At 56.9% G+C, this 115,343-nt stretch carries 84 protein-coding genes (1 of these 84 running past the window's edge); 61 read left to right on the forward strand and 23 right to left on the reverse strand.

Features of this window, described 5'->3' with window-relative positions; genetic code table 11:
- Positions 1-187: 187 nt before the first annotated feature.
- Positions 188-1,456 carry a hypothetical protein gene (locus HMPREF1494_RS09770; protein WP_034522508.1) on the reverse strand — a complete coding sequence of 423 codons (1,269 nt, stop codon included), beginning with the start codon at positions 1,454-1,456 and terminating at the stop codon, positions 188-190.
- A 396-nt stretch (positions 1,457-1,852) separates the two neighbouring features.
- Here HMPREF1494_RS09770 and rfbB point away from each other — a divergent pair, with 396 nt between their 5' ends.
- From rfbB to HMPREF1494_RS09835, 13 genes are all read left to right on the forward strand, one after another.
- Positions 1,853-2,875: a dTDP-glucose 4,6-dehydratase gene (gene rfbB / locus HMPREF1494_RS09775; RefSeq protein WP_034522511.1), complete on the forward strand. Its 1,023-nt coding sequence runs from the start codon at positions 1,853-1,855 to the stop codon at positions 2,873-2,875.
- Between the two features lie 93 nt (positions 2,876-2,968).
- Positions 2,969-4,417, forward strand: coding sequence for a sugar nucleotide-binding protein (locus HMPREF1494_RS09780; RefSeq protein ID WP_034522516.1), 1,449 nt, complete (start codon positions 2,969-2,971; stop codon positions 4,415-4,417).
- A 45-nt stretch (positions 4,418-4,462) separates the two neighbouring features.
- Positions 4,463-5,371, forward strand: a complete 909-nt coding sequence (rfbA, locus tag HMPREF1494_RS09785) for a glucose-1-phosphate thymidylyltransferase RfbA (RefSeq protein ID WP_034522520.1) — start codon at positions 4,463-4,465, stop codon at positions 5,369-5,371.
- A gap of 55 nt (positions 5,372-5,426) precedes the next feature.
- Positions 5,427-6,917, forward strand: coding sequence for a polysaccharide biosynthesis tyrosine autokinase (locus HMPREF1494_RS09790; RefSeq protein WP_034522523.1), 1,491 nt, complete (start codon positions 5,427-5,429; stop codon positions 6,915-6,917).
- Between the two features lie 130 nt (positions 6,918-7,047).
- Entirely contained in the window at positions 7,048-8,400 is a 1,353-nt protein-coding gene (locus HMPREF1494_RS09795; protein WP_034522526.1) for an FIVAR domain-containing protein, read from the forward strand.
- 200 nt (positions 8,401-8,600) lie between these two features.
- Positions 8,601-10,274: a sugar transferase gene (locus HMPREF1494_RS09800; RefSeq protein ID WP_034522530.1), complete on the forward strand. Its 1,674-nt coding sequence runs from the start codon at positions 8,601-8,603 to the stop codon at positions 10,272-10,274.
- A gap of 129 nt (positions 10,275-10,403) precedes the next feature.
- The gene (locus HMPREF1494_RS09805; RefSeq protein ID WP_231495404.1) at positions 10,404-10,814 is read left to right on the forward strand and encodes a hypothetical protein; all 411 of its coding nucleotides are present in this window, start codon (positions 10,404-10,406) and stop codon (positions 10,812-10,814) included.
- 454 nt (positions 10,815-11,268) lie between these two features.
- Positions 11,269-12,678 carry a polysaccharide biosynthesis tyrosine autokinase gene (locus HMPREF1494_RS09810; protein WP_231495405.1) on the forward strand — a complete coding sequence of 470 codons (1,410 nt, stop codon included), beginning with the start codon at positions 11,269-11,271 and terminating at the stop codon, positions 12,676-12,678.
- A 184-nt stretch (positions 12,679-12,862) separates the two neighbouring features.
- Positions 12,863-13,219: an acyltransferase gene (locus HMPREF1494_RS09815; RefSeq protein ID WP_231495406.1), complete on the forward strand. Its 357-nt coding sequence runs from the start codon at positions 12,863-12,865 to the stop codon at positions 13,217-13,219.
- Entirely contained in the window at positions 13,212-14,369 is a 1,158-nt protein-coding gene (locus HMPREF1494_RS09820) for a glycosyltransferase family 1 protein (protein WP_034522537.1), read from the forward strand. Before HMPREF1494_RS09815 ends, HMPREF1494_RS09820 begins: the two co-directional genes overlap by 8 nt.
- A 14-nt stretch (positions 14,370-14,383) precedes the next feature.
- A complete protein-coding gene (locus HMPREF1494_RS09825; RefSeq protein ID WP_034522540.1) occupies positions 14,384-15,580 on the forward strand; it encodes a hypothetical protein in 1,197 nt (398 codons plus the stop codon).
- Entirely contained in the window at positions 15,580-16,662 is a 1,083-nt protein-coding gene (locus HMPREF1494_RS09830; RefSeq protein WP_034522543.1) for a glycosyltransferase family 4 protein, read from the forward strand. Before HMPREF1494_RS09825 ends, HMPREF1494_RS09830 begins: the two co-directional genes overlap by 1 nt.
- A complete protein-coding gene (locus HMPREF1494_RS09835) occupies positions 16,659-17,786 on the forward strand; it encodes a polysaccharide pyruvyl transferase family protein (protein WP_034522546.1) in 1,128 nt (375 codons plus the stop codon). Before HMPREF1494_RS09830 ends, HMPREF1494_RS09835 begins: the two co-directional genes overlap by 4 nt.
- Positions 17,787-17,832: 46 nt before the next feature.
- Here HMPREF1494_RS09835 and HMPREF1494_RS11815 read toward each other — a convergent pair whose 3' ends face one another.
- Entirely contained in the window at positions 17,833-18,279 is a 447-nt protein-coding gene (locus tag HMPREF1494_RS11815; RefSeq protein ID WP_231495407.1) for a hypothetical protein, read from the reverse strand.
- On the opposite strand from HMPREF1494_RS11815, the gene HMPREF1494_RS11820 reads away from it, so the two are divergent.
- From HMPREF1494_RS11820 to HMPREF1494_RS11020, 5 genes are all read left to right on the forward strand, one after another.
- The gene (locus HMPREF1494_RS11820) at positions 18,250-18,813 is read left to right on the forward strand and encodes a nitroreductase family protein (protein ID WP_228369704.1); all 564 of its coding nucleotides are present in this window, start codon (positions 18,250-18,252) and stop codon (positions 18,811-18,813) included. The two genes, HMPREF1494_RS11815 and HMPREF1494_RS11820, sit on opposite strands and share 30 nt — an antisense overlap.
- Before the next feature lie 32 nt (positions 18,814-18,845).
- Entirely contained in the window at positions 18,846-19,787 is a 942-nt protein-coding gene (locus tag HMPREF1494_RS09845) for a glycosyltransferase family 2 protein (protein WP_231495408.1), read from the forward strand.
- Positions 19,739-20,962 carry a glycosyltransferase gene (locus HMPREF1494_RS09850; RefSeq protein ID WP_206690124.1) on the forward strand — a complete coding sequence of 408 codons (1,224 nt, stop codon included), beginning with the start codon at positions 19,739-19,741 and terminating at the stop codon, positions 20,960-20,962. The genes HMPREF1494_RS09845 and HMPREF1494_RS09850 overlap by 49 nt, the downstream gene beginning before the upstream one ends.
- 3 nt (positions 20,963-20,965) lie before the next feature.
- On the forward strand, positions 20,966-21,400 hold the full coding sequence (locus HMPREF1494_RS11015) for an acyltransferase family protein (RefSeq protein ID WP_051404756.1): 435 nt from the start codon (positions 20,966-20,968) through the stop codon (positions 21,398-21,400).
- Positions 21,401-22,088: 688 nt separating this feature from the next.
- Positions 22,089-23,258 (forward strand): acyltransferase family protein, encoded by a 1,170-nt coding sequence (locus tag HMPREF1494_RS11020; protein WP_081724146.1) that lies wholly within the window; start codon positions 22,089-22,091, stop codon positions 23,256-23,258.
- Positions 23,259-23,536: 278 nt separating this feature from the next.
- Here the strand turns inward: HMPREF1494_RS11020 and HMPREF1494_RS11025 are convergent, their stop codons facing one another.
- Together HMPREF1494_RS11025 and HMPREF1494_RS11030 are read right to left on the reverse strand one after the other, a co-directional pair.
- Positions 23,537-24,535 (reverse strand): glycosyltransferase family 2 protein, encoded by a 999-nt coding sequence (locus HMPREF1494_RS11025; protein ID WP_051404758.1) that lies wholly within the window; start codon positions 24,533-24,535, stop codon positions 23,537-23,539.
- A gap of 41 nt (positions 24,536-24,576) precedes the next feature.
- Positions 24,577-25,485 carry a glycosyltransferase family 2 protein gene (locus HMPREF1494_RS11030; RefSeq protein ID WP_051404759.1) on the reverse strand — a complete coding sequence of 303 codons (909 nt, stop codon included), beginning with the start codon at positions 25,483-25,485 and terminating at the stop codon, positions 24,577-24,579.
- A 312-nt stretch (positions 25,486-25,797) separates the two neighbouring features.
- Between HMPREF1494_RS11030 and HMPREF1494_RS09875 the strand changes: the two genes are divergently transcribed.
- Complete coding sequence (locus HMPREF1494_RS09875) at positions 25,798-26,742, forward strand: hypothetical protein (RefSeq protein WP_034522555.1); 945 nt, start codon at positions 25,798-25,800, stop codon at positions 26,740-26,742.
- Between the two features lie 5 nt (positions 26,743-26,747).
- On the opposite strand, the gene HMPREF1494_RS09880 is transcribed toward HMPREF1494_RS09875, so the two are convergent.
- Positions 26,748-27,731 carry a DUF6625 family protein gene (locus tag HMPREF1494_RS09880; protein WP_034522558.1) on the reverse strand — a complete coding sequence of 328 codons (984 nt, stop codon included), beginning with the start codon at positions 27,729-27,731 and terminating at the stop codon, positions 26,748-26,750.
- Positions 27,732-27,746: 15 nt separating this feature from the next.
- A complete protein-coding gene (locus HMPREF1494_RS09885; protein WP_034522561.1) occupies positions 27,747-29,285 on the reverse strand; it encodes a lipopolysaccharide biosynthesis protein in 1,539 nt (512 codons plus the stop codon).
- Between the two features lie 615 nt (positions 29,286-29,900).
- On the opposite strand from HMPREF1494_RS09885, the gene HMPREF1494_RS09895 reads away from it, so the two are divergent.
- The 8 genes from HMPREF1494_RS09895 to HMPREF1494_RS09930 all read left to right on the forward strand — a co-directional run bounded on the left by HMPREF1494_RS09895 (position 29,901) and on the right by HMPREF1494_RS09930 (position 38,849).
- On the forward strand, positions 29,901-30,980 hold the full coding sequence (locus HMPREF1494_RS09895; protein WP_129879895.1) for a polysaccharide pyruvyl transferase family protein: 1,080 nt from the start codon (positions 29,901-29,903) through the stop codon (positions 30,978-30,980).
- A 13-nt stretch (positions 30,981-30,993) separates the two neighbouring features.
- Complete coding sequence (locus HMPREF1494_RS09900) at positions 30,994-32,013, forward strand: nitroreductase family protein (RefSeq protein ID WP_051404760.1); 1,020 nt, start codon at positions 30,994-30,996, stop codon at positions 32,011-32,013.
- Between the two features lie 91 nt (positions 32,014-32,104).
- Positions 32,105-33,259 carry a sialate O-acetylesterase gene (locus tag HMPREF1494_RS09905; protein ID WP_034522569.1) on the forward strand — a complete coding sequence of 385 codons (1,155 nt, stop codon included), beginning with the start codon at positions 32,105-32,107 and terminating at the stop codon, positions 33,257-33,259.
- A complete protein-coding gene (locus HMPREF1494_RS09910; protein WP_034522572.1) occupies positions 33,256-34,089 on the forward strand; it encodes an InlB B-repeat-containing protein in 834 nt (277 codons plus the stop codon). Before HMPREF1494_RS09905 ends, HMPREF1494_RS09910 begins: the two co-directional genes overlap by 4 nt.
- 100 nt (positions 34,090-34,189) lie before the next feature.
- On the forward strand, positions 34,190-35,221 hold the full coding sequence (locus tag HMPREF1494_RS09915; protein WP_034522574.1) for a glycosyltransferase family 2 protein: 1,032 nt from the start codon (positions 34,190-34,192) through the stop codon (positions 35,219-35,221).
- Between the two features lie 129 nt (positions 35,222-35,350).
- On the forward strand, positions 35,351-36,346 hold the full coding sequence (locus tag HMPREF1494_RS09920; RefSeq protein WP_269319376.1) for an EpsG family protein: 996 nt from the start codon (positions 35,351-35,353) through the stop codon (positions 36,344-36,346).
- Positions 36,347-36,370: 24 nt separating this feature from the next.
- Positions 36,371-37,363: a glycosyltransferase family 2 protein gene (locus tag HMPREF1494_RS09925; protein ID WP_034522589.1), complete on the forward strand. Its 993-nt coding sequence runs from the start codon at positions 36,371-36,373 to the stop codon at positions 37,361-37,363.
- 16 nt (positions 37,364-37,379) lie between these two features.
- Positions 37,380-38,849: a flippase gene (locus HMPREF1494_RS09930; RefSeq protein ID WP_034522591.1), complete on the forward strand. Its 1,470-nt coding sequence runs from the start codon at positions 37,380-37,382 to the stop codon at positions 38,847-38,849.
- Between the two features lie 6 nt (positions 38,850-38,855).
- Here the strand turns inward: HMPREF1494_RS09930 and HMPREF1494_RS09935 are convergent, their stop codons facing one another.
- Positions 38,856-40,010: a glycosyltransferase gene (locus tag HMPREF1494_RS09935; protein ID WP_034522594.1), complete on the reverse strand. Its 1,155-nt coding sequence runs from the start codon at positions 40,008-40,010 to the stop codon at positions 38,856-38,858.
- 369 nt (positions 40,011-40,379) lie between these two features.
- Between HMPREF1494_RS09935 and HMPREF1494_RS09940 the strand changes: the two genes are divergently transcribed.
- Positions 40,380-41,069: a hypothetical protein gene (locus HMPREF1494_RS09940; RefSeq protein WP_228369700.1), complete on the forward strand. Its 690-nt coding sequence runs from the start codon at positions 40,380-40,382 to the stop codon at positions 41,067-41,069.
- A gap of 147 nt (positions 41,070-41,216) precedes the next feature.
- On the opposite strand, the gene HMPREF1494_RS09945 is transcribed toward HMPREF1494_RS09940, so the two are convergent.
- The 3 genes from HMPREF1494_RS09945 to trxA form a co-directional block, all read right to left on the reverse strand.
- Positions 41,217-43,127 (reverse strand): arsenate reductase/protein-tyrosine-phosphatase family protein, encoded by a 1,911-nt coding sequence (locus HMPREF1494_RS09945; RefSeq protein WP_034522602.1) that lies wholly within the window; start codon positions 43,125-43,127, stop codon positions 41,217-41,219.
- A 189-nt stretch (positions 43,128-43,316) separates the two neighbouring features.
- Positions 43,317-44,339, reverse strand: coding sequence for a G5 domain-containing protein (locus tag HMPREF1494_RS09950; RefSeq protein WP_003844653.1), 1,023 nt, complete (start codon positions 44,337-44,339; stop codon positions 43,317-43,319).
- 216 nt (positions 44,340-44,555) lie between these two features.
- Complete coding sequence (trxA, locus tag HMPREF1494_RS09955) at positions 44,556-44,918, reverse strand: thioredoxin (protein ID WP_003838951.1); 363 nt, start codon at positions 44,916-44,918, stop codon at positions 44,556-44,558.
- Positions 44,919-45,045: 127 nt separating this feature from the next.
- Here trxA and HMPREF1494_RS09960 point away from each other — a divergent pair, with 127 nt between their 5' ends.
- The 13 genes from HMPREF1494_RS09960 (at position 45,046) to HMPREF1494_RS10020 (ending at position 61,488) form a co-directional block, all read left to right on the forward strand.
- On the forward strand, positions 45,046-45,666 hold the full coding sequence (locus tag HMPREF1494_RS09960; protein WP_034255826.1) for an NUDIX hydrolase family protein: 621 nt from the start codon (positions 45,046-45,048) through the stop codon (positions 45,664-45,666).
- 23 nt (positions 45,667-45,689) lie between these two features.
- Complete coding sequence (locus HMPREF1494_RS09965) at positions 45,690-46,538, forward strand: alpha/beta fold hydrolase (RefSeq protein WP_012902464.1); 849 nt, start codon at positions 45,690-45,692, stop codon at positions 46,536-46,538.
- A 112-nt stretch (positions 46,539-46,650) separates the two neighbouring features.
- Positions 46,651-47,742: an NAD(+) diphosphatase gene (gene nudC / locus HMPREF1494_RS09970; protein WP_034522608.1), complete on the forward strand. Its 1,092-nt coding sequence runs from the start codon at positions 46,651-46,653 to the stop codon at positions 47,740-47,742.
- A gap of 80 nt (positions 47,743-47,822) precedes the next feature.
- Positions 47,823-49,394, forward strand: a complete 1,572-nt coding sequence (locus HMPREF1494_RS09975) for a L,D-transpeptidase (RefSeq protein WP_034522612.1) — start codon at positions 47,823-47,825, stop codon at positions 49,392-49,394.
- Between the two features lie 4 nt (positions 49,395-49,398).
- Entirely contained in the window at positions 49,399-49,803 is a 405-nt protein-coding gene (gene gcvH / locus HMPREF1494_RS09980; RefSeq protein WP_003838961.1) for a glycine cleavage system protein GcvH, read from the forward strand.
- Between the two features lie 102 nt (positions 49,804-49,905).
- On the forward strand, positions 49,906-51,141 hold the full coding sequence (locus HMPREF1494_RS09985; RefSeq protein ID WP_003838964.1) for an App1 family protein: 1,236 nt from the start codon (positions 49,906-49,908) through the stop codon (positions 51,139-51,141).
- 129 nt (positions 51,142-51,270) lie between these two features.
- A complete protein-coding gene (locus tag HMPREF1494_RS09990; RefSeq protein WP_034522616.1) occupies positions 51,271-53,877 on the forward strand; it encodes a S9 family peptidase in 2,607 nt (868 codons plus the stop codon).
- 163 nt (positions 53,878-54,040) lie between these two features.
- Positions 54,041-55,081 (forward strand): 3-isopropylmalate dehydrogenase, encoded by a 1,041-nt coding sequence (locus HMPREF1494_RS09995; RefSeq protein ID WP_003838967.1) that lies wholly within the window; start codon positions 54,041-54,043, stop codon positions 55,079-55,081.
- A gap of 129 nt (positions 55,082-55,210) precedes the next feature.
- Entirely contained in the window at positions 55,211-55,948 is a 738-nt protein-coding gene (locus HMPREF1494_RS10000) for a TM2 domain-containing protein (protein ID WP_003838970.1), read from the forward strand.
- Positions 55,948-57,021, forward strand: a complete 1,074-nt coding sequence (locus HMPREF1494_RS10005) for a lipoate--protein ligase family protein (protein ID WP_034522619.1) — start codon at positions 55,948-55,950, stop codon at positions 57,019-57,021. The genes HMPREF1494_RS10000 and HMPREF1494_RS10005 overlap by 1 nt, the downstream gene beginning before the upstream one ends.
- Before the next feature lie 41 nt (positions 57,022-57,062).
- Positions 57,063-57,782 carry a Crp/Fnr family transcriptional regulator gene (locus HMPREF1494_RS10010; protein ID WP_034255594.1) on the forward strand — a complete coding sequence of 240 codons (720 nt, stop codon included), beginning with the start codon at positions 57,063-57,065 and terminating at the stop codon, positions 57,780-57,782.
- Between the two features lie 105 nt (positions 57,783-57,887).
- Positions 57,888-60,176, forward strand: coding sequence for a transglycosylase domain-containing protein (locus tag HMPREF1494_RS10015; RefSeq protein WP_034522623.1), 2,289 nt, complete (start codon positions 57,888-57,890; stop codon positions 60,174-60,176).
- Positions 60,177-60,357: 181 nt separating this feature from the next.
- Positions 60,358-61,488, forward strand: a complete 1,131-nt coding sequence (locus HMPREF1494_RS10020; RefSeq protein WP_003838977.1) for an NADH:flavin oxidoreductase/NADH oxidase — start codon at positions 60,358-60,360, stop codon at positions 61,486-61,488.
- A 232-nt stretch (positions 61,489-61,720) separates the two neighbouring features.
- On the opposite strand, the gene HMPREF1494_RS10025 is transcribed toward HMPREF1494_RS10020, so the two are convergent.
- Positions 61,721-62,869, reverse strand: coding sequence for a quinone-dependent dihydroorotate dehydrogenase (locus HMPREF1494_RS10025; protein ID WP_034522627.1), 1,149 nt, complete (start codon positions 62,867-62,869; stop codon positions 61,721-61,723).
- 357 nt (positions 62,870-63,226) lie between these two features.
- Here HMPREF1494_RS10025 and HMPREF1494_RS10035 point away from each other — a divergent pair, with 357 nt between their 5' ends.
- The 4 genes from HMPREF1494_RS10035 (at position 63,227) to galK (ending at position 67,788) form a co-directional block, all read left to right on the forward strand.
- Complete coding sequence (locus tag HMPREF1494_RS10035; protein WP_034522634.1) at positions 63,227-64,027, forward strand: polyprenol monophosphomannose synthase; 801 nt, start codon at positions 63,227-63,229, stop codon at positions 64,025-64,027.
- Between the two features lie 419 nt (positions 64,028-64,446).
- Entirely contained in the window at positions 64,447-65,250 is an 804-nt protein-coding gene (locus HMPREF1494_RS10040) for a DeoR/GlpR family DNA-binding transcription regulator (RefSeq protein WP_003838985.1), read from the forward strand.
- A gap of 5 nt (positions 65,251-65,255) precedes the next feature.
- Positions 65,256-66,506, forward strand: a complete 1,251-nt coding sequence (gene galT / locus HMPREF1494_RS10045; RefSeq protein WP_034522637.1) for a galactose-1-phosphate uridylyltransferase — start codon at positions 65,256-65,258, stop codon at positions 66,504-66,506.
- 31 nt (positions 66,507-66,537) lie between these two features.
- Positions 66,538-67,788, forward strand: coding sequence for a galactokinase (galK, locus tag HMPREF1494_RS10050; RefSeq protein ID WP_034522639.1), 1,251 nt, complete (start codon positions 66,538-66,540; stop codon positions 67,786-67,788).
- A gap of 155 nt (positions 67,789-67,943) precedes the next feature.
- Here galK and HMPREF1494_RS10055 read toward each other — a convergent pair whose 3' ends face one another.
- The 3 genes from HMPREF1494_RS10055 to alsE form a co-directional block, all read right to left on the reverse strand.
- On the reverse strand, positions 67,944-69,143 hold the full coding sequence (locus HMPREF1494_RS10055) for an MFS transporter (RefSeq protein ID WP_051404761.1): 1,200 nt from the start codon (positions 69,141-69,143) through the stop codon (positions 67,944-67,946).
- A gap of 128 nt (positions 69,144-69,271) precedes the next feature.
- On the reverse strand, positions 69,272-70,270 hold the full coding sequence (gene alsK / locus HMPREF1494_RS10060) for an allose kinase (RefSeq protein ID WP_003838991.1): 999 nt from the start codon (positions 70,268-70,270) through the stop codon (positions 69,272-69,274).
- A 178-nt stretch (positions 70,271-70,448) separates the two neighbouring features.
- On the reverse strand, positions 70,449-71,147 hold the full coding sequence (alsE, locus tag HMPREF1494_RS10065; protein WP_003841089.1) for a D-allulose 6-phosphate 3-epimerase: 699 nt from the start codon (positions 71,145-71,147) through the stop codon (positions 70,449-70,451).
- Positions 71,148-71,346: 199 nt separating this feature from the next.
- On the opposite strand from alsE, the gene HMPREF1494_RS10070 reads away from it, so the two are divergent.
- The 4 genes from HMPREF1494_RS10070 (at position 71,347) to HMPREF1494_RS10085 (ending at position 76,079) form a co-directional block, all read left to right on the forward strand.
- On the forward strand, positions 71,347-72,588 hold the full coding sequence (locus HMPREF1494_RS10070; RefSeq protein ID WP_192917644.1) for an ROK family protein: 1,242 nt from the start codon (positions 71,347-71,349) through the stop codon (positions 72,586-72,588).
- A 217-nt stretch (positions 72,589-72,805) separates the two neighbouring features.
- Complete coding sequence (locus HMPREF1494_RS10075) at positions 72,806-74,305, forward strand: DHA2 family efflux MFS transporter permease subunit (RefSeq protein ID WP_231495409.1); 1,500 nt, start codon at positions 72,806-72,808, stop codon at positions 74,303-74,305.
- Positions 74,306-74,419: 114 nt separating this feature from the next.
- Positions 74,420-74,692 carry an ACT domain-containing protein gene (locus HMPREF1494_RS10080; RefSeq protein ID WP_003839000.1) on the forward strand — a complete coding sequence of 91 codons (273 nt, stop codon included), beginning with the start codon at positions 74,420-74,422 and terminating at the stop codon, positions 74,690-74,692.
- Between the two features lie 22 nt (positions 74,693-74,714).
- On the forward strand, positions 74,715-76,079 hold the full coding sequence (locus tag HMPREF1494_RS10085) for a PFL family protein (RefSeq protein ID WP_003839002.1): 1,365 nt from the start codon (positions 74,715-74,717) through the stop codon (positions 76,077-76,079).
- A gap of 70 nt (positions 76,080-76,149) precedes the next feature.
- Here the strand turns inward: HMPREF1494_RS10085 and HMPREF1494_RS10090 are convergent, their stop codons facing one another.
- A complete protein-coding gene (locus HMPREF1494_RS10090; RefSeq protein ID WP_003839003.1) occupies positions 76,150-76,836 on the reverse strand; it encodes a tRNA (cytidine(34)-2'-O)-methyltransferase in 687 nt (228 codons plus the stop codon).
- A gap of 59 nt (positions 76,837-76,895) precedes the next feature.
- On the opposite strand from HMPREF1494_RS10090, the gene HMPREF1494_RS10095 reads away from it, so the two are divergent.
- The 4 genes from HMPREF1494_RS10095 (at position 76,896) to HMPREF1494_RS10110 (ending at position 86,474) form a co-directional block, all read left to right on the forward strand.
- Positions 76,896-77,828, forward strand: coding sequence for an A/G-specific adenine glycosylase (locus HMPREF1494_RS10095; RefSeq protein ID WP_065468091.1), 933 nt, complete (start codon positions 76,896-76,898; stop codon positions 77,826-77,828).
- Positions 77,829-77,907: 79 nt separating this feature from the next.
- Complete coding sequence (locus tag HMPREF1494_RS10100; protein ID WP_003839008.1) at positions 77,908-78,561, forward strand: hypothetical protein; 654 nt, start codon at positions 77,908-77,910, stop codon at positions 78,559-78,561.
- A gap of 240 nt (positions 78,562-78,801) precedes the next feature.
- On the forward strand, positions 78,802-82,362 hold the full coding sequence (rpoB, locus tag HMPREF1494_RS10105) for a DNA-directed RNA polymerase subunit beta (protein ID WP_034522649.1): 3,561 nt from the start codon (positions 78,802-78,804) through the stop codon (positions 82,360-82,362).
- Between the two features lie 98 nt (positions 82,363-82,460).
- Positions 82,461-86,474 carry a DNA-directed RNA polymerase subunit beta' gene (locus HMPREF1494_RS10110; RefSeq protein ID WP_003839011.1) on the forward strand — a complete coding sequence of 1,338 codons (4,014 nt, stop codon included), beginning with the start codon at positions 82,461-82,463 and terminating at the stop codon, positions 86,472-86,474.
- 108 nt (positions 86,475-86,582) lie between these two features.
- Here the strand turns inward: HMPREF1494_RS10110 and HMPREF1494_RS10115 are convergent, their stop codons facing one another.
- Positions 86,583-87,695 carry a hypothetical protein gene (locus HMPREF1494_RS10115; protein ID WP_034522652.1) on the reverse strand — a complete coding sequence of 371 codons (1,113 nt, stop codon included), beginning with the start codon at positions 87,693-87,695 and terminating at the stop codon, positions 86,583-86,585.
- Between the two features lie 215 nt (positions 87,696-87,910).
- Between HMPREF1494_RS10115 and HMPREF1494_RS10120 the strand changes: the two genes are divergently transcribed.
- The gene (locus HMPREF1494_RS10120) at positions 87,911-88,501 is read left to right on the forward strand and encodes an FHA domain-containing protein (RefSeq protein ID WP_033489393.1); all 591 of its coding nucleotides are present in this window, start codon (positions 87,911-87,913) and stop codon (positions 88,499-88,501) included.
- Positions 88,502-88,631: 130 nt separating this feature from the next.
- Here HMPREF1494_RS10120 and HMPREF1494_RS10125 read toward each other — a convergent pair whose 3' ends face one another.
- Genes HMPREF1494_RS10125 through HMPREF1494_RS10155 form a run of 7 tightly spaced genes read right to left on the reverse strand, consistent with a single transcriptional unit; the run spans position 88,632 to position 102,766 of the window.
- The gene (locus HMPREF1494_RS10125) at positions 88,632-89,357 is read right to left on the reverse strand and encodes a variant leucine-rich repeat-containing protein (RefSeq protein WP_034522654.1); all 726 of its coding nucleotides are present in this window, start codon (positions 89,355-89,357) and stop codon (positions 88,632-88,634) included.
- Complete coding sequence (locus HMPREF1494_RS10130) at positions 89,354-90,253, reverse strand: PP2C family protein-serine/threonine phosphatase (protein ID WP_034522656.1); 900 nt, start codon at positions 90,251-90,253, stop codon at positions 89,354-89,356. Before HMPREF1494_RS10130 ends, HMPREF1494_RS10125 begins: the two co-directional genes overlap by 4 nt.
- Entirely contained in the window at positions 90,250-92,640 is a 2,391-nt protein-coding gene (locus HMPREF1494_RS10135) for a DUF3488 and transglutaminase-like domain-containing protein (protein ID WP_034522660.1), read from the reverse strand. The genes HMPREF1494_RS10130 and HMPREF1494_RS10135 overlap by 4 nt, the downstream gene beginning before the upstream one ends.
- Positions 92,637-93,857 (reverse strand): DUF58 domain-containing protein, encoded by a 1,221-nt coding sequence (locus HMPREF1494_RS10140; RefSeq protein ID WP_003841110.1) that lies wholly within the window; start codon positions 93,855-93,857, stop codon positions 92,637-92,639. The genes HMPREF1494_RS10135 and HMPREF1494_RS10140 overlap by 4 nt, the downstream gene beginning before the upstream one ends.
- 13 nt (positions 93,858-93,870) lie before the next feature.
- Positions 93,871-95,193 carry an AAA family ATPase gene (locus HMPREF1494_RS10145; protein WP_034522662.1) on the reverse strand — a complete coding sequence of 441 codons (1,323 nt, stop codon included), beginning with the start codon at positions 95,191-95,193 and terminating at the stop codon, positions 93,871-93,873.
- A gap of 10 nt (positions 95,194-95,203) precedes the next feature.
- A complete protein-coding gene (locus tag HMPREF1494_RS10150; RefSeq protein ID WP_034522665.1) occupies positions 95,204-101,305 on the reverse strand; it encodes an Ig-like domain-containing protein in 6,102 nt (2,033 codons plus the stop codon).
- 48 nt (positions 101,306-101,353) lie between these two features.
- Positions 101,354-102,766 (reverse strand): serine/threonine-protein kinase, encoded by a 1,413-nt coding sequence (locus HMPREF1494_RS10155; protein WP_034522668.1) that lies wholly within the window; start codon positions 102,764-102,766, stop codon positions 101,354-101,356.
- 485 nt (positions 102,767-103,251) lie between these two features.
- Between HMPREF1494_RS10155 and HMPREF1494_RS10160 the strand changes: the two genes are divergently transcribed.
- The 7 genes from HMPREF1494_RS10160 to HMPREF1494_RS10190 form a co-directional block, all read left to right on the forward strand.
- Positions 103,252-103,746, forward strand: a complete 495-nt coding sequence (locus tag HMPREF1494_RS10160) for a nucleotidyltransferase domain-containing protein (protein ID WP_003839031.1) — start codon at positions 103,252-103,254, stop codon at positions 103,744-103,746.
- A complete protein-coding gene (locus HMPREF1494_RS10165) occupies positions 103,743-104,117 on the forward strand; it encodes a HepT-like ribonuclease domain-containing protein (protein WP_003841116.1) in 375 nt (124 codons plus the stop codon). The genes HMPREF1494_RS10160 and HMPREF1494_RS10165 overlap by 4 nt, the downstream gene beginning before the upstream one ends.
- Before the next feature lie 35 nt (positions 104,118-104,152).
- A complete protein-coding gene (locus HMPREF1494_RS10170) occupies positions 104,153-105,547 on the forward strand; it encodes an MATE family efflux transporter (protein WP_034522670.1) in 1,395 nt (464 codons plus the stop codon).
- A 162-nt stretch (positions 105,548-105,709) separates the two neighbouring features.
- Positions 105,710-109,774: a PD-(D/E)XK nuclease family protein gene (locus tag HMPREF1494_RS10175; protein WP_034522672.1), complete on the forward strand. Its 4,065-nt coding sequence runs from the start codon at positions 105,710-105,712 to the stop codon at positions 109,772-109,774.
- Positions 109,771-113,811 (forward strand): ATP-dependent DNA helicase, encoded by a 4,041-nt coding sequence (locus HMPREF1494_RS10180; RefSeq protein ID WP_034522674.1) that lies wholly within the window; start codon positions 109,771-109,773, stop codon positions 113,809-113,811. Before HMPREF1494_RS10175 ends, HMPREF1494_RS10180 begins: the two co-directional genes overlap by 4 nt.
- Positions 113,812-113,968: 157 nt before the next feature.
- Entirely contained in the window at positions 113,969-114,676 is a 708-nt protein-coding gene (locus HMPREF1494_RS10185; RefSeq protein WP_034522676.1) for a GNAT family N-acetyltransferase, read from the forward strand.
- Positions 114,673-115,343: the beginning of an MFS transporter gene (locus HMPREF1494_RS10190; RefSeq protein WP_003839044.1), read on the forward strand. The gene runs 679 nt beyond the window's last position; 671 of the gene's 1,350 nt are visible here — the first part of the coding sequence; the start codon lies at positions 114,673-114,675; its stop codon lies off the right edge, out of view. Before HMPREF1494_RS10185 ends, HMPREF1494_RS10190 begins: the two co-directional genes overlap by 4 nt.

Below are 115,343 nucleotides of genomic sequence, written 5' to 3' on the forward strand. Positions count from 1 at the left end.
GCCGATAACGGCCGTTATGTTGGCTTTTTTACCGGAATTTTTCCTAAAATGGGGTGTGTCCGATGAGGACATGCCTTGTGGAATTCGATGGTAACGCCGGCGCCTCCACCTCTCATGCGTAGTTGGGAAGCGCCGACGGCCGGCGGCGTATGCATAATGCATACTGCTGACCGGCCGTTCGGCTGTATCATCTCAGCTTTCGGCGGGAAATGGGAGCTCGGATGACAGCGACGATTGCGGTTGCGGACAAAAGAAGCGCGGCCGCAAAGATCATCGGGAGCGTGACGATGCCGGTTTTCGGCATGCTGCGGCTGATGGATTGTTGAGATGGAGCTGCGGGCGTCTCCCTAGGGGTTTCACTGGGTTCGGCTGGGGGAGTCGTTGGCTCCTTGGGTTCCTCAGGTTGAGCTGGTACTTCAACCGGCTTGATAATCACATTCACCTTGGCGGCGATATGGTCTTCCGTTGCGGTGCGCGACTGCATCTTTTCGGAGGTGATGCGTGCTGCGGTGATGTCGACATCCTGATTCGCTCCGGCGAATGCGGTACCGCCTTGCACCGCTTGCGCAGCCAAGCCGATTTGCTTGTTAAGTGCCGCAAGCTGAACCTCATCGACATCAAGTCGGTAATCAGCCAGTGCATTCAATCTCGTACCGGTCTGTTCAAGCAAGCTGGAGACGGTGAACTCGGGCATATCCGCGCTCGCGGTCAGCTCGAGTTGCGGAATATCGCTGATGATTCGCAATGTGGTGGTTTCGTACATGCCGTTCTCTGCCTGAGCCAGACCAGCGGCAAGTTGCAGATATGAGGTTAGGTTCGATACGTCGGAAAATGATCCATGCAGTATCTCCAACGTATCCAATCCTGCGGGAAACGTTCCGTGAAACATGCCGCCGCCGATTTGTACGTATCCGAGATAATCGGCAGCACCGACGCGTTCGACAATCGTGGGCGCACTGAACGTGCCGTGCTCCAGGTAAGCTTCCGCCATGCCTTCGCTGTCTTCGCCGAATTGCATCAGTGTATGGCTGGACGTGAACGTACCATTCTCGACGATCAGCGTGCCCCAGCACAGTATGGCCGACTCGGTGCCTCCGGCGACAGTGCCGGAGCCGGTTATGGTTAGCGTGGTATCGGCGGGAATGCTGATCGCGGGGCCGCCGCTTGCCGCAAGCGTATGTCCGTCGAGATCCAGAATTGCGGTATCGGCATCATCGGGAAGCGTAAAGTCGATGCTTTCGGTGACGTCCGTAAGCAATGTGATGGTCGAGTCGCCGTTGCCGACATGTTGGATTGCCGCCTGCAGGCTGGCATATGTGTTGTCGCCGACCTGTGCCACGGCTGATGGAGGAGCGTCGGCCCATGCGGTAACCGTATGGCCAGGAAATAGCGCAAGGGTGCAACACAGCATCATGAAAATGAAAAACATACGACTATTGGCGATTAATTGTTGCATGATTATTCTTTCTGTATGGCGCACGAAAATATGAATTCATGAATCAAATTCGTGCGTCGAATTGATGGTAATGTGCTCGCAAAAGCGAGAGAATGAAAAGGCAAGTACAGCGCTGTGCTTGAATTAAGTATATCAAAAGATGGTTGACGGGGGATAATCACGGGGGTTTATATTTCTATTTTTTCAGGAAAATAAACGTTTTTGAGAGTGGAGTGGTGATGGCGCAATTTAGATTAGGGTGAGAACTTCATTTCGTATCATTATCTGGCTATTTCTCTTATGAGAATACGTTTGGGTGGAATGAAATATCGCTTTTGATGGTTTGCGCGAAATATCACGTTGTTGAAAAAAGTACGGTAGGGTGGTGTGGGAATAGGACGCTGTAAAATCGGGGGCATGACAGAAGAGACCTTTACCCCTAGGAACATCATCGTGACCGGTGGCTGCGGCTTCATCGGATCGAACTTCGTACATTACGTGGTCAATAATCATCCGGATGTGCATGTCACCGTATTGGACAAGCTGACGTATGCCGGCAATCCTGAGAACATCGCCGGACTTCCGGAAGACCGCGTGGAGCTGGTCGTAGGAGATATCTGCGATGCGGATCTGCTGGATCGCATCGTGCCGGGGCACGACGCAATCGTGCATTATGCGGCGGAATCGCACAACGACAACTCCATCGCCGATCCCGAGCCGTTCCTGCACACCAATGTGGAGGGCACGTTCCGTCTGCTCGAAGCAGTACGTAAGTATGGCATCCGCTACCATCACGTGAGCACCGACGAGGTGTACGGCGATCTGGCGCTGGATGATCCGGCGAAGTTCACCGAGTCCACCCCATACCATCCGAGTTCGCCGTATTCGTCGACGAAGGCGGCATCCGACCTGCTGGTGCGTGCATGGACTCGCACGTACGGACTGCGCACGACCATTTCGAACTGCTCGAACAACTATGGTCCATATCAGCATGTTGAGAAGTTCATTCCGCGTCAGATTACGAACATTTTGGAAGGCATTCGCCCGAAGCTGTACGGCAAGGGTGAGAACGTGCGTGACTGGATCCACACCGAAGACCATTCCTCCGGCGTGTGGACGATTCTGACCAAGGGCCGTATTGGCGAAACGTATCTGATCGGTGCTAACGGCGAAAAGAACAACATCACCGTGCTGCGCATGATCCTGAAGATGATGGGGCAGAGTGAGGATGCGTTCGATTGGGTAAAGGACCGCCCGGGCCACGACCGTCGTTATGCGATCGATTCGACGAAGCTGCAGACGGAGTTGGGTTGGACCCCGACCCACACGGATTTCGAATCGGGACTCAGGCAGACAATCGATTGGTACACCGAAAACCGCCAGTGGTGGGAGAAGACCAAGGCCGCGACCGAAGCACGCTACAAGGCCCAAGGTCAGTGAGGCTTGGCAAGGATTGGGTGTCGGGGGTTCGAGTCCCTCATCGCCCAATCCGTCGTATCCGCATTCGAATGGTCTGATGGAGAGATGGGAAATATGGATTTTGAGAAGGAACTGAAGGTCACGGAGACGAACATTCCGGGCCTGCTGGTGTTTGATCTGCCTGTGCATGGAGACAATCGCGGTTGGTTCAAGGAGAACTGGCAGCGAGCGAAGATGCTGGAACTGGGCCTGCCGGATTTCGGACCGGTGCAGAACAACATTAGCTTCAACGCGAAGAAGGGCGTGACGCGAGGCATCCACGCCGAACCGTGGGACAAGTACATCTCCATCGCGACGGGCGAGATCTTCGGTGCGTGGGTGGACCTGCGCCCAGGCGAAAGCTTCGGTCAGGTGTATACGACCCGATTGGATCCGTCGAAGGCGATCTACGTGCCGCGTGGCGTAGGCAACAGCTTTCAGGCCCTTGAAGACGGCACCGCGTATACGTATCTGGTGAACGCGCACTGGAGCCTGGAACAGAAGAAGACCTACACTTTCGTGAACCTCGCCGACCCGGAACTGAATATTCCGTGGCCGATCCCACTTGAGGAATCCGAACGAAGCGAAGCCGACCTGCATCATCCAATGCTCAAGGACGCCAAGCCCATGGCGCCGCGTCGCACGATGGTGACCGGTTGCAACGGCCAGCTCGGCCACGCAATCCGCGACTACGTGGAGACCCACGGTCTGCAAGGCTTTGAATTCAACGACATCGACACGTTCGACTTCTCCGACCCGACCCAATACGACCAGTTCGATTGGAGCCTGTACGGTACGATCATCAATGCCGGTGCCTACACGGCCGTGGACAAGGCCGAAACCGACGAAGGCCGACCCATCGCATGGAAGGCGAACGCGCAAGGACCGGCCCTGCTGGCCGGAATCGCCAAGGAACACAACATCACGCTCGTGCACGTAAGCTCGGACTACGTGTTCGACGGCGTCGAGAAGGAGCACAGCGAGACCGAGGCGTTCGCGCCGTTGGGTGTGTACGGGCAGACCAAGGCCGCCGGCGACATCGCCGTGGCGAACGTGCCTCGCCACTATATCGTACGCAGCTCGTGGGTGATCGGTGAAGGCCATAACTTCGTGAAGACCATGATGATGCTCTCCGATCGCGTGGCCGACCCGAACGACCAGCTCAATGAGGTGACCGTGGTGGACGATCAGTACGGCCGGCTCACCTTCACCACAGATATGGCCGAGGCGATTTTCCACCTGCTGGATACGAACGCCGAATATGGCACGTACAACCTGACCGGTTCCGGTGCGGTGAAGTCCTGGGCGGACATCGCCAAGGCGGTGTTCGATGAAACGAATGGCAACGGCGACAAGGTCAAGCCGATTTCGACCGACCAGTATTTCGCGAATGCGAAGAACCCGGTCAGTCCGCGCCCGACCAATTCGGCGCTGAACCTCGCGAAGATTGAACGGACCGGTCTGAACGTGCCGGATTGGGAAGAATCCCTGAAGGCATACGTTGCCAAGGAACTGAAGAACTGAACCCGTCTCCTTCGTCGAAGGGACGCCATAGGTAAGGAGAAGTCAATGAAGGGCATCATTCTGGCGGGCGGATCCGGAACCCGTCTATACCCGTTGACCACGGTCACGTCGAAGCAGTTGCTGCCGGTGTATGACAAGCCGATGATCTACTACCCGCTCAGCGTGCTGATGATGGCCGGGATCCGTGACATCCTGATTATCTCCACGCCGAAGGATCTGCCGAACTTCGAAAGGCTACTGGGCGACGGTTCGCATTATGGCGTGAACTTCTCCTACAAGGTGCAACCCAGCCCGGATGGTCTGGCGCAGGCATTCCTGCTGGGTGAAGAGTTCATCGACGGCGAACCGTGCGCGCTGGTACTGGGAGACAACATCTTCTACGGCAATGGTTTGGGCGCTACGCTGCGCGGCGCGGTACGCAAGGCGGAATCCGGCGAGGGCGCAAGTGTATTCGGCTATTATGTGGACGATCCGGAACGTTACGGCGTAGTTGAGTTTGACGAGAACAAGAAGGCCATCTCGATCGAAGAGAAGCCGGCCAGGCCGAAATCGCATTACGCGGTGACGGGCCTGTACTTCTACGACGAACGTGTGGTCGATTTCGCCAAGCAGGTCAAGCCGAGTCCGCGTGGCGAACTGGAGATTACAGACCTCAACCGCATGTATCTCGATGCGGGCGCGTTGAACGTGCGTACGCTGGGCCGCGGGTATGCGTGGCTGGATACGGGCACGATGGATTCGCTGTTCGAGGCGGGTGAGTTCGTGCGTACCGTGCAGCATGCGCAGGGCCTGCCAATCGCCATTGTCGAGGAGATTGCCTACGAGAACGGGTGGATTAGTCGTGGGCAGCTTGTGGAATCTGCCGAACGGTACGGTAAAAGCCCGTACGGCCAGCACTTGCAGGGTATTGCCGACGGTGAGATCATGCTCGTGCCCAACACCGACAAGCGGTGACTTCACCCCCTGTGAGGGGACATTCCAAAATAGGCTTTTGATTTGCACACATGAGATGGAGAATCCAGTGATTTCTGCAGAGAACACTAACGCTCAGCAGGTTGTCGTGCCGCAAGGGGCATCTGAAGAGACGGATAACGGCATCACCCTTATGGGTCTGCTGACAATCATTCGTAAGCATATCGTCACTGCGATCATCGCATTCGTGGTGGTAGTCGCTGGTGTGAGCACCTACACCTTCCTGGCTCCGCCGAAATACACGGCGACGGCTCAGACCATGGCTACCTATAACGCCTCGCAGGAAGGCGCCGACATCAGCCAACAGAGCACCGGCGGCAGCTATATTTCCAATCAGATCACTTCATATCCGACGCTGGCCACCACCGAAAAGGTGCTCAAGCCCGTTATCAACGAGCTCGGTCTTGATGAGACCGTTGCGGAACTGGCCGGTCAACTGACCGTCACCAACCCCACCAATACGGCGTTCGTAAATATCTCAGCAGTGGACGGCGATCCGAAGCAGGCCGCCGACATCGCCAACGCGGTGGCCGAATCCCTGCAGGACGTCATCCAGAACGATTTGTACTCCACCTCCGACAAGTCGCCGGTGAAGATGTCCATCGTGCAGAAGGCCCAGACGCCGACCTCGAAGAGTTCGCCGAAGACCGCGCTGTATCTTGCAGTCGGTGTGGTTTTGGGCATTATCGTGGGTGTATTCGCCGCACTGATCAAGGATTTGCTGAACACCAAGGTCGAGGATACCTCCGACGTGCGTGGCGTGGTTGGTTCGTCCGCATTGGGCTCCGTGCCGCAGGATGAATCTCTTACCGAAAAGCGTCCGGTCATCGTATCGCAGCCGAACGGTGCCATTGCCGAGGAATTCCGCCGCATCCACACGAATATCGAATTCCTGCAGACCGACAAGACCAGTGGCGTCGGGCAACTGATCGTCATCACCTCCACGTCGCCGTCCGAAGGCAAGACCACCACTGCCATCAACACTGCGGCCGCTCTGGCCGAAGATGGCGCGAAGGTGCTGCTCATCGACGCCGATCTACGTCACCCATCCGTGGCCCATCATCTTGGACTCGAAGGCACTGCCGGACTGGCGCACGTGCTTTCCGGCCAGATGACCCCGAAGGATGTGGTGCAGAACTATTGGAAGCAGAGCTTGCACATTCTGCCTGCGGGTAAGCGCCCGGCCAATGCTGGTGTGTTGCTGGGTTCCGAAACCATGAAGCTTATGGTGGAGCAGGCACTCACCCAGTATGACTATGTGGTTATCGATACCGCCCCGCTGAGCGTATCCAACGATGGTGCCGTATTCGGTCGTTGGGCCAAAGGCCTGGTGCTCGTCACCGGTCGTGGTGTGTGCGAGAAGAAGGAGTTGCAGGAGGTCGCCGATACGCTTCATACTGCTGAAGTGCCGGTGCTCGGCTTCATCTTCAACTTCGCCGACCCGAAGAAGGTCCACTCGCATTCGAATTATTACTACTATTACGAAGACGGAGCGCCTCGCAGTACCCATAAGGGCAAGAGGCACTGATTGCCGTTGTTGCGGCTCCCGTCGATTGGCGGGAGCCCTTTCATATGCGTTCTGGCATATTGTGAGCAACGGAATATAAACTAGTGATTTAAGAGCTGGTATCGGCAGATGCATACGGAATTGAGGATGTATGGGTAACGACGAGCATGACTCCAAGCCTGTTGAAGGTGCGTTGGCCAGCCGCTCCCGTGATATCGTCGATACGTTCTGGGATATTCCGCCGCTGAGCTTCTCCGAGTCGGAATTCGCCACTGAGGAGCCGCTTTCCGAGAGTGGACGGGTCATCTCTTCCATGGGCAAAGCCGAACTTGACGCGGAGACCGAGAACGCCGCACCTGTGATGACCATCACGGCACCTGCCGTCGAAACTCCGGTTGTGACCACCAAGGTCACGGATGCCGCTGAAACCATGCCGTTGGCGGATTCATCCATTCCGCAGGCGTTCGATGTGCCGTCCTCCGACAACGCTGCGGATGCCGCAGCCAAGACGGCTGGCTCCATCGAAGACATTTCCAACGACCCTGAACATGATCCGCTGAAACTCGTTCCAATCCTGCCTAAACAGCCATCGAATGCCAAAAAGATCATCATAGGAGTAATTACGGCGATCATTGCGGTGGCGGTGATTATCGGTCTGATCCTGACATGGCATAATCGTCAGACCTCACAGGAACGTCGCGCTGCCGTCACGACATGCGAACGAGCCAAAAACAAGTACGATTCCGCCAATACAAGTATGGCCGCTGCGCTGAAGAAGGCGACCGCATTGCAGAGCACCACCGCCAATCAAGTGATGGACGCGCAGACGTTGACGAAGCTCAACGATGCGATCACCAAAGCGCAAAACATGAAGACCATAGGCGGATGCGAAGCATCACAGTCCGATTCAGTGCTACGTCAGCATGCCCGCTCAATGAGCAAGCAGATCAGTGGCATCAAGGAGACCACCAAAGCGCTGACTTCGGCGACCACGGCCGTGACAGACAGCAAGACAGCCAAAACGAAGCAGGACGCCATCGATCAAGCACGTAAGAATCTGCAGGACGCCATCGATGCCGCGCAGAAGCTACTGGATGGCAGCCTGTACAAGGTGGCCGACAATTCCACACGCGTGGCGCTGGAAAACGCCATCGACACCGCACAGGCGCTGATTGACGGCAACAGCACGGACACTAAGGCCATGCAGGACGCCGTCAGCGGCATAACCTCCGCTTCCGACAGTGTGAACGCCTCCATTGACGCGCAAAATCAGGCCAACACCAATACGAACGGCAACACGAACACCTACAGACGTGGTGCCACCACAACCGTACCTGAACCGTCGGCCTCCACCGAATCCGAATCGCCTTCGCAAAGTGCCACCGAAACACCGAAGGATGACGGTAGTTCGTCGACGACTCCTGTGGATCCGTCTCCAAGCCCCACCACACCATCGAGCTCAGGTACGTCCAACGACACCTCTGAATCCGACACTTCGGATTAAGGTGAATGAATTCCGACTGCCTCCCTTTTTGCTCGATACATAGTCGCACACCACCGACTTCAGAGGGTATTTTTCTTGCAGGATTGTTGTGTTTCCTTAGATGATGCACCCGTATACCGTTGAGGCACCCGATTTCAGGGGACCTATGTGATACTGTGATATCAGCCGTTCGATGAATGAGGCGAAGAGAAGAGGACCGTATGCCCATGCAGGGTGAGGCAATCGAATTCGACGAGCATGCCCGTACGCAGGAGATTCATATGATTTCCTCGCATACGAACCGTCAGACATATGCAAAAACTCAGAATCAGGCATATTCCGGCCAACCTTCCACATCTTTCGAACCAATGACCTTCTCCAATACGCCGTTCCCGACCGGAGACAAGGGTGGTATGCGGAGTCGGAGGGCACGCAACGCGGATCGGCGCCCACGATGGCGATATGCTTTCGTAAGTTGCATGGTCGTTCTCGACATCGCGGTGATGCTGTCGCTGCTGATCAGCCTGCTGGTCAACGGTGAAGCATACGTCACCATCGTACGATCCATGCCGTTCGGGCTGTTCCTGTTCTGCTTCAGCTTGATTTGGGTGCTGTGCCTGGCACTTGCCGGCACGTACCATCGACATCTCATGGCGGATGGTTATGAACTGTATGCGAAGATTATCAATGCTTCGCTGCTCACCGTCCTGTTGTACTGCAGCCTGTCGTTCACACTCAATCTCGACCTGCCCCGTACCGCACTGATCACAGCACCGGTCATCGCGTTCTTTCTGGCGGTGATTGAACGTTGGCAGATGCGTATGAGCCTGCATCGCAACCGTCGGAACGGACGGTGCAAATACAAGACCGTGCTGGTCGGATCATCCGTCGGCATCAATACCGCCCTGCGCACCATGGCCGACTATTCCAATTGGGGCTATGAACCGATCGCAGTCTGCCCGATCGAAGCGGATCTGCATGAACCCGACGCCTACGTGGTCACCTCATTCGTACCGGATCCCAACATTCCCGGTGCCGACAAACTCAAGGTAATCCCGTTCAATTCGGCATTTCCGCGCACTTGCGAAAGCCTTGGTGCTCAGGAGGTGTACATAGCCGATGTGTTGTCGCGCGATTCCGAAATGCTGCATGGCATGTCCCTGGCCATCGAATCCTTGGGCATGGAATTGGCGTTGTCCGTATCGTTGGCCGACATCAGCGGCCATCGCCTGTACCTGCGTAACACCACGGAACAGCCCGTGCTGCTGGCCAGTCTGCCGCAATACACCAACTCCGCGTATGCGGTCAAACGCGTACTTGATATCGTTTGCTCGGCGCTTGCGCTGATCGTATTCTCTCCGTTGCTGTTGGGTGTGGCCATTGCCATCAAATTGGATGATGGTGGTCCGGTGTTCTTCTCACAGACGCGTATCGGATTGCATGGCCGCCCATTCAAAATGTATAAGTTCCGTTCCATGGTTACCAATGCCGAGGAGTTGAAGAAGAAACTCGCAGAGGAAAGTGGCCAGTCCGATCGTTTTATTTTCAAGATGAAAGACGATCCGCGCATTACCAAAATCGGTCATTTTATTCGAAAGACCTCACTGGATGAATTCCCGCAATTCTTCAACGTCTTGAAAGGTGACATGTCGCTGGTGGGGCCGCGCCCCGCACTGCCTGAGGAAGTGGCGCGCTACGGGTCATTATATTCGGCGCGACTGTTGGTCAAGCCCGGCATCACCGGACCGTGGCAGGTTTCCGGACGCTCCGATCTTTCCCAAGAGCAAAGTGAATATTTGGACGTTTCCTATATCGAAAATTGGTCCATTACTGGCGATTTGGCCATTCTTGCGAAAACAGTTTTAGTGGTATTCCGTGGAACGGGATCGTATTAAATTCAAAAATAATCCTATTCGAATTTGAATTACCGTTATTAAGCAGTACACTTATTGGTAAATTTGGTTAAAATTGTTTTCGAATAGGAGTAAAGAATGTCGGTATTACAGGGTTTTGAAGAAGTTAATATGACTGCACCGCGTGGCAAGCTCTCCATGCTGATTACCAAGGATGTGGTGCGCTTCAACAAGGCGACTGCGATCGCACTCGGATATCCGGCGTATGTTAAGGTGCTGATCAACGACAAGACCAAGCAGTTTGCCGTCAAACCATGCAAGCAGTCCGATGCCAATGCCGTGAAGTTCAGCAAGCCGGAAGGCAAGCAGACCGCCTCTGTGAACATCAAGGATGTCATGGTTCTCGACTCCGTGTTGAAGTATTTCAAGCTTGATGAGCCTCAGGACGGACAGGTGACGTTCCAGTCCATGCAGGGAACCTTCTATCCGGAAGAGCGTGTGGCGATGTTCTCCGTGGCTGACGCCAAAGCGGGTGTGATGAAGAAGCGTGGCCGCAAGAAGTCCGAATCGGAAGAAGCCTGATGCTCGATTCCGCTGTCTGATCATTAGAAAGACGAGACGTTTTTTAGTGACGGAGCCTTACCGGATTGAACTGTGTCCCGGTAGGGCTCCATTGCTAAACGCGTGTTTAAACCTAGTTATCTCTTCCATCGCAATTCTGCTGTCGTCTCTCATGACCGGTCCATGGCAGGTGTCTGGCCGTTCCGATCTGAGTGCTATGGAATCCGAGGTGTTGGATATGTGAGCTACGTGTGGAACTGGTCCGTGCTGGGCAACATGGCACTGCCGTTCGGTACCGTCGGTGCAGCACTCGGTCGTAAGGGTGCATGCTGAATTGGTATGAGAGGGGGTTTATCCGATTTTTAAATAGGGGTCTGTTCTTGTCAGAGTGGCCGGTAAGATAGCCTACGAAAGACTGAGCGTTTCTCGGCAAGTGGGGTGGAGTGCCCGCTTCAGTGTGAGAATGAGAGGGAACATGACTATATCGGACGTGTTGAGAGCCATCAAGAAGCACTGGATTGTGGAAATTGTGCTGTTCTGCGCGGTGGTGGGCGTTGTCGCGGGAAAAACATTCACGACCACGCCGGTGTATACGGCGAGCACCGAGATACTGGCACAGTATAGTTCCGCATTGTCCAGCGGAGATACGGCTACTTCGAACCAGCAGTATTCGAATGGGACGTCTCCGACCAGCCTGTACCCAAATCTTGTACAGTCCGATGAAGTATTGCAAGCCACCATAGACAATCTGGGACTCCACACCACACCATCAGCTTTGCGCTCCAACGTTTCGGCAGTGTCTAACGACGCTTCGTCCATTATCTATATCTATGCTACGGATTCCGATCCGAAACAAACCGTGCGTATTGTCGATGAGCTGGTGAAGCAGCTGAAAAAACAAGCTGATGCGATGGCTGGCGTCAGCACTAACGTCTCCTTCGCTGTTATCCAAGCCCCGGTGGAACCTACCTCCGCTTCTTCTCCGAACGTGAAGGCAAACCTTGCCATCGGTATTGTTGCGGGTGCCATCATCGCGATGTTGGGTGCTGTCATCCGTGAGATGTTCGATAAAGGCATTAATGACGCTGCCGATGTGCAATCCATCGTTCGTGATCCGATACTCGCTTCCGTGCCAAAAACACACACGGTGTCCGACGGCGTTCCTGCTGTTATTGCCAAGCCTCGGGGACGTGCGGCAGAGGAAATCCGTCGTCTGACTACAAACATCTCTTTTGTCACTCCGAAAGATTTGAAGCAGCCGAACGTTATCATCGTTACCTCCGCCAACCCCCGTGAGGGTAAGACGACGGTGTCGGTGAACATGGCTGCCTCGTTCGCTGAAAAAGGCAAGAGTGTGCTGCTTATTGATGCTGATGTGCGTCATCCCTCCGTGGCTCCGGCCTTGGGCATGAACAGTGGCGTCGGTCTGGTTTCGTTGCTGGCCGGCGAAGTTTCCGCCAAAGAAGCCATCCAGCCATATTGGAAATCCTTCCTGCATGTGTTGCCTGCCGAAGAGCAGAAGACACCGTCTGGCATTATTTTGGGGTCTGATGTTATGCGCCAGCTCATTGATCAGGCCGCTGAACGTTATGACTACGTAATCATCGATACTGCTCCTATGACCGTGGCCAACGATGCAGCCGTATTTGCGGAACAGGGTGGTGTACTGCTGTTGGTCGTGGGGCAGGGCATTGCACAGAAGAAGGCATTGCGTGAAGTGGTGAAGGAATTCCGCATGTCCAAGACCGCTATTCGTGGTGTGGTGTTGAATATGGTCTCTGTGAACAACGCCGGCCGTTCCAGCTATTACTACTACGAAGACCACGAAGACGGCTCCTCCTCTAGGAAGAAGTCCAAGTCGCGTGCCGCTCGCTCCAAGAAGTAAGCAACGGCTTACGTAACTGGTTCATGTCTGCATAGTAAGGGGACTCCGATGGTAGTGGTGAAGCTGTGGTACCGGTTTACCGGAGTGCTGCTGAAGTCTCTCTATAAGGTTATTTACGGCAAATCCGTCCACTGGGGCAAATCGTTGCATTTCCGCAAGGGGTTGCAGTTGACTGCCGAGATGGGTGGCACCATTACCCATCGGAGACAATGTCTTCTTCAACAACGATTGCGCGGTGCATGCCATCAAGGAGGTTAGGATCGGCAGCGAAACGATTTTCGGGGAGAACGTACGTGTGTACGATCACAATCATCGTTTTGCCGACGAGAAGGAAGCCATCAAAGGCCAAGGCTATTCCACGGCGTCGGTGGTAATCGGCGAGCATTGCTGGATCGGCAGCAATGTGACGATTCTCAAAGGCGCCACCATCGGAGACAACTGCGTGATTGGCGCCGGATGCGTGATAGCCGAGAACATTCCTTCCAATACCGTGGTCCGCTTGGAACAGCAGCTGCTCAAAGAAGAGGTCCGCCATGACTGAGCATGCTCCGCTTCGGGTACTGGTGCTTGACACGGTGATGGATCGTGGCGGCGCCGAAACCATGATGATGAATTATCTGCGCCATTTCGACCGTAGCAAAGTTGCCTACGATTTTCTGGTGAACCGCGATTACCGTGCGGCCTACGAGGATGAAATCGAGGCGCTTGGCGGACGCATCTACCGCATGTGCCCAATGTACCCGCAGTATTTCGGACGGTACAAGCGTGAATTCCGCAACTTCCTCGAGCAGCACACGGAATATCGGATCATTCATTCGAATCTTGAGGAACGTAGCTACTTCCCGTTACGGATCGCGGCTGAAAAAGGCATTCCGGTACGTATCGCACATGCGCATAATCGCCCGGTCGGTTTCAATCTGAAATCCATTTTCCGAGAATACTTCCGTATGCGTCTGCCGAAGTATGTGACGCACATGTTTGCATGCGGAACCGAAGCGGGAGACTGGCTGTACGGTGAGAAGAGCCGTGACAGAGTGATTCAGCAACGTAACGCCATCGACACGTCGGCCTACCGATACGATGCTGCCATCGCAACGCAGGTGCGTGAGGAGTTTGGCGTCACCGATTCGGGTACTTTCGTGCTCGGCCATGTAGGGCGTTTCTTCCCGCAAAAGAACCATACATTTCTGATTGACATCTTCGCAGAGGTGCATAAGCGTCATCCGAACAGTGTGCTGTGGCTCGTAGGCGGCGGAGAGCTGAACGACGCATTGAAAAACCAAATTAAAGCCAAGGTTGACGATCTCGGTCTATCTGGTGCCGTGGAGTTCCTTGGCGTGCGCGGCGATGTAAATCGACTGTTGCAAGGTATGGATTCCTTTATCTTGCCAAGCCTGTATGAGGGCTTGCCGGTGACCATGATCGAGGCACAGGCGTCCGGCTTGCCGTGCACTATTTCCGATCGTGTGCCCGAACAGTGCGATGTGACGGGGAATGTGCAGATTATCGGGTTGAATGCCACTCCTGCAGAATGGGCTAAACGGATTCTGGACCAGCATGCCGAATACGCCGGAACCAATCGCACGGAAGGCACGGACAAGGTGACCAAGGCGGGGTTCGACATCAAGGCCAACGCGGAATGGTTGCAAAGGTTCTATGTGGACGCGTTGGCCGAATCCACACGTGTTTGAGGTGATTACGATTCATGAGCAATGAGCTTGGACTTGGGAACAAAGGCAGCTGGTGGGAGAGCCGTAACAAGAATGCTGTTCTGGTTCTCACTTTCGTTGTGATGCTGGCAGCCAAGTTGCTGACCATGATGCTTCCGGCAAAATACTTCTACGATAATAACCGCATCGTCGGCATGGTCAATGAAGATATGAGGGTAAAGGCTTGGGCCGGTAGCTATATTGTCGCGGCGAACTTCTTCAAGGCCATCAACATCTTTGGGTTCACCTCCATCAGCCAATGGAGTTGGTTCTTAGGAATGTTGCTGACCGTAATCGTGTTTTTCATGGTGCTCAAACTTCCCGAACCCGACATGGTACAAGCCATCTTTTTGCTGGCCTGCATCGGCCTATTGAATATTTACGTGTTCAACATCGGTAAGGATGTTATTCAATTCCTGTTCTTCATGGCGGTCTATCTGGTGTTACTGATGCCGATTGAAAGTTCGACCATGAAGATTGCTTTTGCAACGGTAATCCTGTATTTCGAGAGCAAGGTATTCCGTTCCTACTATGTGCTGATTGCCGCGCTTGTGCTTGCCATTTACTGCATTTTGACGATGTTCCGCAAGAATCATAAGTTTCCTCCTGCGGTCAAGATCATCATCACGACGGTGACGATGTATGTGCTGGTGTGCGTGATGATGGTGGTGACTAGTGTGGCCATGCACGACGAGTACGAGCAGATCATGGGCATCCGCGACTACAGCCTGAACGGTCGAGAAGATGACGTCGACAGCGTCACCATCATCAAGAACTGGGTTGGTGGAGACAATTCCTCGAATCTGCCATTGTTCCTGCTGAATTATTTGATCAATGCGTTCCGCATGATGATTCCCCTCGAGTTGGCGGTAAAAGGCATACAATATCTACCGTTCTTCTGCTTCCAGGTCGCCGTGACCGTATATCTGGCGCACTTGTTCGGCAAACTCGACGAGATTGAAGATGAGACGCAGTTTCTGGCCATTTCGATTTTCCTGGGCTATGTGCTTGCGTCTGTGTTGTTCGAACCGGATTTTGGTTCGTGGGTTCGTCATGAGGCAGCCACCTTCCCGGTGTTGCAGTTGCTGGTATTTTCACAGAATCAGCGCTTGTCCCAATGGAAACAGGACATCAATAAGATTAAGGGACGCATTGGCAGACATGCGAATGTGGCTGGAAAGATGGAGGCCTGATGCATATTGGGTTTTTCTCCGGCGACATCACCCGATCAGGTGGCACGGAAAACGTGTCCATCATGATTGCCAACGAGCTTTTGGCACGGACCGATTACGAGATTTCGTTCGTTAGCTTGTTCGAGGAATGCGATAGTCCGTTCTTCTCGATTGATCCGAGTATCCACCGATTTGCGCTGTACCCGACAGTCACGCATGGCATGCAACACTATTTCGATACCTGCAGACGATTGCGGAACATTGTTGATGACCAGCATATCGATGTGTTGATTGACATTGACGGTATCTTGGATATGTACTCATTACCGGTCAAGCATAGTACCGGCGTGAAGGTGGTGTCATGGGAACACTTCAATTACCTACAGAATCCCGGAGTGCCCTACCGTAAGCTGACCCGCCGTTGGGCGGCACGACGTGCGGATGCCATCGTGACATTGACCGAAACCGACAGAAAGCTTTATGAAGGCAACCTCAAGCTGAAATGTCCGATCATGGCGATTGCGAATCCCATGGGAACACCTACTGAGGTTTCCTATGATGCTGACTCCCGCCTGATCCTCAGCTCCGGACGGCTGACCTACCAGAAAGGCTTCGATTTGCTGGTCAAAGTTGCGAGCAAGGTTTTGCCGAATCATCCAGATTGGCAGTGGATGGTTCTCGGAGAAGGCGAGGATAGGCCCGTCCTAGAGCAAATGATTCACGATGCGAGCTTGGATAACCAGCTGGTTCTTAAGGGACGTGTTGACGACATGGACTCATATTACCGACGGTCTGCCATGTTCGTGATGACATCCCGTTTTGAAGGATTGCCGATGGTACTGCTTGAGGCCAAGGCGCATCGTCTGCCGCTGATAAGTTTCGATTGTCCAACAGGCCCATCGGAAGTCATTGAAGATGGAGTCAACGGTGCGGTCGTGCCGTTGGGGGACATTGACACCATGGCCGCAACCATCAACACACTGATTGATGACAGGGCCAAGCGTGTCGAATATTCATCTATGAGCGGCAGTAATGCCGAACGATATGGAATGCGCCTAATTACGCAGTCTTGGATTCGACTACTACATGAGGTGATGCAATGAAGACAGCACTGATTACCTACCATGCAGCCCACAATAATGGTTCGTTCTTGCAGGCGTTCGCCACGCAGAAAGCCATTGAACAGCTCGGCCATGAATGCGACGTCATCGATTTTTCCACGCCGCGCCAGCAGTATCTGTATGACGTGTATAAGAAGGTGTCCGGTCCGAAGGACATTGCCAAGAACGCGTATGCCTTCTTCCACCACAAGCTGATTCAGCAACGTCACGATGACTTTGTGAATTTGCAGCATAAGGCGTTGAGCCTTACTCCGAAGTTCTATGAAACCGTCGAACAGTTGGAGGATCTCAATGGCAAGTACGATGTTTTCGTGTCAGGCAGTGATCAAATCTGGAACACGGACGCCTGGGATTACTCCGACGCCTACCTGTTGAGCTTCGTGCATCAAGGACGTAAGATTTCCTACGCTTCTAGCATGGGCGGCCATATCCTCGACAAAAAGGAAGACAAGGCTCTTGCCGAGCATTATGCCAAACTGTTGTCCGGCTACCAGTCCATCGCGGTGCGTGAGCTGACCGCGCAGGAATATCTGCAGCCGTTGGTGCCGCAGCATGTGGAACAGGTACTCGATCCGACGTTGCTGATTGATGCCGATGCGTATGATCCCATCACCGACGCACCTTTGGTGCATGAGCCGTACATCTTCTACTACGCCATTGACTCCATCGAACTCAATGATTCCGCGGCCAAGGCGGTCCAGGCGTTTGCACAGAGCAAGGGGCTGCCGGTATATGTGATGTTCACTGGCAATAAGTCCTATGGCCTGAAGAAGTATGGTTTCCATCTGCTTGAAGTGGCTGCGCCAAACCATTATCTCAGCTTGATCAAGAACGCCGACTACGTGTTGTCCGCATCCTTCCACGGCACGGCGTTCTCCATCAAATTCGAGAAGCAGTTCTATGTGGTACGCGGCAAGCACAACGGCAAAGTCAACATGGACGATCGTATGAGCTCGCTGCTCAAGCTGTGTGGATTGGACAGCAGGCAGCTCATCGAGGGCGAGGCTTGGGACGATTCGACCATCGATTATCGTTCTACCAATGAAAAACTGGGGCGTGAAGTCGAACGCTCCAGAGCATACCTGCGTGATGCGCTGAAGGACTAGAAGGACAGGAAACATGAGAGAGAAGCTGAAAAGCATTGTCCCCGAGTCACTGATTGCGTGGGTGCGCGGGGTGCAATCCTCCTTGAAATTGCGCCGCGAAACCATTCACCAGATGAGGCGTTTCAGACGAAACTACGCCAGGCGTGGATCCATGAGGAAAGCACATCTGGAAACCCGAATCATCTTTTTCACCCATCAGATTGAAAAAGGATTGAGCCATCGGGACTTTCGTTTCGGATTCGGCAAAGGCGTACTTGCTCAATTTGCTCCTTTGTTGGCGGCTCTGTGCAACGTTGACACGCAATATGCGAACAATGAGATCTTCCAATCCGCGATTTGCGCGCTGCACGAATATCGTACGCGTCATGAACGCAATGGTTATGATCTTGCTTACATGCGCTGCCTCTTTTCGGATGACCTGTGGAATGAGATAGGCCAGGCGCAGGGGCATGTCGGAGGTGTGTTGACCATCAAAGCCGCCGATAAAACGCATAATGCGGAGCTTACGTACAGCCAGCTGTCTCAAGCACGCCATTCCGTACGCGAATTCAGTGACGAGCCGGTCGGCGCCGAAGACATCGAGCAAGCCGTGGCCATCGCCATGCGCACCCCATCGGTATGCAATCGTCAACCCACGCGTGTGCACATCATTACCAATGCCGATTTGATTGCCAAGCTGATGCCGCTGCAGGGCGGATTCCGTGGATATAAGATGCCACCGGCACTTATTCTGCTCACCGCAGACAATCAGGCCTTCATGAATCAGGATGAGCGCAATGAGGGATATACGGATGGTGGACTGTTCGGAATGTCTCTGCTGCTTGCGCTTGAGGAGCAGCAGCTTGCCGCATGCCCTTTGAACACCATGCTGCCGATGAAGCGAGACGAGGCCACCCGCAAGTTGCTGAATCTGCCGGATAGCGAATTCCTGGTGATGTACATTGCGGTCGGACATTTCCTCCCGGAGGTTGAAACCTGTATGTCCAAGCGTTTTGACGCCGAAAGCATTGTGACGGTGCACGCATGAGTAATGAGGTTCCCGATGAGCTACTGATCAGCGTGATCGTTCCCGTCTACAACGTGGAACGGTATCTTGATCAATGTGTCAAGAGCATTGTCGAGCAAAGCTATCGCAACTTGGAAATCATCCTCGTCGATGATGGCTCCCGCGATGCTTGCCCGGGCAAATGTGATATGTGGGCGGCGAAAGATAATCGCATCAGCGTCATTCATAAAGCGAACGGAGGATTGTCTTCCGCGCGTAATGCCGGACTTGACCAGGCGAGGGGAGATTGTATCGCTTTCGTGGACAGCGACGACTGGATCGACCCAAACATGCTGCGTACCATGTGGCAGTGGATGCAGGAACAACATGAAGTTAACGTGGTGATGTGCGGCACGGAGAAGAACTTTGAAGATGGCGACACTGAACATATCGACGGGCATCTGCCGGCGCGTGTCTTCACATCTGACCAAGCGTTGCGTTCCTTCCTCTACCATCGGGATCGTATGGCCAGCGCGGTATGGAACAAGCTGTTCGACGCGCGCTTCTTCCGAGAGGATGGCATTCGATTCCCCGAAGGTCTGAACAACGAGGACTACTACGTGCTCGCCCACGTGTACCGCACGATGAAGGGAATCTACTTCAATCCAAAGGCACTGTACCGTTACCGGATCCGCAAGAACTCCATTACGACCGCCAGTTTGAACGAACATAGTTTTGATCGTGCCATCATTGCTGACAAATGCTGCAAGTACCTTTCCGAAAGCGGGTATGCTGACCGAAATGCGCTCGCGTTCTTCGCCATGCAAGGCAGATACGACATTGTCTATGACTTGGCTTCAAAGCATATGGGCGCGGAAGTGCTTGCCGTTTGGCGGGAAAAACTGGCCTATGCCGCGAAGAAGGTTTATAAGGATGGAACGCTGAGCGTCTCCCGCAAAGCAAAGATATGGATGATGGCGCATATTCCAGAGTTGTATACGCGCATATCTCATTAATCGCTGAGTGCAAAACAGAAGGGTTTAAAGTGGCTGAACCAATTCGTATACTTCAGTGGGGTATGCTTGGTGGCTTTGGAGGGGTAGAGGCATTCATTATGAATGTCTACCGTAACATTGACCGAAGTAAAGTCCAGTTTGATTTTCTTGAATCCCACAACGAAGGCAGACTGGCTTATGAGGATAAGATCCTTGCCATGGGCGGACGCATCTACCGAGTGATGTACTCGCAGCGCGAATCATTAATCAAATCTCATTCGGAACTGCTTCGTTTCTTTCGGGAGCATCCTGAATTTGCTGGCATCCATGTGAATGCCAATTATCCTTATGCGTATCCACTTAAAGTAGCTAAGGAAGCGGGAATTCCTCTACGCATCCTGCATTCTCATAATGCTGGTTCAGGTGCACAGTTTGGACCGCAGCCAAGTGGACTCAAGGCATTGATTAAGACATATCGTGATCGCGTCATACACAAGCAGATCAGTACTGCTCCCACTCATTACTTCGCCTGCTCGCAACAAGCTGCCGATTATATGTTTCCAGGCAAGCCGTTTACTTGGGTGAAGAATGGCATCGACACCGAAAAATTTGCTTTTCGTCCGGATGCCCGTCAGCGGGTACGTGCCGAATTGGGGGTTGGTGACGATACCAAACTCATAGGTTTCTGTGGACGTTTCCGTCAGCAGAAGAACCCGCTGTTCTTGTTGGAGATTTTCGCTGAGTACGCTCATATGGAGGCGAACGCCAAGCTCATGCTGGTCGGTATTGGTGAACTTGAGCAGCAAATGCACAAGAAAGTGGAAGAGCTTGGCATTGCAGACAGAGTCATGTTTCTTGGGGCTCGTACCGATATGCCTGATCTGTACCAAGCGATGGACCTATTCTTGTTGCCTTCATTATTTGAGGGACTTGCCCTCGTGTATATGGAAGCTCAATGTTCCGGATTGCCTTGTTTGGTTTCCAAAGAAGCCATGGCTTTTGAAGCGGCGGTTACGCCACTGATGCACACTTGCTCGATTCGGGAGGAGGCTCATGCGTGGGCGAAACAATGCCGAAGCTTGCTGGGTGAAGATAGACGAAGGTCTGATTATTCAGGCATAGTGCGCAATGCCGGATTTGATGTTCGGAATATCGCTGAGGGATTGCAGCAGTTTTATTTGAAAGACGATAGGTGACAGATGAATCGACAGCGTATTTTATGGGTGGATTACGCGAAGGGCATTGCCATCCTATTAGTATTTCTGATGCATAGCGCGTTTCCTGAGAGCACGACTGCATACATCAGCTCATTCTGTATGATGCTCTTTTTCTTCCTTTCAGGATTTGTGTTTTCAATTCGTCGTTTCTCCTCATTCTGGCCATTCCTATGGAACAAAATACGTACTCTGGTTGTTCCTGGACTGGTTCTTTCGGTGCTGCTATTCCTGATACAGGTACCCTTCCAGAAGAATGCTCATTCTCTTGGCTGGTATGTGAAGTACTTTATTGGCTACTGCGTTAATCTGAGAGGAAAGGAAGGTTTTGGTCAAATTCCTTGGTTCTTAACCTGTCTATTCATTATTGAACTGGGTGGATTTTTTTGGTTCAATGTGCGCAGCGTACTCAGAATATGATTCGTACGTATGCTATTGTATCGATTGCCGCGCTGGTTGCTGGATATGCCTATAGCGCGTTAGTGCACGTCACATTGCCTTGGTCTGTGGATATTGCTGTAACCATGGCGCCGTATTTCATTCTTGGATTGATCGCGCGTAAGAATGTGGACGCATTCAGTCGTTTACTGAATAAACGATATATGGTGGCTGCATTATTGTTGTTGTTCCTTGGAACATATTTGGATGGTCGTATATTTGGTGCGCGTATTAATCCATATATGAACCAGTACGGTAATATTTTCTGTTTCCTAGCTGCATCTATAGGTGGTATGTGGTTTGTTCTGTCATTATGCTATATGATGGGATCGAGCGCTAAATCTTTTGGCTTTTTCACATATTGTGGAAGGAACACTTTGGTGTTCTACTGTATCAATTAGGCAATTGAAAGCTACTTCCCAAGTATGTTGCGTCTTGTCGGACTGGATACTACCTCTGGCTGTGTCTGGACGCAGATTGCTTGTGGCTTAACTACGGTTATTATCAATCTCGTTTTTTGCTCAGCGTGTGCAAGTGTGATAAACTGTTTCGCACCTTTTCTATTAGGTAAATCGGTCCGAACGGTAAATAAGAGATAATTTCATCAATAACAAACTAAAGTTATACATATTTTGTGGCATCTGCTTAAATAATAAAAATTGGTAGTACGATGATGAATCTTCAAGCTTTGTCGGAAGGTCGGAAGGTCGGAAGGTCGGAAGGTCGGAAGGTCGGAAGGTCGGAAGGTCGGAAGGTCGGAAGGTCGGAAGGTCCGCAAGAATATAATGCTATTGATTTAGCAAAATTTATATGTGCAATATTGGTTGTGTCGGTACATGTAGCTCCGTTTGGTTTGACGGATAATGAAACACTGCAATTGCTGAACTACGGAATTCAACAGTGGTTAGCAAGGATTGCGGTACCATTTTTCTTTATTTCGTCCGGGTTTTTACTATATCATAAATCGTCGTTAAATAATTTTTCGTTAGATCGTACTAAGTTATATGTTGTTAAATTAATAAAATTATATGTTATCTGGACGCTAATTTACTTTCCTTTCAAGATTAAATCGATATTGATGAATGAGAGAGGGATTATTTACGGTGTCTTTACTTATTGCAGAGATATTGTATTTGTGGGCAGTTATATGCAACTGTGGTATTTTCCGGCATTGATTTTTTCTGTTGTTGTTATATCATATCTTTTATCAAAGAAGGTAAGTCTTAAAAAAATAACTGCAGTAGCTTTTTGTTTCTATGTGATGGGTCTGCTTACGGAGAGCTGGTTTGGCGTTATTAGACCATTGCAATTTAATATGCCTGAGTTTTGGAGCTTTTTAAGGTTTTTAAAGATAGTGATCTTTACAACCAGGGATGGGTTGTTTGAAGGACTTTTATTTGTTGCAATAGGTGCGATTGTTGCATTTTACGGTTTTAAGATGCAGCAAAGAAATGCGCTGATTGGTTTTCTTGTTGCGTATATTCTAATGTTTATAGAAGCTCTAGGTCTTAAATACTTTGATTTTGTAAGGGCTAGGGATGTGTATCTATTTTTGATTCCTTTGACGTGGTTTGCTTTTGGTTTTGTTGTAAATCATCGTATTCAAAGTAGAAATAGTGTTTTTTTTAAAACGTTAAGAAACTTAAGTTCTTTGATATTTTATACTCATTTGTGGGTCAAGTGGTTTATTGTCAAACTTTTTTCCATAATAGGGTTTGAAATTGATAAGACATGTCTCTTGTTTATTTTGACAGTCAGTGTAAGCATTGCTGTATCGTATGTAATTTATACTATGGCCAACTATGAACATTTTAATGTACTCAAGAAATTGTATTCATAGCAAATCAACAAAATCCAATAGGGGCTGCGAAGGATTTCTTTGGCCATCTAAAGCGGGAGTTCTACCATAAACGTGGTGCGGCTCAGGCGGCTGAGTACTGGACTGTCCGACCGGGCACAGTGTTTGGCCGGACAGCGACGGATTCCCGGTTGCTGGCCATATGACGAACCTATCATCTTTCTGTAGATACGACGGAAGGCTGCCTTGTGATATGACGTGGTATCTGCTGAATTTTCCTTGGAAGAAATAAAGCGGGATGTTGCTGAAAATATCACTTTTTATCGCAGGTATAGTTTCCACAGTAAATTGCTGTCTATCATAAATAGGATTTTGAGATATCTACTGGTTGCGGCCAGTTCGATATTGCGTAAGTACAACGGTCGCAGGGGTGAATGAGTCAGAATCGTTGCTAGTTGCACACGTTCTTGAGATGATACGGAATCGTCAGCGGCCTTAAGTGTTTGCAGGGCCCAGAAAACATCATTGGTCAAGCGTAGCTGCACTAGTTGTTGGTATTCATCAGACATTCGTTTCCACAAATAGAATTTGACTTGCTGTTGGTGCGCTTTGACGATGGATGAGAACTTGTGCTTGGAGAATGAATTTAACAGCCCCTGAGATGATCCGTAATAAAGGTATCCAACATCTGGCAGAGCCGTAATGTGTCCTTCTTGTTGCAGAAGCGTCAGAATCCATGTGGTGTCTTCGCCATAGTTGATGTCTGGATCGAATCGAATTCTGGCTATCCAGCTTTTACGAATTAGCTTGCCCCAGCAAGAGAATAAATATCGCGAGTTTTCCAAGGTAAACATGACTTGGAAAAAAGATTCATCTCGTTGGGTGAAGGATAGGTCGATTAGATTGTTCGTTGAATAGTCTCGCCTATTGATGCGTTGATGTTCTTGGACTATATCTGCATGGCCGAAGATGACCATGTCCGCATCGAAACTTTCTTGCGTAGCTGCGGCGCGTTGCAGGATGTCGGTTTCAAGGGCATCGTCGCTGTCCACGAAGATGACAAAGGAACCTTTGGCAAGCTCAAGACCATAGTTTCGTGCATGGGAAACTCCCCGATTGACGGTATGCTGCACGACTATTCGATTATCGTGCTCAGCGATTGCATCAATGATTGAAGAAGTGGCATCTGTTGACCCGTCATCGATAAGTAGGATCTCGATATTTTGATAGGCCTGCATGACGAGACTGCCGACAGTGCGTTCTATGGTGTGCTCACAATTGAAGCAGGGAACGATGATGCTGATGAGTGGATGCGTCATTGCTTTCTCCAATACTGTGGGGCTCGCTGCATGGCGAAAGGTTATTGTCCAAGGATCAAGACTTTGTATCCGGCCGCGATTTCTTTGAGCCTGGAGCGACTTAATGAGCCAACTGGAATACGGAAGATGTGATTATTGATCATCTGATGAATTACTCGGTGCAGTGTTTCTGTATTCCCGTCAGCAGTATTATTGCGGAGCATTCGATTAACCTTTGTCGCTTCAAGGACACTTGAGTAATGAGTGTACTTATACATGCGTGAGTAATTACGCTTGACCCATTCGTTACGTGTTTCTAAAGCTTTGAGACGGCTGATCATCGATTCGACATTCGGAGAATGAACGGCGGAGTCATATCGAATCCTATAATGGTATCCGTCGTTTTCAACAATGGTTGCGAGTCGGGCTTCCGCGCAAATCTGGGTAAGCATGATGCGATCTTCATTCGCAGAATAGCCGAGGAAAGACTTTCCCCGATATAGGGATGCGCGGATGAGTGAGCTCCATAGCACTCCAAGTTTGTTATCGAGCTGATATCGCAAGATCATGGAATCGGTGAGAGTCCGGGGTGTATCCGGGGTGAGTTGGTGCATCGCGATGGACATGTCGGCATCGTTGGCTGACAAGGCATCATACAAAGTCTGAATATAGTCCGGCGCAATACTATCGTCGCTATCGACCCATGCGATGAATTCCCCTCTGGCCAATTGGAGTCCGTTATTGCGAGAAGCGGCGATTCCTGCATGCGCACAATGAAATACGCGGAAGCGCGAGTCAACCGAAGATTGTTCATCGCATATTTTGGAACTCCTATCAGTCGAGCCATCATCAATGAGCAGAAATTCGAGGTTCTTATAGGTCTGTGTGGAGAGGCTCTTTAGGCATTCCTGAAGGTACTGTTCCGTCTGATATACAGGAACAATTATACTGATGAGCGGTGACGATGTCATATTCCCCCTATTTTCGCAATATAACCCTAATATAGAGCTAACATATCAGAGCATATCTATAATATTCGGGGGTGTGGGGTGGTACCCCTGTTGTAGAGAGTTGCGCCAGAAAGGTTGACGGGATGAAAACGTCAAGAAACTCAAATTTTGAATTACTGCGCATTGTCGCGATGCTGTTGATTACTTTCTGTCATTTCATAACGTGGAAGTATATTACTAGCGCCAACGTACCAGTGCGTTGGCTTGCCAATTTGTTAACTGATTTTGGTGGATTGGGTGATTGCCTGTTCTTTGGAATAACATCATGGTAATATGTGCGCGGGCAAACCCACATTCAAGAAGTCCATTCGTCGAGTATGGCAGTTGGAAAAACAGCTGTGGTTCTATGCAATTGGCTCATTTGCTATTCTTTTCATTTTGCAATACGTATGCGGCGTGTATTCTTTTTTCGCTTCAAAGAGTGAATTATTGAAGATATGGGTAGAGTCAATACTACCTGTAATTTCCGGATTATGGTGGTATCCCACAGCGTACGTATTGTTTGTGCTGGTCCATCCTTTTATCAATAGCTGTTTACAGGCGGCGGGGGAGAGGGTTCATCGTGGTCTTGTCCTTGTGACATTTACGATATGGGGTGTTATTCCTTTCTTCCCCATTAACATGGGTTTGAACGTGTTGCTGTTCATCTATCAGTATGTATTACTTGCTTACGTTCGTTGGTATCATGATGACCTGTTGAAGTCTCGAAGGATTAAAAGCGTGCTTATTGCGGTGGGATTGGGTGTTGGCGTAGGTTTTGATAGTCTGGTCTCTGTGGCTGGCGCTTTAGTTCACTGGAATCACACTTACACGTATATGAATCAGGCTTGGAGCTTTCCGTCGCTTTTCACGGCTTTGGGACTGTTGATGTGGGCATATCAGCGGAAAGAACGCCATTCGGAGACCGTCAACGCTATTGCATCCGCCACACTGGCTCCATTTGTGATTTCGATGTACGCGCCGACAGCGCATGCTTTAAAGGCAGTGTTTGATGCTTTTACTGACAATATGAATTCGGCACAGGGTTTGGTGCTTAATGTTGGCTGGGTCTTATTGATATTTGCGATTGGTATTATTTTCGATTTTATTAGGCAGGCTTTGTTCAAAGTTACTGTGAATTGGAACAGATACTCCTGCTTTGAAGTTTTTTGGGACTATATTCAAAGTAGGAGTATCCCGTGGGTGAAAGAGCTATGGCAGAAAATAATAAAATATTGATTTTATTATTTGGAAATTAAATTTTTGATTCGTTTTGTCCAAAATTTAATGTCGCCATTAATGATATCCATTCGGTGTTGAAAATTATTACCATACTTCTTCCACCGAATGGATCGAAAATTCTGTGCAGTAACTTCTGACACTTCAAGTGGCTCGAACGATCCCGGAATGATTTTGAATATGGAGCTAGCCAAGAGACTGTAATCACTGATTATCATTTTTCGTCGTTGCAGATGCATGTACATTAGTTCCGTTTGAGAGAATGTTCCTAAATTCATACAGTATCGGTAGAGATGTCCTGAAGACCAAACATATACGGCTTGCTGGGGATCCTCGGTAAGATACATCTGCAGATCGTCATGGTATCGAGTAATTTGGAACACCGTACCTCGTGCCCTTGTGTTCGCGGAATAGTCTTTGGCGAAGATACGTGCGCCGCTCTGTTTGAAAATCTCATTGACATTTGTGGGAAGATAGCTCTCGTCAAATGTGAATATACGTTCTGACTGAAGTACCTCTTGAAAAAGAGGCCTGCCCTGTAGAGGCCGCATGAACCTTGCATTGTTTTCCCTCGTATTGCGAATCAGTGAGCAATGTCCCAGAACGAAGATCTTGTCATAGTTTTCGAGCAAAGAATCGGTGACGAACATATCGAGATTGCCGAAGATGAGGTCGCAGTCGCAATAACCCCAGAAAGTCGCTTCCTTGAGATATTCGGAGAATAGGTAGCCGTACATTGGCTTAAGGTCGCAAAGTTTGTAAGGTGTCTTCAACTCCGGATGGAAAGGGAAAGCGCTATGCACTCTTTCCTGCATGTCCTTAAATGTTTCGTAATGAACATGAACATTTGCTGGCCAATCATAACTTTTGTTATTGTCGGTAAAAATTAGCCATTCGAAATCTGAATTATATTTGCAGGAGTTTAAAAAGAGTTGGAAGTAATTCGGGAAATTTCCATAGTATGGAATAATAAATGTGCATTTGCTCATGAGAGTGTCCTGTTCCTACTTGTGTAAATATTTTTTAAATTGAGTCGTAATAATATTAAGCACTTTTGTGCGTTCTGAATTGTTGAAAATTATCGTAAAGTTAATTAGAGAAGACATGATTGTGCATACTGCGCCACAGAGACATAATGTCATCCAGCTGTCAGTAGGGAAGAAGACTTTATAGGCTAGGGTTACAATTGTCATAACAAACGTGCAGGCGGAACCGCGAATGATGGAAGGGTAGAAAGTCATCTTCCCTACTCCAAGGCAATGTGTTGCATAGATTGGATTAAAGAAAAGGCTGCGCGCTATTCCGGTCACAAGAGCCACAATTGGTATAGCCCAGATTCCTAGAGAGGTGTACTTCATTAAAATAACTACAACTATTGTATTGGCAATGCCAAACAGTAAAAGTACCAGGGATGGAATCCTGAGTTTATTGGATACTGTAAATACGTTATTGATGATACTTGTACATGAAGTTATTGCCAATGGAATCAAAGTTAGTGCCGATAGTCCGTGTAGCAAGTTGGCGTCTTGTGTTGGTACCCACAATTGGAAGAAATCCTGTCCCGCAGCCAAAAGGAAACCCGCAGGCACTGCTGTGAGAATGCCTATGAATTTTATTGAGAAGGAGATGTTGGATGTCATTTCCTTCTGCTTGTGTTGTGCGAAATATATTGTGAGTTGGGGTACGAAAACTGCGACCAGTACGGAAATTATAGATTGAACGAAATTCGGAACTGTCTTAGCTACGGAATAACTGCCGCTGGCAAGTGATCCTGCGAGCAAATTGGCAAGGAACAAGTCAAGGGTTGTGAGAAGAACAGTGCTAAGCTCATTTACGGAATTCCAGATGCCTGATGACAGAAGAGTTTTAACGGCGCTTTTCTTTATATATCTGCGCTGTATTGTAATTTCTGGCATCAATTTCCTTGTGTAGTATAAATTTGCTCCACATGAATATAATGTTACGACAAGTATTGTTGCATTTAAAAAATAGATTTTCGGGCTGAATATTGTGAAAAGAGTGATGAGTACCGCTACACGAATGATATTGCCTTCAATATTTCTTTTAGCACTTAAATCTACTCTATTTTTTACAAAATATACTGCACCAAATGAAGCTAACGCCATGGAGATGTTCATGGCGCACAGTGAGAAGAAAAATGTTAACTGAACATCTTTGACTAAATAGTCAGGGATGATAAGGATTTTATTGACGTACAGGATTAATAAAGTACTTGTTGGAATCAATAGGAAAACAGTGAGTGCACAATTCGCAGCTGTTGAGGAGTTGAAGAAAATGTTGCCTTGTTTCTTGTCTCCTTGGTTTAAGGAGACGGAAATAAAACGTCCGGTCATAGAGTAAAAGGCTACACTGATGATTGTAATATAACCGATGATGTTATTGGTTAGAGGAATGAAGCTGTATGCTTCACTGCCGAGAGAATTGACGATGTAAGGCGTTAAGAAGAGATTGATACCAAATTGAATGATGAAGGCAGTGAGGTTTGACACCAGATTTATTGCAAGACGTTTCCCATTGTCCATGTAGATAACTTCTCCTTATCCGGTTTTCCTGATGCACCCTTATTGAATGTAGAAAGTCATGTCGAAACTTAAAGTGTAGTCAGATAGGGGGAACAGGGGAAATCCTCATCGGAGGTTATCATGTGCCAAGGGATTGAGAGGATGAAGGATGGCATGAGCTACAATGTCTTATAGGTACACAACGTGGGTGGACGACGCAAAAGGCTCTGGTATCGTGCTGGTCTTGGTACTATATAGCGTCTTTTTCGAACTCTTGCGCGTCATCGCCTCTATTTTCGCGATGATGCTTTTCGTCTTGCTCTCTCTGGATTTGCGTTTTCTGTCAAGGGACGCAGTTCATTCCGGGGGCTTATGGTGAGAAAGGTCCGGGCCTTGATAGTTCCTAGGATTGTATGTGCGTGGATCGTGCGCTGTTGTAATGCTCTAGCCAGGAGCTCTCGTAACTCCGGATTCAACTTTAATCTTTTCGGCTTGAACATATTTGGAGTGTTCGTCGAATGTCCATCAAGCTAAGGGGCAATCCGGTATGGAGCGGCGTGACATGATTTCTACCAGAATTTTCGTAATCGGACTGTATCTGTTTATGTTTTTAATGAGGAATGCGAGGTGTATTTTATGAATCATGATACTAAGAAAAAAGTTGGAATATTAACTTTTCATCGAACTTTAAATTACGGTGCCGTCTTGCAATGTTTTGCCCTTACAGAAGTAGTAAGCAATGCCAGTTGTGAAGCGTCAGTAATTGATTATAGATCTCCAATTATCGAACAGCGTGAAATGAAGCCGCGTCTTTTTTCTCGTAGAAATATCAAGAATCTGGTTGGTTTGCCATTCGAGATGTTGATGAAGTGTGCTCGAAGGCATTCGTTCTCTAATTCAAAAATAAAAGTCACTGCGTTATATTCCGTGAAGAGCGGTGCGGATTTGGCTCCGCAGCTGCAAGATTTGGACTCTGTCATAGTTGGTAGTGATCAGGTTTGGAATCTTGGATTAACAGGCGAAGACTTCCAATATTTCCTTCCAGGTTCTGCTGAGGTAAAGAAAAATTCGTATGCCGCAAGTTTCGGAAGTAAAAAGGTTTCGCAGGCAAATAAGGTTGCTGAATGCCTTAGGGACTTCGAACATGTTGGCGTCAGAGAGGCTGATGGTGTCAAGATAGCGCGAGAGATGGGAATCGATGCCACGCAAGTGCTTGATCCAACTTTGCTGCTGACTTCTGAACAGTGGTGCGGCGTTTCTAGTCATACTCGGAAGTTGCCGGAAAGATACATTCTGGCCTATGCGGTTAATATGAAAGATGATGTTGTCTCCAGAGCAAAAAAGATCGCTGCGGAGTATCAAATTCCATTAGTCTATGTGCACAGTAACGACTGGGCACCGGTAGCTGGCGCAAAAAACATATATACTGCAGGTCCAGATGAATTTATTGCCCTTATCCGGAATGCAGAAACGGTAGTAACCAGTTCTTTTCACGGAACATGTTTTTCTATCATGATGCATAAGCCTTTTACCGTTGTGATGAATCGATGGAAAGAAAATGCTAATTCACGTCTAGAAAGCCTTTTAAAACTAATTGGGATAAATGAAGATGAGGTAGCTGAGCAAGTCATTAATCCTGATTGGAATAATGTTGATAAACGTTTAGAAATTGAGCGTAAATATTCGTTGGATTTCTTAAAAGAAGAATTAGACTGAAAGAGTGTCACAGATGCAGGTGAAAAGAGCAATCAAGAGGATTATTCCAAATAAAATTCTAAACAAATATCAAGAATACAAGGCATGGAAGCAGCTAAAAGCAGAAGCCTTGAAACAACTGAAACGGTATAATAATGCATTCGCTAAGCCTGGGAAGCGAGGTAAAACGCAATCTGAGGCGCGTGTGACCTTCTATGGGCACCAGATTGAAAAAGGCTTGAGCCATGGTGAATTTCGTATGGGCTTTGGAAAAAATGCATTGCGAAATTTGTCTGTATCTTTAGCAGAGCTAAAAGATGAAGATCCTATGTATAAGGAAAACATTGTCTATATGAGTGCTCTGGCAGCGTTGTGGGAATATCGGACGAGGCATGAAGCTGCTCATTTTGATATCGCGGAGGTTATTTCTCTTTTTCCAAAAGATATTTGGGATGATGCAGAAAAAACTAATGCGCACCTTGGAGGCAGCGTTGTGGTTACTGCTACTTCAAAAGAAAACAACGCAGAATTGCCTTTTGGCCAATTGTTCTCTTCTCGACGATCAATTCGAGAGTATTCATCCCAGCCGGTTACTCAAGATGAGATTCAACGTGTTGTGGAATTGGCTATGAAGACACCTTCGGTCTGTAATCGTCAGTCAACTCGAGTATATGCCATCACGAATGAGGCAACCATAGAAAAAGCATTGAAGCTACAAGGTGGTTTTAATGGTTATGCAATGCCGCCGGTCTTGTTTTTGATTACTGCAGATAATAGTGCTTTTTTGTGGCCAAATGAACGTAATGAAGGCTTCACGGATGGTGGATTGTTCTCGATGTCGTTGCTTTTGTCTCTTGAGGCTAATGGTTTGGCCGCGTGTCCATTGAATACCATGATGTCCGATGATATCGATAAAAAAACAAAGGCTTTAGTAGGAGTTCCGGATAGCGAATTTTTAGTTATGTATATCGCTGCCGGTCATTTCGCTGCTGAATCTAAAACGTGTATTTCTCAAAGATTTCCTGTAGATAGAATTTTGAAAATTATTAAATAATATTTCGTGAAACGCCTTACCGTTGAGCCTAAAATTGAATTAATTCAAAAACAGATATGGTAATTGTGCTACGTGATATTTGAGGGAGAGTATGCGCGTTAAGAATAATATGCCAGTGATGTGGATTGTTTCAATGGCGATTACTTGTGTGTTGGTTATCGCAAGCATTGGTCTACCTATGACGGCACAGTGCGATGGGACGTTTTCTTTACCTAATTATTATACGGAGAACGTTGTTTTCCAGAGAGGCAAGCCGTTTGTCATCTCAGGGAAGGCTGGTGCCGGTGCATCCGTGGAAGTGACAATCGGTGATCATTCTGCAAGCGGCGTCGCCAATGATGAGGGACGATTTGAGATTAGTGTAGATCCGCTAGAGGCGAGTCTTGACCCGTATTCGATGAGCGTTTCTGTTAACGGCTCTATTGTGAAGAGGATAGAGAAAGTCTATTCCGGTGAGGTTATTGTTGCTGCAGGTCAGTCCAATATGGAGGCATCGGATGCGTTGTATTACAGCGGTACGCAGGCGGATGTGAATTTTACTGGTCTGCTTGATGAGAAAGACCTCCCAGAACTGGTGAATGACGAGCATATCTACTTCATTAAAGCGGATCAGGTGGGAGATGAAGATGAGACATCTTTTGACGTGCCTCTTCGTTATTCCGATCAGTCATGGCTCAACGGAAAAGATGATGCAGATAAATTGAGCTATGTAGCCCAGTACGCGGCGGAAGCAATTCGCGCCAAGGAGCCTGATGTTCCTGTCGGCGTGCTGGACTTGGCTTGGGGCGGAACGACTCTGAAAAAACATATGACGAGCATCTGGAATACTCATTATGCGCCATTTGCCGGTTTTAACGTTATGGGTATTCTGTGGTATCAAGGAGAATCAAATACTTCTCTCAACGTTCCACCTTTAATGAATAAGCAATTTTATATGCTTGACTGGTCGAATTTCTTATCTAAGATACGTAAAAATTTTGGAGATGAAAATCTGCCATTCGTTCAAGCTCAGCTAACGCGATATGACGGTCCTAATTGGATCTATTATTCGATTCGTTCTATTCAAAATGATTACGCTCTAAAGAAAAATGTAGGAATGGTCTCCACCCTTGATACGGATAAGGGAGTGCCTGTGCTTCATCCTCTAGGCAAAGAAATAGTGGGAAAGAGAATGGGAAATCAGTTGTTTGCATTCAGCAAAAAAAGACGGTGCCATCTGGTCCAATCGCCAAGAAGGCGGTTGTGACGGGAGATACTGTGAGTGTGAGCTTCAAGCATGGGACAGGGCTTAAATCTTGCACACCGATTTACAAGCTTAAGGTTCGTGCTAATCATATCTGTCAAAACGATACTTCCGGAGAAATCAGTGAAGTTGAAGTGTCGGGAAGCGATGGAGTGTTCCATACGGTTCAAGCTAAAGTCAGTGGTGGGAAACTCGTTGCCAGTCTGCAAGGCATAGAAGGGAGTCCTCAGCAGATACGGTATGCTGCGGATAACGTTCCTCAAAACCCTAATTTATATAACGGTAATAATCTTCCTACTGGATCCTTCGTGCTGGATATTTCCACCAGTGTGCAAGAAAGCGGGTATCGAACCGTTGCGTTCAACCCAATGGGTGGACCGCATCCGATTACACCAATCCAAGGCAAGATGGGTTCGCAAATCACCTTGCCTGCGGCGGCCACGAGATATGGGTATATATTCCGAGGATGGTCGTCAAGTAATAACGGATCCGGAGAATTGTTGCAACCGGGAGACGTCATGGACATTCCCGATAAAAACATCACAACCATGTATGCGATATGGCAACAGGAGACATCGGGGGACTCTTCTAAGAGTGTGACTGTTTGTTTTGATCCTAATGGGGGAATTAGTGAGATCAAAAACCAAGCGGTAGCGTTGGGAGAAAGCATTAGATTCCCGTCAGAGGTGTATAAGGAGGGGAAGAAATTGACAGCCTGGCACATTGTCATTTACGGGCATTCGTATTCTGTCAAGCCTGGGAGAAGCTGGACATTGCCTAGTTGGAAGTTGCTTGCCGGCCAAAACATTGTCGCGTACGCACAATGGAAATAAAGTTTACGGGTGCGCAGAGTTTCTGCTGGCTCCATGCTGGAGCTGATGATCTTGATGCGGTGAGCTTGATTTTAGCTCAAACGACAGAAGGAAAAGTGGTATGACTACCAGCAGTCACATCAGCGTCATCGTTCCCGTATACAACGTTCGACGTTATCTCCGTCAATGTCTTGAATCCTTGGCAACACAGAACTATCTGTCATTCGAAGTCATTCTCGTTGATGACGGATCGGCGGATGGTTCCGACCTGCTTTGCGATGAATATGCCGCGAAAGACGAACGTTTCAAAGTCGTGCATCAGCAGAATGCTGGTTTGAGTGTGGCTCGCAATACGGGCTTGACTCATGCCAGCGGCCAGTATATCTCCTTTGTGGATAGTGATGATTGGGTCTCTGGATATTATTTGTCCACGCTCATGTCCGCCATCGAGCAGAGCGGCATGCCCTGTGCCTCTCTCGCCCACCTTAGACCGTTTCGTGATGGCAGCGGCTGCAGATTGTATGGAGACCACGGAATGCCGTCTATGAGAGTCGTCGGGAAGAACGTGAAAGTCGCGGATGAAATGACCGCTCAGAAAGCATTGCTGCGTCAACGGATTAATTGCGGGGCGCAAGCGAGGCTATGTCGACGAGACGTACTACTCAGTATTGCAGCCGACGGTAAGGTGTTTCCGGAAGGCCTGTTGTACGAGGATTTGGCAACCGTCTACCGCATCATGCATGAAGCGCGGGGCAGCGCGCTGGTATATGAGAGCCTGTATGCCTATAGGCGTAGATGTTCGGGCATCATGGGGAATTATGGTGCGCTTCATGATGAGAAAGTGAAGTCTGCGATTCGTGTATCGCATGGGCTTTATGAGGATATGATGCGGTGGCATCCTGAACTCGGCAAGGAAACTGCTTCGCGCTGTTTGGCTCTGCTGTGCACGGTGTATTCCTCATTGGATGCACGGGAGTACGGCAATAAGGAAGCCATATGGCAGGAAATCCAACGATACTGTGTTCTGGCCCGAGCCGATAGCGGCGCCCGGTTGAAGGATCGTGCGGCCACATGCTGCGTGATGGCGGGAGAGCCTATATTCGCTGTGTTCTGCAGCCTGTATCGAGGATACTACCGCTGGATTGGATTCTAGGGGTACGAAGGGCATGACGAGAATGGGGGCGACATGGTTTATGGCGTGCTGATGCTGGTCTGTTGCATGCTATGTCTACTCATGCGGATACCAAGGCTACGGCAATTCCGATGTTTCGGCCTGGTTATGATGCTGACGATGATGACGACCGTTTCCGGGTTGCGTTCTAGCAATGTCGGTACGGATAGTCCCATGTATGCGAGATTGCTTAGACACTCGGGCAAATGTCTGAAATACAATTTTGAAGCTGGCTATTGCTTGCTGAATGGTGCTATACATTGGTCAGGGGCCACTTACTCCGTACTATTCGTTCTGGAGAGTCTCCTGCTATACAGTGCCATTGGCCTATTCATTTACCAGTACGTTGAAGAACGGTGGTGGGGCTTCTCCTGCCTGATGATTTTCGGGATGCGTACGTTTTTCACGGCCCTGAACATCTCCCGTCAGTACATCGCAGTGGCTTTGTGCATGCTTGCGTTCATGCTGTACGAACGGAAACGCTGGAAGCTCGCGCTGGGTTTGGTGCTGCTTGCCATGACCTTCCATATCACATCCATCGTGGTACTGCTTCTCCCTTTCGTGAGATGGTGGGCGCAATCCGAGCACTTCGAACTGCAGTCCATAGCGGCTGTCGTCGTAACTTTCCTGATACAGTTCTTTGACTGTGGAGGCATTATCGTCTGGGTTGCCGGTTTCATTCCCAAATACCGTCACTACCAGCATGACTCGCTGATGAATAACACCGGAACGTCGATATTCTGGGTGCTATACACTCTGGCGTTGTCGTCGGTTTATATCGCCTACGTATGGCGGAAGCGTCTCAGTCAGTCGAACAATGTGCGTGAAGGGGTGCAATCCGAGTGCAATGAGCCGTTGCTATTGGCGGGAGCACTGATTTATGTGGTCATGGTCAACGCTTTCGCTGGCGTAGGCACCTTGAACCGCATGTCCATTTTCTTCACCATGTTTTTCATCTGGTTGCTGGCGGCTTTGCTTGCCGCACTAAGCGAACGCATGCAGATCGCAGTGGAACTGGTGATTCTGGCCGCATCGTTCCTCATGTGTTACCGACAGGTCTACATCAGAGGAAACTTCGGTGTGCTGCCCTATAAGGTATTTTTCTGAGCGAAGGATGCGAAAGGGAACGGTATGGCCGATGAACAACCGCTGATCTCCGTGATTGTCCCGGTATACGGTGTCGAGGCGTCCTTGGACGCGTGCGTGGAATCCATCGTGAGACAAACCCACCGTAACCTTGACATCATTCTGATAGATGACGGATCACCGGATCGTTGTCCGGAATTATGCGACCGTTGGATGACTCAGGATTCCAGAATCCGTGTCATCCATCAACGCAATAGTGGGCCATCAGCCGCCCGTAATGCCGGAATTGAGGCCTCGCAAGGTGAATATCTCGGATTTGTGGACTCGGACGATAGCATCGCTGAGGACATGTACGAAACGCTATTGCGTAATCTGTTGCGCGAACAAGCCGACATCTCCATCATCGGTACCAGTCTTGTAGGGGAGGACGGCGAGTCATACGTGCCGTATGCGACCGAATGCCGTTTCCGCATGAATTCGGAACAAGCCTTCAAATATGTGAACCTGCCCGGATACTTCCATGTCGCGGTATGGGACAAACTGTACCGACGTGAACTATTCGATGACGTACGTTTCCCGGTGGATCGTCATAGTGGCGAGGACTACCCCGTCACATTCCGTATGATCGATAAGGCCGAGACGCTGATTTACGATTCCACTCCGAAGTATTGCTATCATCTGCACGAGCGGATGACGCTACGTCTGCGCATCACCACCGCGCAAAGCGACGAGACCCGTACCGCGCTGGAACTGGTACGAACCAAATATCCGCGGTCGTACGATTACATGCTGTACGGTCATCTCATCGCAACGATAGGCACCTACAACAACATCATTCTGCAAAGACAACGCGGGCAATGGGCGGACTTCGAACGGCATGCCGTCAGGCTCGTACGCAAGGCTCTGCCCCGTGTCATGAGACTGCCGGAGATCCCCAAAGCCAAATGCGCGCAAATGCTCCTGCTGTGTCTTTCACCTGCCCTGTACCGCAAGGTGCTCATCATATTCAAACGTCGCCATGTCAAGGTCTTGGGCTGAGTCGAGGAGTTTCAAGATGCCAACGCATTTCGCTCATTCCGTGAAATTCAATGCAGCGATGAACACGATTCTGACCGCATCCAACATGGTGATTGGGACTATCACCATTCCATACATCACTAGGACGCTTTCCGTGGAAGGCTACGGCAACGTCACCTTCGCCCAGAACATCTCACAGTGGCTGTCGACGATCTGCTTGGTGGGCATACCAGCCTACGGCATACGCGAATGCGCCCGCGTGCGCCATGACGAATGCCAATTGGCGTCCGTGGTCAAAGAGCTGCTCATCATCATCACCGGCTGTACGTCGACGGTACTGGGATGCTTCGCGCTGACCATAGTATTCGTACCTAGGCTGCGTGGGCTTTCGGTACTGATGCTTATGTTCCTCGTCAGCACGTTACTGCTTTCCTACGGGGTGGAATGGTTCTTCCAAGCTATGGAGGAGTACGAATACATCACCATACGCAGCGTTGTGTTTAAAACGCTCTCGTTCGTCGCCATGCTTATTTTTGTGCGGGCCGACGGCGACTATCTGATTTATGGCGCGATAACGGCGTTCGTAACCTGTGGAAACAACGTGCTCAATCTGATTCGGCTCGGCAACATGATTGACCTACGCACGCCGGTACCGCTCCGTATCAGGCGTCACGTCAAACCGCTCGCATCGTTCGCGATACAGTCAATCGCCTCATCGATCTACCTGTTCTTCGACAGTATCCTGCTGGGTATGCTTTCCGCCAACAATATGCAGGTCGGCTTCTACCAGCTTGCAGCTAAACTCAAGGGCGTGTGCTGGAGCGTGATCAACGCAATCGTCGGAGTGCTGGTACCGCGTCTGTCATATTATGCGAAACATTCCATGCGGCAATATCACGATCTTGTCGGCAAAGGTTTCGGTGCCATTTGCAACCTTTGTCTCGGACTATGTTGCTATCTGGTAACGGAAGCCGAACCATTGACCATATGGGTATCCACGGAGAAGTACCTCGATGCCGCCATTGCGGTGCGAATCATCGGATTGGTAAGCTTCTTTTCCTGTATGAGTACGTTTTTGGGATTGTGCATTCTCACTCCGCTTGACCGCGAAAATAGGCTTGCCGCCTCTAATCTGATGGGCGTGCCAATCAGTCTTGCGGGAAATCTGCTGCTGGACGCGCGTTTCGGTGCCACAGGAGCGGCGATATCCATGCTGGTTGCGGAGATCGTCATTTGCACGATGCAAATGCACTACTCCTGGGACGTGCTCTGCAAGTCAGTAAACTTGGGGCGACTATGCCGTATGGGCGGTTGCCACGCGTGCTCGTTCGCGACCCTGTCGATGTTGCTATATAACGCTCCCGGTCTGTCAATGGGATGCGCGGTGCAGGTGGTGGCAGGCATGTTCGCATATTGTTCGGTGTGGCTGGCTGCCGGCCTTCTGCTGCGGGAAGAGACCGTGTGCTGGGTGTTCGGACTGGTGCGAAGCAAGCTTACGCGAGGGTAGACGTGTTCAGTCTAGATAGCTTTGCTGCACGCCGTCAAGCATGCGTGCCGACGTGAACTTGTCGAGATACGTATTACGAACAGCATCGGGAGAGAACCTGCCATTGCGAGACCGTTCGGCGATGACGCGTTCCACTTGTCGTGCGCCATCCTCCACATTCCCCACCTCGAACAGGTAGCCGTTCACACCGGGCCTCACCACTTCGTTGCTGCCGGTCACATTCGTAGCCACGATCGGCACGCCGGCACGCAATGACTCAACCAACGAATATGGCAGACCCTCATACAGTGAAGTCAGCAGATACACGTCGAACGCAGTGACGACACGCTCCGCATCATCCCGGTAGCCGAGCAGATGTACGTTACCGCCAAGATCGTTGTCTTCGACGAACCTCGCCACATCATCCTGCAGATCTCCGTCGCCTACGCAAACAAAATGCGCACGCGGATTACGCTCGACGACCATCTTGGCGATTCTCGCGAATGTCATTGGATCCTTCTGTGCCGCCAGGCGTACGGTCGAACCGACGATAATCGCGTCCTGCGGCAAACCGGACAATCCCAGCGACTGCAACGCCTCCTCGCGCGACGGCAATGCGATATCGGGAATGCCGTTATAGATGACCTTGAATTTATTCGGATCGTCAATCCCATACTGCAATGCGATATCGCGTTCGCCGGTAGAGACGTTGAATGTACAGGTAGTGAATAGGTGGCTGAACATTCGTTCGAGCATCACAAACAGCAACTTTTTGGGTTTGGAAAATTCCCGAGCCTGGAACGCGTAGGCGTGAGGTGTGTAGAATACTTTCGCCACATGGCTTCCAATGACTGCGGAGCGGCCGATGACGCCCGCTTTCGAGCTATGGCAGTGCAGAATGTCGGGCTTGATTTGCTTGATGAGAGCATGCACGCGTAACCATGCCTTGATATCGTTCGGTGCGGAAATATCCCGGATCAGTTCGGGGATGGGGATGAGCGTCGCATGCTTTTCCATTTCGGGTAGGGCCTTGCGGTAATAATCATCAAGTCGGCCAGTTCCGTAGGCGACCGTCACGTCGAACCTGCTGTGGTCGATGCCGGTGACGATATCCACGACGTTACGACCGCAGCCACCCATGGCCTCTTGCACGATGAGCAGTTTCTTCTTGGCCTCGGTCATGCTCTCCCCTTGAATGTTCTCCAAAATTTGCATGTTAGGGTGGTTTCCGCATCCCCCGTTACACGTATGATACTTTCCCCTAAGTATGTTTTCGTATTCACCTTTAAATGTGTGCGCAAGGTTGTTGTCGGACTCCCCTTTTTGTGGTGGGACATCCGTATAATGTGCGGGAGGACAGTCGGAAACGTCAGAAGGGATTAGTGGAGTATGACGGGAAATGAGTTCAAGGAATGGCCGGATGTGCATGCTCCGGGTGGGGCTCACGGAGCACAGGTCACGACGACGTATGATTTTCCCCTAACAGAGGAGGATCGACTTGCCGGAGAAGGGGCTTCCAGAGGACTTTCAGTTAGTGTTATCGGGGGTTCCGTGGCGGAAGTGAAGCCACAGGGATTCGTATACCGACATCGCCGCGAGCTGGTCGGTGTCGCCGCGATCGTTGCAGTCGCCGTAGTGGTGACGGGTCTTGCATTTGGTTTTCGTCAGCATGTCGATAACCAGGAGGTGCTGAGCTCCTGCCAACAGTCCGTCGATATCTATCAATCCAATACGGAACGTTTGAAGAAGACCGTTGATGGTGCGGCCGACGATTTGCAGATTGCGGAAAATCAGGTGCAGGATCCGCAGACGGTGGCTGACTTGCGCACTGCAGTTGACAAGGGCAATGAGAAGACGAAGATTGACACCGGCTGCGACGCGTCGGCCTCGGCTGAGGACAATCAGGCCAGTGATGAAAAGATTACTGCAGCCACACGTGAATTGGGGGACAAAATTGAGAACATTCTGAGCGCCAAGACTGCGGTGGAACGTTCCAAAAACGCCCGTGACGTTGCCGTGGCAAAGGCTGATCTGGCCAACAGGGTCAATGATGGCCAGAGCGTGCTCGGTACCGTGCGTTCCAACGATTTGAACGCCCGTCAGGATTTGTCCGCGGCTCTGAACGATGCTCAGCAGACAGCAACCACGTCCGCTTCCGCTGATCCGAACGTATACATCAATCAGCTCAACAAGCTTCAGGAAGCCATCGACAAATATAGTGCGACAGCTATTTCCGAGTAGTTGTATGGTGGGGAATGCGAGGACAGTACGGTTTATCTGAGCCGCATCCCCAATCATCGAATTTGAATTTTGTCAGTCTGATAATCGGAGCGTGGCTCAATTCTGCGATGTCCGCACCACTCGCTTTTGTTTAGGTACGTATGCCGACTATTTCTCTGCGTCTGCGGAGGACTGAGAAGGAGTGTCCGAACCTGAATTCGGGGACGCGATCGGGCTTGGATTCGGTTTCTCGGTGTGATCGGTCGTAGGCTCCGGAGTGGGCTCGGGATTTTGTGTCGGATCGGTGGACGGATTCGGTTGCACAGTCGGGGATGTGGTCGGTTTACTGGTCGGCGTCAGCTTGTTTTCGGAGCTGGAGTTTGTGTCATTGTTGTCATTGATGCCAGGCGTTTCCGTCGAAGTGTCCGTCTTGTATTCGCTCGGATTGTAGTAGGTTTGTTGCCCGCTGTTCGAACTATTTGTAGTCTGCTGCGGCTTCTCGTACACCTGGTTATCGGCGTTACACTGCGCCACGGAATCGGTAACGGCCTGCATGGCCTTGCCCATCGCCTCACGCGCCTCGGTGAGCTGCTCAATGGTCGCATCATCATTCTGCAGGAGGGCATTGGCGTCGTCCACCGTCTTTTGCAGGTCGGTCCGGGTTTGTTCGTCGGCCACGTTGCCTTTGCTGGATTCCAACAGCTTCGTGGCCTGCTCGATGGCAGTCTGGAGGGCCTGCTTGGCGGCGCTTACGATGGAAGTGGTTTGGGCATCATGTGCCTTGGTTACGGCATCGGAGGCCTTCGTCAACGACTTCAACGACTTTTCCATGGCGGAAGCATTCTTATTGTTCTGTTCCGCAGCCTGCGTCAGATTCGCGGTCGAAAGCGAAACCACGCACTGTGTGGTCGGAATGAAATCGTATGTGGAGGAGAGCTCCGACTTCAACATGTCGACGGTGCTTGCGTCGGCCAGTTCGCTTGTGGGAATCGTGGTAAGCAGGTTCGCGCTCTGAATCGCGGAATCATACTGCTTCTTGACCTTCGCATAACGGGACGCCGACTTCTTGCAGGAGCTGAACGCGTTCTGCTTGGCCACGGTCTGCGTATGATGCCAGAATACGGTGCCGCCGGTTGCGGCCAAAGCCAGTACGACGGCCGCAGACACGATCAGGATGATTCGCCGCTTGCGGCTCCGGGATTCCGCATTCACCGCCACGTCGCGAATAGACGTATCCTCGGTGATTTGCGGCATCGCATCGGTATTGCTGGCATGACCGGCCTCGGAAGGAACTTCAGTCGGTAGTGCGATAGCATCGTTGCCGTCCGGCCTGATCATTGTTGTCTTCAAAGAATCGGCGATCGTTTCGGTGCCGTCGCTCTTTTCAGCCACACCTACCGGTACTATGGCGTTATCGAACGGCATGATCGGCCATGACCAGTTTCCGGCCATCACGTCACCACGGTAATATGGCGGATTCGAGGCATCGGCAAGCGAAGCGGTCAACGGTAGCATATCCATCGCGGAAGCGGACGTGCCGAAGCTCAACGACTTCATAATATTGCGGATGGCGGTATCAGTGGCATCCACGGCCCTGCGAAAAGCGGAAAAATCCTTGCGATACGGGTCGGCGATGGTGGCGGCTTGCGGCAGCATCGGTCGAATCGTCGTGGCTTGTGCGATTACCGACTGCAGGCGCTCCGGCAACGTGAAGCCTTCAATCATGTTCTGCTGGGCACAATAGGCGCACATATTCGAAAAATCCGGCAACGTGAACGTATAGTGTACGGCGGCAGGCGCAATGCCAACGATATTATGGAGCTGATCTTCCTCAAAACAGAGGATCAGGTCGCATTCCTGTGCGATCTGGCGGGTCAGTTGCTTAGAGCGGAATGCAGAGGAGTCGATGCCGGCCGACGTAAGCAGTGCGGCGCTTGAACCGTCGATCTCGTGACCGACCAGACTATGCGTGCCGGCACTATCCACTTCAATGGACGTTCCGGCAGTATACATACGGAACAGCAGTTCCCCCATGGGGGAGCGACAGATGTTGCCGGTGCATACGAACAAGACGCGCATATGCGGGTTACCTTAACTCTCGAGAAATGGCATAAACGCCTCAAGTATATCGAGAAGGGGTGCCATTTTCGGCACGGTTCGCAAGATATTGCCTCTGCCGTCTGGGGTGAGGTGATCGGATCCGCGATCGACGTATGAAAAAATCCCGCACATTTGCGCGTGCGGGATTTGCGGTCTTTGATGTGAAAATCAGTAGCACTTATGGGCGAGCCAATAGCTGTAGGCACCTTGAATGGAGCCGTAGCGTGAGGCGCAGTAACCCCAGAACCACTTGAGCTGGGTCTGGTAGTTGGTGGCCCAGTCGGCGCCGGCGCTGACCATCTTGCTGCCGGGCAGTGCCTGCGGCAGGCCATACGCGCCGGAACTTGGATTCGTGGCGGACACGCTCCAGCCGGATTCATGCGAGATGATGTACACGGTCGCGGTGAAATCGGCCTCGGTATAACCGTTGGAAATCAGATAGTCATGAGCCCACTGCTGCATCTCGCCAGCCGGCACGGTGGTCCCGACCGAAGCGGTGCTGCTGGACGAAGACGAGGACGAAGAAGACGACGATGACGTGGAAGTGGAGCCGGTACCGACGAGAACCACCTTGTCGACCGGAGCTTTCTTCACGTACGAGCTGATCATATTCGAGGAGATGACGGTGTCACCGGAGCGAGTTACGAGGTTCGTGGATTCCATCACGCCTTCCTCGCCTTCGGTCTCGACCTTCTCCTGGCCCTTCGGCAGGGAAGAAGTCTCCTTCTTCACGACATTGAATGCGATCGACGAGTCGGAGACCTCGACGGAAGCACCTGCACGGCTGACGGTGATTACGGTCTTCTCATCGACTTTGGTGGTCAGCGACGGGGAGACGGTGTCTTCCGGTTCAAGCGTGATGTTGCCGGCTTCCAGCACGGACTTGACGTTGGTGAAATTGGTGCCCGGCACCACGCGGGACTTGCCGTTGATCTTCACGGTGACATATGCGGTATCACCGCCGAGAGCCTCACGGGCGTTGCCACGGGACGCTTCGGCATCGGTGGCGGAGTAGGCGGTGACACGCGTGGTCGGCTCCGCCTGGGTGGATGACGTATAGAAACTACGTGAAATAATGCCACCGGTAGCCAGCAGCCCCACCGCCGCGAACGTTGCGACGATCTTCACACACTGGGACCTGTTCGGCAGGCTCAGGGTAAACGGGCGTCCATGCTTGCTGTGGTTAGCCATTCTGCTCCTATAAAGCGACTTCATGGGCCTCGACGAATTCGGGTTCTGCACGCGGCCGCAAAGGCTTCGCCGGAATGCGCGCATCTAAAAGAGCAGTTTACCCTAAGCGCTCGATTATCGGCAGCCGAAGATACACGGGGGCACATGCGAACGCCCGTCGCAATCATGTCTTGTCGATCGCGACGGGCGCGCATTGCCGTTGTGGGGTACTTCCGCCTATTGTTCGGCTCCGGTGCGGCCGGAAGCTGCGGCGTTCACGTCCAACGCCTTGGCCTGTCCGATCAGATCATCCAGATCGGAGGCGCGCAGGGCACCGGCCTGCTGGAACACGATCTGCTGCTTCTTGACGACCATCAGCGTCGGAACGGCCTGTACCTTGGCCGCCTGAGCAAGATCAGGATTCTGATCGATATCGACCTTGGCGAAATAGATGTCGGGGTTCGCTTCGCTCGCCTTTTCGAAAGTCGGTCCGAACGCGCGGCACGGGCCGCACCAAGTGGCCCAGAAATCCACGAATACGAGATCGTTGCCCTCGATGACCTCGTTGAAGTTCTCAGAGGTGACTGCATGCGTTGCCATAGCTGCTCCTTACATTCGCGTGTGGTGCAGTATATAACCTCCGGCATTCGTCTTGCATTCCGGTGTCCGCTATGGGAGGAACGAAAAAAGGCTTGAACGTTACGCGAGGTGCGCGATAATGGGAGGCATGCCAGTGATGAATGATGAGGTGCCCGACGAGGGCGATTTCGATGCCGGACGCAGGCGCGGTGAATTCGACGACATCACACCGGAGGATTTCATCCGCGGAACGGGCAATCCTCCCGGATGGCTCGGCTCCGATGAAATCAACCGCATGCGCAGCGAAATGCCGATTCCCTACGTGCAGATCGTGCCGGTGCGCACCGATGAACTCGGCCGCGTCGCGCAGGTCGGTTCCCTGCTGCGTGTCTCCGATGACGGCAGCATCGAACGGACGCTGATTGCCGGGCGCGTGCTCTACCATGAGTCGATTCGTGAGGCGATCGCCCGCAACGTCGCCAAGGATCTGGGAGATATCGCCTTGCCGGTGCTGCCGTCCAGCCTGCAGCCGTTCACGGTGGCGGAATTCTTCCCCACGCCCGGCATCTCGGATTATTTCGACGCCCGGCAGCATGCGATTGCACTGTGCTACGTAGTGCCGATCGCCGGTGACTGCAGACCTCAGGACGAGACGCTGGATGTGGAATGGGTCGATCCGAACGGTGCGATGCTTGACACGTTCCTCGGGCAGATGGGCAATGGATATGGAACGATTGTGAGGCAGGCGCTGGCATGGGCCGGCAGATGACGCGAGACGGATTGGAGCATGACATGGGGATTGAATTGAAGAACACCGTGTATCGCGAAGGGGAGGGGATTCCCGTGGTGTTGGTGCACGGATTTCCGGTGGATCACCGCATGTGGGACCAGTGCGCCGCCGCACTCGCGCGAATCTGCGACGAGCACGGTATGACACGCTTCCCGATCTGGGCACCGGACATGCCCGGTGCGGGCGAAGGTCCGATTCCGAGTGACGAAGCCAGCGGAGGCAAGGACGCGGACGGCACGTTCCCGCATGCCCTTGATCGCATGGCGGACGCATACGTGGACATGATTCGTGAGGCCGGCCATGAGAAGGCCATCTGGGTGGGCCTTTCCATGGGAGGCTATCTGATCCTTGACATTCAGCGACTGCATCCCGAAGCGGTGGCGGGCCTCGCCCTGTGTGACACGAAAGGCGATGCGGATTCGGCGGCGATGCGTGGCAGGCGCATCGCCATCGCCGACGAATGCGAAGCCACCGGCACGCATGATCCGGTGATGGGATTCGCCGTGGCAAACGAGACGGACTCCAGCATCAAGCAATCCGCCGAATACGCTCGCCAATTCACGCTGTGGATCAATGAGCAGCCGGCAGCCGGCATCGCCTGGCGTGAACGCATGGCCGCAGGACGCCCTGACCTGAACGACGTGCTGGCGAAGGTAAGCGCACCAAGCGCGGTGATCTGCGGCGACAAGGATCCGTCAAGTCCGCCCGAAGTGATGGGTCCGGTAGCGGATGCGATGACCGGCACGACCGTGGACTTCACCGTAATCAGTGATTGCGGACACTTCAGCGCATACGAGCATCCCGAAGCGGTGGCCGAAGCATTGCGTCAGCTCGTGCGTAGAATTCAATAGCATCCGTTTCTCACCGCGCCATCGCCGACTCGCTGTGCGCTTCGGATGACGTGGGTTGCCGGATGCGGATACTATATGGAATTCAGATATTTCATACGGGGAAAGGAATGCGATGAGCGTGTTTTCTCCTTTGGCATTGACGCAGGCACTGCCATTCCTGCCATTGGCACAAGGTGACATCGACTATGAGGTGAGCCGCAGAGGCGAACCCGACCTATTCGCGAACGTACTGCCGGAACCGGCCACGAAAGTCATCCTCGTCAAAGACGGCAAAGTGGCGGTACCGCACGGGCAAGGCGCCATCGCCGACTATGCCAACGTGAACATGCGACTCGCGCAACTGCCGGGAGGCTACGTCGCCGCCGAGCTACGCTCGCATCCGACGGCGCTCGCCATCTTCCTCGGCTCGTATGGCGGTTGCCGTGATGAGCATGTGGTGGCAGTCGACGTGACCCGCGTGCATGCCATCGAAACTCCCGTGGCCGACAGTGCCTACGAAGGTGCCGACGACGCCTTCGACGAAGGCAATGCCGCCGAAGCCGTTTCAGGAAAGCCATCGCTGCTCGAATCCGCCGCGGAACGCTTCGACTGGGTGGATCTGCGCGCCTTCGCACCGCATGCCAACGCCCGTGAGGCCGGTCAGGCGACCACCGCCATCTCGCTGGGTATGTGGCATACGCGTCAGCGCCACTGCCCGACCTGTGGAGCGCTGACCGAACCGGCGCTCGGCGGCTGGGCCCAACGTTGCACCAACGAAGCGGATGGCAGGAGACTGCTGTTCCCCCGTGTGGAACCGGCTGTGATCACGGCGGTCATCGACCATGAGGACCGTCTGTTGCTGCAGCACAACAGCGCATGGGGCAATGCCGGGCTGTATTCCGTTTCCGCGGGATTCGTGGAGGCCGGCGAGAATCTGGAGCACGCCTGCCGTCGCGAGGCCAGGGAGGAGGTCGGCATCGAAGTGGGGGAGCTGCGATACCTCGGCTCCCAACCGTGGCCGTTCCCTGCGTCGCTGATGATGGCGTTCAAAGGGCTTGCCACGACCACCGACATACGAGTGGACGGCGAGGAGACGCTCTCCGCACGGTGGGTGACCCGTGACGAATACATGAACGAGTTGATTTCGGGTCGTATGGAGGCTCCCGGCAAGGCGACGATCGCACGGTATATGATTGAGGAATGGCTCGGACACGAGCTGCCGTGAGCGAGATACCGAAATTGGTCATCGCACGGCGTATAGTTGGGGGTTGTTGTGAATAGGGGAAGAATATAAGGAACAGCAGCATGTCTGACGAGCGTGAGCAAGCCCTGGCTGGAGACGATACCGCTACGATTGCACCGCTTCCGGTGGCACCGGCGGTGTTTACTCCTATTGAAGAGATCGCCATGCCGGAAGTAAAGAGAAAAAACAAGTGGCCGCTGATCATCACCCTCATCGTGATGGGGGTGATGTTGCTCGCTGCCGTCTCCGGATTCTTCGTTGCACGTTGGTATTTTCAGGATAAGGCCGCTCCGGGCGTGACCTTCGCCGGTTCCAGCGTTGCCGGGCAGACCAGGGAGCAGCTGAAAGATACCGTCAGCGACGCGGTGAAGAGCACCACCATCACCATCAAAGACAATGATGGCAACACCGATACGGCAAAGCTCACCGATCTCGGCGTGACGGTCAACATCAACAAGACCGTCTCCAATCTGCTTGCCGCCAAGCATGATGACGATGGCGTGCTGGCCGCCATCAATGCCGTGAATCCTTTCGACAAAAGCGAGGTGCCGCTTGCGGCGCAGACCAACGAGCTTGATCTCACCACGTATGTGACCGACAAGTTCGTGGATGAGGATGAGCGTGCGGTCGCCTCCACTATCTCCTATGACTCCGATGAGCAGGCCTTCACCACCGTGGAAGGCCGGGAGGGACGCACTCCTGAAACCGACAAGGTGCTGGCCGCCGTACGGAACGCCATCAACGTACCGGGTGGCAACAGCACCGCGTCCATCAGCTACAGGAACGTCGATATGCCGGTCAGCGTGAGCGCGGCACAGCGGGCCACCGACGAAGCGAACGCCCGGTTGAACAACAAGATCGTACTCGACAACGGCAAGGACAAGACCTTCGAACTGCCGGTCGATGTCGTCGCTTCCTGGATCAAGCCGAATGCCGATCTGGACAAGGGCACGATCTCCCTGACCTATGACGAACAGGCAATCGGCAACTATCTCGAACAGGAAGTGCCGAACCAGCTCAACCAAGACAAAGTCTCACAGGAAGACGCCGTCGACAGCAACGGCACGGTGCTGGTGACCATAGTCAAAGGTGTGGATGGGCTGAAGGTCAAGAACGTGTCCGCCCTTACCCCGAAGGTGGTGAACGCCCTGCAGGGTGGCCAAGGCGCGACGATTCCCGTTGAAAGCGACGTGGACGCATTCGACACCGTGCAGAAGAAGTCGGAGTACCGCATCGTGGTGGACCGTGCCTCTCAGACCGCCACCGTGTATCAGAACGATCAGGCGGTCAGGACCTTCCCGGTGTGCACGGGAACCGCCGGCAAGCATGAAACCGATCTGGGCACCTACTACATCTATCTGAAATACAACGTGCAGGATATGACGGGCCTGAATGATGACGGTTCGCGTTACCTCTCCAAAGGCGTGAAATGGGTCGGCTATTTCAACGGCGGCGAAGGGTTCCACACGGCAAGCTGGAATGGTTACGGCATTGCGCATGGCGATCCGGTGCACTACGGTTCGCACGGCTGCGTGAACATGTATGAGGCGGATGCCAAGTGGATCTACGACAACTGCCCCGAAGGCACCGTGGTGCAAGTGGTAGGCGCCATGCCGTCCGGTGCGGTACGCTAGGCACATGAGCGAAGATAACGACAACAAGTTGAATCTCGAAGTGCCCGAGCACCTCGAATACTCCGACGAGCATGTGTGGGTCGACGCCTCCGTCGAACCCGCCATGGTGGGCATCACCGAATATGCCACCGAACAGCTCGGCGAGCTCGTGTATGTGGATCTGCCTGAGGTCGGTGCCCAGGTCGAGGCGGGCGATGAAGTGGCGGAGCTTGAATCCGCTAAGGCCGTGACCCCTCTGGTGTGCCCGGTGGCGGGCACGATTCGGTACGTGAACGCCGAGGTTTCGGATGATCCGAGCATCATCACGAACGACCCGTATGGCGAAGGCTGGATCTTCAAGATCGAGCTCGAAGACGACGAGCCGGATCTGCTCAGTTCCGGGGAATACGCGAGAATAGTCACCGAATAGCCGCCGAACAGTTGACTGTGCGAGGCTCAAAGTACCCTGAAAGTTCCCTGATTTTCGCGTTTGGGTAACGGGTTGTTCTCCCGGGCCTTTTATAGTGAGGATATGAACGAACCACAGCCGTTGCCCCAACGCGAGATTGATGCGAGTGATAGTGACGACATGCCTACCGTGCCGATTCCCGCACGTAAGGTCGTCACTACGTTCGACGCCGCCTCACGGCATGAGCGCATCGAAATCAAGCCGCCGCTGATTCGTTTCTGCCGTCGCGCCATCACGTATGGATTCGGCATCTGGTTGCGTTTTTCCACCGCATTGGTGCGCCGTCTCAACTGGTATCCGCGCGTCGAGCCGTATGTCGGTTACGGTACCGAGCACTATTCCCGACTGATATGCCGTACCGTGTTCGGTCCGTTCAAGCGTCAGTCCGGACGGCTGACCCGCGGCATTCGAGGCATGCTCACCATTCCGTCACCGCATACGAAAGTGCGTATCGCCATCGACGATGTACCGTTGGAAACGGTGCAGGTCGGCATATCCGAAGTGTACGACCACGTCGACAGGTCACGTGACATCTCCAGTGAATTCGCCGCTTCCGATTCCGCAGGCTATCTCGATCTGGTCGCCGAACATTCGCTGGAACCGGGCATCCACAACGTGTCGTATCGCGTGCGTAGCCGCAAACCGGTCGCCGCGAATCTCTTCACGATACCAAGCGGCACAAAAGTCGGCGTAATCTCTGACGTTGACGACACGATCATGGTCACGCAGGCACCGAGCCTGATGAAGGCGGCCTACAATCTGCTGCTGCTTGATCCCAAGAAAAAAGTACCGGTGCCGGGCATGAACCTACTGTTCAACCGCATCGCCGACATGTTTCCGGATGCACCGTTCTTCTACCTGTCGACATCGCCATGGAACGTGGAAAGTTCGATCCGACACTTCATCACCTACCACGGATTCCCGGAAGGACCGCTTCTGCTACGCGATCTCGATCCGCGACCGAAGACCTTCATTCCTTCCGGCGTGCAGCACAAACTCGAGTATGCGGAACAGCTGATGGCCGATTTTCCGGACATGAAATTCATTCTCATAGGCGATGACGGTCAGAAGGATCCGACCACATACGCAACCATCGCCAAACGCTACCCGGGCCGTGTGCTTGCGGTAGGCATACGGCAGCTTTCGCCGCGTGAATCCGCAGGAAGTCTGGGTACGATGGCGGGACTCGCGGCCACGCAGCCGGTGCCGGTCACCGATGTGCCTGTTTTCACCGGCACCACGGGGTCCAATCTGATGAAAACCATGATGCCGTACCTGAAGCAGCAACTCGACAAGTAAGGTCTTCACAATCTACCGACGGTTAGCCTCTCTCAGTGTCGGTGGTTTGGGTGGTTTCTCAATCTGCCGACGGTTAGACCCGACTCAGCGTCGGTAGTTTGGGAGAATCATGCCGGTATAATCGCGTGCATGAGTGAAAATCGTGGTGCGCAGGGCGTATTGGAGCAGAACCAGAGTGGGCTGGGCCGGAACCAGAGTGGGCTGGAATTTCCGTGCGCGAAGCGGGTACCTCAGGAGCGCGTGTTTCATGGCGATACGTTCGTGGACGACTACGAATGGCTGCGCGACAAAGATTCACCGGAAGTACGGGAATATGTGGCCGCGCAGAACCGGTATTGCGCGGCGCGTATGGAACCCTTGAAAACGTTGCGCACCACGTTGTTCGAGGAATTCAAGTCGCATGTGCAGGAAACCGACATGTCGGTACCGACGCGCATGGACGGCTACTGGTATTTCACCCGTACCAAGCAGGGCGAGCAATACGGAGTGCAGTGCCGCCTGCCGATTCGCGACGATGATGATTGGGATCCGCCGCATATCGAAGCCGGTGTGCCGATCGATGGTGAACGAATCGTATTCGATACCAATGCCGAGGCGAAAGGACACGATTTCTTCCGCATCGGCGGCATGGATATCTCCAAGGACGGCCGTTGGCTGCTCTATGGCATCGATACGCGTGGCGATGAACGCTACGATTTCCGTATACGCGATCTCGAGACCGGCGAAGAACTGCCGGAGGTGTTCGAGGGGATCGCCGGGGCATGTTTTACGCCGAATGCGCAATGGGTCTTCTACACCCTGCTCGACGATGCGTGGCGTCCGTATGTGATTATGCGCCACCATGTGGGAACGCCGGTCGCCGACGATGTGGAAGTGTTCCGTGAAGCCGATGAGCGTTTCTGGGTGGGTGTCGGTCTGTCGTTCGACGAGCGCAACATCGTGATCGGTACCGGTTCCAAGACCACCACGGAGGTGTTGCTGCTGCCCACCGATACGCCTGAAGGCGAGTTCCAGGCGTTCATTCCGCGCGAAGCCGATGTGGAATATGATGTGAGCTTCGCATGCTTCGAAGGCGCCGGCGAGCATGGTGAGGATATTCCGCTGGCCGTGGTGTACCACAATGCGCTGAATCCGAATTTCGAAATCGACGTCATCGACATGCGTTCGCATGAGCCGCCTTACCGCTTGGGTGAGGGAGTGTGCGTGGCTTCCGGATCGCCATACGGCTGCGAGCATGGCGACGCCGTCGAACCTGGCGCCTTCGCCCGACCGATCGGCACTGCATACTCGAATCCATGCAATCCCGCCATTTTGCAGGGCGCGCACGGCCTCGGCATCGAGGGTATCGCGATTCACCGGCATTTCGTGGCATTGCAGTATCGTGCGGAAAGTCTGCCACACGTGGCCGTAATGACCAAGACGGCCGCAGCCGAGGATTTTCTGGCAGGCCGGCCGTGGCGTTTCACCGAGCTCGTGCCGCATGCGCTCGAAGACGATTGGGACGTAGACGAATCCGTGGATGAGGTCAATGAGGAGCGGGCCGAAGTGTGGGCCGCACTTGACTGCGGTCTTGGCTCCGACATCATGGGCGCCGACGATACCGCAGGACCCCACGCGCGCAATCTGCATGGCCATGCCGACGTCTTGCAGGCGGCGCAGGGCAAAGGATCCGCGGTACACGGCATCTCACGCAAGGCCATGACGTCTTCCGACGGTGCGACCGCCGACGACATGCCGGGGGAGACCCGCAGACTGTACTCGATCGGCGTGGGTGGCAATCCTTCATACGATGCACCGCGCGTGCGCTATTCCTTCTCCAGCTACACGCGGCCGGGCGAACTGCATGACATCGACCCGGCCACCGGTGAGGACCGTCTGCTCAAACGCGCCACCGTATTGGGCGATTTCGATCCGCGCGACTATATGGAACGCCGTGTGTGGATCACCGCACGCGACGGCGAACGCATTCCGGTGTCGCTGGTGTGGAGGCGCGACGTGCCGACCTGCGATTCGGCCATGTTCATCACCAGCTATGGTGCGTACGAAATCAGTTCCGACCCTGGGTTCGCGGTGTCGCGCATCAGCATGCTCGACCGAGGCGTGCTGTATGCCGTGCCGCATATCCGTGGCGGCGGCGAAATGGGACGCGCCTGGTATGAGCAGGGACATCTGATGAACAAGAAGCATTCGTTCGAGGATTTCGTGGATGCCACGCGGGCCCTGCAACGAGCCGGACTGGCCTCGCCGTCGCGTACCGTGGCGAATGGCGGTTCGGCCGGCGGCCTGTTGATGGGTGCGGTGGCCAACATGGCGCCGGAATGCTATGCAGGCATAGAGGCGGACGTGCCGTTCGTGGATGCGTTGACGTCGATTCTCGATCCGTCGTTGCCGTTAACCGTCACCGAATGGGATGAATGGGGCGATCCGTTGCACAATGCGGATGTGTACCGGTATATGAAGGGATACACGCCGTATGAGAATGCGCCGGAATCCACCGACGACGCGCGCGTGGCGGTGTTTCCGAGAATCTTCATCACCACGTCGATGAACGATACGCGCGTGCTGTATGTGGAGCCGATGAAATGGCTGGCCCGTCTGCAGCGCGCCGGCGTGGACGCCGTGGCGAAGATCGAGGTGGAAGCGGGCCACGGCGGCACTTCCGGTCGCTACAAGCAGTGGGAGGAAGTCTCATATGAGAACGCCTGGTGCCTGAGTGTGATGGGCATTACCAGCTGATCGCAGCCTAGGCGGCCTCAGGCCGCCCATATCCGCCCGGATCAACTGGACCATCTTTGGATTCGCCCATGATTCGCGCCATGATTCGCCGTGTGACGGGCGGATGTCCACTTGCTGAGCGGTTCCGGTTCGAAGCATGAATCGCTGAGTAGAGTCGCGTGCTATGAGTGAAACAACGAAGAAGTACACCATCGCCGTCATTCCGGGCGATGGCATCGGCAAGGAAGTAACCCCGTGGGCCCAGAAGGCTCTGGAGAAGGCGGCCGAAGGCGTCGCCGAATTCGAGTATGAGCGCTTCGATCTGGGAGCGGAACGCTACCTGCGTGACGGTGCGATCCTTCCGGAAGAGGAAGAGGAGCGCATCAAGAAGACCGACGCGATCCTGCTGGGTGCCGTCGGCGATCCGCGCATCAAGGCCGGCATTCTGGAGCGCGGCCTGCTTCTGAAACTCCGTTTCGATCTTGATCAGTATGTGAACCTGCGCCCCTCCAAACTGTACAAGGGCGTGACCTCGCCTCTCGCCGATCCGGGCGACATCGACTTCGTGGTGGTGCGTGAGGGCACCGAAGGCCTGTATTGCGGTGCCGGTGGTGCGGTCCGCCGTGGCACCCCGAACGAAGTGGCCACCGAAGTGTCCATCAACACCGCTTACGGCGTGGAACGTGTGGTGCGCTACGCCTTCCAGCTGGCCATGAAACGCAGGAAGCACGTGACGCTCGTGCACAAGAAGAACGTGCTCGTCAACGCGGGCGACATGTGGCAGCGCATCGTCAATACGGTGGCGGAGGAGTATCCGGAAGTCTCCCACGACTATCTGCACATCGACGCGACCACCATCTTCATGGTATCCGACCCGTCCCGTTTCGACGTGATTCTGACCGACAACCTGTTCGGTGACATCATTACCGACGAAGCCGGTGCCGTGGTAGGCGGCGTGGGCTATTCCGCCTCCGGTTGCATCAACGCCTCCGACGAGTATCCGTCGATGTTCGAGCCGATCCACGGTTCCGCTCCGGACATCGCAGGTCAGAACAAGGCCAATCCGACCGCTGCGATCCTGTCGGCCGCCATGCTGCTGCGCCACCTCGGCTTCGACGAGGCCGCCGCACGCATCGACACCGCAGTCGAAGCGGATATCGAGGAGCTGGGTTCCACCACGCGTTCCACCGACGAGGTCGGCCGCGATATTCTGGCACGTATGTAAGTCTGCTCATAGCGAATGTTCCCTCCGACGGCGCCACTCGTCGGAGGGAACATTTTTTCAGGGATGACTCAGGGGCTTTTCGGGGAAGTCGCCAAGGTAACCATACGATTTATGCGATATTGTTGAACCATGAACGACGACAACACTAATTTCACCAACCCCGACCACATCAATGGTTCCGCTTCGGCTGACGGATCGACCCCATCAAACGATTCGCAGTCGAGCTACAGCCAATACGGTGCCGAACAGCCGGCCGCCGACCATAGCCAGACCACGAACACGCAGCCGGCCGCCGACTATGGTTCCTACGGGCAGCAGTCCTCCGCACAGCAGAGCTACGGCCAAACCGCGGATGGAACGTATGGCTCATACGGTTCCTATGGGCAACAGTCCGGCCAGGCTTACGGACAGAACGGCTCCTATTATGCGCAGTCCGGGCAGACGGGCCAGTCGGCCTATGACCCGAACGCCCAACAGAACGGGTATACGCAGCCGAACGCATACACCCAGCAGAACGCATACGCGCAGCAGGGCTATGGACAGCCGAACTACACTCAGCCGAACCCGTATGCACAGCAGTACTATCAGCCGAACGGCCAGCCGTTGCCTCCGGGATACGTGCCCCGCCAGAAGATCGTGGCCGGCCTGCTCGGCATCTTCCTGGGCAGTCTGGGCATCCACAATTTCTATCTCGGCAACACCACCAAGGCCGTTGTGCAGCTACTGCTGACGGTGGTCGGATGGATCATCCTCATCGGACCGGTAGTGGCCAGCATCTGGGGCCTTGTCGAAGGCATTCTGATTCTGTGCTCCGACATCGGTTCCCCGTGGCACCGCGACGGTCGCGGCGTAGAGCTGCGCGATTGATGGGCAGAGGCGTATACAAGCAGCCGGGCGGTAAACTCGTGGGGGTTACCGCCCGGCTTCGTGATGGGTACTGCCATATCGACGGCGATTTTTTCATTGACGGCAATGAGAACCGTGCCCATGAGATGCTGCTTGACATCGAACGGACGTTAGTCGCGGGACGGTCGATCCGCGGCATTCCGCAACAATATCCGGACGTTGCACTGGTCGGCATGACCATGCAGGGAATTGAAACGGCCTTTCGCAGGGCCGTTACGCAAGATGACTCCGTTCCCCAAGAGCGGGAATCGCAAACGTCACTGCCGCGAATCGCATCGTCGCGGGCATCGCATCACACTTCGACGGGCGACGAATTCGGCGAGCTGACGGCAGTGGAATGCGCGGCGAGATGGCGCGGTCTCAAGCCAACGGTCCTGCATGATGCACCACGCAGCCCGCAGGAACAGATGGACACGGACCTGCAATGGGCCCGCGAAGTGGCGGCAGGCAGTCGCAAAGCGACCCTGCGCATCTGGGAATGGGCCGCTCCGGCCGTGGTGATCGGCCGATTCCAATCATTGCCGGACGAGGTCAACGAGCAGGCCGCACAAGCCGAAGGCATCCAGATAGTGCGACGATGCACCGGTGGCGGCGCGATGTTCATCGAACCGGGCAACACCATCACCTACTCGCTGTACGCGCCGCTGGATTTCGCCAAAGGCGTGAGCATCGAGGACTCCTATAGGCTGTGTGACTATTGGCTTGTCACGGCACTGCGCGAACTTGGTCTGGACGTGCGGTTCACCGGATTGAACGACATCGCATCGCAATACGGCAAGATCGGCGGAGCGGCGCAGCGCAGGTTCCCCCCGATCGATACGGGCCCCGGCGCGATACTGCATCATGTGACGCTCGCCTATGACATCGACGGCGAAAAAATGATGCGCGTGTTGCACGTGTCACGCGAGAAGATGTCGGATAAAGCCGTGAAATCAGCGGTGAAGCGCGTCGATCCGATGCGCTCGCAGACCGGCATGAGCCGTGATGTGGTGGTGAATCATCTGATTGCCGCGGCCAGGCGCGTTACAATATAGCGCGAATGGTCGAGGGCGATCCGATCGGAGATGGAGGTGCGATGGGTGTGGTTACGCCGAACGGGATCTACGACGAAAGCACGACGCTGCTGCACACCGCACTGTTCAAACAGGTCTCCAAAGACGAGGCCGAGGAGCTACTGCCGCATCTGCAGCATGCGGAATACGGCAAAGGCGATTTCATCTTCCGCGAAGGCGATACCGACCACCGCATGTATGTGCTGGAAGAGGGCCGCGTCAAGCTGATCAGACAATCCTCCGACAAGCGCGTGCAGTTGCTGAGCATCCATGCATACGGTGAACTGCTGGGCGAGATTCCGGTCTTCGACCCGCATGGCGGACCACGTACGGCCTCCGCGGTGGCGATGACGAACGGCACGCGGGTGGTCTGGTTGGAACACGATGCGCTGTTCGCCTGGCTCGATGAGCATCCGCGCGTGGCCGTGGATATGCTGCAGGTGCTGGCACATCGTATGCGCGCCAATAACGAGCGCATCTCCGATCTGGTGTTCATGGACGTTCCCGGCCGGTTGGCGAAGACCTTGCTGAATCTGGCCTCGCGGTTCGGCGAACCGGTGGAGGCGGGTCTGAAGGTGCCGCATGATCTGACACAGGAGGAAATGGCCCAACTGGTCGGCTCCTCGCGTGAAACGGTGAACAAGGCGCTCATGGATTTCGCCAATCGTGGGTGGATCGCGCGTGAAGGTCGGTCGATCGTCATCTATCAGCCGGGCATGCTGATCCGCAGGTCACGAAGGTAACGGTCTTTCGGCTTGTTTTCAGTATTTTTTGAGATTAGAGCCGGTATGTGATGAACACGTGACGGCTATGGGCGTGGAGTTGATTAGTATACCCGCCACTTTAGAATGGGCAACATGCCCAAGAAGAAGACTTTGACTGCTCGACGTGTGCTTACACTGGTGCTCGCCTACATCACGCTATGCGTGGGTGGCGGCGTGGCGACCAGTGTGTTCCTCCTGCCTGCCGTGCTTGGAGCGAACAGCGTGGCCAAGGCGGTGATTCCGTCACTGACGGTGGAGGGCATTGATTTCGATGTGACCAGCCTTCCACAGCGCTCCACCTTCTACTACAACGACGGCAAAACCGAATTCGCCGATTTCTATACGCAGAATCGCGAAGTGGTGCCGCTCAAGAAGATTTCCAAGGCCATGCAGCAGGCGGTCGTAGCCCGCGAGGACAAACGATTCTTCGACCATTCCGGCGTGGACGTACAGGGCGTACTCCGCGCATTCGTGCAGACGTATCTCAAGGGCGGCGACCAGCAGGGCGGTTCGACCCTGACCCAGCAGTATGTGAAGAACGTGCTGGCCACGCAGGCCCGAGAGGATGACGATCCAATCGCCGAATACCACGCATCCGAAGATACCATCGCACGTAAGCTGCGAGAGATGCTCATCGCGGTGCAGATCGAGAAGAAGTATTCCAAGGCGGAAATCCTGCAGGGCTATCTCAACATCGCGCAGTTCGGCCGCAACAGCCTATGCGGCGTCGAAATGGCCGCAAAACGCTATTTCAACGTATCCGCCGCCGACCTGAACGTGGTGCAGGCGGCGACCATTGCGGCAATCACCAAGAATCCTCAGAACTTCGACCCTTCCGTGGAAGCCAATCAGGAAGAGGCCGAGAATCAGCGCAACATCGTGCTCAAGCTGATGTACGACCAAGGATTCATCTCCAGTGAGAAGGAATACAAGGAAGCCGTCAACACGCCCCTGAAGGATACGCTGAACATTCAGGATGTCAGCTCCGGATGCCAGGCGGCCGCCAACAACACCGGCTTCTTCTGCTCATACGTGGTCAATCAGATTCTGAAGAACAAGGCCTTCGGCAAGGACAGCGAGGCACGAGAAAAGCTGCTGAAGGAAGGCGGCCTGAAGATCGTGACCACGCTCGACCAGAACGCCAACGATGCTGCCATGAAGGCGGCGAACGACACCGTGCCTGCCGATGATCCGACCGGCTTCGAAGTGATGATAGCGGCCATAAAACCCGGTACGGGCGAGATATTGGCATTCGGCATCAACCGCACCTATGACGCGACCGATGACGCAAAGAACGACGAGACCAAGACTTCGATGAACTACATGGTCGACGAGGAAGACGGCGGCGGCATGGGCTTCAACGTCGGTTCCACATGGAAGCCGATCAACCTGGTGGCCTGGATGCAACAAGGCCATTCCATCAACGAGTCGCTGGTCACCTCCACGAGCTATGCGATGTCGAAGTTCAGCTGCAACGACTACTACTTCACCGGTCGTGCATGGAGCGTACAGAACTCCGGCGGCGGCACCACCTCACCGGAAACCCCGTTGCAGGGTCTGATCAAATCCCACAACACCACGCAGGCCTCGATGGCCTCGACGATCGGCTTGTGTTCCATCGCGGACGCCGCCAAGCAGATGGGTTACCATAACGCGACCGCGAACGCCACCGACATCTATTCGGCGAATTCGTTCCAGCCGCCAATGACCATCGGTACCGTGCAGGCATCGCCGCTCACCATGGCGAACGTGTACGCCACGCTTGGCGCCAACGGCGTGGAATGCACGCCTATCGCCATCACCAAGGTGACCGATCGCAGCGGCTCCGATGTGAAGGTGCCATCCGCGAATTGCCATCAGGCAATCAGCTCGGAAATCGCACAGACCACCGCATACGCCCTGAAGCAAGGTGTCGTGGTCTCGGGAGGCGAGGCCGCCACCACGCAGCTCGACGGCGGCCGCAAGACCTTTGCGAAGACCGGTACGAACGAGAACACGGTGATGACCACGGCAGGCTTCGTGCCGAATCAGGTGGCCGCATTCGTGGCCGTGGCCGATGCGCAGGATCCGATTCACAACACCTTCGACTACAAGACCATCAACGGCGTATACCATTCGAACTGGTACGGCATGTACATCGCCACCCCGGCCTGGAAGGAGTTCATGAACACCTATCTGGCGGCGATCAACGCTCCGATGGATAACGATTACGGACAACCCGCGGCACAGTACATCACGGCGAAGAGCGCCTCCTCCACACTGCAGCAGAAGACGACGCAGACTCAGTCACAGACTGAGCAGCAGACTGAGTCACAGCAGCAGACCGAGCAACAGGCCCAGGCTCAGCAGGATGCCAATCAGCAGGAACAATAGTTACCATGCCGATATTGCTTGGTGCGATATTGCTTGGTGAAAGTGAACAGTCCATGAACGCCCGCCCCAACCGGCGGGCGTTCTGCTTAGAATGCAGGTAATGTCGGGTGGATTGCCGGCAGGACTTTGGCAATCATCATAATCCGAACGGTGATGCTGTGCGAGCGAGAGAGGCGGAATCATGGGCGACGGCGAGAAAACCAAGAAAAAAGGCAAGAAGAAGGGTTCGGTGCGGCTGTTCGAACCGATGACCCTGCGCGGAGTGACCATGCGTAATCGCATCTGGTTGCCGCCGATGGACACGTATTCGGCATTCGCACAGGATGGCCTCCCTACGCCATTCCACTACCAGCATTATGTATCGCGTGCCATGGGCGGTTTCGGCATGATCATCGTGGAAACCACCGCCGTGGCGCCGGAAGGACGTATCTCGCCCTGCGACTTGGGATTGTGGAGCGACGATCAGATGGAAGCATGGCGATGGATCGTGGCGGATGCCAAGGCCGCCGGTGCGACCATGGCCGTGCAACTCAACCATGCGGGTCGCAAGGCCTCCACCGGTTGCTTCGCCGTAGGATTCGACGATGAGAGCGTGCCGGAGGAATTCGGCGGATGGCAGACCGTATGCCCGAGCGCGAACGCATACGGATCGCTGCGTACCCCGCGTGCATTGAGCGTGGACGAAATCCATGCGATCGTGGCGCAGTTCCGCGATGCCGCATGGCGTGCGTATGCCATCGGTTTCGACGCGGTGCAGATCCACGCGGCCCACGGCTATCTGCTGTCGCAATTCCTTGATCCGCTGATCAACGAACGTGAGGACGAATATGGCGGATGCTTCGAGAACCGTATTCGCATGCTGGTCGAAGTGGTGGATGCGGTACGTACCGTCATTCCCGACGACATGCCGGTGTTGGTGCGTATTTCCGCCACCGACTGGGCTGCAGGCGGATGGGATCTTGATCAGAGCGTCGATTTGGCGAAGGTGCTGAAGGAGCATGGGGTTGACCTGGTGGATGTATCCACGGGCGGTCTCATTCCCGACGTGACCATTCCGGTCAAGCCGGGCTATCAAGTGCCGTTCTCCGAGCAGATTCGCTCACGTGCCGATGTTCCGGTGACGGCGGTGGGACTCATCACCAAACCGAAGCAGGCGGAGAAGGTGCTGAAAGCCGGGCAGGCGGATGCCATCGAAATCGGACGTGCGGCATTGCGGGATCCATATTGGCCGCTACGCGCGGCGAACAAGCTGGGCGTGCCGGTTGAGGAAGCGCCGTATCCGGCGCAGTATGTGCGCGGAGCCTTCCGCTGATCCCGCCTTCTCGTATAGGTGACGTATAAACCGCCAATGCGCGCGGGCGGACGCACGAACGGATATCGTACGGATGGGCGGCGTGCGAACAGGCGAACGGGAGGGCGGCATACCCCATACAAAACCCGTAGGCCTGTCGGAATCAGGGATTCGTCCGAACAATTCCGACAAGCGCTATGAGGGCATGCCGTCCTCCTGCGATTGCACGTACTCGCCTTACATACGTGTTTATCTACGCATCGATGCCGACGGCTTGGCTGACGTGATCGAAGCCGTCCCGTTTCAGCAGTTCGGCAAGGCCGCGTTTCAACACGGTGATCTGCTGTGGACCGCGATACATCAGGGCGCTGATGAACATGACCAGGCTTGATCCGGAACGGATCTTCTCGTAAGCCTGCTGTGGCGTGAAGACGCCTCCAATGCCCGCAATGGCGAAACGTTCGCCGTATTCACGGTAAGTCTGCCTGATCATCGCATTGCTGGCCGCATAGCAAGGGGAGCCGGACAGGCCTCCCTCCCAATCACGCGGTATTTCCATACCGGTGCGGTCCTTCTGCAGGTTCGCAATCGACAGGCCCTGCACGTTATGCTCGGCGAGCACATCAAGCAGATCCTTGAACTCGGCCCAGCTTTTGTTCAATGGCAACTTTACGAGTGTCGGCTGGGGATGATCGATCTTGTCAAGCTCGGTGAACAGCCTGTCAAGCGCTTCCGGGCTTTCGTTGAACGGTTCTCCGGCCTTCGTGTTCGGGCAGGAAATGTTCACCTCCACCATGGCGGAACGGCCTGCGGCGCGACGCATCGACATGCAGTAATCCTCGATGCCTTCGTCGAGGTCGCCGGTCTTATCGTCGTTCGTTCGGGCGATGGAGATCGACACCTGCATGCTCTTCGCGTCGTGCCAGGCGTGCTCGGCGCGTGGAATCACCTGCTCCGAACCATCGTTGGCGAGACCGACGTGCACCATCATCGAATCGTACTCAGGCAGGCGATGGAACCACGGCTTTTCGTTGCCGGGGCAAGGGCGCGAGGTGGTGGAGCCTACCGTTTCGAAGCCGAAACCGACGCTATCCATGAGCACGGGCATTTCGCAGTTCTTGTCAAGGCCTGCGGAAAGGCCGAACGGATTGGCGAAGTCGATGCCCATCACGTTCGTTTCGAGCACCGGATCGGTGTAGTTGAGCATTTCGCGGCACAGCCACATGAGCGGCGGGATGTTTTTGGTGACTTTGCAGAATTCGATCATTTGATCATGCGCCACGTCGGGTTGGTGGTTGAAGACGAAATACGGTTTGATGACGTGCTTGTATCCGAAGGTGAAAAGATCGGTGGTGGCCTTGTTCACCGCGTCGTGCCAAAAATTCTCAGAAACATATCCCATGGTTCACTATTTTCGCACCGTTGGGGAGGATTCTTCAACCTAGGTCAGGATAAATATGGCTGAGAGCGGTGGGCTTGACGTCATTTTGGGTTGGATGTATGGCGGCGGACGGTTTGTGGGGGTGTGGTTGTTGGGTAGTGGTTTGGTTCTCTTGGGTGTGGGCCTTTGGTCGGGTGTTGTGGGGGTGTGGTTGTTGGGTAACGGTTTGGTTCTCTTGGGTGTGGGCCTCCGGTTGGGTGTTATGGGGCTCTGGTTGTTGGGTAATGGTTTGGTTCTCTCAGGCGTGAGCCGAATGGTCTCGTTGTTTCCGATGTTCAATGCTATGGTGAGTTGGATGTTGCGTGAGGAGGTGCGGCTATGGCGGAACGGGTCTGCGTGGTAATGCCCACCTATAACGAGTTGGAGAACCTGCATCCGACCGTCGGCGGGATTTTCGCATGCCGACCGTCGGTCGAAATCCTAATCGTCGACGACGGCTCTCCGGATGGAACCGGCGAGGAGGCCGATCGCATGGCTGCGGAAGATCCGCGCATCCACGTGCTGCACCGCGCAGAAAAGAACGGTCTCGGACCAGCCTATCTGGCCGGCTTCGCGTGGGCGCTGGAGCGTGGCTTCGACGTGGTTTGCGAGATGGACATGGACGGCTCGCACCGGCCTCAGGATCTTCCGAAATTATTGGAAGCGCTCGCGGTGGAGGGGCCGTGCGATGACATTGTTGCGGAACCGGGCGACGGGCGATCGATTGATCACAATCGTGGGATTGCGGCCGGTGCCGTACCGGATCTGGTGATCGGCTCGCGTCGTGTGGACGGCGGGCGTACGGAAGGATGGTCTCCTTTCCGTGATTTCATTTCACGTAGCGGATCATGGTATGCGCGGACGATGCTGGGGATTGGCGTGCGCGATATGACCGCAGGTTTCCGAGCCTACCGCGCATCGATGTTGCGTTCCCTGGATTTGGACGCGATTGAAGCGAACGGCTACGTGTTCCAGATTGACATGACCCGTCGCGTGGCGGCCGCGGGTGGAACAATCGTGGAGGTGCCGATCGTGTTCCCCGATCGGGTGCGAGGCAAATCGAAAATGAGCAACGCCATCGTTATCGAGGCGATGCGTCGCGTCACCGTCTGGGGCTTGCAGCGACTGTTCCATAAGTGATCCGCATCCCCAAGCCATTTGATTCGCATACGAAGCGAGAGCCGCTTGGCTGCACGGGTGTGCGGTCCGTGGATTTGATGTGCACGCAGGATGGAGTGAGTGGCGGCGGAACGGTTACGAGTGCAGGAGCGGGTTTCGTACGGGCGAGAGGGTGGAATCGTGGCGCCGTCCGGGAAGCTGCTCACGTCAAGGCGGGCTTCGTACGGGCGGGGGTGGAGTAATGCCGATCGGTCGGGTGTCGGGACTCTGTGGCTACACGGATATGCCTGCGTTCAGTGCGGCGGAGTGGGTGTGAAACTCAGGATACTGCGTGCGCTTTTGTGCGATTCGACCATGTTTGCTTATCGTTTCGTCGTGAAAAACGCGCGAAACGCTCATTCCGGTTTTTATTTTGAGTGAACGTGTGCGATAATGTTCGAATGATATCGTCACAACGTCAGCATCTGATACTGAGCCGGTTGCGCACCCGTGGTGCGGTGCGTATTACCGCGTTATCCAAGGAATTGGGCGTTTCCGCCATGACCATTCGCCGCGATATCGCCGATCTGGCCGACAAGGGCCTTCTCAAACGCGTGCACGGCGGTGCGGTCACCACCAGCACGTTGCTGAGTGAGCCGCTGTTCTCTGTAAAGTCGCAGATGGACATCGGTCTCAAGGACGCCATTGCGCAGGAAGCCGTCAAATACGTGGCCCCCGGTGACGTGATCGCCATCGGCGGCGGCACCACCGCCTACGTGTTCGCACAGCATCTGCTCGAATCGCAGCAATCCTCCGGAATCACCATCCTGACCAACTCCATTCCCGTGGCGGAACTGGTGCAGGCGCTGGAATCGAAAGACGTGGAAGTCATCGTAACCGGCGGCGTGACCACCCGTTCCAACTCGCTGGTAGGCCCGATCGCCGACAAGGTGGTCGCCTCCCTGCGCGTCAACACCGTATTCCTGGGCACGCATTCCGTGTCCATTCCACGCGGCTTCCTCATGCCGAACTCGCTTGAGGCCGCGACCGATATGGCATTGATGGACATTGCCGATCGGACGATAATTTTGACCGATCACACCAAGTGGAGCTGCACGTCGTTGTCGCTGTTTGCACGCTTCGACCAGGTTGACACGGTCATTACCGATGATGGACTCGATCCCGATTCGGTTGGGAAAACAAGGGATTTGGTTAAAGAGCTCGTGCTGGCGCACCAGACCGAGCAGATGCAGGAAAGTGAGTAATCACCATGAGTGAATTCGCAACCTATGCTCCTGGAGAATATGCGAAGGAACACATCCGTATCACCCCGACCACGCTTGCCGATGGCCGTGACTTCTTCTATCTCGACGACGATCCGGAATACGTTTCCGGTGCCAAGACCCGCGAACTGAACGATCCGCGTCAATTGGCCTACCGTTTCTCCAATCAGATCAACGCGGCCGGCGAGGAAGTGCCGTACGCCGCTCCGGAGATGCGCCGCGACCCGCTGACCGGCGATTGGATTCCGATGGCGACCGCGCGTATGAACCGTCCGATCACCGCCGGCCCCGGTGCCACCGCCAAGGGCAATCCGCTGGCCGCACGTAAGCCGGGCGACCCGTACCAGGATGGCGAAGTGCCGGACACCGACTACAACGTGGTCGTATTCGAGAACCGTTTCCCCTCGATGGTGCGTGTGCCGGGCCGTTCCGAGGCCGTGGAATACGTCGACGGCAACCCGCTGTGGGAGAAGAAGCTTGCCGCCGGCCGCTGCGAAGTGATCTGCTTCGATCCGGACGAAGATGGCCTGCCGGCCGATTTGCCGGTCTCCCGTCTGCGCACCGTCGTGGAGGCATGGGCCTTCCGTACCGCCGAAATCTCCAAGATCGACGGCATCGAACAGATCTTCCCGTTTGAAAACCACGGGCAGGAGATCGGCGTTTCCCTGGCTCACCCGCATGGTCAGGTCTACTGCTACCCGTTCATCGCGCCGAAGATGGAAGCCGAGCTGCAGCATACCGAGGCCTATCACGAGAAGACCGGCGGCAATCTGCTCAAGGACCTCATGAACGCCGAAATCGAAGCCGAGGAGCGCATCGTCATGCGCAACCACAGCTGGGTCGCCTATGTGCCGGCCGCCGCACGTTGGCCTCTCGAGGTGCATGTGGCCCCGGTGCGCGACGTGCTCACCCTCGACGAGCTCAACGATCAGGAACGCTGGGACCTCGCCGTGATGTACTCCACCCTCTTGAAGCGTGGCAATGCGTTCTTCGACAAGGGCGATGGCAAGGGCATGGACCTGCCGTACATCGCCGCATGGCATCAGGCTCCGATCCACGACGCCCGTCGCGGGAACTACCGCCTGAACCTGCAGTTCTTCTCCTTCCGCCGTGCCGCCAACAAGATCAAGTATCTGGCCGGCTCCGAATCCGGCATGGCCGCCTGGGTCTCCGACACCACGCCGGAACTCATCGCCAAGCGCTTCCACGAGCTCGGCCCGATTGACATCGAAGGCTGACCGGAACCAATACGAGCATAAGGACACACCAATGACTGATGTTGAATTCATTGAGCCGCTCTCGCACGACGAGGGCGTGAAGATCGCCGTCGATCTGTTCAAGGCCGTCTACGGAGAGGAGCCGACCGGCGTATGGGCGGCCCCGGGCCGTGTGAACCTGATCGGCGAGCATACCGACTATAACGCGGGCCTGTGCCTGCCGATCGCGTTGCCGCATCGCACCTTCATCGCATTGAAGCCGCGCGAAGACACGAAGGTACGCGTGGTTTCCGACGTGGCGCCGGATGCCGTCGCCGAAGCGGACCTCGATGGCCTGACCGCCGGCGGCGTGGAAGGATGGGCCGCCTATCCGGTAGGCGTGGCCTGGGCATTGCGAGAAGCCGGCTTCGATACGGTGAAGGGCTTTGACGCCGCCTTCTCGTCTTGCGTGCCGCTGGGCTCTGGCCTGAGCTCCTCGGCCGCCATGACCTGCTCCACCGCACTGGCGCTCGATGACGTGTACGGTCTGGGCTATGGATCCACCGATGCCGGCCGCGTGACCCTGATCAATGCGGCCATCAAGTCCGAGAACGACATGGCCGGCGCATCCACGGGCGGTCTCGATCAGAACGCCTCCATGCGCTGCTCGTTCGGCCATGCGATCCGCCTTGACTGCAAGCCGGGCCTGTCGGCCGTGGAAAGCGTCGAACCGAAGGAATTCGATCTCGACAGGTACGGTCTGGAACTACTCGTACTCGACACCCGCGCCCCGCATCAGCTTAACGATGGCCAGTATGCGCAGCGACGCTCCACCTGCGAGCAGGCCGCCGAGATTCTCGGCGTCGCCAATCTGCGCGTTACCGCCGAAACCGTTGCGGCCTCTTCCGATTCGAATGCCGCATTGGCGGAGGTGCTTGGCAAGCTGGAAGATGAAACCATGAAGAAGCGTGTACGTCACGTCATCACCGAAATCGGCCGTGTGGACCAGTTCGTGGATGCTTTCGCCGCAGGTGACATCAAGACGGCCGGCGATCTGTTCAACGCTTCGCACGATTCGTTGCGCGACGATTATGAGGTTACCGTGCCAGAGCTCGATACCGCCGTCGATGTGGCCCGCGCCAATGGTGCGTACGGCGCCCGCATGACCGGTGGCGGCTTCGGTGGCTCAATCATCGCATTGGTCGATAAGGGTCGTGGCCATGAGATCGCCCAGAAGATAGCCGACGAATTCGAAGCCAAGGGCTTCAATGCCCCGCGTGCCCTGCCGGCATTCGCCGCAGCCGCCGCGAGCCGCGAAATCTAAGGCCGCAATCACATGGGATTGTCCCCGGTAGATACGTTCCGATAACGGCATTGTCGGGCATTGCCGGGGCGATTCCCTGTGACAGGCGAAGTGCAATCGCGCACGGTCCTCCGAAACGAGTTTTTCGGAGGACCGTGCACGAAAATCGACTGCGGCTATTTGCGGATCAGATGATAGGCGGCATAAGCGGCGGCGATGACCAACAGCACAATGCCATACACCAGATACGGCTGGCTCAAGGCGAAACCACCGACTAGTTTCAACGTGTATGGAGCGGTGAAGGCGCCGAGATTGCAGCCGACCAACACCACCGACGTGCACAGCGTATCCGAACCCTTCGGGCAGACCTCGGAAATCTGGTTGAACGTATACGAAATCATGGTCGGGTAGGAGATTCCGGCAATCATTGCGCCTGCGCACAGCACCACGAAATTCGGTGCGAAGTAGATCACCAGCGAACCTGCGGCAAGCGCCGCGAGGCCGACGGTCAGGGTCTGTGCTTGCAGGGCCTTATTGATGAAGCCGAAGGCGAAGCCCATCAGCATGCCGCCGATGGTCATAACGCTCAGCAGGGTGGAGGCCTGCTGGATGGTACCGAAACCGGAGTCGGCGATTACCGATGACAGGCGTGTGGTCAGGCCGACGTACATGGTCACGGCGGCGATCAGGAAGACGGTGATTAGCAGAATCGGACCGTTCACCGACTGCTTGACGGCATCGGAATCGGCGGAATCCATGGCAGCGTCCGTCGGAGCGTCCGGTTCCTTCGGCACGAAGGCGACGAACAGAATCAGAATCGGCACGGCCAGCAGGTAGACGAGGAACGAGCTGTTCCAGCTGAGCAGCACTAGGAATCCCGCGGCGAGCGTCATCAGCGACTGGCCCAGCGATTCGAAGGCGGAACGGAACCCCATCAATGTGGCCTTTTCGTCGCCGGAGAAGAATTTGGCGATCATGGAGACGGCCAGCGAGTTGATCAGGCCGAATCCGACGCCGAGGCCGATGCGTGAACCCATGATCACCCAGAAATTGCCGGTGAAGAGGAACGGGATGATACCGAAGATGGCGGCGATGACCAGACCCGCGGTCACGGTGGCCTTGTCGCCGATTTTACGGGCGATGAAACCGGAGGCGATGATCATGATGATCATCGAGAACGAGGGCACGGTGCTCAACAGTTCGACGTTGGCACGCGGCTGGTCGGGAAACTGCTTGATGAGCGCCGGCATCACGCCGGAAATCGCGTTCGACGAGGTGAGCAGCAGGGAAATGGAAAGCAGGGAGAATTTCATCAGCGGGCCATATCCGCTACGGGTGGCGGAGGTGCCGGCCATGGAAGAGGTTGCGTTGGTCATGTTGCGTCCTTACAACAGGAATGTTCTATATTGTCGGTTGGTGATCGTCTGTGATTATTATGCCCGGACGAAGCCCGTAAGAAAGGATGAAACGGGTTCCGTCCGGAAGAATGATGAGAGGGAAGCCGTCAGATCTGCTCGAGCGCGCACAGGGCCGCGCCGATTACGCCGTCGTATTTGCCGGGGATGGTGTAGACGATCGGCAGATCCTCGGCCGGGTACGGCTTGCGGGACATGCGCTTGATTTTCTCTTCGAGTCGCTGCTTGGGGAAGCCTTTCATCTGCGTCACGCCGCCGCCGATGATGATTTTCGCCGGATCAAGCAGATTGATGACGGTCGAGAAGGTCCAGGCGAGATGCTCCAGCCAGTCGTCGATGAACTGCTCGTCGCCATACTCGCTGAACGCGTCGTCGATGGAGGCGCCCGGATGGTGCGCTTCGAGCTCACGTACCAGTGCATTGCCGGAGGCGGCCGTTTCGGAGCAGCCTTCCAACCCGCAGCCGCAGGTCCTGCCGGTCGCCTCATAGATGTGACCGAGTTCTCCGGCCACGCCGTGCAGGCCGGCCAGAATCTTGCCGTCCACCGCCAGTGCGCAGCCGATTCCGGTGCCGACATAGCAGCCGAAGGTCACACCTTCGAGATTCTGCAGATTCAGGCGTTTCGCGTCGTACCGGATGATCATGTTCACGTCGCGGTCGATGAACACCGGTACGCCGAAGCGGCTCAGTCGTTCCGGCACGTTCACGTTGTTCAGTCCTGGAATGAACGTGGTCTGCAACACTACGGTGCGGGTGGCGTCGACGACGGACGGGAAGCCGACGGAAATCGCCTTCAGCTCGTATTTGCCGTCGAGCATTTCGGCAAGATAGCCTTCGAGATAGTCGGCGAGCTTGGTCATCGGATCGCTGCCGCTCAGAGCCTCCTGCGAACTGACGCGACGGGAATCGACGAGTGCACCGAGAGCGTCGACCAGGCCGACGCGCAGGTTGGTGCCTCCGATGTCGATGCCAAGCACGACCGGGGTCTTCAACGTGGCGGAATTGACCGGGCTGTCGGCGGTGGCGACGATCGGCTCGTTGTTGGCGATTGCGGTTGCGGTTGCCGGAGTTGTATCGATGTTGTTCATGGTTGCTCCATTGCAAGGGAAGGGTTGGTGGAATCGATGTGGCCGTACCGGGATGTCGCTACGGCTGAGGGTGACGCAGAACCGTTCCGAATTTGGATGAAAGGTATGAAGGAGAGGGAACGGCCCTGCGCCAAGTGATGATGGGGAGGAGTCGCCGCGACGGATTCGACGGACCGAATCAGTCTTCGGCCGGCAGCGTCTCGCCGGTGGTGCGTTCGTAGTTGGCGCGCATCTTGGCCCAGGCCTTGTCGAGATCGCGGTCGAGCGAGAACAGGCCGGAATTGCCCAGGATGAACGTTTCCGCGCCGGCGTTGCGTAGTTTGGCGAACGTCTTTTCGCTGCACGAGCCGTCGATCTGGATTTCGTAATCCAGGCCGTGGTCGGACTTGTACTTGGCCGCCTGCTCGATCTTGGCAAGCATTTCGTCGATGAACGGCTGGCCGGCGAAGCCGACGTCGATGGTCATCAGCGTGAGCAGATCGACGCGTTCGATCAGTGGCAGAATCGATTCGAACGTGGTCAGCGGGTTCACCACAAGACCGGTGCCGCAGCCCAGTGCGCGGATCGAATTCATGGTGCGGAAGGCATGCGTGTTGAGCGTTTCGGCATGGGGTGAGATCACGTTCACGCCGACCTGGGCGAGCGGCTCCAGCCAATAGTCGGGGTCGGTGGTCATCAGATGCGCTTCGTTGCGTACGGAGCTATGCGGCAGCACCCACTTGAGCCATTCCGGGCTCAGGGAGAGGTTCGGAGCGAAATGGCCGTCCATGATGTCGAGATGAAGGGAATCGGCATGCTGGCTCAGCGTGCTCACCTGCTCGCCGGCGATGGAGAAGTCCATGCACATCAGCGAGACCGCAAACTTTGGGGTTTCCATATCGGGTCCTTTCTTATGATGGCTGTCTTCGTCGGTACCAACACGGGGAAGCTGCTGCGCTTGCGCCGTTTTCCTTAAGGTGGTTCTTACGATACGATTTCGATTAATGTGGTTCAACGACAGATTTATGCAGCAATTCGACATTAATCTGTCGTATGTCGAAAGCATTGGAATCTCAACGATTTTTGAAAGGATTGCGATGAAGCGGTCTGCAATATCGTCGACGAAACAACAGTGGCGTTTCACCCTGCCGGACCGGCCGTGGACGTTGGCCGTTACCGGCAGCGAGCTGCCGAGCGAAGTCGCGCTGCTGGTCTCCTCCGGTAAGGCGAACAGCAAGGCCGAGTTGGTGCGTGAAACCGGTTTGGCCCGATCGACGGTGTCGTCATGCGTGGACGGGCTGCTGCGTAGGGGAGTGCTGACGACTTCCGGCGTGATCGCAGTGGACCGTGGACGCCCTGCGGAACGACTGGTGATCGACGATCGGCTTGGTCTGATCGCCGTGGCCGACGTGGGCGCCCGGCACACCATGCTCGGCATCGCCGACATGAACATGCGGCTGCTTGCACACGAATGGCATGTGATTTCGATAGCCGACTACACTCCGGAGGATTTTCTGGCCTGGGTGAGCGAACAGCTGTGGCGCATGGCATCGGCGGTGAATGCCGACCTGCCGTTGCGGCATGCCGTATTGTCGCTGCCTGCGCGCATCGACATTCGTGAGGATGCGCCGATCCGTCCGCCGATCATGCCCGGCTGGGATGCGTTCGATGCGGTGCGGCACATGCAGGACGCGCTTGGCTGCCCGGTTGGTGTGGAGAACGACACCAATATCCGCGCGCTGGGCGACGCGGCGATGCTGCCCGAAGACGAGCGGCCGATCATCGAAGTGAAGATAGGCACCGGCATCGGCGGCGGCATCATCGTCAAGGACGGGCGCATCTTCCACGGATTCGACGGATCCGCCGGGGAAATCGGGCATACGTCATATGATCCGCGCAATCGGAAACGATGTGCTTGCGGGCAGACCGGATGCTTGGAAACACAGGCATCCGTACCGGCCATGCTACGGCGTATGCAGGCGCTTTCGCCGACCGCCGACGAGCCGGACAGCGTGGAACAGCTCATCGAACGGCTGCGCGACGGCAATCTCGGTGCCGAGCAGGCGGTGCGTGAGGCAGGCGAGGCGATCGGCATCATGGTGGCGACGCTGTGCAACGTCCTCAATCCGAGGCATGTCATCGTCGGCGGGCTCATCGTGGAGGCGAGCGACGAGCTGCTCACCGCCATCCGCACCACCGTATACAGGACCGCACGCCCGCTGACCACGCGCAACCTGAGCATCGGTCGCAGTCCGCTCGGACGCTTCGCCGGTCTGGCAGGCGGCATCGTGCTCGCCACACAGGAGACCCTGTCGCCGGAACGCCTGTACAACGCGTGAGGCATCAATGGAAAACGCAGGCGACACGCCGGGCGAACTTACGAAGAATCGGGATCCATGGTAGCTTGACGGCTGTTTGAATAACCGCATGGCTTAGCCGAAATATCAGGCTTGGCCATGCGGTTTTTTGTTGCCCGAAAACGGGCGGTTCGCGAATCGAACGACCGTCCCGCAACACGGGCCAATCACACCTATTGCCGTCGAGAGAGGAAAGACGTTGTCCGAAAGCATGGCAACGCAGCAATCGCAAGTCATCATGCGTCCGCAAGGAATCGCGGTGCATGCGCAATCACAGGAGAAAGAACGCTTCGCACACCCGCATAGGGTGATGCTCGGCCTATACGTCGGCGCGTTTTTGGGCATGCTGTCCGAAACGTCCATGAACATCGCGCTGCCGGATCTGTGCGACACGTTCGGCATCACCACCGGCATCGCACAGTGGATGGTCGTCGGCTACATGCTCGCCATCGGCATCGTGTTGCCGTGCGTGGGCTTCCTGCTCAAATGGGTCAAGGCGAAGACCCTCGTGCTGGTCGCGCTCTCCTGCTTCCTCGTCGGTTCCTTGCTTTCCGCAGTGGCGCCGGCGTTCGCGCTGGTGCTTGCCGGACGAATCATCCAAGGCATCGGCACCGGCATCGTGTTGCCGACCATGTATGCGGCCATCATGCGTGTGTTCCCTCCGCAGAAAATCGGCGCCGCCAACGGTGTGGCGGGTCTCGTGATCATGTTCGCTCCGGTGATCGGCCCGACCTTGGCCGGTCTGATCATCGGCGCCTTCTCCTGGCGTGCGATCTTCATGCTGTTCGCCGTCGTCGCCGTCGTCGCCATCGCCTGCACTGCGGCCACGTTCGTCACGCCGATCGAAACGACCCGTCCGAAGGTCGATGCCTTGTCGGTGCTCGCATCCGTGATCGGGTTCGGTTGCCTGGTGGCCGGTGTGAGCCTCGTCGCCGACATGGGATTCTCACCGCTGGTCGTGGCGCTGCTGGTGATCGGCGTACTGGTCGTCGCATGCTACGCATACCGTCAGCTGCACATTGCCAACCCGGTGCTGGATCTGCGTGCACTCGGCATCGCTTCGTTCCGTACACCGGCCCTGATGGTCACCTGCTCGTTCGCCTGCACGTTGGCGATCATGTACCTTGCTCCACAGGAGCTGCAACGTGGCCTGGGACTGAATACCTCCGTAGCCGGCATGCTGATGCTCGCCGGTGGTGTGGTCAATGCGGTGTGCTCGTTCCTGACGGGCCGCTGGTACGACCGTGTCGGGGCACGTCCGCTGGTGAGCGCAGGTGCGGTCATCGGTATCGTCGGTTCCCTGCTGTTCCTTGCGATTGGCGCGACTACGGCGCCGGTGTTCTTCATTCTTGCGCATGTGGTGTTCATGATTGGCATTCCGTTGATGCAGCAGTCCGCACAATCGGCCGCGCTGAAGGGATTGCCGCGTGAGCTTGCCGCCGATGGTTCCACGATTCTGAACACCATGCAGCAGGTGTTCGGCGCAATCGGCACGTCCATCGCCACCTGCCTGCTCGGCATGGGTTCCGGCGCAAGCGAGGCGGAGGGCTTCGTGGCCGGTTCCCGCTACGGCTACGTATTCGGCCTGGTGCTGATCGTGGTCGTGCTCGCGTTCTCCTTCTTCCTGAAGGAGGCAAGGATGCCTCGCGCTAGGATCCGACGAGGCCGGCATGGCGAAACGAGCCGTCTCACAATGTAAGGCGATCGCTTGAAAGGCACGTGTTTTGGCACGTGCCTTTTCTATACTTGGGGTCACGTCCGGCATTTGCCGAGGCGGCAGCTGGATATTCGTACCTAACGTTTAGGGAGTTCCATGAACAAGGCAATCATCACCGTCGTCGGTCAGGACACTGTCGGCATCATCGCACGCGTCTGCACCTATCTGTCCGAACATCAGGTCAACGTGCTCGATATCTCTCAGACCATCATCGACGGTTTCTTCAACATGATGATGATTGTCGACTATTCCAATGCCGACAAGGAATTCGGCGAGGTCGTGGACGACCTCGAAAAGCTCGGCGACGAGATCGGCGTGCGCATCCGCTGCCAGCGCGAAGAGATCTTCACCAAGATGCACCGCGTCTGATAGGGGAGAAAAGGAAACACCTATGCTGAATATCATGGAGGTCCACGAGACCAACCAGATGATCGAGCAGGAGAAGCTCGACGTGCGCACCATCACCATGGGCATCAGCCTGCTGGATTGCGCGGCCGATGACGTCGATACCGTCTGCGACAACATCTACAACAAAATCACCACCTATGCCAAGGATCTCGTGCCGACCGGCCAGGCCATCGAACGCGATTACGGCATTCCGATCGTCAACAAGCGCATCACCGTCACCCCGATCTCGCTGGTCGGCGCCAGCTCCTGCAAGAGCTCCGACGACTTCGTGAAGATCGCGCACGCGCTCGACCGGGCGGCCAAGAAGGTCGGCGTCGATCTGATCGGCGGCTACTCCGCGCTCGTGTCGAAGTCCATGACCCCGGCCGAGGAGATGCTCATCCGCTCCCTGCCGAAGGCGCTGTCCGAAACCGACATCGTATGCTCGTCCGTCAACGTGGGCTCCACCAAAACCGGTATCGACATGAATTCCGTCGAACTGCTCGGCCACATCATCAAGGACATCGCGCACGCCACCGCCGACAACGACTCCTATGGCTGCGTCAAATTCGTGGCGTTCTGCAACGCTCCGGACGACAATCCGTTCATGGCCGGCGGCTTCCATGGCGTGACCGAAGGCGATGCGGTGATCAACGTCGGCGTTTCCGGTCCGGGCGTGGTCTCCCGTGCGCTCGACGAGGCCAAGGGCAAGGATTTCGAATTCCTGTGCGAAACCATCAAGCGCACCGCGTTCAAGATCACGCGTGTCGGCCAGCTGGTGGCGCAGGAGGCATCCCGTCGACTCGGCGTGCCGTTCGGCATCATCGACCTGTCGCTCGCGCCGACTCCGGCCGTGGGCGATTCCGTCGGTGAAGTGCTCGAGAAGATCGGCTTGGAGCAGGTCGGCGCTCCGGGTACCACTGCGGCGCTCGCCATGCTCAACGATCAGGTGAAGAAGGGCGGCATCATGGCGTCCTCCTATGTTGGCGGCCTGTCCGGCGCGTTCATTCCGGTTTCGGAAGACAAGAACATGATCGATGCGGCATCCAATGGCTGCCTGAAGATCGAGAAGCTCGAAGCCATGACCTGCGTATGCTCGGTCGGCCTTGATATGATCGCCATTCCGGGCGATACCACCGCTTCGACGATTTCCGGCATCATCGCCGACGAGGCCGCCATTGGCATGGTCAATCAGAAGACCACCGCCGTGCGCGTGATTCCGGTCGAAGGCAAGGGCGTCGGTGAGATGGCCAACTTCGGCGGACTGATGGGCTACGCGCCGATCATCCCGGTGAACCAGACGTCTTGCGAGGCTTTCGTGACCCGCGGCGGCCGAATTCCCGCGCCGATCCACTCGTTCAAGAACTGACGTTCTCCGAAAACAGAGCCCGGCCTTCCTTATGCGGAGGGCCGGGCTCTGTTGCGTTCATATACAGTTTTTACTTACCGCCGATAAAATTCAACTGACGCCACGCCTCATAGATGGCGATGGAGGCGCAGTTCGTCAGATTCAGGGAGCGCAGGCTCGGCCGCATGGGCAGGCGAACCTGTTCGGCCACGTGAGGGCCGGCCATAATATCCATCGGATCGGGAATGTCGCCCGGCTCCGGGCCGAACAGCAGAATATCGGTCGGCTTGTATTCGATTTCCGTGTACAGCTTGGTGGCATGCGCGGTGAACGCGATGATGCGCGAATTCGGCATGGACTGCACCAGATTGTCGAAATCCGGATGCAGCACCACATGTGCCATGTCATGGTAGTCAAGGCCCGCACGGCGCAGCTTCGTATCACGAAGATTGAAACCAAGCGGCTCCACCAAATGCAGGATCGTGCCGGTTACCGCGCACAGGCGGATCGCGGAACCGGTATTGCCCGGAATACGAGGGGAGTAGTAGCACAGATGCGGTGTGGAGGTTTCGGCCTTGGCTGCGTCTTCGGCCGACAGCATCGCGTCGACCACGGAAATCGGATTGCCATGCGCGTCGGTCACCAACTCATCCGGACCGTAATTCGACTTACGGTAGCCGTATTCGAACATCTTCTCGACCTTGGCCTCCGCGTTCCGCGTGGCGGTCTGTGCAGCTTCTGCGCCCTGAGCTTCAAGGGCACGCTCTTCATTCGTCATAAATGCTAAGAATAGAAACGATGAACGACACGAACACTTCAGCCGAAACCATGCCCTCCATGCCGGAAGACGGACATGACGGAGATGCCGGTATGGTGGCCGAATCGCTTGCCGAATGGTGGCATGAATCCGCCCGCGATCTGCCGTGGCGATTCGGACGGGCCACGCCGTGGGGCGTGCTCGTCTCCGAAGTGATGAGCCAGCAGACCCAGATGAGTCGCGTCGTGCCGTATTGGCAGGCATGGATGGAACGTTGGCCGGATGCGGCCGCGCTCGCGGATGCGTCCAAAGCCGATGTGATCACCGCTTGGGGTCGTCTCGGCTACCCGCGCAGGGCCTTGCGTCTGCAGGAATGCGCGCGAATGGTGGCAGACGATTACCATGACGATCTGCCGCGTACCTACGACGAGTTGGTCGCCCTGCCTGGGATCGGCGACTATACGGCCAGTGCGGTGATGAGCTTCGCCTATGGTGAGCGGATCGCCGTGATCGATACCAATATTCGACGTGTGCTCTCGCGGGTGTTCCTCGGCGCCGAGTCGAGAGGAGGGGCGGCAAGCCCTGCGGAACGTGCGTTGGCGAACAGGGTGTTGCCTGAGGATTCCGCCGCACGATGTCGTGGATTCGACCGGCCATCCGTGGTGTGGAATCAAAGCGTCATGGAATTGGGCGCGGTGATCTGCACGGCGAAAAGCCCGCTGTGCGAACAGTGCCCGGTCGCTGCCGAGTGCATGTTCCTCGCCAACGGCCGTCCTGGATTGGGGGAACGGCGCACGCGTCCCCGTCAACGGTTCCGAGGTACCGACCGGCAGGTGCGCGGGCTGGTGCTGAACGCGTTGCGGGGACTGCCGGATGGGCGAATCGCAATCGATCGCAAGGACATCGAGGCACTGTGGTCCGATCATATCCAGCTCGACAAATGCATTGCGTCGCTTGACGATGACGGCCTGATCGAAATGTTGCCGGACGGCAGTGTGCGGCTGCCGTGCTGACCTTCGTGGACGGACGTGGTTCCGTCCGCAATGGCGGAAACCCGAGCAACCGAACGTCGGCAAGGTAGACTGGGGAATCATGGCACAGAAGAATTCCGCGAAGACGACCGTCAAACGCAAACGCAGCAAAAAGCAGCAGGCGATGTTCCGTCGTCGCCGCATCGTCGTCGGCATCGCGGCGCTGATCGCCATAATCTTCGTCGTATTCTGCATCTACTCGGTCTCGCAGGGCATCGTCGCGGTCAATCGTGAGATTCACCACGACGACGTCTATGCGATCTCCAAAAAAGAGGTGCCGTCGCCTTCCGAGGACGAGAAGAAAAGCGGAGTGCCGGATTGCGGCGCATCCAACGTGTCGCTGTCGTTGACGCCGGCGTCGCAGAGTTTCGGTGTCGGCGGCACCCTTGATTTCACGACGACGGTCAAGTATGACGGTTCCAGCAAGGTCGGCTGTCTGGTCGACGCGTCGACCTCCGGCGTGGTGCTGACGATCAAATCCGGCGATGACGTGATCTGGAAATCCAATGTATGCCCGGCTGATCAGGATCTGCGGCTGATCGCCACGGGCGACAAAATCCAAGGCACGATCACGTGGCCGGGCGATCGCACCGGATCCGAATGCGCGGATGATTCCACGTTGCCTCGCGTCGACCGCGGCACGTACGTGGCGCAGCTGACCCTTGCCGGCCATGCCAAGGCCAAATCCGACCCCGTCACGGTCACCGTGGAGTAGTTCGCGCGATTCTCCCTCCGCGGCTTCGTGCCGGCCTGCTCATACGAGGGGAAACGGCATCGGGTACGAATCCGGAAAATCTTTAGGATATGGTATTCTGTTGACTTTGCGTAAGATGCATGTCATATAGCGGGCATGCTGACAAGGAAGAAGCACCCGCGTATTAGGCATATGGTGGCCAATGAGAGCGCTTCCGGGGAAACATATCGATACGATTAAGCGAGCGATAAGGAACGTCCATTGGCTGAGGCTACGACGAACACCACCACCATCATCGCACGCGCCGACCAGCATGACATTGATCTGCATAAGGCGTCGGACCGTGTGAACTTCGGCTCCATCCGCGAGCCCATTGATGTACCCTACCTGCTGGGTGTACAGACTGACAGCTTTGATTGGCTCATCGGCAGCGAACGCTGGAAGCAGCGCGTCGAGGAGGATCTGGAAAACGGCACCAACACCGTACCGCATACCTCCGGTCTCGACGAGGTCTTCCAGGAGATCTCCCCGATCGAGAACTTCGCGCAGACCATGAGCCTGACCTTCTCCGATCCGTATTTCGAGGAGCCGCGTCACACCGTGCAGGAATGCAAGGAGAAGGACTACACCTACTCCGCACCGCTGTACGTGAACGCCGAATTCGAAAACGGCGACACCGGCGAAATCAAGTCCCAGACCGTGTTCATGGGTGATTTCCCGCTGCAGACCCCGCACGGCACCTTCATCATCGGCGGTACCGAGCGAGTGATCGTATCCCAGCTCGTGCGTTCCCCCGGCGTGTACTTCGACCGCAGCCAGGACCGTACCTCCGACAAGGAGATCTTCGGCGCGAAGATCATCCCGAGCCGTGGCGCATGGCTCGAGTTCGAGATCGACAAGCGCGATGTGCTCGGCGTGCGTGTGGACCGCAAGCGTAAGCAGTCCGCCATCGTGTTCCTCATGGCCATCGGCATGACCAAGCAGGAGATCGCGGACGCGTTCAAGGATTACCCGCTGGTCATGGACGCCCTCGCCAAGGAGACCGTGGACACCCAGGAAGCGGCCCTCACCGATCTGTACCGCAAGATCCGCCCGGCCGACACCGCCACTCCGGAAGCCGGCCGCAATCTGCTGGACTCCTTCTACTTCAACACCAAGCGCTACGATCTGGCCCGCGTCGGCCGCTACAAGATCAACCGCAAGCTCGGTCTTGAGAAGGACGTCAACGACCGCAGCCTGTCCCGCGAAGACATCATCGCCACCATCAAGTACCTGGTCACCCTGCATGCGGGCGAGGCCAAGTTCCCGGGCAAGCGTGACGGTCAGGACGTGGATCTGCGTGTGGATGTCGATGATATCGACCACTTCGGCAACCGTCGTATCCGTCAGGTCGGCGAGCTGATCCAGAACCAGCTGCGTACCGGTCTGAGCCGTATGGAGCGCGTGGTGCGCGAACGCATGACCACGCAGGATCCGGAGGCCATCACCCCGCAGTCCCTGATCAACATCCGCCCGGTGAACGCCACCATCAAGGAATTCTTCGGCACCTCCCAGCTGTCGCAGTTCATGGATCAGAACAACCCGCTGGCCGGCGTGACCAACAAGCGCCGTCTGTCCGCACTGGGCCCCGGCGGTCTGTCCCGTGACCGTGCCTCCATGGAAGTGCGAGACGTACACCCGTCCCACTTCGGCCGCATGTGCCCGATCGAATCCCCTGAAGGCCCGAACATCGGTCTTATCGGCTCCCTGGCAACCTTCGGCCGCATCAACCCGTTCGGCTTCATCGAGACCCCGTACCGCAAGGTCGTCAACGGTCATGTGACCGACGAGGTCGAATACATGACCGCGGATCGCGATGCCGAGCACGTGATCGCCCAGGCCAACCAGGAGCTCGACGAGAACGGCAACTTCGTCAAGAGCCAGGCCCTTGCCCGAGTCGGCGAGGAAGAGGCAGTCGATGTGCCGGTCAGCTCCGTCGACTACATGGATGTGTCCCCGCGCCAGATGGTGTCCGTCGGTGCCTCCCTGATTCCGTTCCTGGAGCACGATGAGGGCCACCGAGCGCTGATGGGTACCAACATGCAGCGTCAGGCCGTGCCGCTGATCCAGTCCGAGCGTCCGCTCGTGGGCACCGGCGCCGAATGGCGTGCCGCAGTGGATTCCGGCGACGTGATTCTGGCCGAGAAGCCCGGCGTCGTGACCTACGTTTCCGCCGACATCATCCGCACCATGAACGACGACGGCACCACCAGCTCCTACAAGCTGGCCAAGTTCCAGCGTTCCAACCAGACCACCTGCTACAACCAGGTGCCGCTGATCCACGACGGCGAACGCGTGGAAGCCGGTACCGTGCTGGCCGATGGCCCGGCGACCCAGAAGGGCGAAATGGCCCTGGGCAAGAACCTGCTCATCGCCTTCATGCCGTGGAACGGCTACAACTACGAGGACGCCGTGATCATCTCCCAGCGTCTCGTGCAGGATGACACCCTGAGCTCCATCCACATCGAGGAATACGAGATCGACGCCCGTGAAACCAAGCTGGGTGCCGAAGAGATCACCCGCGACCTGCCGAACGTCGGCGAGGATGCGGTGGCCAACCTTGACGAGCGCGGCATCATCCGCATCGGCGCCGAGGTCGAGGCCGGCGACATCCTGGTCGGCAAGGTCACTCCGAAGGGCGAGACCGAACTGACCCCGGAAGAGCGTCTGCTCCGCGCCATCTTCGGCGAGAAGAGCCGCGAAGTGCGTGACACCTCGCTGCGCGTGCCTCATGGCGAGACCGGTACCGTGATCGCCGTCAAGGAGATCACCCGCGAGGACGCCGAGGAGGACGGCGACGAGCTGCCGAACGGCGTGAACCAGATGATTCGCGTCTACATCGCACAGCACCGCAAGATCACCCAGGGCGACAAGCTCTCCGGCCGCCACGGCAACAAGGGTGTCATCTCCCGCATCCTGCCGGAAGAGGATATGCCGTTCCTGGCCGACGGTACCCCGGTCGACATCATGCTCAACCCGCTGGGCGTACCTTCTCGAATGAACCTTGGCCAGGTGCTCGAGCTGCACCTCGGCTGGATCGCCCACGCCGGCTGGGACATCTCCCTTGACCCGGATGCCGAAGCCGCTTGGAAGAAGTTCGTGCCGCAGGGCGCCGAAAAGGGCGCTCCGGGCACTCCGGTGGCGACTCCGGTGTTCGACGGCGTGCGTCAGGACACCTTGAAGGGCCTGCTTTCCTGCACCCTTCCGGACCGTGACGGCAACAAGCTGGTCGGACCCGACGGCAAGGCGACCCTGTTCGACGGACGTACCGGCGAACCGTTCCCGAAGCCGATTTCCGTGGGCTACATGTACATGCTGAAGCTGCACCATCTGGTCGACGACAAGATCCACGCCCGTTCCACCGGCCCGTACTCCATGATCACGCAGCAGCCGCTGGGTGGTAAGGCGCAGTTCGGTGGTCAGCGCTTCGGCGAGATGGAAGTGTGGGCCCTCGAGGCCTACGGTGCCGCCTACACGCTGCACGAGATGATGACCACCAAGTCCGATGACGTCGACGGCCGCGTGCGCGTGTACGGCGCCATCGTGAAGGGCGACAACCTGCCGCCGGCAGGCATCCCAGAATCCTTCAAGGTGCTGCTCAAGGAAATGCAGTCCCTGTCGCTGAACGTCGAGGTGCTCAACGCCGAAGGCGTGGCCATCGACATGAAGGACGAGGACGACGACCCGTCTTCCGCCTCCGACGACCTGGGCTTCAACATCGGTGCTCGCCCTGATGCATCCGCCAAGGAAGAACAGGTAGTGGAAACCCCTGAATTCCAGTGATTCCTCGGACCGTCACGCCCCGGAGGCAAACGTCGCCGAAGCGTGGCGGTCCCCACGAAACGTGAATAATCAAAAGAAACGATAGACAGGACAATAGAGTGCTGGACGTCAACGCATTTGACAAACTGAGGATCGGCCTGGCCACCGCCGACGACATCCGTAACTGGAGCTATGGCGAGGTCAAGAAGCCCGAGACCATCAACTACCGTACCCTGAAGCCGGAGAAGGACGGTCTGTTCGGCGAGCAGATCTTCGGACCTACCCGCGACTGGGAGTGCGCCTGCGGCAAGTACAAGCGCGTGCGCTTCAAGGGCATCGTGTGCGAGCGCTGCGGCGTGGAAGTGACCAAGAGCCGTGTGCGCCGTGAGCGCATGGGCCATATCGAGCTCGCCGCCCCGGTGACCCACATCTGGTTCTTCAAGGGTGTGCCGTCCCGACTGGGCTACCTGCTTGACATCGCGCCGAAGGATCTGGAGAAGGTCATCTACTTCGCCGCCTACATGGTCACCGGCGTGGATGAGGAACAGCGTCATCAGGATCTGCCCGATCTGCAGGACGAGTTCGACACCGAAATCACCAATCTGGAGAAGCGCCGCAACGCCGAGATCGAAGATCGCGCCAAGAAGGTGGAAGCCGATCTGGCCCAGCTTGAGGCCGAAGGTGAAGCCAAGGGCTCCGCACGCGCCAAGCTGCGCAACAGCGCCGAGCGTGAGATGGCCGCCATCCGTACCCGCTTCGACGAGCAGATTCAGCGTCTGAACGCCGTGTTCGACCGCTTCAAGAACCTGAAGCCGGGCGACATGGAAGGCGATGTGGACCTGTGGCGTGAGATGGAGGATCGCTACGGCGATTACTTCGAAGGCTGCATGGGCGCCGAAGCCATCAAGAAGCGTCTGCAGGACTTCGACCTTGACGCCGCTGCCAAGCAGCTGCGCGAGGAGATCGACACCGGCACCGGTCAGCGCAAGGCCCGTGCCCTCAAGCGCCTCAAGGTCGTCAACGCCTTCCTGACCACCGGCAACAAGCCGGAGGCCATGGTGCTCGATGTGATTCCGGTCATTCCGCCGGACCTGCGCCCGATGGTGCAGCTCGACGGTGGCCGTTTCGCCACCTCCGATCTCAACGACCTCTACCGCCGTGTGATCAACCGTAACAACCGACTGAAGCGACTCATCGAGCTCGGCGCCCCGGAAATCATGCTCAACAACGAAAAGCGCATGCTCCAGGAAGCCGTTGACTCCCTGTTCGACAACGGTCGTCGTGGTCGCCCGGTGACCGGTGCCTCGAACCGCCCGCTCAAGTCCCTGAGCGACATGCTCAAGGGCAAGCAGGGCCGTTTCCGCCAGAACCTGCTGGGTAAGCGAGTGGACTACTCCGGTCGTTCCGTGATCGTGGTCGGCCCGTCCCTGAGGATGCATCAGTGCGGTCTTCCGAAGCCGATGGCCCTCGAGCTGTTCAAGCCGTTCGTCATCAAGCGTCTGGTGGACCTCAACTATGCGCAGAACATGAAGAGCGCCAAGCGTCTGGTGGACCGTGGCGATTCCGAGGTGTGGGGCGTGCTCGAAGAGGTCATCGCCGAACATCCGGTGCTGCTGAACCGTGCTCCTACGTTGCACCGTCTGGGCATCCAGGCCTTCGAGCCGATTCTGGTCGAAGGCAAGGCCATCCATCTGCCGCCGCTCGCCTGCGCCGCATTCAACGCCGACTTCGATGGCGATCAGATGGCAGTGCATCTGCCGCTGTCCGCCGAAGCTCAGGCCGAAGCCCGCTCGCTGATGATGGCGTCCGACAACATTCTGAAGCCGGCGGACGGTCACACCGTGACCATGCCGAGCCAGGACATGATCCTCGGTCTGTATTACCTGACCACCGTCATCGACGGCGCCAAGGGCCAGGGCCGTGTGTTCTCCTCGCTGGAAGAGGCCGAAATGGCCCTTGACAAGCACGAGATCGACATGCAGGCCAAGGTGCTCATCCGTCTGCCGCAGGACTTCGTGCTGCCGAAGGATTGGGAGCCGAGCGAGCTCAAGGTCGTCGACCCGGAACCGGGCAGCCCGGACGTGGTGAAGGAAGAGCGCTTCCACGACGGTTCCGTGCTGTTCGCCACCTCCTACGGCCGTATCCTGTTCAACAGCACGCTGCCGCTGGATTACCCGTTCGTCAACGATCAGGCTCCGAAGAAGCGTCTGAGCAAGATCGTCGACGACATCGCGACCCGTTATCCGACCGCCCAGGTGGCCGCGACGCTGGACGCCCTGAAGGATATGGGCTTCACCCGTGCACCGTGGTCCGGTGTGTCCTTCGCGTTCTCCGACGTCATCCAGCCGCCCGAGCGTGACGAGTACATCGAAAAGTACGAGGCCGAGGCTGACAAGGTCAACGAGAACTACGAAATCGGTATGCTCACCGAAGAGGAGCGCCGTCAGGAACTCATCGACCTGTGGACCAAGTGCACCAGCGAGGTGTCCGAGGCGGTCGAGGAACACTTCGACTCCAAGAACAACCTGGCCATCATCGTGCAGTCCGGTGCACGAGGAAACATGATGCAGATCAACCAGATCGCAGGTATGCGAGGCCTCGTGGCGAACCCGAAGGGCGAGATCATTCCTCGACCGGTGAAGTCCAACTACCGCGACGGTCTGTCCGTGCTGGAGTACTTCATCTCCCAGCACGGTGCGCGTAAGGGCCTGGCCGATACCGCACTGCGTACCGCTGAATCGGGCTACCTGACCCGTCGTCTGGTGGACGTCTCCCAGGATGTGATCGTGCGCGAAGAGGACTGCGGCACCAAGCGCGGCCTGCCCATGAAGGTCGGCGAGCGTGACGAGAACGGCAACCTCGTGCTCGTCAAGGCCGCTGATGGCGGCCCGTACTCCCGCCTGCTCGCTTCCGATGTGATCGATCCTGCCGACGGCGAAACCGTGCTGTACAAGGCGGGCGACGCGCTGTCCATGGATGTGCTCAACGACCTTGTCGCCCACGGTGTGGAAGAGGTCAAGGCCCGTTCCGTGCTGACCTGCGAATCCAAGCGTGGCGTGTGCGCCAAGTGCTACGGCTGGTCCCTGGCCACCAACAAGCTGGTGGACGTCGGCGAAGCCGTCGGCATCGTGGCTGCACAGTCCATCGGCGAGCCTGGTACCCAGCTGACGCTGCGTTCCTTCCACTCCGGCGGCGTCGCATCCGCTTCCGATATCACCCAGGGTCTCCCGCGTGTTACCGAGCTTTTCGAAGCCCGTACCCCGAAGGGCGAGGCTCCGATCGCCGAGTTCCCGGGCGTGGTGAAGGTCGAAGACACCGATCGCGGTCGTCAGGTCACCCTGAAGCCGGACGACGACTCCGTCGAGCCGATCGTCTACCCGGTGACCCGTCGCGCTCCGATGCTGGTCAAGGACGGCGATCATGTCGAAGCCGGCACCCAGCTCATCGAGGGTTCCGTGGATCCGAAGAAGATCCTGCGCATCCTCGGTCCGCGCGCCGCTCAGGTCAACATCGTGGAGGAAGTGCACACCGTGTACCGCTCCCAGGGCGTGGATATCCACGACAAGCACATCGAGGTCATCGTGCACCAGATGCTGCGTCGTATCACCGTGATCGACTCCGGCGACACCGACCTGCTGCCGGGCGAACTCGTGGACCAGGCACGCTTCAAGGCCGCCAACATGGAGGCCGTGAAGAACGGTGGCAAGCCGGCCGCCGGCCGTCCGGAGCTGATGGGCATCACCAAGGCTTCGCTGGCCACCGACTCCTGGCTGTCCGCGGCCTCCTTCCAGGAGACCACCCGCGTACTCACCGAAGCCGCCCTGAGCCAGAAGGTCGATGACCTCAAGGGCCTCAAGGAGAACGTCATCATCGGTAAGCTCATCCCGGCCGGTACGGGTCTCGCCCGCTATCGCAATGCCGTGGTCGAGCCCGACAAGGCCATCCGTGACACCATCTACCCGAACTTCGGTCTGGGTGGCGACGAAACGGGTGCCGACTTCGGCGACGCCGATCTGTCCGATGTGGACTTCTCCAACATCGACTTCGGTGATTTGAAGCTCGGCGACGACTTCAACCCGGATGACTTCCTCGACGATAACGGCGGTCAGATGGATCTGGGAGACACCCTCTGATCCGTGGCGCCGACGGCGATAACTGATTAAGGCTGGGCCCCGACCATGCAGATGGTCGGGGCCCAGCCTTAATCATAGGGGAGGATGCTCGCGGCAGCGGCCGCTCAATCAGTGGGCATGATCGGCGCCATCCGTCAAAGCGTCATACAGAGAGCGCAAGGAATCGCTCAGGTCGGCTTCCTCTGCGGAATCCTGCAACGCTTGGCTCAACGTGCTCACGCTGCTGTACGGCGCCTCCAGATTGTTGAACTCGTCGAGCAGGTCACGGAACTGCTGGTACTGCGTGGTGCCATACTGCAGCGAGCTGATATCGCCGATGGCCTGCATGCTGGAGATGATATCGCCGAGCTTATCGACGTAATCGCCAAGATCCTTGCCATACTGTGCGATGTCCTTGTTCGGTGACTTGGAGACATCGTCGAGTGCGGCCTTACAGGCGGACACATACTCACCGTACTTGGTGTAGAAGCTGTTGTCGTAAGAGCTGACGCTGGGGCTGCTGTTGCAGGCCTTCGCCGCTTTGGAGAGCGATTCGCCGGATTCGATCATCTCGTCGACGAACTTGATGTATGTCGCGGTCTTCTTCTTATACGCCTGATATTCCTTATTGACGGTCTCATCGTTCATGACCTTCAGGGATTCGAACTTCGCGTTGTCATTCTGGAGGGTCTTGAGACGGTCCTTGAGACGCTTCTTGTCTGTGTCCTGGAAGGAACTGCTGCCGTATGCGGACAGATAGGCGTCGCGCAGCTTCTCATTCACGCTCGCATAATGCTTCTGCATGGTGAGCACCTGATTCTCTCCGGCCGTGTAGTCGGCGGCGGTGATGCGTTTCGACATAATCATCGTCACCACTACGGCAAGAACGACGATGACGGCGATCACCGCCGTTACGATGCCTACGATCAGGCCGGTCGCCGGCTTCTTCGCGGCGCTCTGCGGCATGGGCTGCCCGTACGGTTGCCCCTGCATGAGAGGGGTTCCCGGCTGACCCGGCACGCCCGGCCGACCCGGCATCGGCTGCTGATACTGCGGAGCCGTTTGCTGGTACTGCGGAGGCGTCTGTTGATATGGCGGCATCGGTTGCTGGTTGGCCTGAGGCTGTGCCGGCTGCTGGGGCTGCCGGTCCGCCGTGCTTGACGTTTGCGGTTGAGGCTGTGCATGGGATGGCGTCCGAGCGCTGTTCGGTTGCGTGCCATCGGTAGGAAGTTGGTCATCCATAAGAGAAATCCTTACTGTGTATCCTCTGCTTCTTCGTATGCAAAGTCACATATTTCCGAATATTCAAAAATATTTCCGTAATGACTAGCATTGTTCCAGCATAGCCCTTCAGCGCCGCAAAATCAGGTAACATGCTGAACGAAGTCGTTCCGAAGAACATGTCGATACATGAATTGCGCTATCGTTATGGGTCTCTTGCACATACAATGGAGCACATGAGCTTTCTACCTTACCCACCGCCGCCGGAACCTGGCTGGTATGACGATGACGTTACCGCACTGTCCGGTGCAATCCAATCCGAATCTTTCGAACGAAGGCAGCCGATGCAGGACGGGTCGGCGCTGAGCATGCAGCCCGTGGCGGATGTGCAGGTCGCAACGATGCAGACCGAACCGTCGCAGGACGATTCGGAAGACCAGAGCATCGAAGATTGGGACAGCACGGTGCTGTCGTCCGCGTTCACCATGAAGCAGCCGGATCACGTGTATCTGCTGCACAATGACATGACCGGCCAGGACGTGACCGTGGACATCAGCACATTGCTGGGGCGCAAGCCGTCCGCCGATGTGCCGGAAGGTGCCAAGTCGGTCAGGCTGGAGGATCCGACACGTACCATTTCCCGCAATCATGCGGCCATCAGCTTCGATCGGGACGGAAGTCTGTGGATTGAGGATTACGGTTCGCTGAACGGTACGTACCTCATCCAAGACGACGAAGAGATCAAGGTGGAAGGCAGGCCCATGCAGCTCGAGGCGCCGGCCACGCTACGTATCGGCGATCAGTTCTTCTCCTTCGAAGAACGCTAGCCTACATCATTCGAAACGTATCGCCTTGGGTGGCACCGGACGAAAAACCACTGCAATGCATGATGGTTGCTCCCGCCGGTACCGCCCAAGGCGATACGTATGCATGAGTGCGCATGAATGATGGTCGGCCTCACTGCCTAGTGCGCAAGGCGGCGTTGATGGCCGGATCGTTCAACTGCGCCAACCATTCCAGCAATGCCGGATAGGTGTTGGGATTGCGTGCGATGCAGGCACGCAGCTCCGGCGCGTACTGTGCGATCTGTGCGATCTGCATCTGATCGGTGGTGGTCAGTGCCATTTGCGCGGTGAAGCCATACGGATTCCGTGCAATCGGCTGCTGCGGCTGTGGTTGCGGCTGCTCCTGCACAGGTTCGGCATAATCCGCCACCTCGGACAGATCGGCAGGATTGGTGTAGGGGTCAAGATATTCGGTCGAAGTGTCGGTGATCGGCTGGTTTTGATGGATCGGCTGAGCCTGATGGACTGGCTGAGCCTGATTGTCCTGCACTGCAGGTTGCTCTTGCGCGGACCGTACGAGCTGTTCCTGAATCGGCTGTCGCTCCTGCGCAAACTGCCGCTCCTGCACCGGCGAATCCTGCACCGGCGAATCCTGTGCCGGCTGTTCGTGTGGCGCCACTGCGGTCTCAGGTACGGCATAGCCGCGCTGGATCACAATCTGGCGTGCACGGTCGTCGCCGAACTGGGCCAGCCAGCGAATCAACCCGGGGTATGCGCGCTGATGCGCTGCGACATTCGCCCCGAATTCCGGGTTCTCATAGGCGATCTTCGCCAGGAATGCGGGATCGGCGTTTGGATCCTGCACCGCCGCGACCGCGGTATCGTAATCAACCATCATGATCTCCTTACATCAATGGTTCGTAATGTTTGTAATGTGCCGTCTTGTAGATCGCCGATGTCTTCATGCTCGGCGAGTTTGCCGACCGTCCACTCCCGCCCGATGGGCGAAGGTGTGATCATGTCGACTACCACCACGGTCACGTTGTCGTTGCCACCGGCCCGCAGCGCCGCTTTGACCAACGCGTCGGCGGCGGTCTGAGGATCGTTGTCGGCGGCCGCGATGGCGGCGAAACGTTCCTTGTCCACTTCGGCATGCAGGCCGTCCGAGCAGATGATGAAACGTCCGAAGGCATCCGCCGCGTAGTAATCGGGTGCGATGCCGTTCGGCGCTCCGATACACTGCGTGATGATGTTGCGCGGGATGTTTCGCAACGCCTCCTCGGGCAGCATCTCCCCGGAATCGATGGCGTTCTGGCGCTCCGAATGATCGCGGGTGATGCGGGTAAACGTGCTCGCATCCCAACCGCCGTCTTCGGCAGCGCACATATGGTAGGTGCGTGAATCGCCGATGTTGACGATATAGCAGGAATCGTTGCCGTCGGCGATACTGTTGGCATCGGCTGCATGGGCCGTCATGTCATCGATATCGGCAGGCATGATCACACCGGAAATCGTGGTGCCGGCGATGCCGCCCAACGATCCGCCCAATGCCAGCACCTCACGTTGCGCGGCATTCAGCGTCTCTTCGATATCATGCCGGTTGCGCGCGGCCTTGGCGCCAAGCTGCGCACAATGGCGCACCACTGCCTCGCTTGCCCGCTCGCCGCCCATGCCGCCGCCCATGCCATCGCATACGACGAATATGCCATGCCCGGCCAAGGCATTGTCCTGATTGCTGGCGCGACGCAGTCCGATATCGCTGTTCAGGCCGGTCACGATACGGTTCGCGTTCATGAGCTCCGCCCTTTCCCGTGCCGTCGGATGTGGAATACGTCCGCGAGCGACAGCCTGGCTCTCCACCTCCGCGCAGGAGGCAGGGATCCGAGTATGGACCGGCGCACCACATCGATGTTCCGCCAATACCGTTGCACATGCTCTTCCTGCACCGTATCGCCCGAAAACGCCGCGTAATCGGCTTCCTTGCCCAATGCGAGCAGTGAGACGGCATCGACGTTAAGCTGTCGGCCGATGGCCTGCGCCTGATCGCGACGGGTGCCGTCGACATCGAGTCCGCTTTGCCTGGCCAGGGCGGCGACGGATTGCCATCCCGCGGCTACACGCTGACGTGCGTCGCCATGTCTGCGGGCCCGTGCCAAGGCGATCGCCTTGATGCCGAGCAGCAGCGCACAGATGGTGAGTAGCGCCCAGAGCGGGCTTCCATAGATGGCCACCTTTTTGGCGATGCGCTCGAAACGTTGCCAGAACAGGTTGGTAGGGGATTCGTCGGCCTCGCTGCCGCCGATCGATGACTTGCCCTTGGCCTGATTGTCGTCACGAAGCGGGTCGGTAAGCGGCACCGGAGGCTGGCGTACCAGCGTCTGCGGGTTCGGCGGAGTGAGATTCTGGTTTTCGTCGGGAACCTTCGTCTCCTTCGGTGTGGGATAGAACGACACCCATCCGTAGCCGTCGAGCTTGATCTCCACCCATGCGGTCACGTCATTGCCGGTGAATTCGGTGGTGGTGGACTTGCCGTGCCGTTCGGTGCGTTCCTCGCTGATGTCGCCTTCCTCGTTCTTCGGCAGGAATCCGAGCACCACACGGCTGGACAGACCCAGACTGCGGGCCATCAGCGCCATCGTGGAGGCATACTGTTCGCTGTCGCCCACCATGGCGGTGCCGGCAAGGAGCTGATCGATGCGATAGTTGCCGTGGCCGGGGGAGGATGGATAGTCTCCGGCCAGACCATGCGAGAACCAGCCGGATTCCTTGAGCTCGTTCGCCAGGGCGAGGGCCGCCTCGCCGCCCTTGGACCGGCCGCCAGCCACTGCGGTGGCGAGCCTGTCCACGCTGTCGGGCACGTGCTGCGCCTGCGGCTGGCTTACCGAGGAGGCCTTGGCCTTGCTGATCTGGCTGTCGGTGGGCACGGCGGGCATGATGCCGGTTTCCGTGTAGGTCAGGCCGGCGGTCGTCTTGGACGCATAGATGGCCGAATGCGTGGCGGTGTTGTAGTAGAACGAGTCGGCATCATCCTCATGCTCGAACGTCACGCCGGAGGCGGTGCCGGTCATCGGCAGCCAGTAGTCGCTCAGGCCCCTGTTCACCGTGAACGTGGCCGCGAACTTCCTGCCCTTGACGTTGTTCCTGATAGTGGTGCCGACACGATGGTAGTTCGATGAATCGGCGGCCATCGTGGAATCCGAAAGATTCCACACATTGCCGTCGAAACGGTCCATCACGGCCAGACGGACGGTGGAGCCGGCCGGCAGGTCGGTGACGGTCAGCAACGTATCGTCCTTATGATTCTTGATATAGGATCGCATGCCGCTCAACGGGCTTGTGTAATCGTACGGGCTTAACGGCGGGTCGTAATAGTCTCGCAGAATGATTCGGTCCTGCGGGATCGTCAGACATGCGCCTATCGCCAGTGCAGCCGAAAGCGCCACGATGATCGCGGAGCTGATCCAACGGCCCAACTCCAGCAATCCCCAGCGAGCGCTCACCCAAATCATCAACACGATGGCAACGGCGGTGCCGATGGCGAAACGATAGTAGCCACTGGCGGTGCCGAGCAATGCGCAGATCGCCATGTTCGCAATCACCGGAATGATGGCGATCATGGTGAGACGGCCGTCCTGCGCGACGGCGAATATGCCGGTCAGCAGTGCGAACCACAGGCAGATCGTCCATACGGCCAGCAGACTGCCGTTGGCGGTGCCGGTAGGCGGGTCGATCGACAGTACGTACTTGAACGATCCGAGCATGGACGTCCATCCTTGCGTCAACGTACGCAAGGTGGGTATGACGTGTGCGATGGTGGTCTCGTTCAGCAGGAGAACGGGTCCGATGACGAGTTGCGCCAGTGCCATGAACAGGGCCTGCCACCATAGTCGCAACGCCTCGACGGTGCCGGCGAGCGCCACCAGACAGCCGATGGCGGTGGCTGGCACGGCGGCGACGGCCCATGCGGCTGGTGAGCCATACACGTCGATGAGGTTGCTGGCGATGGCGAGCGTGAGCAGTGCTGTCGTCAGAAGACTGGCGAACTGCCGGCTTGCCGGGCGGTGTGCGCTGATCAGCGGCCGCTGTTTGCCGCTGCGGGTCATCCAGACCACCGAATGCGTGGAATCGGCCCACGATCCGGTGAAGGTATGGCTTTGGTCGGGAATCGGTGGGAAGGTCATGACAGTACTCCCATGATCATCGGCAGATCGTTCAGATCGCCGACCGTGGCCAGGATGAAGTTCGGGAATCTTCGTATGGCGCGTTGTTGGCTGACGGCTGCCTGCAGTACTACGCAGGTCGCTGAGCGTGGCAATGCGAGCGCCATATGCTTGATTTCGTCTACGTCTTTGAGTCGGCCGACGGTGAAGTAGTAGAACGAGGCATCGGCGGCGTAGTCGAGTGTGCCTTGCGCAAGGTTCGGATTGTCGTCGAGATCAGGTTCGATGGCGCTGCAGGAGTCCAGGAACGTCGTGGCATTGCGGGGCGTGGTGTGATCGTCGCCGGCGTGTGCAGTCAGCGGGCGGTCCTGCAGCAGGCACTGCACGCCGATGGAGGCGTGGATTGACACGGCCAGTTCGAATTCCTGGGCGTCGGTGTAGTCATCGGGATTCACGCTGATGCCTACGGCGGTGTCGGTGCGTCGTGTGGCCTCGTATTGGCGGATCATCAGCGAGCCGGTTTTCGCGGAACTCAGCCAATGTACGTTACGCACATCGTCGCCCGGCTCGTATTCCCGCAAACCGTAGAAGTCGAGATCATCATCCACGATTTCGCCGCTTGGCTGTCCTTCCAAGTCACGTTGGATGCCGGCATTCAACGTATTGAGCATGACGGTCGGCGGGTGAATGAATACCTGGATCTGGTCGACGAGCCGTTTTTCGTGGCGTACCAGACCGAACGGGTCGCCCTTGCGGATCGACAGCGGGCCGACCGGCAGCACCGCACGCGCCATGGCGGTGAATTCCACGTCGGTCTGGCGCGACTGCCCGGCCGCGAGCATCGGGATGGTGAACCGTTCGTGGTTGTCTCCGATCGGCAGATCGCCGCGTGCCGAGGCGGTCGGTGTGTTGCCGGGATTGTCGACGGCCACCCTCACCTGCACCGTGTCGCCTACGGTCACACGCCTGTTGGACACATCGATGGATGCGGAGAATGACGTGTTGCCCAACGACATCACTACCGCGGCAAGCAGCATCAGCGCGTATGCCGTTGCCATGGCAAGCAGTTCATGCCAACCGAGCATCGCGAACGCGGCAGACGTGGCTACGGCCAATACGGCCACCATCCATCCCACCGGTGAAACGTATGAGGTGAACAGACGCTTCAACCGGTGTCCGGTACGGCGCAGGAACCGCATCATGGTTCGTCTGCGTAGCGTTGTTCGGGAATTTCGCATCGGAACCGTCTCCTCAGGCGCCCAGGGTCGGGGCCGGCACTTCCTCGAGAATCTGCGAGATCATCTGCTCCGCCGTGGCACCGGCGAATGTGGCTTCGGCGGTGAGCGTGATGCGGTGTGCGAGCACGGAGACCGCCAGATCCTTCACGTCGTCGGGCACTACATAGCCGCGATTGTCGGCGGCGGCCCACACACGGGCGCAACGGGTGAGCGCCAGCGCGCCTCGCATGGAGGAGCCCACTTGGATTCTTTCGTTATGTCGGGTCGCTTCGACCAGGCGAACGATGTATTCGATGATGGCGTCATCGAGGCGTACGGTCTCGCTGATGGCGCGCATGCGCAGCACGTCGTCGCCGGAAAGCACGTGATGCACGGTGGCAGCGCGGTCGGTGACGTTGACCTGACGCAGAATGTCGACGCTCACCTCATGGCTTGGGTAGCCGACGGTGGTCTTGATGAGGAATCGGTCCATCTGCGCTTCAGGCAGCTTATAGGTGCCGAGTTGTTCGATCGGATTCTGCGTGGCGATCACCATGAACGGCTGCGGTACGGCATGGGTCACGCCATCGACGGTGACCTTCTGCTCCTCCATGACCTCGAGCAGTGCGGACTGCGTTTTCGGTGAGGCGCGGTTGATCTCGTCGGCGAGCACGACGGAGGCGAAGACCGGGCCCTCACGGTATTCGAATTCGCTTCGCTTCTGGTCGTAGTAGGTTACGCCGACCACGTCGGACGGTAGCAGATCCGGCGTGAACTGGATACGCTTGAACGACATGTCGATGGAATTGGCCAGACCTCGCGCCAACTGGGTCTTGCCGGTACCCGGATTGTCTTCGAGCAGCACATGGCCGCCCACCACCATGGCGGTGATGCATTGGCGAATCGGGCCGTCCTTGCCGACCACCACCTTGGAAACGTTCTCCACCAAGGCGTTGAACTTGTCATGGAATTCGACGATATCGGCGCCGGCGGCCGGCATCATGCCGGTATTCAGGGTTTCCGGCATGATGCCGGCCGACGGCTGCCGACGAACCTGCTCGGAGGCGGCCGGCTGCCGTTCGGTTGTTGCCTGCCACGATGCCATCCGCTCGGTCGGGGCGGCGGTATCCGGTGTGACCGTGATGGTTGGGGCGGCGGTCGGTGTGACGGTCGGAGCGTTCGTCGTCACCGGGGCCGTCGTGCCATGCGTGCCCAATACCGTACCGTCCACGTCGGTGGACTCATGATGTTCGATCCCGAGGCGTTCCGGCAGCTTCGGCATGGTGAAGCCTTGCTTTCCGTGCGGTTCGTTGCTGCGCTCGCTCAGCTGGGTGGCATCGTCGAATGCGTTGCTCATGGAATCTCCTCTACTGCTTATTGCCTACGAATGATGGATTGATCGGCGGGCGGCCGTGGAACAGTCGGATTTCCCTGATCCAGGGATGGTCGTGATTTGCCTGCCTCGGCAACGTCGTCAATGCCGAATGTCCTTTGGACCCGCCCCGCGATTCGTCGGTGCCGTCGTCGAAGGACGTCGATGTGGATGGACTGGTGCCGGGCGAAGGGGTTGGCGGAGCGTGATACCTGTCGCTGTCCTTAAGCGGGGTGGGACTCTGCTTCGTGCTGTTGACCGCCTTGTCGGTGGTGCCTTCCACCTTGACGAGCCACGAGTACGAGAATCCCTGTGGCAGCGCCGAGGCGTCCAGCGTGGTCGTAAGGCCCGGATGCCATTCGAACGGATACTGCTTCTTGGATTCATCCGACAGGACGATGGTCACGGTCACGGACTGGTTGTAGGCGTTCACGGCACCGCCCTCGACATGGATGACATTGGCGTCTGTATCGTCCCAACGCAGTGACGGCAGGGCGATCACAGACTGGACCTTGTTGCCGATTTCGCCGTTGCTGGCCTTCACCGGATCGCTGGTATGGCCTTTGAAGGTCTGCCACACGGTTACGGTGCCACAGCTGCCCCAATGTTCAAGAGGATAGGTGACGCTGAGGCTTGCGGTCGGCATGTTGTTCTGCTTCGGCACGTTTACGATGAAGCCGTCATGATGCTTGCCGGCGGCGTTCCACGAAGCCACGCAATGGTCGCCATCGGGCACGACCCTGACATCGGCCGGCTTGTCGGGCTTGACGTCAGGGGTGATGGCGTTACCCTGCGCGGTGACGGTTCCGGCGTATTTGGTGGTCAACGTGATTTTCGGCGCGAGGCTTTGGTAGTACCAGTCTTCGGCGATGTCGAAGGTCGCGGAAACGTCCGACGATCCGCATGCCATGCCGGCGTCCCTGCCTGCGAAACTCAGCGTCACGGCTTCACAGCCGGCATTGCGCATGTTGCCAAGCTTGCCGGAGACGATGATCTGATCGCCTTGCTGCGTTGCGGAGACGGTCGGCTTGTCGGGAACTCCCCGCGGTGCGGTGGCGTTCGAGGCCTGGGACGGCTGGCTCCAGTTCACCCTGTTCCTGGCCCGCACGGTCGCACTGACGGACATGCCGTCCGTGATGGCGTTGTTCTCGAGATTGAAGTTGATGGCGTTTGCGGAGGTGGTCTCCTTCTTGGATACGCCACCGCCGGTCAGGGTCACCTCATATTCGGTGACTTCCGAGAAGTTGCCTTTCGGCACCGACCATGTCACGGCCACGATGTTGCCGTTGGCTTCGGCCCTCACGTCTTGCGGCGCGGAAGGTATCTTATCGGGTTGCCCGTCCACGGCATTCGATGGACTGGACCATCCGACTTCGTTCTGCGCCATGACGGTGAACGAGTACTTCCTGCCGTTGGTGAGCCCCGTCACCTGGCATGTGGTCACCGTGCCGCACGATTTCTCTCCGGAGGAGTCGCCCGTCCACGAGACCTTGTATTCGGTGATCGGGCTGCCGTTCGAAGAACCCGCCGTCCAGCTCAGATTCACCGCGCCATCCTGGGCATCGCCGGCGATGGGGGAGAGCAGCGGGGCGTCCGGCTTGTCCGTCACCGAAACGCTGATGGTTCCAGTGACTTCACGTTCCTTGGTCATAGTGGCGTCGCGCACGGTCACGATCACATGGTTCGTGCTCGCGCCGATATCGGAGGCCGCCGCAATCGTTATCATTCCGTTGGCGGGGCAGTCCACCGCCAGCTTGGCGGAACCGTCGGCCTGACATCCCGTCACGGTAAGCGCGGTGTCGGGGAACGGATTGTAGGCGTCGCCAAGCACGTTCACCTGTTCGCTTGACCCAGCCTTGACCTTCAGGGCCTTCGCGCCGATGCGCGCCATCGGCCTGGTGGAGGCCACCACGCGCACGGTCACACCGGCCTGCACGGTGCCTTTCGAATACGAGATGGTGATCGGCACGCTCACCGTGGTTCCTGGCGTGGCCGTCTTGTCGGCGCTCACCGTCAGTTTGCCGTCGGCGCTCACGTTCGTGGTCACCTGGTCGGAGGAGACTCCACCGGCATACGTGTATTCCTTTTCGTCGTCATACAATCCCGACGGCGAATGCGTCAAGGCGGTCAGATCGATGGTGGTGGAGCCCTCACCGGCCACCACGTCCACCGTGGAGGATGAGAAGGTGGGTGCGGGCACGTCGCGGCCGATCACGGTGATCGGCAGGGTCAACACCGCCGAATTGACGATCTTCACTTTGCCGTTTCCGGCATGCTTGCCGTCGACCGCGGTGAACGTGATCGAAGCGGGGCCTGCATAATCCTTCGGCGCGGTGAACTTGAGCGTCTGATCGTTCACATACAGGTCGTCATTGTCGGCCTTGGTGGCGCTCACCGAATCGGCGCCGTCCACGTAGGCGGTCTTGCCGGCGCCGACACGTACGTAATCGGCGATGTTGATGGTGATCGTCTCACGTGCGTTCACCTTCAATGCCGGTGCCTTCGGACGCAACGTCGGCGGAAAGACGCCGTATGCCGGTACTTGGATGAATGCGGTGGAGGTGATGTTGTATGTGGTGTTCGTCACCGTGTAGGGCACCGCACGCGCCTCATCGGTCAGATCCACCGTGATTACGGTGGACGTTCTGCCGCCCTTCGTCCGCGCATGGTCGGCGGCGGAATCGTCCACGCCGACCTGCAGCTCGTCGGCGGTGCCGGACGGGTTTGCGATCCATTGCGACACATCCACGTCGACCGACTTCTTATCGATCGTTGCGGAGGACGGCACTCGGTAATCGTAGGCCGATGGCGGTGCGATGGCCGCGTTCTCATCGACGTTCACCGTCAGCGTGGCCGTGTCGGCAAGGCCCGCCTTGTCTTTCACCGTGTAGATGACGTAATACGTTCCCGCCTGCTTGGGAGTGGTGAACGCAAGCATGTTGTCGTTCACCTTCACGCCGTCGATGCCCTGAGATTCCACATTGCGTTCGACGGTGAGGTTCGTGTTGTCGCCGGAGATGTCGTTCTGCGCAACCGGCACGGTGGCCGCGGTGTTCGGTCGTAGCGTGATCTCGTCGTCACGCGCGTACACGCCCGAATCGGTGCCCGACTTGAAGACGCCGACACGGATCTGCGCCTGTGCGCGCTGACCGGTCCAATCCTCGACCGCATACGAGAAGGTGTCGGTGCCGGAGGAATCCGCATACGCCTCATACACCAGATAGGTCGCACCGACCTCGGTAATGCGGCCCAGCTGCGGCGCCTTGTTGCCCAGACCCAGTAGCTGGTCGTCGTCGCCATCGGCGTCGATGCCGGTCAGTGTGATCGGAATCCGCACTTTCCGTCCGGCGGCCACCTGCGCATCCACGTCGGACGGCGTCGGCGCGCTCTTGTTGGAAGCATCCTTCTGATGCACGGTGAAGGTGATCGTTCCGGAGGCGGCGTTGCCGAGGTTGTCCTTGACGGTGTACGTCACGGGGAATGTGCCGGCCTGGTCGGAGGCCTGATAGCGTACGGTGTCGCCGGAAACGAACACCAGTCCCTTGAACGTGCCCCTGTCATACTGCAGATTGTCCTGCAGGCTTACCGTGGTGCCGTCGGAATAGGTGACGTGGTCGAGCACATCGACGGATACGATGCCGTCGGTACGTACCTGTGCGTCGATGTTGTCGGCCTTCGGCACGGAATTCGCGGTGGTCAGCGCCGGCGGCTGCAGCACGATGGTGCCGGTCGACGTTCCGGCCGCGTTCGCCACGCTGTAGGTGAGCTGCACCGGTTTGGTCGGCACCTGGCGGGCGGTGATGTACACGCGCTTGTTGCTCACCACGCCGGTTTTAATGCCGCTGGCCGCATCGGCCTTCACGGAGGTGACCGACAGCACGCCGCCCATCGGATCGATATCGTTGGCCAGCGGCTCCACGATGGCGGTGTTGTCCGCTCCGAGCAGCGCCACGTCATTGGCTGCCACCGGTTTGGCGGAATCGCCTGTCACGGCCTGCACTTCCACACGAGCCAGACCGGTTGCGGGAATCGACCCCTGCGTAATGGTGTATGGCACATAGTAGGTACCTGGATTCGCGGCGGTGAACGTGAACGACATATCCGTCGCGTTCATGGTGGTCGAAGCTCCGTTCGGCGTCTCCACCGCGGTCAGCTGCGCCGGTTCGGCGGAAGTGCCATGCACGTATTGTTGAAGCGATACCGTGGTGCGTGCATCGGGCGTGGTCTGCTTGACCACCGGATCGATCGCAGCCCCCAGCGTATTGGCCGGTTTCACCGAGAAATACAGCGTGCCGGTGCCGGTCTGCTCGCCGTCGGACACGGTTACCTCGACGCTCGCCCTGCCGGATGTCATCGCGCCGGCGTTGAACACCAGCTGGCCGTCCGCGCGCGTGGAGACCGTCACCTGATCGGTGTTGGTCGGTACCGCGGCGACCAGTGTCAGCGGATCGCCATCCGGGTCGGAGAAGCTGCCCAGCGCGTTTGCCGTATATGTGGCGCCCTGCTCCACGTCGATTTCCGGTGGCGTATCGGTCTGGGCAGGCGCATGGTCGATTCCGTCGGTGATGTTCAAGGTCACGGTGGCGCTCGACGTCTGGCCCCGACCGTCGCCGATCTCGTAACTGAACGTCACCGTGCCCGCTCCTGCGGAAGTGGCGTTCAGTTGCAGGTACCGACCGTCGTATACGGGCGAGACGGTGACGTCACCGCCGTCCGGTGCGCTCGCCGAGGTGATGCGCAACACCGAACAGTCGGTCTGTTCATCGTTGCGTAGCACGTCGAGAATCTGCGACGAGCCGGCTCGTGCGCCGAACGCATCGTCCTGCGCCTTGATCTGACCGGATTGCGACGAACAGGTCTTGCTGAAATTATGCTGATTGTTGGCGCTGTCGGTGCTCTGATCCTGTTGTTTCGTCTGCTGCGTCTGCACCTTGTTCCACTGGATCTTGATGACCTTTACGGATTCCTGTGGATTCCACACGTTGCCGTTGACCACGTCGTTGAGCACCGTCAGACGATGGTTGGCGCGGAACACGAGTTCGGAGGTGGCATTCACGTTCTGCAGGGATGTGAATTGCGGATGGCCGTCATGCGCCGAGCACACGCGCAGATAATTGTTCGCCTTCTGGCTCCATGCGGCGGATACGCAACCGTTGGTGGACACGGGCTGTGCCGCGTCGCCCTTGCCGGAATTGGAGATTTCCACGGGCGTCGGCTTCCTGGACTGCAGATCGACCGTGACCAGACCGCGCTGACCCGCGGCGGCCACCCAGCCGCTCTGCCTGTCGTCCGTGGGCGGTGCCTGGAGGACGAGCGTGCCACTCATCGAAACTTCCGCACTGCCGTTCGGCCAGTGAATCGCATTGCCGGAAGTGAGTACGGGGGTATTTGCCACCACGGTGAAGGAGTCTGCCCGCAATCGTTGGTTCGCGCCGATTTCCGCCACTTTGCCGGGCGTCGCCTGCGGTCCGTCCATTTTCAGAATCGCGCCGTCGGACTGCCGGTAGCCGTAGATCGCACCGTCGTGGGTCACGGCGATTCTGCCGCCCGTCCCGAGCTTCATCTTCGGCGACGCGGTGGTCGGGTTCACGGATTTCACATCGGATGAGGCACCCGCCCACACGTTGCCGGTCTTCATGTTGATGAAGGCGATGGTATCCCCGCCGATCAACGTCTGCATATCCGCCTTGATGGTGGTGTCGCCGTCCTCGCTGACGGTGGAGGCCGCGATATAGCTGGCCTTCGTTCCCTCCAGAATCACGGTGTCGCCGTTGTGCTGGGCTACGTCGAACCGTGCCGCGGATGAGGAGATGCCCGCGTCGGTGTCTTTGACCTTTACGTTGAACCGCGCGGCCTTGCGGTCCTTCAGTGAAGTGATCCACACGGTGCCGTCGTCAAGCTGCACGTGCTGCTGGGTCACCGAACTGATGATCAGCGCGCCGGCCACGATGCCCAACAGAAGCATCAGCATGATGATCGGTGTGATCCACTGTCGATTGCCGGACGGCATCAGCCTGCGCAGCATCGCGCCGATCTTGCGGGACCTCTCGTATGACTGCGAGGTTGCGGTCCGTCTCGGATGCGCTGATCTGTCCATGAGTCTTCTCCGGTTCTCTCGTGGCGAATGCGGTGTGACGGTGGTGCGTTACGGCTTGGCCGCGCAGGCGATCGTCGGATTCTGCGACATCCGCCGATCGGCTCGGATCAGGCTCACCTGAATGCAGGTCTGTGTGCCGTCTCCCGCCGGGACTTCGACCTGCGTATCTTCCGTGGTGGCCGCCTGCGCGTTCGTACTCGTCCCGGAATCGCCGACAATGGACCACGCGTAGGAATCGCCCTTCTTCGGATCGGGATTCACCCAAGTGAAATTCACCTTGTCGCCGTTGTATTGGCCGGCGAGGTTCTCCACGGAAGGCACGACCGTCGTGGCGATGTCGTCATCCTCATCGTCATCGGTACCGGTGCCGCCATTGCCGTACCCCTTTGTGGTGGGGCTGATCCGCGCATGGCCGTTATCGGAGACGGAATCCATGCGAGGGGCCACAATGAAGGCGAATACCAGTGCGACCACGGTGATTGCGGCCACTGCGAGCGTACCGATGACGACGGGTTTCACCCATGTCTTGGTGCGGCCGGAGTCGGATGCGTCATCCGTGCCGTGCGTGTCCTGGCGTGAGGGGAGGTCCTTCGGATACTGTGGCACGCCTTCCACCGTGGTCGGCGTGGCATGTCCGTACAGCGCGTATTGCACCCGCTGCATGGCGCGGGCGAAATCGAGTGCGGAATAATACCGCTGATCGGGATTCTTGTCGAGCGCCTTGCGCAGCACCTGCTCCACCTGCGGCGGCACCTCGGGGCGGTTGAGCTTTGGCAGAGGCTTGCTGACGACCGTCATGGCCAGCTCCTGCTTGTTGGATACACGATAGGCGTATTCGTACGGCGAGCGGCCGGTGATCGTGGCGAACAGCGTGGCGCCCAGCGAATAGATATCGGAAGCCTCATTGCCTCCGCCGACTCCGGAAATCACCTCCGGCGGGGCCCACGGCAGCGAGAAGCCGGTCGTGCGATGGTCATAAATCGAGGCGGAGATGCCGAAATCCGACAGTACCGGCATGCCTTGCGCATTGATGAGCACGTTGCTGGTCTTGATGTCTCGATGGATGATGCCCTTGCGATGTGCGGTAAACAGGGCGCTCGCCAGATTGATGCCGAGATCGAGCATCTGGTCGGCATTGAGCGTGGCCTTGCGCAAAGCGTCCCGATAGCTGCCGCCGGGTGCGAATTCGAATACGGTGTAGCCGAGCCCGTTGCCGGTCACGCCGGATTCGAAAATCGAAAGGATGTAGGGGTGTGAGGAGATCTGCGCCATGAAATCGGCCTCGGCGCGAAAGCGCGCGGCCGCTCGCGGATCCAAGGACTTGTTGCTCACCTTGATGGCGACCGGGCGGGCAGGGGAGCGCTGTTGGTACAGATACACCGTTGCCTCGGAGCCTGCACCCAACTGTCGCACGAAATCGTAGCCGGGTATCCGCGGCGGAACCGGTTGTGGAACCTCCATGCCTTGTCCTTCTGCTCTAGGCCGTCGTGCGGCCACTCTGCTCGATACTCTAGGATGTGCGCCTCACCAACTGACCCCTGTCGATACCGATTCGGCCGTATGTATGCTCCATGCGGCGGCGCTTTGCCGTCACGAAGGGGAATAATAGGGTTGGCTGCACGGCGTGATGGATAAGAGGGCGGATTGCGTGCCTTGCTTCGACTGTGGTGCGAAGCATGAAGGCGATTCCGGATGCCGCATGCATTGCGGTCATCCGTTGGCGTCGGCAATGCCCGATGCGACGGTGCTCGATGCGACTGCCGACGATTTCGTGATGCCGCCGGCATCTGTGCCGGGTGGCGGCGCAGTCCCCGTTTTCACTCCTCCGCCACCCGCAAAGAAGGGTGGAAAGGGGAAGATTGTCTCCGTCATGACCGAGAGCTGGCCGCAGTGTTTTTGTCTTCATCATCACAGTATAGCATGTATGCTATATTGATGGTGTGGCGATGATTGATTCACTTAAGGCGCGACGCATGGATTGCGGGCTAAGCCAACAGGCGGTAGCGGAGGCGATGGGTACGACGCAGTCGGCGTTGTCCCGGGCGGAGCATGTCGGCAATCCGACGCAGGATTTTCTGCAACGCTATGATGAGGCGCTGCGCAAGCTGATGCGGTCCGACAGTGTGGTGGATGTCACCACGGTGAAGTTCATCATCGAGCGGATCGCCAGGGAATACGGGCTGGCGGAGGTATATCTGTATGGTTCCGTGGCCCGAGGTGAGGCGGACGCCGACTCCGATGTCGACCTGCTGTATGTGACCGCACAGGGAGTCCGTCTCGACATGATGCGGATGGCGGGATTGAAGGGCGATCTGGAACGGGCGTTTGGCAGGGAGGTGTCGTTGACGTCGTTGGACGCATTGCGTAGGAATGCGAAGATCAGCCGTGCAAGCAGGCGTTTCTACACGCATATCCAACCGGATATGATCAGGGTGGCATGATGATTCGGCGTAAGTATGGAGATCAGCGATTCCGGGACGAGACGAATCTGATCCGTCTTGTGGAGCATCTCGAACGTGCGCATCGCGACGCTTCCGCCGTCGCTTCGGCGCAGGAACTTGAGGGCGACTATATGCGGTTCAACTCCGTGGCCATGGATATGGTGCAGGCGCAGGAGTCGGCACGGAAACTGTCGGACGAATTCCGCAATGAGACTCCCGAACTGCCATGGAGTGAGCTGCGTGCGTTGCGCAACGTCATCGTGCATCAATATGACGAGATCGAATCGTATGCGCTGTATGAATCCGCCACGACAAGCGCCCGGCATCTACTGTCGAGACTGCGTCCCTACGTCGATGCCATAGAGGACTGAAATGGTCGAACCCACGATGATGCGGGGAGTCTGGCATGGCCAATGATGAACGGGCGGGCGGCATGGCCTCGGATGCCGTGAAGGTAACCGGTACGCCGCCGGAACGGTCGGTCAACCGACGGATTCTTGCATTGGCGATTCCTACGTTCGGACAGCTGATCGCCGAACCTGCGTTCGCGCTTATCGACACCGCCGTCGTCGGACATGTCGGCGATAGCGCATTGGCGGGCCTATCGGTCGGCTCGACGATAGTGCTTACCGTGGCCGGGCTGTGCGTCTTTCTGGCCTATGGCACCACATCCCGCGTGGCGAGACTGATGGGTGCGGGCAAACGGCGCGAGGGATTGGAGGCCGGCATCAGCGGATTATGGTTGGCGCTGGCCATCGGCATCGTTGTTTCCGTGGCGCTGTTCGTGTTCGCGCGCCCGATATGCATGTGGATGGGTGCGAATGGCGGCGCATTGGATGATGCGGTCGCCTATCTACGTGCGGTGGTGTTCGGCTTGCCGGGCATGCTGCTGGTATATGCGGCGAACGGCATCTTCCGCGGTCTGGCGAAGGTGACGATTACCTTGGTGGCGGCCATTGCCGGTGCCGTCGTGAATACGATTCTGGATGTGACGCTCATCCTTGGATGCGGCTGGGGCGTATTCGGCTCCGGTGTCGGCACGTTGATCGCGCAATGGTTCATGGCGGTCGTGCTGATCGGACCGGCACTGCTGTGGGCTCATCAGGAGGGCGCTTCACTGCGGCCGCGCGTGCGAAGCATGAAGGCGAGTATGGGCGACGGCCTGATGTTGTTCGTCCGCACGCTTGCCCTACGTGCGTGTCTGATGGCCACGGTGATGCTGGCGGCACGCATGGGTGTACTGGTGCTTGCCGCCTATCAGGTCGTGAATTCGACGTGGAATTTCGTATTGAACATGCTGGATGCCATAGGCATTGCCGGGCAGAGCCTTGTGGCGGTGGAGATCGGTGCGAAACGGCCACAACAGGCCTTGCGTATGACCAAGGCGGCCGGCCGGGCAGGGCTTGTTGCGGGAATCGTGATCGGCGTAGGCCTGATTGTTCTGGGAATGATCGCGCCTCCGCCGTTCTCCGCGTCGGAGCCGGTGCGGATGCTGATTACGGTCGGCATGGTCGTCGTCGGTGCGACGCTGCCGCTTTCCGGTTGGATGTGGGCGATTGACGGCATTCTGATCGGTGCGGGCGATTATCGTTACCTCGCCGTCACCTGCATCATTACCGCATGCATCTATCTGCCGTGTCTTGCCGGCATCGGTGTGCTGTGCAACGGTTCCGCCGTGCCGGATACCGTCCGCATGGCCGCTCTCTGGGCCGCCGTCACGCTCCTGTTCATCGGAATCCGGGCCATGTTCAACGGTCTGCGCGTCCGTGGCAAGACGGCCAGCATCGAGGCTGGTCGATAGAGTTCGTGGCGCCATATTCGATGATGCTCTTGCTCTGCAGTTGTGGGCCGGTGCCGTGACGATGCCGGATGTGGAGTGGTTGCGAATCGTGCGTTGTGACGCTGACGATTTGTCCGGTGGGTGCACAGTGAGGACGCAATCGGTCGAGTAGTCTTGGGAGGCATGATGGATTTGGATGACCTTGCGGATGTGACGTTGGTTGCGGGAGCGCCCCGCAGCGGCAAAACCGAATTTGCATTACGTGCGCTGATCGCCGCGATGAGGCGGTATGGCGATACGCAGGCCGTGATGACGGTATCGGGCCGGCAGATCGCCGATGACTTGGGCGACCGGGTGATTCGTGAGTTGTCCGCGATTTCGCAGGCCCGACCGGTCACCACATTGCCGGCTGTGGCCTTCCGCATCGTGACGGCCGTGCGCTCGCGTGCGGGTCTGCCTTTGCCGAAGCTGCTCAACGGCGCCGAACAGGACATGATCATCCGTCGCGTGCTCGCCTCGCATGTGGACCATACGAATCGTGGTGACGAATGTGCCGTCTGCGACCTGCTGCGCACGTATTTCGCGGTGGCCGACTGGTCGGGCATGGTGGTCGACGATTCCACCGACGCCTTTGCCAACCAGTTGCGTGACATGCTCGCCCGCATGAATGAGATCGGCGCAAAACCCGAACTCGAGGATGTGCTGATTGCACGTGCCGCCAGTAAGGATGGCACGCTCAACGAGCGGCATGAACGCATGCGTACCCAATGGCGTCTCGCCTTTGCGTTGCGTGCCGAATACGATGAGGCGATTCGCGCGGCCTATCCGGGCGAATACCGTCTCGACGCATCGCAGCTCATGGTCGATGCGGCCGCCACCGTGACGCAGGCCGAGATCGAAGATCTGCCGAAGTTACTGATCGTCGACGATTTCCAAGATGCCACGCTTGCCGGATTCGACATGCTCGCAGCTTTGCGCGGGCGCGGCGTGCGGCTGCTGCTCGTCGGCAATCCGGACGAATCCGTACAGACGTTCCGCGGATCGTATCCGGAATACCTGTTCAACGCGGCGCAATCGCGATTGGGGGCTCGGCTGGAACGCATCGACGTCACGGAAACGGAACAACGTAAGCCCGCGTATCGTACGCTGGCCGCAAGCCGCGTGAGTTTGTCGATCGCCAGTACCGAACCGACGGATGAGGCGCTGCCGAGTCGTCCGGGCAAGATGCCGGCGCTGCCAGGCTCACTACCTATCGAAACGGTGCCGACGGGTGTCTCCGTAGACGGTATTTCGCCAGATGACGGCAGCATCGGAACCGCCATGTACCGCTCCGCCGTCGAGGAGCTGGATGACGTGGTCTGGAGGATCAAAACCGAGCATCTGCAACATTCCCGCGACTGGAACGACATGGCTGTGATCGCGCACGACAACGACACTGTGCGTACGTTCGGCGAACGACTGCGGGCCGACGGCGTGCCTGTGCGCTATTCGAGCGTGACCCGCCCGCTGAAGGACGAGCCATTCGTGCAGGGCCTGTTCGCACTGATCGAACTGGCCGGACTGAAGAAGCAGACGATTGCGGCGTCGAAGATGGGGCTTCGTACGGCCGGCGCGTATATTCGTTCTCGCGTAGCGCTGATCATGAATTCGCCGCTGATCACGGTCGGCGGCGACGCACAGCATGAGGGGCGCCCCACACGATTGGCGACCGTCGAATCGGCGATGAATGCGCTCGGCTCGCTTGCCGCGGTATTGGAATCGGATGATTCCGGTGAATTGGACGATTCGGACAGGGCCGACGTAGCGAAGCAGGCGTTGTTGCCGCGTTTGATTGCCGATTGGAAGGATTACGTCGTCGATTTGCGCAACTCGCGTCAGTTGACACGGATGTCCGATTCGGCGGATTCGGCCACACCGACGATTGCGGTAGACGACAGTCTGATGTCGGAGGAACGGCTTGATTCCGCGGACTTGGTCGATCCGTCCGATCTTCCGTTTGGTGTGGACGCGCTGTATGTGCTGCTATTGGAAGGCAATACGGACCGCGTGCTCGACGCAATCGCCTCCGTATTGGGCGCCGACCCGCAATCCAAAGCATTTGCGAGCCTGTGGAAAGTGCTCGACAAGACCATCGAAGCGGAACGTAAGCTCATCTCCCGTGAACCGCAATACGTGCTTGATTGCGCGTGGACTGCCTGCGACAAGGCACGGATCTGGCAGCGCGTATCGTTGGAAAATTCCGCGGCAGGCCGTGCGGCGAACGACCGTTTGGACGCGGCGATGCGCCTGTTCAGCTACGCATCGGGCGACGAATCGGGTGGCGTGTTGGCCGCACATACCATCGGCGCGTTCATCGAACAGGTGCGTGCGCTCACCATCGAAGCCGATTCGTTGGCGCACACCGCACCGATCGACCAGGCCGTGACGCTCACCACGCCGGCGGGTGCGGCCGGAAGGCATTGGAACCTTGTGTTCCTGCCGGCCTTGCAACAGGGCCAATGGCCGAATCTGGCTCCCCGCAACACCTTGTTCGGCGGAGAGAGCTTGGCGGATGTGATGCTGCATGGCGAACTGCGCGACGACATCGTCACTTCGGCGGGCCGCCAGGATGCGCAGTTGGCCGCGGTGCTCGCCTCCGAGCAGAAGAGCTTTCTTGTGGCGCTGACCCGCGCCGACGAACGCACGGTGCTGAGCGCCGTATTGAATGACGACAATGTGCCGTCCGATTTTCTGTACGGCTATCTGCCGGAACGCTTTGACCGCGAACGCGACGCCGATCCGGAACAGCGCGATTATGCGTTGGTCGGCGGTACCGGCGAGTTCAATGGGCTCGATGCCGATCCGCGTGGCTTGGTCGCGGCTGCGCGCAGCGTGCTGGCGGACGAACCGGCCGGCTCGTCCAAGGCGAAGGATGCGGCCGCTGCGTTGGCGTTGCTGGCTTCGCGCGGCATTGCGGCCGCCGATCCAGCATATTGGCCGTTCGCGAAGCAGCCGGAGACTGATGATTCGGAACCCCGGGATTCCCATCATTCCGATGTGGTGACGTTGTCGCCATCCGCGGTGGATCGCCTGTGGGCCTGCCCGGTGTGCTGGATGCTCGAGAACCGCTTCGCGGGCCCTCGCATGGGTAGCGTGGCCACGAATTTCGGCTCGCTCATCCACAAGGTGGCGCAGAAGGCCACCGAAGCGGGACTTGATCTGCCGCAAAACCACACTGCATTGAACGACGAGGAGAACATCGAGAATATCACGCAGTGGATGATGGCCGAATACGAACGGTTGCGTGGCGATCTGAACGCCATACCCGACCCCAAGGAACGTTACGAGGCACTCGGTAAGGACGAGCGGGCCGTCGACGCGCTACGTAACATCGCCACGTATTTCGTCAACTCGAACCGCAGCGGATACCCCGCCAAAAATGCCGATAAGTTCGAAGTCGGCAAGCTTACGGAGGCGGAGCCGGAACTGCAGTTCGCCGCACGCTTCGGATTCGATGACGTTCTCGAAGCGTACAACGCAATCGAGGGCGTCGATCCGATCGGGCGCGGAGAGCTCATATCTCTGATGGGGCTGCTTGTCGGAGGATGGCCGGAAACCGGCATGAGCGAACGGCTTGCGATACGTCTGTCGGGACGGATCGACCGGCTGGAACGACGTGTGCTGAGCGGCGGCGGCGAACAGGTGCGCCTGATCGACTACAAGACCGGTAAACAGCTCAGCGGCCAAGACATGTTCAGCGATCTGCAACTTGCATGCTACCAATTGGGGTTGGCGTTTCCGGAAGAAGGACCGCGCGGCGCACAGGCCATTGCACTCATGCCGAATATCGGGCAGAGCGCCCTGTTCCATGTCATGTGTTCCACCGCGCCGGCCCCACGCGGCACGCAGGGCGAGGAGGCATATCACCAGCAGGCGCTGTTCGCCAACGGAAGCCTGAATGCGGGCAAGTATGTGCCCAGGTTCTGCCTCCCCACGTTCGACAAACTGTTCGTCGACGATCTCGACGGTGCTGAACGCCCCGAAGCGGTCAGCGACGAGCATTGGCGGCAGTTCCTGGAACTGCGCTCCACAATGGCGGTGTGGTCGTTGACCATGATCGCTCGCGTCTTCTATGCGGCGGCCGCCTGTCGAGCCATAAGAATCACCGCACGGCCGACATCGAAACACGTGAAGTCATGCAGAAACAAATCAGTCTGCCCGGCCTGTGCCGGCGAACAGAACACCGTTTTCGAAAGGAGAGTGGCATGAGCGGCACGCCGAAATTCACCGACAGTCCTGAACAGGCGGCCGTCATTCAGGCCCCCTCATACGCCGATGTGGTGGTGGTCGCAGGCGCAGGATCCGGCAAAACCTACACCATGACCAGGCGCATCATCAACCTGATCGAACAGGGCGTTTCGCCGGAAAGGATTCTGGGTCTCACCTTCACGCGCAAGGCCGCCTCCGAACTGCTGTCCCGCGTGTCTGCGGCCGTGGTGAGCAATCAGGGTGGCCGGACTGGATCGGCCGGCGCCGCGTTCCTCAAGCCGGAAATCTCCACATACGACGCATTCTTCCAGACCATCGTGCGCCAATACGGTTTGCTCGTCGGCTTCGACCAGAATACGCAGCCACTGAGCGAAGCGGGGGCCATGCAGCTGATTTATGCCGTGCTCGACAAGCATATGGACGAAATCATGCGATTCGACGGCGACCTCGCATCGTTCGGTACCATCGCCGGCAGGGTGTTCGCACTGTCCAATGCCATCTCCGGCGCCATGATCGGCGGCGACTGTACCAGCTTCGACGAGGCCGTGGAGCGTGTGCGCGCTTGGGATGAAGCATTCGTCGTACAAGTGGCCAAGGCACTCGAGGACGAAGAGATTCCCGCCGATATTAAGGCCCCCAAACCTCTGAAGAGAAAGAAAAAGGAATCCGGCGAGGATTTCGAAGCGCGCAAACGCCAGTACCGCGAACAATGCCACGCCCTATGCGTCTACAAGGTCAGCCAGTTATCCGACGTGACGCGTCAACGTGACCTGCTGCTGCACCTCGTAGCCGACTACAATGCCGAGAAACGGGCTCGCAACATGGCGGAATTCAGCGATTTCACCATCGCCGCGTTCCAGCTGGTCACTCGATTCCCGTCAATCGGCGCCACCTATCGCAAACGGTATTCGCATGTGCTGCTCGACGAATACCAAGACACATCCACCACGCAGGCCGCGCTATTGGCATCCCTGTTCCACGTCGATTCGGCACGTCGATCGGCAGTCAACGCCGTCGGCGACCCATTCCAATCGATCTATGCATGGCGAGGCGCCAGCCCGGGCGCATTCCGCATGCTGCAACGCGATTTCGGCATGAGCGAGACCGACAAGCCGTTTGCCTTGAGCGTGACCCGACGCAACTCCCGCATGGTGCTCGAAGCGGCCAATAACCTCACCAAACCGTTACGGTTGCCCGTCCGGCGCCTAAGCAGTTCGTTGATGCGCGAAGTGGACGTACCGGCCCTGTCCAACATCGATACCGCGCCCGAAGGTACGCTTGGCGTGCTCGGCTTCGCCACTTTCGGGCAGGAGATCGACGCCGTCGTGCGCTTCGCCAAACATGCGATCGCGCTACACACGCCATCCGACGCTGCACTGGCCGGCGGCGTGAAAGACAATCGCCCGCATGTGGCCGTGCTGTTCCGCTCCAAACAGTCGATGCCGAAATACGAGGATGCATTGAAACAGGCCGGACTGACCACGCTGGTAGTCGGCCAGGCGGCGTTGCTGGAACGTCCGGAAGTACAGGATATCTTCGCCCTGTTGCACGTAATCTGCGATCACACCGATAGCGGATCGCTGATGCGACTGCTCGCCACCCCGCGATTCGGCGTCGGAGCGGCGGATTTGCAAGCGCTCGCCGCCATCGCGGAAAACGTGAATACGGCACATCGGTATCGTGCGCTTATCGCGGCCGGCATCATTCCCGGCAAGACGGACGAACCGGACGATTCGAGCGCTACCGGCGCAGCGCAGGCCAAGATGCCATCCGAAACCGAAATCCGCGCCATCGTGCGCGAATATCGTGACCAAGTGCCCAACGCCGTCTTTCTGATCGACCTCATGCTGCGCGACGACCTGTCGAAACTCATCGACGGCAAACTCAGCGCCGGGGGAGCGGCAGCCGTGCTTCGCGCCGCCGACATGCTGCGCCGGGTGCAGCACGTGTACGGTCATCCGCTGCCGGAAGTGGTGCGCGCGGCCATCGGCGCGCTGAACCTCGACATCGACATGCTGCTCGCCGAACACATGCAACACCCGAATGACACCTCCAATGTGACGCTTGCCAAGTCGCCGCTTGACGCCGTGATGAGCCTCGCCGACACATACATGCAGGAGATCGCGGCCCAAGGCACGCCCAGTCTGCGCGCATTCGTGTCATGGGTGGATTCTTTGCGCGACGCATCCGATGACAATGCCACCGCACCCGATACGCCCGTTGACGTGATGCTTATGACCGTGCATCAGTCGAAAGGCCTCGAATGGGACGCGGTAGCCGTGGTAGGCATGTCCGACGGCACGTTCCCGTCCAGCCAAGGCGATTCGCTGAACGTCACGGTCGACGAGGAACACCTCAATGGACTGAACAACGGCGAATGGACGCCGCCGGAATATGCCGAAACCGCCAAGACCTGGCTGCAGAATCCTGCCGCCGTGCCCGTTCCCGTGCGTGTGGACGCCGGCATCCTGCCTCGATTCCCGCATGATGCACTCGTCGGCGGCGACCCGATCGAGGCGCTCGCCAGCCTGGACGATGCGGAGACCATTGACGATGAGGTGTTCGGAACCCTACGTTCTCTGCAGATCGACGATATGGAAGGCATGGACCCGACCGGCCTGTATCTGACGCAAAGCGAGGAATACGGCCGCCGATTGCACGCCGACGAACGGCGGCTCGCCTATGTGGCGTTGACCCGCGCCCGGCACGAGGCGCTGCTTACCTTCAGCGTGCATAGCGAAGAGAGCCGTGACTCCCGTTTAGTCGAAGGCAAGAAGCAGGGAGTTAGGGGCCCTTCGAACTTCTGGAGCGAAGTACGCGATTCGATGAACGGCATCGTTTCGGTGGCGCGGGAGCCCGGCAATCTTGCCGATTCCGCTGTTGCAACGGACATGATCGACGGCGTGGAGACGCTCGCCTCAATCGGTGCGCCCCTGCCGGACGGCTACTTCGTGGGCGAGCATGCCCGCGACTATGAGGATGCGGTGGTCGGCGACGCTTGGAATGCGCCGCTTGAGCCGGCTGCCGAGCAGCGGAATCTGCCGTGGCCGTGCGGTCTGAGCGATCGGCTGGCCACAACGTTCGCCGCATCGGCCGATCAGGTCCGTTCGGCCATGCAGGCCCTATCCGGTGCGTATGACGGACATGACGGCGACCAATCGGCCGATGACATGACGATGCCTGTCGACGAGTCGCTGCTGTTGCGCGCACGCCTGCTGGTCGGTGACGAACATCTCATGCCCGACACCGGCGATAGCGCAACTGATTTCGATGCGGCCGTCCGTGTCCGCGGCGAGAGGATTCTCGCAGGCGGCCGCCAGAACGTCACCTCCCTGCAGGCTCGCGCCGGTGTGATGGATGACCGCTCCTCCAGTGAGTACTGGCGTGGTCTGGTCCGTCCGATTCCGCGCGTCGCTTCGCCGTCCGCACAACTCGGCACGCGTTTGCACGCATGGGCGGAACGGTTCGTCATGGCCGATGCCGAATCCGATGCAGGCGTCGGCAATGCCGTCTCCCGTGCGGATCTCATCAACGGTCTTGCGCAGGATGAAGCGAAAATCGTACGTATCGAACAATCCGGCGAATCTGGCAATGCGTCGCAGGAACGCAAGCTGCTCGATTGGCGGCATCGTCTTGTGCAATCGGTGTGGGCCGAACGAAACCCCGCATGGGCGGAACGGCAGCTCGTCGTCGACGTACCGCAACTCGGCACCATCGTCAATGGCAAACTCGACGCGGTGTTCTTCGGCGGCATCGATCCGAACGACCAATCGAAGACCTACACCATCGTCGACTGGAAAACAGGACACAGGCCGCGCAAACGTAACGAAATCGACGAAAAACTCGCACAGCTCGACATGTATCGCATTCTGCTGTCAGCGATGGAAGGCGTGCCGTTGGATTCTATCGACGCCTGCCTCTACTATCTGAGTGAGCCCAAAGAGGGCGATCGGGAGCTTAAGGCTCTCGACAAAACAGAACAAGAGATCCTTGCCGAGTTGAGCTACGGAATTCCGCAGCAATCCGACAACGACTAGTGCCGATGCGCCGAACGTTGAAGCGACGCGCTGTGACGGCCTGCCTGCAGGGTAACGCACTGCAGGCAACGTTGTGGAGGAACGCCGCTACCCTCGTGCAGCATGTGTGGGCGGGCACACGTGCCGGACGCAACGAAAGTTAAGGAGCAATTGCATCATGGCTGCGATCGACGCAACCAACACCACCGGCGCATCGGCCGGAAACAACCCGAATTCGATTATCTATCGTTCGATCGGCTGGAATGATCTGGATGCCGTGGTCGAACTGTTCGACCGCACATGGCCGCAGGACGGCGAACTTGCCGGTACTGAAACGTCCCTGCTGATTTCCCGGTATTTCGTACTGCATTATCTGCAGCCGACCACGTTCGCGAACGCCGCCTTTACCGTCGACGGCACGCTGGCGGGCGTCACCTTCATCCGTGTCGCCGGCGAACAGCCGCAGCTTGACGAAATCGACGTCGCCGACGAGATGGCGGGCATCGAACGCGGCATCATTGCTCACGAAGAGGCCGCGAAACGTCTTGAGAGGCTGAACAACGCGTTTTCATTGGAACTGGCTTTGGAGAGGAACAGTCGCGCTAATGAAACCACGTTAGGCGAGTTGGAGTTGTTCGTCGTCAATCCCGACGTGCGTGGCCAAGGCGTGGGCGGCGGCCTGTGGCGCCGTATGCAGGAGCATTTCGCCGCATGGAACGTGGACGCGTTTTACCTGCACACCGATTCCGACTGCGATGTGAGTTTCTACGATCATAAAGGTCTGGAACGCATCGCTGAACGTAATGCCGGAGTCTCGAGCGTTGACGGAGCGGAGCCGCTGTTCGACGACATGTTCATCTACCGCGGGGAGGTGGCGGGTCTATGAGCAAAGCCATGGAATCCGCGAAATCCGCGAAGTCTCCGTATGCGGTGCTGTTCTCCATTCCCGGGACCAAGGCGTTCTGCGCCTCCGGCGCATTGGCTCGACTGCCGATGTCGATGATGGGATTGGGCATCATTCTGGCGCTTAATCATCTGTACGACAATTGGACCATCGCTGGCGTGATGAGCGCGGCCTACGTATTCGCCACCGCGGCCGTGACGCCGTTCTATGCGCGCCTGTTTGACCGCTTCGGCCAACGCAAAGTTGGCAAATTCGTGCTCGCGGTGCAGGTTGTGGCCATGTTGTCCTTCGCATTCGCCGCTTTGGTGCGCGTACCGATTCCGTTGCTGTTCGTACTGGCCGTCGTGATGGGTCTGACGCAGTTCGCCTTCGGTGCACTCGTGCGTACCCGCTGGGCGTACGTGCTGGAGCGCACCGATAACAGCGAGATGCTCAACACCGCATATGCGCTGGAATCCGCCATCGATGAGATCGTGTTCATTTTCGGCCCGATTCTCGCCGCATTCCTGGCGGCTTCCGTGAATCCGGTCTCGCAACTGTTCGTACCGACTGCCGCCAGCGCAATCGGCGGCACGATGTTCTTCGCATTGCGCGATACGCAGCCGCCGGTCATCCGCATGGTGAATGTGACCGCCGCCGATGCGGACGA

The sequence above is a fragment of the Bifidobacterium sp. MSTE12 genome (assembly GCF_000513015.1).
GTDB classification, from domain to species: Bacteria; Actinomycetota; Actinomycetes; order Actinomycetales; family Bifidobacteriaceae; genus Bifidobacterium; species Bifidobacterium dentium.

What these genes read in the sequence shown, in the direction of transcription:
- HMPREF1494_RS10005 (WP_034522619.1), top strand. Translation starts at nt 55,948, where the DNA reads ATGGGCAGAGGCGTATACAAGCAGCCGGGCGGTAAACTCGTGGGGGTT.
- rfbB (WP_034522511.1), top strand. Translation starts at nt 1,853, where the DNA reads ATGACAGAAGAGACCTTTACCCCTAGGAACATCATCGTGACCGGTGGC.
- HMPREF1494_RS09850 (WP_206690124.1), top strand. Translation starts at nt 19,739, where the DNA reads ATGGATGATGGCGCATATTCCAGAGTTGTATACGCGCATATCTCATTA.
- HMPREF1494_RS09875 (WP_034522555.1), top strand. Translation starts at nt 25,798, where the DNA reads ATGTGCGCGGGCAAACCCACATTCAAGAAGTCCATTCGTCGAGTATGG.
- HMPREF1494_RS10010 (WP_034255594.1), top strand. Translation starts at nt 57,063, where the DNA reads ATGGGTGTGGTTACGCCGAACGGGATCTACGACGAAAGCACGACGCTG.
- HMPREF1494_RS11025 (WP_051404758.1), bottom strand. Translation starts at nt 24,535, where the DNA reads ATGACGCATCCACTCATCAGCATCATCGTTCCCTGCTTCAATTGTGAG.
- HMPREF1494_RS09810 (WP_231495405.1), top strand. Translation starts at nt 11,269, where the DNA reads ATGACTATATCGGACGTGTTGAGAGCCATCAAGAAGCACTGGATTGTG.
- HMPREF1494_RS09945 (WP_034522602.1), bottom strand. Translation starts at nt 43,127, where the DNA reads ATGCGCGTCTTGTTCGTATGCACCGGCAACATCTGTCGCTCCCCCATG.
- HMPREF1494_RS10130 (WP_034522656.1), bottom strand. Translation starts at nt 90,253, where the DNA reads ATGAACGCGAACCGTATCGTGACCGGCCTGAACAGCGATATCGGACTG.
- HMPREF1494_RS10115 (WP_034522652.1), bottom strand. Translation starts at nt 87,695, where the DNA reads ATGGATGACCAACTTCCTACCGATGGCACGCAACCGAACAGCGCTCGG.
- HMPREF1494_RS09805 (WP_231495404.1), top strand. Translation starts at nt 10,404, where the DNA reads ATGACTGCACCGCGTGGCAAGCTCTCCATGCTGATTACCAAGGATGTG.
- HMPREF1494_RS10165 (WP_003841116.1), top strand. Translation starts at nt 103,743, where the DNA reads ATGATGATTCGGCGTAAGTATGGAGATCAGCGATTCCGGGACGAGACG.
- HMPREF1494_RS10040 (WP_003838985.1), top strand. Translation starts at nt 64,447, where the DNA reads ATGATATCGTCACAACGTCAGCATCTGATACTGAGCCGGTTGCGCACC.
- HMPREF1494_RS09900 (WP_051404760.1), top strand. Translation starts at nt 30,994, where the DNA reads ATGCAGGTGAAAAGAGCAATCAAGAGGATTATTCCAAATAAAATTCTA.
- HMPREF1494_RS10085 (WP_003839002.1), top strand. Translation starts at nt 74,715, where the DNA reads ATGCTGAATATCATGGAGGTCCACGAGACCAACCAGATGATCGAGCAG.
- HMPREF1494_RS10180 (WP_034522674.1), top strand. Translation starts at nt 109,771, where the DNA reads ATGAGCGGCACGCCGAAATTCACCGACAGTCCTGAACAGGCGGCCGTC.
- HMPREF1494_RS09770 (WP_034522508.1), bottom strand. Translation starts at nt 1,456, where the DNA reads ATGCAACAATTAATCGCCAATAGTCGTATGTTTTTCATTTTCATGATG.
- HMPREF1494_RS10070 (WP_192917644.1), top strand. Translation starts at nt 71,347, where the DNA reads ATGAAGCGGTCTGCAATATCGTCGACGAAACAACAGTGGCGTTTCACC.
- gcvH (WP_003838961.1), top strand. Translation starts at nt 49,399, where the DNA reads ATGAGCGAAGATAACGACAACAAGTTGAATCTCGAAGTGCCCGAGCAC.
- HMPREF1494_RS10020 (WP_003838977.1), top strand. Translation starts at nt 60,358, where the DNA reads ATGGGCGACGGCGAGAAAACCAAGAAAAAAGGCAAGAAGAAGGGTTCG.
- HMPREF1494_RS10015 (WP_034522623.1), top strand. Translation starts at nt 57,888, where the DNA reads ATGGGCAACATGCCCAAGAAGAAGACTTTGACTGCTCGACGTGTGCTT.
- HMPREF1494_RS09830 (WP_034522543.1), top strand. Translation starts at nt 15,580, where the DNA reads ATGCATATTGGGTTTTTCTCCGGCGACATCACCCGATCAGGTGGCACG.
- HMPREF1494_RS09915 (WP_034522574.1), top strand. Translation starts at nt 34,190, where the DNA reads ATGACTACCAGCAGTCACATCAGCGTCATCGTTCCCGTATACAACGTT.
- alsK (WP_003838991.1), bottom strand. Translation starts at nt 70,270, where the DNA reads ATGAACAACATCGATACAACTCCGGCAACCGCAACCGCAATCGCCAAC.
- HMPREF1494_RS10155 (WP_034522668.1), bottom strand. Translation starts at nt 102,766, where the DNA reads ATGGAGGTTCCACAACCGGTTCCGCCGCGGATACCCGGCTACGATTTC.
- HMPREF1494_RS10150 (WP_034522665.1), bottom strand. Translation starts at nt 101,305, where the DNA reads ATGGACAGATCAGCGCATCCGAGACGGACCGCAACCTCGCAGTCATAC.
- HMPREF1494_RS09985 (WP_003838964.1), top strand. Translation starts at nt 49,906, where the DNA reads ATGAACGAACCACAGCCGTTGCCCCAACGCGAGATTGATGCGAGTGAT.
- HMPREF1494_RS11815 (WP_231495407.1), bottom strand. Translation starts at nt 18,279, where the DNA reads ATGCGTTTTATCGGCGGCTTTGATGGTCAACACACCTCCGACATGCCC.
- nudC (WP_034522608.1), top strand. Translation starts at nt 46,651, where the DNA reads ATGAGCGTGTTTTCTCCTTTGGCATTGACGCAGGCACTGCCATTCCTG.
- HMPREF1494_RS10170 (WP_034522670.1), top strand. Translation starts at nt 104,153, where the DNA reads ATGGCCAATGATGAACGGGCGGGCGGCATGGCCTCGGATGCCGTGAAG.
- HMPREF1494_RS09800 (WP_034522530.1), top strand. Translation starts at nt 8,601, where the DNA reads ATGCCCATGCAGGGTGAGGCAATCGAATTCGACGAGCATGCCCGTACG.
- HMPREF1494_RS09880 (WP_034522558.1), bottom strand. Translation starts at nt 27,731, where the DNA reads ATGAGCAAATGCACATTTATTATTCCATACTATGGAAATTTCCCGAAT.
- HMPREF1494_RS10000 (WP_003838970.1), top strand. Translation starts at nt 55,211, where the DNA reads ATGAACGACGACAACACTAATTTCACCAACCCCGACCACATCAATGGT.
- HMPREF1494_RS09825 (WP_034522540.1), top strand. Translation starts at nt 14,384, where the DNA reads ATGAGCAATGAGCTTGGACTTGGGAACAAAGGCAGCTGGTGGGAGAGC.
- HMPREF1494_RS10100 (WP_003839008.1), top strand. Translation starts at nt 77,908, where the DNA reads ATGGCACAGAAGAATTCCGCGAAGACGACCGTCAAACGCAAACGCAGC.
- alsE (WP_003841089.1), bottom strand. Translation starts at nt 71,147, where the DNA reads ATGGAAACCCCAAAGTTTGCGGTCTCGCTGATGTGCATGGACTTCTCC.
- HMPREF1494_RS10125 (WP_034522654.1), bottom strand. Translation starts at nt 89,357, where the DNA reads ATGATGGTTGATTACGATACCGCGGTCGCGGCGGTGCAGGATCCAAAC.
- rfbA (WP_034522520.1), top strand. Translation starts at nt 4,463, where the DNA reads ATGAAGGGCATCATTCTGGCGGGCGGATCCGGAACCCGTCTATACCCG.
- HMPREF1494_RS09995 (WP_003838967.1), top strand. Translation starts at nt 54,041, where the DNA reads ATGAGTGAAACAACGAAGAAGTACACCATCGCCGTCATTCCGGGCGAT.
- HMPREF1494_RS11015 (WP_051404756.1), top strand. Translation starts at nt 20,966, where the DNA reads ATGAATCGACAGCGTATTTTATGGGTGGATTACGCGAAGGGCATTGCC.
- HMPREF1494_RS09820 (WP_034522537.1), top strand. Translation starts at nt 13,212, where the DNA reads ATGACTGAGCATGCTCCGCTTCGGGTACTGGTGCTTGACACGGTGATG.
- HMPREF1494_RS09905 (WP_034522569.1), top strand. Translation starts at nt 32,105, where the DNA reads ATGCGCGTTAAGAATAATATGCCAGTGATGTGGATTGTTTCAATGGCG.
- galK (WP_034522639.1), top strand. Translation starts at nt 66,538, where the DNA reads ATGACTGATGTTGAATTCATTGAGCCGCTCTCGCACGACGAGGGCGTG.
- HMPREF1494_RS10175 (WP_034522672.1), top strand. Translation starts at nt 105,710, where the DNA reads ATGATGGATTTGGATGACCTTGCGGATGTGACGTTGGTTGCGGGAGCG.
- HMPREF1494_RS09965 (WP_012902464.1), top strand. Translation starts at nt 45,690, where the DNA reads ATGGGGATTGAATTGAAGAACACCGTGTATCGCGAAGGGGAGGGGATT.
- HMPREF1494_RS09835 (WP_034522546.1), top strand. Translation starts at nt 16,659, where the DNA reads ATGAAGACAGCACTGATTACCTACCATGCAGCCCACAATAATGGTTCG.
- HMPREF1494_RS09885 (WP_034522561.1), bottom strand. Translation starts at nt 29,285, where the DNA reads ATGGACAATGGGAAACGTCTTGCAATAAATCTGGTGTCAAACCTCACT.
- HMPREF1494_RS10095 (WP_065468091.1), top strand. Translation starts at nt 76,896, where the DNA reads ATGCCGGAAGACGGACATGACGGAGATGCCGGTATGGTGGCCGAATCG.
- trxA (WP_003838951.1), bottom strand. Translation starts at nt 44,918, where the DNA reads ATGGCAACGCATGCAGTCACCTCTGAGAACTTCAACGAGGTCATCGAG.
- HMPREF1494_RS10090 (WP_003839003.1), bottom strand. Translation starts at nt 76,836, where the DNA reads ATGACGAATGAAGAGCGTGCCCTTGAAGCTCAGGGCGCAGAAGCTGCA.
- HMPREF1494_RS10145 (WP_034522662.1), bottom strand. Translation starts at nt 95,193, where the DNA reads ATGAGCAACGCATTCGACGATGCCACCCAGCTGAGCGAGCGCAGCAAC.
- HMPREF1494_RS10025 (WP_034522627.1), bottom strand. Translation starts at nt 62,869, where the DNA reads ATGGGATATGTTTCTGAGAATTTTTGGCACGACGCGGTGAACAAGGCC.
- HMPREF1494_RS10035 (WP_034522634.1), top strand. Translation starts at nt 63,227, where the DNA reads ATGGCGGAACGGGTCTGCGTGGTAATGCCCACCTATAACGAGTTGGAG.
- HMPREF1494_RS09975 (WP_034522612.1), top strand. Translation starts at nt 47,823, where the DNA reads ATGTCTGACGAGCGTGAGCAAGCCCTGGCTGGAGACGATACCGCTACG.
- HMPREF1494_RS09990 (WP_034522616.1), top strand. Translation starts at nt 51,271, where the DNA reads ATGAGTGAAAATCGTGGTGCGCAGGGCGTATTGGAGCAGAACCAGAGT.
- HMPREF1494_RS09925 (WP_034522589.1), top strand. Translation starts at nt 36,371, where the DNA reads ATGGCCGATGAACAACCGCTGATCTCCGTGATTGTCCCGGTATACGGT.
- HMPREF1494_RS09790 (WP_034522523.1), top strand. Translation starts at nt 5,427, where the DNA reads ATGGAGAATCCAGTGATTTCTGCAGAGAACACTAACGCTCAGCAGGTT.
- HMPREF1494_RS09935 (WP_034522594.1), bottom strand. Translation starts at nt 40,010, where the DNA reads ATGACCGAGGCCAAGAAGAAACTGCTCATCGTGCAAGAGGCCATGGGT.
- HMPREF1494_RS09960 (WP_034255826.1), top strand. Translation starts at nt 45,046, where the DNA reads ATGCCAGTGATGAATGATGAGGTGCCCGACGAGGGCGATTTCGATGCC.
- HMPREF1494_RS09895 (WP_129879895.1), top strand. Translation starts at nt 29,901, where the DNA reads ATGAATCATGATACTAAGAAAAAAGTTGGAATATTAACTTTTCATCGA.
- HMPREF1494_RS10140 (WP_003841110.1), bottom strand. Translation starts at nt 93,857, where the DNA reads ATGCGAAATTCCCGAACAACGCTACGCAGACGAACCATGATGCGGTTC.
- HMPREF1494_RS10120 (WP_033489393.1), top strand. Translation starts at nt 87,911, where the DNA reads ATGAGCTTTCTACCTTACCCACCGCCGCCGGAACCTGGCTGGTATGAC.
- HMPREF1494_RS10135 (WP_034522660.1), bottom strand. Translation starts at nt 92,640, where the DNA reads ATGACCTTCCCACCGATTCCCGACCAAAGCCATACCTTCACCGGATCG.
- HMPREF1494_RS10160 (WP_003839031.1), top strand. Translation starts at nt 103,252, where the DNA reads ATGATTGATTCACTTAAGGCGCGACGCATGGATTGCGGGCTAAGCCAA.
- HMPREF1494_RS09950 (WP_003844653.1), bottom strand. Translation starts at nt 44,339, where the DNA reads ATGGCTAACCACAGCAAGCATGGACGCCCGTTTACCCTGAGCCTGCCG.
- HMPREF1494_RS10185 (WP_034522676.1), top strand. Translation starts at nt 113,969, where the DNA reads ATGGCTGCGATCGACGCAACCAACACCACCGGCGCATCGGCCGGAAAC.
- HMPREF1494_RS10055 (WP_051404761.1), bottom strand. Translation starts at nt 69,143, where the DNA reads ATGACCAACGCAACCTCTTCCATGGCCGGCACCTCCGCCACCCGTAGC.
- HMPREF1494_RS09780 (WP_034522516.1), top strand. Translation starts at nt 2,969, where the DNA reads ATGGATTTTGAGAAGGAACTGAAGGTCACGGAGACGAACATTCCGGGC.
- HMPREF1494_RS11030 (WP_051404759.1), bottom strand. Translation starts at nt 25,485, where the DNA reads ATGACATCGTCACCGCTCATCAGTATAATTGTTCCTGTATATCAGACG.
- HMPREF1494_RS09930 (WP_034522591.1), top strand. Translation starts at nt 37,380, where the DNA reads ATGCCAACGCATTTCGCTCATTCCGTGAAATTCAATGCAGCGATGAAC.
- HMPREF1494_RS09795 (WP_034522526.1), top strand. Translation starts at nt 7,048, where the DNA reads ATGGGTAACGACGAGCATGACTCCAAGCCTGTTGAAGGTGCGTTGGCC.
- galT (WP_034522637.1), top strand. Translation starts at nt 65,256, where the DNA reads ATGAGTGAATTCGCAACCTATGCTCCTGGAGAATATGCGAAGGAACAC.
- HMPREF1494_RS09920 (WP_269319376.1), top strand. Translation starts at nt 35,351, where the DNA reads ATGCTGACGATGATGACGACCGTTTCCGGGTTGCGTTCTAGCAATGTC.
- HMPREF1494_RS10080 (WP_003839000.1), top strand. Translation starts at nt 74,420, where the DNA reads ATGAACAAGGCAATCATCACCGTCGTCGGTCAGGACACTGTCGGCATC.
- HMPREF1494_RS11020 (WP_081724146.1), top strand. Translation starts at nt 22,089, where the DNA reads ATGATGAATCTTCAAGCTTTGTCGGAAGGTCGGAAGGTCGGAAGGTCG.